Source organism: Moritella sp. F3, from assembly GCF_015082335.1.
Taxonomy (GTDB): Bacteria; Pseudomonadota; Gammaproteobacteria; order Enterobacterales; family Moritellaceae; genus Moritella.
This window is the reverse complement of record NZ_BLRL01000007.1, coordinates 19,468-131,234: the sequence shown is the minus strand read 5'-3', so window position 1 is coordinate 131,234 and position 111,767 is coordinate 19,468. Positions and strand designations below refer to the sequence as shown.

Below are 111,767 nucleotides of genomic sequence, written 5' to 3'. Positions count from 1 at the left end.
AGCGGTACTAGCTCAGTTGGTAGAGCGCAACCTTGCCAAGGTTGAGGTCAAGAGTTCGAGCCTCTTGTACCGCTCCAATTTCATTTCTTATAATATCCCCTTACTATTTATCTTTATTTACTCATTACATTATTTTAAAATCTACAAATCTACAAATCTACAAATCTACAAATCTACAAATCTACAAATCTACAAATCTACAAATCTACAAATCTACCTATTTATTACTAATAATTTTTATCCCATGTCATTTAGACCAATTGCACTTATTTATTAAATGTTATAGTACTTAATCATTTATGGTTTGCTATTGTATTGATACAAGCTAAGTAGTTGTTTTGGAACCTATTATAAACTCAGGGATTGACATGAAAGCCGATAATAAACTCAGTAAAATAGTGAAGAAAGTAACATTGTTACCAAAGGGCTGCCATGCTCCTGCACTGTCTTTGGTATTTGGTAAAGTAATTAAGTTTGCCGGTACATCAAAAGTACGTGTGGAAAAATTAGATTTTTCTGGTTCTAAACTTAGCTTGAAAAACCGTAAGCGAGTACAAAACCATATTGGTGGTGTACATGCTGCTGCAATGGCATTATTAGGCGAATCTGCAACAGGTTTCTTGATTGGCATGCACGTACCAGATAACCGTATTCCATTATTAAAAAATATGAACATTGATTATGTTCGTCGTGCTGCGGGTGATTTGACGGCTGTAGCGACACTGACGGATGAGCAGATTAATCATATTCGTAATACCGAAAAGGGGGATATATCTGTGCCTGTGGTGATCACTGACAGTGAAGGTAACCAACCAATTAATGCTGAATTTATTTGGGCTTGGGTACCGAAAAAACGTTAATACTCGATTTTAATATACCGAAACGGCGTAATGTAAGCCTTGCTTAATACAGTAAGGCGAGCTTCAACTCGTGGTTTCGGTAAAACCCTCTCTCCGCACTTATTTACTATCCATATTATTCTTATCATAGCTTTTATGTATGCAAATATCTGTATGCCTGTTTTATCTGTCTTATATTAAATTGTGGTTGGCCATAAAATAACAGTTATTTAACTAAGTATTTTGTTGTTGAGCGTAACTATATAATAGTAGGTATTTTTTAAGTTTGGTTTGGGTTAAATACTCTATTCATTGTTAGTTGCTAGCCATATTGCTGAAAGAACTTGATTTTTAACCTTAACAAGAACATTGTGTAGCTCGTAAAAATAATCTTCAGTTTAATCTAATCAAATTTACTTCAATCAGAGGTGTAGCATGTCGGTGTACAGTACCTTGTGTTTTCTCGCAGCAATAGCCATTTTTATTGCGTTTATTAATAGCAAAATTGGCAAGATGCAAACCACTATTGCGATCACTGCGGGATCAATAATACTGTCTTTAGGTATTGTGATTGCGGGTCAAAGCGGCTGGTTTCATTTAGAAGCAATCGCAGCTGAGCAATTAAATAATATCAACTTCGAAAGCTTTTTATTAAAAGGCATCTTAGGTTTCTTATTATTTGCTGGCGGACTCGGCATTAAGCTCGGGAACATGAAAGATCAGAAATGGGAAATAACGGTATTAGCGCTAGTCGCTACTTTATTCTCAACGGCCTTTATTGGTGGCGTGTTATGGGGATTCTGTCAACTTATTGGTATTCCATTAGACTTCATCTACTGCTTATTATTCGGTGCGCTAATTTCGCCTACGGATCCGATCGCTGTATTGGCTATTGTGAAAAACTTGGATGCGCCACAGCGTATTTCAACGCAGATTGAGGGTGAATCATTATTTAATGATGGTTTTGGTCTGGTGATCTTTATGACGCTGTTTACCGTGGCTTTTGGTACTGAAACGCCGACGGTCAGCAGTGTGACTCAGCTATTCTTACATGAAGCGATTGGTGGCATCATTTATGGTTTTGCGCTTGGCTTAATATTCCACTATTTAATTAGTTCGACGAACGATCACTCGATGGAGCTGTTATTGACCATCGCTATTCCAACGGCGGGTTATGTGTTTGCTGACATCATTCATGTGTCAGGTCCATTAGCGATGGTGGTTGCGGGTATCATGATTGGTAACTGGACTCGTCAAAAAGGCTTCTCGCCAGAAAGTGAGTATCATCTGGATCACTTCTGGGAATTAGTCGATGAATTTCTCAATGGTATTCTATTCTTACTGATTGGTATGGCGATGTTGCTGTTTAGCTTCCATAAAGAAGATTGGATCTTAATGGTGTTTGCTATTCCATTGGTACTGGTTGCACGTTATTTAAGTGTGAAATTTTCTTATTTATTCTTTAACCGTTTTCGCAGTTACAACCCATTATCTGTAACTATCCTGACTTGGGGTGGATTACGCGGTGGTTTAGCACTGGCGATGGCATTGGCAATTCCGGCGGGTGTATACGTTATTCCAGATAAAAATATCGATGTACGAGAAATTATTTTGGTGATGACTTATTCAGTTGTGGTGTTTTCTATTTTGGTACAAGGCTCAACGATCACTGGCTTGATCCATAAAGCCAAAGCGTGGGAAGCTGAGCAACTCGTCAAGAAAGCAGAAAGTGTATCAACGCAAAGTAATGACGTTGTTGATAAAACAGATAAATAACCGTTTGTTTTGTGCTTATAAGTGACAGAACGTCGATGATATAAAAAGCGCGTGTAGGTCTATCCTATACGCGCTTTTTTATGACTAATTTACTTTACTATTAATAGCTTATAAATACATCACGCATCACGTGGTAGTGCTTTTTCGACCATTCTAATGAGTTTATCTTTGGTTTTGTCTACCTGTAACACAGGGATGATATTGTCTACTTTGGCTTGCTGTTGTTGCAGTGCCCAAGTGATATGTTCTTGTACCATCTCAGTTGTCTCCGCAAGTTTGGCTGTTAAAGCCGCAACTATTTCTGCAGAATAAGCGGCATTACCCAGCGCGACTGAAATGTTTCGTAACCAACGTTCATGACCAATACGACGGATCGGCGAACCTTCCGTTTGTTTGAGGAAGTAAGTTTCATCCCATGCATACAGCGCTAATAAGTCGGGAGAGTGTAAGTTTGATCTTGGATGGAAATCCAGCTCGTCGGTAATGGCGGCAAAACGATTCCACGGACAGATCAACTGGCAATCATCACAACCGTAGATGCGATTACCTATCAAACTTCTATATTGTTCTGGTATCGCACCAAACAACTCAATAGTGAGGTAAGAAATACAGCGGTTAGCATCGACACTATAAGGTTCGACAATGGCTTGTGTTGGACAAATTTGTAAGCACGCTGTACATTTACCACATTGATTATCAATAGGTTTATCAACAGGTAATGGTAGGTTTATTAAAATTTCACCAAGGAAAAACCATGAGCCTGCTTCCTTGTTTAAAATTAATGAATGTTTCCCTGTCCAACCTAATCCAGCTTTTTCGGCGAGTGGGCGTTCAAGTAAAGGACCGGTATCCACAAAAGGGCGAGCATCGAGGCTTTCACAATGTTCGCTGATTTTATCACCTAGTTTTTTCAAGCGTTTACGCACAATTTTATGGTAATCACGACCAAGCGCATAACGGCTAATGTAACCTTTATCTTTTTGCTTTAAAGTGGTTGCCATTAATGCGTCGGGTGGCAGGTAATCCATGCGTACTGAAATAACGCGAATAGTACCTGGATAGAGCTCTTCTGGGTGTGTTCGCATGGTGCCGTAACGTGACATATAATCCATGTCAGCATGATAACCATTATCTAACCAGGTTTGAAAGTGCGGTTCGTAAGTTGATAAATCAGTGTCTGCGATCCCGACTTGTTGGAAACCAAGTTCTGCCCCCCAGGCTTTAATTTGCTGCGTAAGTTGTTGATAGTCTATCGGAGGCATGGTTTATTATCTGTCTATTAGTAAATTGAGGTAAAGTTTATCATATTGTGGTTTTCTTTGGGCTCGACAATTTGTAGAATCGACATACCTGAGTAATTTTATCCGTTGATGTCTGTCGTCGAGGATATTCTATGGTTCGGGAATGAGTTTGTGCTGGACACAACTCAAAATAGCGTTTTATTTTAATGTTTAAGGTAGTTAAATTAGATGACAAATACAGTAAAAGTTTTCCTAGCAGATGAATCTGAAACCGTTGCTTTTGGTGCAAGCCTTGCGAGTGTATGCGATAGTGCAACGACCATTTTTTTACATGGTGATTTAGGTGCAGGTAAAACGACATTAACCCGTGGTTTTGTACAATCACTCGGTCATCAAGGGAATGTAAAAAGCCCGACTTATACATTAGTTGAACCATATGAATTAGCGGATTGGAATGTTTATCATTTTGACTTATATCGTTTAGCCGATCCGGAAGAGTTAGAATTTATGGGTATTCGTGATTACTTTGCCGATGATTGTCTGTGCTTAATTGAATGGCCGCAGCGTGGTGAAGGTTTCTTACCTGCTGAAGATGTGCAAATTACCCTTACTTATGTCGGAGAACAACGCGAAGTTGTTGTTAAAGGCGTGAGCGAGTTAGGTATTACGCTGGTTAATAAACTTGCCAATATAAATGTAGGATAAGATGTTAAAACGGATTTTATTATTGAGCATAGTATACCTGTGCTTTATGCCATTAAGTTATGCTGCCAACTCGGTTACAGGTATTCGGATTGTTGAGCATGCCGATAAAACACGGATTGTTTTTGATGTGGCCAAAAAACCGTTATTTAATGTCTATGACCGCCATAAAAAAACACAAATTGTAGTGGATTTTGCTGGTACGCGTAACCTTGCCAATGTCAGTCAATTAGCCAAATTAAGCAGTAATATTACGCGTGTTGAACAGGCTAAATCCGCTAAATCGAGTGATTTACGGATTATTTTCCACTTGGCTAAACCGATTCATTATCGTTTTTTTGAATTAGCGGGCAGTAAAACAGCTAAAAACCGAGTCGTGATTGATTTACCGGTTAAACCGAACAAATCTGTTGCGCAGAAAAACAAACCTGTCGTGAAGCAAAGTAATCCTATTTTCGTCAAAAAACCAGCCAAAAAAGCGGTGGTTAAAAACCCACGAAGAGATGTGGTCATTGCGATTGATGCCGGACATGGTGGTAAAGATCCTGGCTCTATCGGGTTTAAAAAGTTTGTTGAGAAAGATATTAACTTAGCGATTGCTAAAAAGACAGTGGCTATTTTGAACCAGAAAAAAGGTATTAAAGCAGTATTGATCCGTAAAGATGACCGCTATATTTCACTTAATGAGCGCTCTGCGATTGCGCGTAAGTATAAAGCTGAGTTATTAGTTTCTGTACATGCTGACGGTTTTACTTCATCACAGCCTTCTGGTGCATCAACGTTGATCTTGTCACAAGGCCGCGCTAATTATGAGTTTAAGAAAAAGCTGCGAGACGACAATGTAGATGGTTTGCTTGGTGGCGTAGGTGAGGCGATTAAAAATAGTGATGCGGATGATGATTTACAATACATGTTCCTGGATCTTGGTCAGCAATATTCACAAGGTGCCGGTTATAACGTGGCGTCATTGATCCATCATGAATTATCGAAAGTCACGGGTATGCATAAATCGAAGCCGTACGAGCAAAGCTTGGCGGTATTAAAGTCTCTCGATATCCCTTCTTTATTGGTTGAAGCTGGCTTTGTGACGAACTATCGAGAAGGTAAAAAACTGACGACCAGCAGTCATCAGCGTAAAATTGCTAACGCGATTGCGCAAGGTTCTTACCAGCACTTTCGTAATTCACCGCCGAAAGATACCTATTTAGCTTATATGAGAAATAGCACGCATATCGTGAGTAAAGGCGAATCACTTTCTGTTATTGCCAGTAGTTATGGCACGACCGTCTCACGTATTAAACAGTTAAACCGGTTAACTAAAAATACCGTTTATATTGGCCAGAAATTAAAAATACCAACGAGTTAGGTGTGTCATGACGATTCAAATTTTACCACCTCGATTAGCGAACCAAATTGCGGCTGGAGAGGTGGTAGAACGCCCTTCATCAGTAGTGAAGGAACTCATTGAAAACAGTATTGATGCGGGGGCAACGCGTATCGACATTGATATTGATAAGGGCGGCGCTAAGCTGATCCGTATCCGTGATAATGGTTCTGGCGTCGACAAAGACCAACTTGGTCTGGCATTAAGCCGCCATGCAACCAGTAAACTGGCTACCTTGGATGACCTTGAAGCGATTGATAGCCTCGGTTTTCGTGGTGAAGCATTAGCGAGTATCAGTTCTGTTTCTCGATTAACATTTACGTCGCGTACTAAAACGCAAACCGAAGCATGGCAAGCGTATGCTGAAGGCCGTGATATGCAGGTACAAATTAAACCTGCTGCACATCCGATTGGTACGACCGTTGAAGTGATTGATTTATTCTTTAATACGCCCGCCCGTCGTAAATTTTTGCGTACCGATAAAACTGAATTTAATCATATTGATGAATTAGTTAAGCGAATCGCGTTAAGCCGTTTTGATTTACAGATAACACTCAAGCATAACGGTAAAGTGATCCGCAGCTATCGCCCTGCGAGCACTGTGGATCAGCAAGAGCGCCGTGTCGCCAGTATTACCAGTAACAACTTCATGGCTAACTGCATGGCGTTAAATTGTGAGCACGACGACATTAAATTATGGGGCTGGGTTGGCTTACCGCATGATAACGCGCCGATGGATGTGCAATACAGCTACGTCAATGGCCGTATGATGCGTGATAAGCTGATTAATCATGCCTTACGTCAAGCTTATGAAGAGGCGACTGGTATCGCAGCGCCACCGGCTTATGTGTTATTTATCGAAGTGTCAGTACGTGAGGTCGATGTTAATGTGCACCCTGCTAAGCATGAAGTGCGTTTTCATCAAGCGAGGCTGGTTCATGACTTTATTTTCCAAGGTGTGTTTAAAGCTATCTCTGAAGGTATTAGTCCGTCTATGCCTGCAGCCAATTTACCTGGTCAAGAAACAATAAGTTACCCTGGGCAAGTCGAACAATCTAGTAACAACCATGTGAGCACTCATGTGGTGGAAGATTCCGCTCACATGGGGATTGCCGGTCGTGTCAATGTGGCTGATCGTGTGGACGATAATACTGGCGATAGTGTCGGTGTTAATACCGATGACAGGTCGATAGCTTCCGGACATACACCGATGCAAAAACAGCATAGCTACGGTGTCACGGATGCAGGCACCGTAGCTGCCAGCAGTAATACCAAGTCATCGGGTTACACAGCACCGCGCTATATCCCTGATGGGCCTTCAGCTGGCGCCATTAAGCAATATAATCATTTGTTACAACCGACTAAGGCTGAAGTGGCTGAGTTACAGCAAGCTTCTCGACATAGTGCCGTAGCAAACACCAATCAAGGACGTCAAACGCGTACTAACAAACCGTCATTTGGCGAATCTATTGCAGGGGTTAAATTACTCAGCTTACTTGGCGATAATTACTTATTAGTGCAAGATGATGATGCTCTATTGCTCGTCGATATTCGTGCTATGTGGCAAGTAAACTGCAAAATCCAGCTGCTAGCTACGTGGGAACAAGGGGTTATATCACAGCCGCTGTTATTGCCTATATCGATTAAATTAGATAAAAACTTTGTTGAAACGGCAAAAAATCAGCAAATTTTGCTTAATCGCCTTGGTTTAGAGTTGAATTATAGTAATTCCGCCACCATTATCGTTAGAAAGGTGCCAGCGCAATTACGCCAAGCGAATTTATCTGCTGTGTTGCCAGAGTTATTGCAACAGATAGTCCATCTACCCGAACAAGCTACCGCCTCTGATGTTGCGCCCTTGTGTCATTGGCTTGCAATACAAGGTAGTCACGGATTGACCAAATTTACTTGGGAACAAGCGACTCAAATATATAGCCAATTTATCGAGCAAGATAGCTGTGTACAACAGCAATATCGTTCTACACTATTTGAGAAACTTGACTATATGTCTGTAATAGAGAAATTTAATGTCTGTAATAGAGAGATTTAACTGTGACTCAACAGCAAACTAAGTCATTACCAAAAGCTATTTTTTTAATGGGGCCGACGGCGTCAGGTAAAACAGATCTTGCTATTGAGTTAACGAAAGCATTGCCATGTGAAATTATTAGCGTCGATTCGGCGTTAATTTATAAAGACATGGATATCGGTAGTGCAAAACCAACAGCGGCAGAGTTGGCGCAAGCACCGCATCGTTTAATTGATATTATTGATCCGGCAATGAGTTATTCCGCGGCTGATTTTCGTGAAGATGCATTAAAACATATGCAAGCGATCACAGATGCAGGAAAAATACCGCTACTTGTTGGTGGCACTATGCTTTATTTTAAAGTACTGCTTGAAGGTTTATCGCCAGTGCCAACTTCTGTACCAGAAGTGAGACAGGCGATTGAAGCGGAAGCAAAACTGCGTGGTTGGGAATCATTACATCAAGAATTAGCTTTGTATGACCCTGAATCGGCAGCAAGATTACACCACAATGATGCGCAACGTGTTTGCCGTGCCATTGAAGTGTATCGTTTAACGGGTAAGTCGTTAACCGAGCTTACTCAGCAAAAAGGTGAATCGTTACCATACGATGTGACCCAGTTTGCGATTGCACCAACCGATAAAGCAGTGTTACATGAGCGTATTGAACGCCGTTTTAAGTTGATGGTAGACGCTGGGTTTGAAGCTGAAGTACAAGCTTTATATCAACGTGATGATTTACACCTTGATTTACCGTCAATGCGTTGTGTTGGTTATCGCCAAATGTGGGAATACCTCGATGGCAAAATGGATCATGATGAAATGGTGTTCCGTGGCGTTGTGGCAACAAGACAATTAGCAAAGCGTCAGATGACGTGGTTAAAAAGTTGGAACGATCTAACGTGGTTAGACTCCAAAGCAGATGACAATTTAGAAAAAGTTTTATTATCAGTTGGCTAGAGTCTATTTTTAAGTTGTATACTGATAATTATTGGTTATGTTTTTCATTATAATAAAAATCTAATTTTTAAAAGGAAACTATTGATGGCTAAGGGACAATCATTACAGGACCCGTTTTTGAATGCATTGCGTCGCGAACGTATTCCTGTTGCAATTTATTTAGTTAATGGCATTAAGTTACAAGGCCAAATTGAGTCATTTGACCAATTCGTTATCTTACTCAAAAATACGGTTAGCCAAATGGTTTATAAGCATGCTATTTCAACGGTTGTTCCGGCTCGTCCGTTACAACATGGAATTCAAGCTGAAAGCGAAAGTGATAAATAATTAATTGAAATTTAATACAATAAAACTTGTGAGTCATATACTCATAGGGAGTCGTGAAGTTGTTTGATCGCCATGAAGCAGGTGAACGTGCAATATTAGTGCACGTTAACTTTAATGATGAAGGTAACCGAGAAGATCTGCATGAATTAGAAATGCTGGTTTCCTCTGCGGGTGTTGATGCATTATCTGTGGTCACAGGTTCTCGTACAAGACCACACCCGAAATATTTTGTTGGTTCAGGTAAGGCTGAAGAAATTGCTGAAGCTGTAAAGCTTTATCAAGCAGATATTGTTATTTTTAACCATGCCTTAGCACCACGTCAAGAGCGTAATTTAGAAGCGCTCATTGAATGTCGTGTTGTTGATCGTACTGGCTTGATTTTAGATATATTTTCACAACGAGCACGTACTCACGAAGGTAAGTTACAGGTTGAGTTAGCACAACTGCGCCACATGTCGACCCGATTAATTCGTGGTTGGACGCATTTAGAACGCCAAAAAGGCGGTATCGGTATGCGTGGTCCAGGTGAAACTCAGCTGGAAACGGATCGTCGTTTATTACGTGTCCGTATAGACACTATTTTACGTCGTTTAGACAAAGTTGTGACGAAACGTGACCAAGGTCGTCGTTCACGTAAGCGTCGTGAAATACCGACAATTTCGTTAGTGGGTTATACTAATGCGGGTAAATCAACGTTATTTAATCGCCTAACCGACTCTGACGTATATGCTGCCGATCAATTGTTTGCGACACTTGATCCAACACTACGCCGTATTACGGTTGCCGATGTTGGTGAAGTTGTTTTAGCGGATACGGTGGGCTTTATTCGTCATTTACCGCATGATTTAGTCGCGGCTTTTAAAGCCACGTTGACGGAAACGAGAGAGGCAGATCTACTTTTACATGTAATTGATTGTGCAGATGAAAATATGCGCGGTAATATTATGGAAGTAGATTCAGTGCTCACGGAAATTGAAGCCGGTGAAGTACCTGCTTTAATGGTGTACAACAAAGTCGATAAGCTTGATGATGGTCGTTGTCGTATTGATTATGATGATGAAGGTAAGCCTGTTAGTGTCTGGTTGTCTGCAATGTCGGGCGAAGGCACGGTCTTTTTATACCAAGCATTAACAGAATTGCTAGCAAGTACCATGAAAGTGGTCAAACTGCAGTTACCTGCAATGCAAGGTAATATTGTAAGTCACCTCTATAATCTCGATTGCATTGAGCATGAAGCATTTTCTGAAAATGGTGACTGGCTACTCGACATTAGAATGACTATGATTGACTGGCAGCGTTTGAAAAAACATAAATGTAATAACATTGAAGATTTTATCCTTCAGCAGTAGGCTGATATCATTAATATTTTCCCGAAACTATCTGGTAATGGAGATGCAAATGGCTTGGAATGAGCCCGGAAATGGCGGTAATAAAGATCGCGACCCTTGGGGACAAAAAGGTAAAGAGCAGGGACCCCCTGATCTTGACGAAGTATTTAAAAAGCTAACCAGCAAGTTCGGTGGCGGTAAAGGCGGCAAGTTTTCAGGTGGTGCTAACTTTAATAAAGTTGGCGTTTCTCTGGTACTCGGTGTACTTGCAGTTATCTGGGTTGTTAGTGGTTTCTATACAATCAAAGAAGCTGAACGTGGCGTAGTATTACGTTTAGGTCAGTATTCTCAAACAGTTGATCCAGGTTTATCTTGGTTACCGACGTTTATTGATCGTGTGATCCCGGTTGACGTGAAGAGCATCCGCTCTATGCCTGCATCTGGTTCTATGTTAACTAAAGATGAAAACGTTGTTGATGTTAAAATGGATATTCAATATCTGGTTATCAACCCACGTGATTATCTATTTAGTGTGACAAATCCGGATGATAGCTTACATCAAGCAATCGACAGTGCATTACGTTTTGTTGTCGGTCATACGACAATGGATGATGTGATCACGACAGGTCGTGAAGTTGTTCGTCAAAGCACTCGTGAAAATATTGAAACGATTATCGATGCTTACGACATGGGTATTCAACTTGTTGACGTCAACTTCTTGTCTGCACGTCCACCGGAAGCAGTGAAAGATGCATTCGATGATGCGATTGCGGCACAAGAAGATGAACAACGTTATATTCGTGAAGCTGAAGCATATGCACGTGAAATTGAGCCGACAGCACGTGGTCAAGTGAAACGTATTGAGCAAGAAGCTGAAGCTTATCAACAGCAAGTTTCGCTAAAAGCACAAGGTGAAGTGGCTCGTTTCGAAAGTCTATTGCCACAGTACAATCTTGCACCTGAAGTAACGCGTCAACGTTTATATCTAGAAACAATGGAACAGGTTTACTCAAATACAACGAAAGTTGTGGTTGATACTGAAGGTACTGGCAACATGCTTTACCTACCATTAGATAAGATCATGAGCGCTAATGCTACTGATACTAAGCCGGCACGTTCGGAAAACTCAGTATCAACACCGCAACAACCAGCGAAATCTAATAACCGTTATCAGTATCCAGATACGAATAGTTCTAATGTTCGTCCTGATCGTTATAACACAGGGAGAAACTAAGCTATGAATCAATTAAAAGCAGTTATTTTAGTACTTGTGCTATTACTTGGTTTTTCGTCTTTCTTTGTGGTGAACGAAGGTCAACGTGCGCTAGTTGTTCGTTTTGGTAAAGTACTTAAAACAGGTGATGAAGCGAAGGTTTACCTTCCTGGTCTGAACTTTAAAGTACCATTTATCGATTCAATTCGAGTGTTAAGCTCACGCTTACAAACACTTGATGGTCTTGCTGACCGTTTCGTTACGTCAGAAAAGAAAGATTTAATTATCGATTCTTATGTAAAATGGCGTATTGAAGACTTTGAGAAGTTTTACCTTGCAACCAATGGCGGTAATTTCTTACAAGCAGAGTCTTTATTATCACGTAAAATTACCAATGGTCTACGTAATGAGATTGGTAACCGCACCATTAAAGATATCGTTTCTGGTGAACGTGGCGAAGTGATGGAAGATGCATTAAAACGTATGGCTCGTTCATCTGAGCTAGGTATTTTGGTTGAAGATGTGCGCATCAAGCAAATCAATCTACCTGAGGAAGTAAGTAACAGTATCTTCCAACGTATGAGTGCAGAGCGTCATGCTGTAGCGAAAGAGCACCGTTCGCAAGGTTATGAGCAAGCTGAGATCATTAAAGCATCTGTTGACGCTAAAGTAACAGTAATGCTAGCTGATGCTAACCGTCAAGCACGTCAATTACGTGGTGAAGGTGATGCTCGAGCTGCGAAAATATACGCTGATTCATATAACAAAGATGTTGAATTTTATAACTTCTTACGTAGCTTACAAGCTTACACTAAGAGTTTTAGTAACAAATCTGATGTATTAGTAATCTCTCCTGAGAGCGATTTCTTCGATTACATGAAAGGCGTTTCTTTAAAATAAACATTACTTGTTAATGGATAATAAAAAGGCCCTACAATCTTAGATTGTAGGGCCTTTTTTACTTTCTATTCTATCTGTTGTAATTATTAGACGTTATGCCTGCAGATACTTATATTTGTTGTTATGAGTCGTGATGAGCTTTTCAGCGTTATCAATACAGCGCTGCAATTTCTTCGAGTACTTGCAATGACCAGGTTGCAATACGTTCATCCGTTTGGTCGTATTGGCTATCTTCATCTAGCGCAAGACCAAAAAATTGGCTCTCATCTTCCGTTAATGCTTTTGACGCGACGAATTCATAGCCTTGGTTTGGCCATTGGCCGATAAAGTGAATTCCTTTACCTTGCAGTTCGTCAAATAGCATACCCATCGCATCGAGGTACCATTCGCTGTAATTAACTTGATCGCCAAGACCAAATAGCGCGACGGTTTTACCTGCGAGTTCGATGCCTGCGATATCAGACCACAGGTCACCCCAGTCTTCTTGCAGTTCACCGTAATCCCAAGTCGAAATACCAAATAGAACCACGTCATAATTTTCGATATCGGTAAAGCCATGGTCTTTTATGTCATGTAAGTCGACAAGCTCTGTCCCGATTTCAGCTTGGATCTTTTCCGCAGCCATGGTGGTATAAAAAGTAGTGGAGCCGTAATATAAACCGATTTTCATTTTCTACATCCAAAGGCTGAGTTGCTAGTTATGTTATGTGCTAACCGTGATTTGAGCGTTTGTTGCACATTGTCCGCGCATTATTTTTATATAGTAACATGAGATAATTGTACTATAATCCATGTTTATTTATACAGTGTTGTTATACTGATGAAATGACGGTGTTTATTGCTATTTCATCGTAACAGTAATAAGCACTGCAACCGTAATGGCAACCGTAACGCAGCATAGGGCACTCGCTTGGAAAAGATTGAAATAATAGAACAGTTTTTAGATGTTATGTGGCATGAACGCGGATTATCAGATAACACCCTGATGTCTTACCGTAATGACTTAAACCAATATCATCACTGGCTAGTGCAACATAAGCAGCAGTTATTAACGGTCGATCGCCTTGAGATCCAAGCTTTTATGGCTAGCCGCTTTGATTTAGGTTACAAAGCCAGTAGCACGGCGCGTCAATTAAGTGCAATTCGTCGCCTTTATCAATACTTTTATCGTGAACAGTTACGTGATGATGATCCAACCGCGCTGCTTATCAGTCCTAAACTTCCGCAGCGCTTACCGGGTAACTTATCGGAAGCGGAAGTGGATGCATTACTGTCCGCGCCTGAACTTGATGATCCGATTCAATTACGCGATAAAGCCATGATGGAATTACTCTATGCAACGGGTTTACGGGTATCAGAGCTAGTTGGTTTGAGCATGGAGTCGATGAGCTTACGCCAAGGCCTTGTACGTGTAACAGGTAAGGGTGGGAAGGAACGTTTAGTGCCTATGGGTGAAGAGGCTGTGTATTGGACAGAGCGCTTTATTGATGAAGGGCGTGCGACCTTACTGAAAGGGCTAACGTCTGATGTGGTATTTCCATCACGACGTGGTAATTTTATGACTCGGCAGACCTTTTGGCATCGTCTTAAGCACTATTCACAAGTTGCGGGGATCACCACGCATTTATCACCACATACGTTACGCCATGCTTTTGCCACGCATTTGTTGAATTATGGCGCGGACTTACGTGTTGTACAGATGTTATTAGGTCATAGTGATTTATCGACCACGCAAATTTATACGTATGTTGCGACGGCGCGATTAGAGCAGCTGCATAGTGAGCATCACCCACGCGCGTAACTGTGCTGATGATGAGCTATTGGTCAGGATTTAAGGCTAGTGATAAATAATTAATTCTGTTAATTTATCACTATAGATATCCATTAAGGATAACAGCGGAGACAAATCAGATGTTAAAGAAAGTATTAATTACAGCAATTGCGGCAGGCTTTGTAGGCAGCTTTGTATTTGGAATAAACAGTGCGCCGGAACAGACTTCACCAAAACAAGCATCAGTAGCACAAGATGTCGCAGTGCAGACTGTTGTGGCTAAAACCGCAGGTGCAGACTTATCGCCTAAGCACCAAGATATTTCACGTTTACTTGCAGCAAAACTTAACTTTAAAGTATCAAGCGTGAGCGATAGTGCGATCCCTGGTTTATTTGAAGTGGTTACTGATCAAGGTATCTTTTACGTTAATGCAGATGCGTCTAATCTTATTCAAGGCTCACTTTATCAAGTAAGTGATGCTGGTGTTATCGATCTAACCGAGCAGGCTATGGGTAAAGTTCGTCAACAAGCAATACAAGTGCTTGCGAGTGAGACGATTAATTACCCTGCTGAAAATGAAAAATACAGCATCACCGTATTTACCGATATTAACTGTGGTTATTGCCGTAAGTTACATAATGAAGTTGCAGAGCTTAATCAATTGGGCGTGAGTGTTAAATATTTAGCTTTCCCACGTGGCGGTTTGAACTCTCCTACGTATCAAGACATGGCATCAATTTGGTGTGCTGAAGATAAAGTTCAAGCGATGGACAATGCGAAGCGTGGTGGTAAAGTTGTACCTGAAATGTGTACGAATACGGTCGCAAAACAATATGAGCTAGGCCGTCGTTTAGGCGTTACAGGGACACCTGCAATTGTGTTTGATAATGGCCAGATGCAACCGGGTTATGTGCCAGCAGCACAGCTTGTTAATATTTTAGAACAGATGGATAAATCTTGAATAAACAAATTAAGCGTCGTGATAATCTAGATTGCGACGGTATATCGACAGCGGTACCCGCATTGCTACGTCAGATTTATGCAAGTCGCGGTGTTACCTCTGATCAAGAACTAGATAAAGGGGCTAAAAACTTATTACGCCCTAATCAGCTTAAAGGCATGACTGCGGCGTGTGAATTATTAGTTACGGCGCTAGAACAAAATCAACGTATTATTGTTGTTGGTGATTTTGATGCCGATGGTGCGACGAGTACGGCATTGTCGATACTAGCGTTTAAAATGCTGGGTTATCGTAATGTTGATTTTTTAGTGCCGAACCGTTTTGAATTTGGTTATGGCTTAAGCCCTGAAATTGTTGATCTTGCTGCTGCCAATGGCGCGCAGGTGATCATGACTGTGGATAACGGTATTTCCAGTATTGCTGGGGTTGCCGCGGCAAAAGCCTTAGGCATTAAAGTGCTCGTGACCGATCACCATCTACCGGGTAATGAAACGCCGGCTGCAGATGCGATTGTAAATCCGAATCAGCATGGCTGTACTTTTCCAAGTAAAAACCTGGCCGGTGTTGGTGTTGCTTTTTACTTGATGCTGGCTTTACGTGGCGCGCTGCGTGAACAGAATTGGTTTGCTAAACAGGGTTTCGTTGAGCCGAACTTAGCTTGTCTGTTAGACATAGTTGCTTTGGGTACGGTTGCTGATGTGGTGCCGCTCGATGCAAATAACCGTATTTTAGTGCATCAAGGTTTGCAACGTATTCGCGCCGACAAATGTCGTCCGGGTATTAAAGCATTAATCGAAATTGCCAATCGTAATCAAGCTCAACTTTGTGCCAGCGATTTAGGTTTTGCGTTAGGGCCAAGATTAAATGCCGCAGGGCGTCTAGATGACATGTCAGTAGGCGTGGCGACATTATTGTGTGAAGACTTAAATAATGCGCGTCGTTTTGCTGGTGAGCTTGATAGCCTCAATGAAGAGCGTAAAGAAATTGAAGGCTCGATGCAGCAAGAAGCCTTAGCTATTCTCAAGAGTGTTGATTTTGATGCTGGAGAGGTACCCTACGGTATTTGTTTATTCCAAGATGATTGGCACCAAGGTGTCGTTGGTTTGGTCGCGTCACGTATCAAAGAACGCTTTCATCGCCCTGTTATTGCTTTTGCAGATGCGGGTGAAGGTGAAATCAAAGGTTCAGCACGCTCGATTCCAGGTCTGCATTTACGTGATGCTTTGGAGCTACTTGATACCCGTAATCCGGGAATGATCTTGAAGTTCGGCGGTCATGCCATGGCGGCTGGTTTATCATTACGTCTTGATTGTTATGATGAGTTTTCGAAGCAGTTTAATACCTTAGTGCAAGAGTTGCTCACTGAAGAGCAGTTAACTGGCGTGGTATTAAGTGATGGTGAACTACCGAGTGAGGAACTGTCACTGCCAACGGCAGAGCTAATTAAAGAGGCGGCACCATGGGGGCAGATGTTCCCTGAACCGATCTTTGATGGTATTTTTAGATTACGTGAGCAACGTCTTGTTGGTAAGAAGCATTTAAAAATGATGCTTGAGCCTGAAAATGGTGGCCCATTGGTTGATGCGATTGCCTTTAACGTTGACTTGGAAGTATGGCCTGATGCCTCTGTGCAGAAGATCGAGTTAGCCTACAAACTTGATGTAAATGAGTTTCGTGGTAAGCGTAGTCTGCAGTTTATGGTTGAGCATTTACAGCCATTACGTTCGTAGAATTTTAAGTTGACCGTATATTGATAGCTAAAGGCGATCAAATGTTTAGTTTTAATCGTCTTTAGCTATGCAGTGTTTGCCGTTATAGTTAATACCTCTTCTACAGCAATCCTGCTTTAAGATAAGGATATAGACCATGACTATGCAACGCGTAATGAATGAAATGAAAATTAATGCCCCAAGTATTCCATGTGGCACGTCACTGGTGGCTGTAGTTGAACTGTTTGCTAAACATCAGATTAACGCGATACCAGTTGTTAACCCTACGAATGAAGTGATTGGCTTTGTATCGGAATCCGATTGCATGCAAGCATTGATTAGCGGTAGTTACCACTGCGACAAACCTGCGATTGTTAATGATGTGATGAGCAAGAATGTCGTGAGTGTTTCTCCACAAGATAGTATTGTTGATATCGCGATCCGCATGAGCAAGGATAACTTCAGTGTTTATCCGGTTGTTGAAGCGAGTCAGTTGGTGGGTATTATTAGCCGCAGAGATATCCTGAAAGTGTTGGCTGAAAATAATAATCAGTGTAACCAATTGAGCTAGATTTTCACCTCGGCTATTTTAAAACCATGCTGCCCTAGCATGGTTTTTTGTTATTTTATTTCTGCGTTTTAACCGACTTTTAGCTCATTTTTTGTTTATCTGCATTTTTTTGCTCATATTATCGATTAATTTGCTATTTTCTTAATCTTACCCTGTTTATCCGCTAGTGAATTCGGTAAAATTTGCTGTTGTGTAAAATCCCATAGTTAGAGCAATATACTTAGTTGCGTGTTGAATTCGATATTCAGCGCATAATGCTAGGTACACTATATTTAGCACCATGCTGAATACAACCAAAATAGAGCAAAATCATGTTTGAAGTAAATCCAGTAATGAATAAATTAAAGGAGCTAGGCGAACGTGCTGAGCTGCTTCGGGGGTATCTTTGACTATGATGCTAGTAAAGAGCGTCTAGAAGAGGTATCTGCGGAATTAGAGTCATCGGAAGTATGGAGTGACCCTAAAAGAGCACAAGAATTAGGTAAAGAACGCGCATCATTAGAATTGGTCGTCAAAACGATTGATGATCTCGGTACGGGTTGTGATGACGTTGAAGGCTTAGTTGAACTGGCAGTTGAAGCTGAAGATGAAGAAACATTTGCAGAAGCAGAACATGAAATTATCGGTTTAGAAGCACAGCTTGCTAAGCTTGAGTTTCGTCGTATGTTTTCAGGCAAGCAAGATGCTAATGACTGTTATCTTGATATCCAATCTGGCTCGGGCGGTACCGAAGCACAAGATTGGGCAAACATGTTATTACGTATGTTCTTACGATGGGGTGAGGCACACAAATTTAAAGTTGAATTGATCGAAGTATCAGCTGGCGATGTAGCCGGAATTAAAGGCGCGACTATCCGTTTGGGTGGAGAGTATGCTTTCGGTTGGTTACGTACAGAGACGGGCGTTCACCGTTTAGTGCGTAAATCACCATTCGATTCAAGTGGCCGTCGCCATACCTCATTTGCATCGGTATTTGTTTATCCAGAAATTGATGACAGTATCGAAATTGACTTAAATCCATCGGACTTACGTATCGATGTATACCGTGCGTCAGGCGCGGGTGGTCAGCACGTAAATACAACAGAATCAGCGGTACGTATTACTCACTTACCGACCAATCTTGTTGTACAATGCCAGAACGATCGCTCTCAGCATAAGAATAAAGATGCAGCGATGAAGCAAATGCGAGCGAAATTGTTTGAGCATGAAATGCAAAAACAAAACGCTGAAAAACAAATCGCGGAAGATGCTAAATCAGATATTGGTTGGGGCAGCCAGATCCGTTCATACGTACTGGATGACTCACGCGTAAAAGATTTACGTACAGGTGTTGAAACACGCAACACACAAGCCGTTTTAGACGGTGATTTAGACAAATTTATTGAAGCCAGCCTGAAATCAGGCCTGTAAAAAATAGGGTTAAAAAATGACTGAACAGTTACAAGATGAAAACAAACTGATTGCAGAACGTCGCGCGAAATTAGATCATATCCGCAAGAACTGTAAAGCAAATGGCCACCCTAACGACTTTCGTGTAAAAGATAAGTCAGCAGATTTACAGGCAGCATTTGGCGAGAAGTCAAAAGAAGAATTAGTGGAAATGCAGCATGTGGTAAGCATCGCGGGTCGTATCATGGCTAAACGTGGTCCTTTCCTTGCTATCCAGGATACATCTGGTCGTATTCAAGCATACGCATCTAAAGACGTGCAAAAAGCACAGAAAGCGGATCTTGGTGGTCTAGATATCGGTGATATCGTTGGTATTACTGGCGCACTAAACAAATCAGGTAAAGGCGATCTTTACGTTGAAATGACTGAATACGTACTAATGACTAAAGCATTACGTCCGTTACCAGAAAAATTCCACGGTCTGACTGACCAAGAAATGTGTTACCGTCAGCGTTATGTTGACCTTATCGTAAATGCTGAATCGCGTAATGCATTCATCGTCCGTTCTAAGTTAGTAACAGCTATCCGTAACTTCATGGTATCGAAAGATTACATGGAAGTTGAAACGCCAATGATGCACGTGATCCCTGGTGGTGCAACTGCACGTCCATTCATCACGCACCATAACGCGCTTGATCAAGAAATGTACCTACGTGTAGCACCAGAGCTATACCTTAAGCGTTTAGTTGTTGGCGGTTTTGATCGTGTATTTGAAATCAACCGTAACTTCCGTAACGAAGGTCTATCTCCTCGTCACAATCCTGAATTTACAATGATGGAATTCTACCAAGCTTACGCTGATTATAATGATCTTATGGATTTCACTGAAGAAATGCTAAGCACGGTAGCAGTTGAAGTACTTGGCGCTACATCTATGCCTTACGGTGATGAGACTGTTGAATTTGGTGGCAAATACACACGTATTAGCATGCTAGATGCAATCAAACAGTACAACCCTGAGCACGAAGTCATTCAAGCACTGACTAACGAAGGCGTTCAAGATCGTGAGTTAATGGTTTCTATTGCGAAATCACTACACATGAATGTTGAGAAATTCTGGACTTGTGGTCAATTACTAGAAGAGATCTTTGGTGAAACAGCTGAACCACAACTGATTCAACCAACCTTCATCACTGGCTACCCAGCAGATATCTCACCGTTAGCACGTCGTAGCGATGACAACCCGTTCTTCACTGACCGTTTCGAGTTCTTCATCGGCGGCCGTGAAGTTGCAAATGGTTTCTCTGAGCTTAACGATGCACAAGACCAAGACGAACGCTTTAAAGCGCAAGTTAACGCAAAAGACGCTGGCGATGATGAAGCTATGTACTACGATGCAGATTACATCACTGCACTAGAGCATGGTTTACCACCGACTGCTGGTCAAGGTATTGGTATCGACCGTTTAGCGATGTTATTTACAAATACGCATACTATTCGTGACGTTATCTTATTCCCTGCGATGCGTCCGCAAGCAAATAGCTAATTAGTTGCATCCATAATGATGCACTAATTAATGAATATAAAGCCCTGTGAGAGCAATCTCACAGGGCTTTTTACTAAGCGTATGTTTTGCGGCGGCTCTTTACAGGAAAGCTCGCATCATCCCCAGCTATTCCTGCTTCAGCCCATTCACTTCTTTCTATTTCTTGAATATAGACTGTTATTTTATCAAGCGGTGCACCAGTCACTTTATGTGTTGTTTTGGTGAGTTCCTGCAGTAACTTTTTTCATTTCCTTATCGTCACTTTTCCACGTCGTTACGTTGATAATTGGCATAGGTTGTCCTTTGTTACTGATTTGATTTATTAAATGTTGTCACGGCATTACGATAAGCCGTTATCGCATTCATACAGGCTGGCACGCCGGCATAAATGGCCATCTGTATTACGATTTCAAGTAACTCTTTTTCTGTCACGCCGACATTCAACGACGCCCTCATATGTAGTTCAAGCTGTGGTTGCGCGTTCCCCAAGGTGATTAAAGACGCGACGGTGAGCATTTCTCGTGTTTTTATATCTAACCCCGGTCTGCCGACGACATCTGCAAATGCATAGTTAACAATGAGTTTAGGAAGATCGTCATCTAATTCAGCGAGCTTTGCGATGACTTGATCTGCCAGTCCTGGTTGTAGGGTATTCATGATCTCTTTACCGTACTCTGATATATCGGTTGTGTGTGAACTCATAGGTTATCTCCAACTAGTTGTGAAGGGACTTCATTGATATTGCTTGGAATAATTGAAATCATAAAGAGTGAGATGACGATAGCGGTACCTGAAAAACTCATTAATACAGTGAAATCAAAGTTTGCCCCTATCCATGCATAAAATGTAACGGTGAGGCCAATCATTGATTCTGATTTTTGTAGTCCTTCAGCCATTGGTGTTAACAGGCCAATCGGGGCGAGTTCTGCGGTAACAATCGTAAATGCCGCGATTGCTAATATGATGATTTATAGCCACATTTTCAAGTTCGATGTTTCAAACGAGGCGTTGGTTTCTGTGTTGTTCATTATATTCCCCTAATATCCATTTGAGATCTAATTCATCGCTTAAATGTACCTGGTCATATAGTACGCTATCGTACTATATGACTATTGCATATCGTGAATTGTAAAGTCCAGCGTTATAGAGTGATAATATGAATAACAAATAAATATGTTTAAAATAGGAAGTTATTTGGTTTTTTGTACCAATAAAGGGGGGGGGGAATGCGTTAATCTGAAAGTTGTTAGCCTGGTAACGTGTTATTACCTTTAAAATCAAAGTGTTGAACACATAATGAAACAGTTTACTTTTAGTCATACTGTTTCACTCTTTACACGATAGGATGTTAGATGACTTATAGGTGATGACTTACAGGCTATTGTTTATCTTGGTTAGAATTGATTTGAATGCGGCTTTTTCATCTTCATCTAATGAGCTGGTTAAGCTTGCTAACCAATCCAGTTGAGATGCAACTGCCTGATCTAAAGTGGTTTTTCCTTCGGCGGTTAATTTTACCGTCAGTGAACGTCGATCTGTTTTTGACGCTTCTCGTACTGCAAAACCACGTTTTTCAAGCGAATCTATTGTTGAAGTGATTGATGCTCTGGTTAAACCCGTTAAGCTTGATATCTCGTGAGGCGCTGCAGATTCTTTATCATTAATCATCAGCATTGAAACAAACCGACCTTCAAGTAACTCAAACTGATTAAGGTTGTTAGCGCAAGTATTTGTTACTCCATTACTAAGCGTTAAAAATTGGCCCAGTAAAGCAATGCCTTCACTATCTACGTCTCTCTTTTTAGCTTCTTTGCAGAGTGTGAGATACTTTGGGCTTATTAATTCGACCTTGTTATTCATAATAATGTCCTAATATATTAACGTCTTACAATTGAGAGCATTGAATGTATCTCGGTGGTGACGGAGGAGCTTAGGTTATCGGCTTATTAAGGTGATAAGCCGATAACTAATCATGACGTAATTGTGATGCCGTTAATCAACTTCAATCAGCGAGTAAGGCAATGGCATGAAGGCTAATGTTGATTCGTTATCGGTAATTTTAAACACGCTATCTGCTTCAAGGTTATTTGGCATCACACTCGAAATGATTTGTACGCCGTCACTATAGCGGTAGCTTAGGTTTACTTTACCGCTGCTACGCCAGTTCTCACCCAGTTGTAATTCAATGCTATCACCACTGTTCACGCCAGTCGCAGTCGCGCCAGTTAAGATAGCCATTGCACGCTTATTCGTACCACGATATTTCGCGCGAGCAACTGTTTCTTGTCCTGTGTAACAACCTTTCTTAAAACTGATACCATCATAAGCTTGTAGGTTAAATGCTTGTGGGATCTGTGCGTTACTCATTTCAGCGCTCACAATCGGTGCAGCTGCTAAGATATCAAGCGCATCCCAGAATGAACCATCATCGGTTGCTGCTTCTGCTAAGTGTTGGCTAATTTGTTGTAATGATGCATCGCTTTTTTGTAATAATACTAAGAAACGAGGTGTATCACCGATAAGGCGCATGATAAAACCATTCGGTAAATGGGTAACTGCATCTTCACCGAGGGTGAGCGAAAATGTCTTATTTAACCATTGTTCAGCATGTGCACCGGCTGCGCCATAAAGAGTACAAAATGCGGAAGCATCGGTAAGTTCTACTTTTGAGAATACCGCGTATTTCTTTAGTTCAGGCTGGGTGATTGCCAATGCGTCTTTACGCATGATGAAATAAAATGAATTGCCTTTTTTCGCCACTTGGAATGTCGACCACAGTTTACCTTTAGGATCACAGTGGCCACCCCAAGTTGTTTGTTGATCTTCTAAACCTACCAGGTCACAAGTCAATTGACCTTGTAAATAACTTAAACGCTGCTCACCTGTTGCAGTCATTAATCCCCACTGTGATAACTCGCTTACGATCACATTAGGTAATGCATCTGTTGATGCTAGGGTCAGTTTATTAAATTGCGTCATTGTTTGCTCTCTCTGGCTGGTTTTCTCTATGGTAGAGTGAACTCACGCATTTGTCTTTAGAAGATCTTGTTTATTTTTATGGTAGAATAATTATATGGATAGCAGGATAAGGGAAAAAAATGACTAAGTTAGATTCAAAGGCTCGTTTGCGTTGGGCTTGTCGTCGCGGCATGCTGGAACTCGATGTATTATTTCGTCCGTTTGTGGATGAAGCTTATGATGATTTATCAGATGAAGATAAATTAATTTTCCAACGCTTGTTAGCAGGCGAAGACCCAGAATTATTTGCTTGGGCGATGGGGCATGAAAAATGTGCTGATCCAGAGTTAGCTTATATGATGAATAAAATTGTCTCAAGAGTTAAAGTGTAGCGTCACGTTACGCCCGTCTAAATACTGGTTGTTGCTGTGTATTGTGATACATAGTGTGGTACTCGGTTTGTTATTAAACTGGCTTACTCTTATCTCATTGCAATTAGTTTATAGCGTAGTCATTATTGCCTTATGCAGCTATCAGTGCAGGCAGCATTGGCTACGTCGTCCCTCGTTTACCTATTTCACTAGCGGTTATATTCAGTTTGATGTTGATGGTGAATTATTTGCTATTCATCAAGGTTCGCGGAGCGCTGATCTGTTTATTCATTTAAGCTATCGTAGTGTGAAACAAGGCAACATGCAGCCTCAGTCGTTGTATATCATGCGTGATGCTATTCACGATTATGATTACCGGCGTTTAATCCGCACCATTAAAATATTAAACTGACGTTAACGATATTAGTGCTAATGAATTAACGCTATATTTATATCGACACCATCGTTTGGTTTTTGAATTAACCTGAAGTGTAAAGAATTGTTTAACTGCTGGTCACTCTATTCCTACGCTGTAAATTTCATCATGTTAATTTTTCTGCAACAGCCTCATTTTTATTAAGAGCGAACAATGTCAATCTCAATTTCCACACCTACATCTAGTGCTGACTTATTACCGCTTATTATTGCAGGGCCTATATTGCGCCACTGTGATGAACAACATTTTACCTTGTGGTTTGTCAGTGCTAAGCCATTATCTGTTCTGAGTTTGAGCTTGAAGGGGGCTGATTTTTCGCGTGTATTAACACACGATGAAGTGCATATTATCAAGCTGGGCTCACATGCCTACCAGTATTTAATTCATGTTAGTGCCACGCAATTATTACCTGTAGATATCACTATTGACTATCAGCTGCATGATACTGAATTCGGCGAGCTGTTTAGCACCGTCACAGAACTTGGTTATGGAGAGTCTAAAACCCCTAATTTTATTGTTAAGCCTAATATTACTGACATTTTACATGGCTCTTGTCGCCAACCGCATCACCATAGTGATGATGCGCTAGTCGCGGCTGATACCCGTTTACAAGGTTTCAATTCAACAACTGAACGTCCATCGTTATTGATGTTAAGCGGTGATCAAGTGTATGTGGATGACGTTGCTGGGCCTATGTTATACGCGATTAGTCAGGTCATTAATTTGTTAGGTTTGCCAAATGAAATTTTTAATGCGGCAGCTATTGCGGGCAGTCAAGATATTAGCTATCAACCTGTCGATTTGTATCAGCGTCATCTTGGGTTATTACCTAAAACCGAATATTCAGCGAAGACAGCCTTGCATGATTGGTATGTCAATCACGCTATATTTACTTCATCTTCGGCAGAAAATCATTTAGTCAGTGTCAGTGAAGTCATGGCTTTATATCTGCTGTCCTGGTCTCCTGAATTATGGCAGCAGATCTCGATACCACGTGATGTCAGAGGGCTGAGTGCGGAGCATTTGACGCGCTGGCAAAAAGAGTGGGATAGCTTATTGGCGTTTAAAGCGGGCTTAACGAAAGTCCGTCGTTTGCTGGCGCACTTACCAACGTATATGATCTTTGACGATCATGATGTGACGGATGATTGGAACTTAACGGCAAAGTGGGAAGAGGCGGCTTATGGCCATGCATTTTCAAAACGCATCATTGGCAATGCCCTCATTGGTTATACCTTGTTTCAAGGACTCGGTAATAATCCGCAGCAGATGCTTGCTAATTTAGCAGCGCCGCTAGCTAACTATTTCGAGCAATTGTCGATGGAGGCGCAAGATGAGCTAATCGCTACCTTACTGAAGTATGAACAATGGCACTATACCTTGGCGACATCACCTAAATTAGTGGTGTTAGATACGCGAACAAGGCGTTGGCGCAGTGAATCTAATTTAGCTAAACCGTCAGGGTTGATGGATTGGGAAGCGATGATGGAATTTCAGCATGAGCTAGTGGGGCAGGACAAAGTTATTATTGTCTCTCCCGCGCCTATGTATGGTGTGAAGATCATCGAAACGGTACAGCGTATTGCCACGATGTGCGGGGCATCGTTATTGGTTGATGCAGAAAATTGGATGGCACATCCTGGCACGGCGAATACTTTACTCAGTATTTTTATGCACCGTAAAACGCCGCAGCAGTTTGTTATTTTATCGGGTGATGTGCATTACTCGTTTGCCTATAAAATAGGGATCCGTTTCCGTCATGGTGGGCCGCAAATATATCAAATTACCTGTAGTGGTTTGAAGAACCAGTTTCCTGAAAAACTATTATCTTGTTTTGATAAGCTTAATGCTTGGTTATATGGCTATTATTCACCACTGAACTTTTTCACTAAACGTAAGCGCATGACGATCCGAGGTTGCAAGCCCAATAACGACAAGGATAAACGTCTCGTTAACCACAGTGGCATTGGCATGGTGACTTTTGCTGAGAATGGTGCGCCGAGTAACATTGCGGTATTGCACAGCGATATGACTGAAACCGTGTTTACCCCGCCTAAGCATGATTAAGGCATGATTATTTAGAACGTTTCTCTGAAGATAAAAATAAAAAAAAGCAGCTAAACAGCTGCTTAATAAAGATATTTTGATCAGTAATCAACTAAACCTTAGGCTGTAAGATAGTCGGTTGTGGTTCGTCGAACTGCTCTGGGTAATCCAACGTATAGTGCAAGCCACGACTTTCTTTACGATCTAAAGCACTGCGAATGATCAGGTCTGCCACTGTAACCAAGTTTCTTAATTCTAATAAGTTGTTACTGACGCGGAAGTTGCTGTAGTACTCATCAATTTCTTGTTGTAACAGATTCACTCGGCGTAGGGCGCGCTCTAGACGTTTAGTCGTGCGTACAATACCGACGTAATCCCACATGAATAAGCGCAGTTCATGCCAATTATGCTGAATAATCACTTCTTCATCAGAGTTGGTTACTTTACTCTCATCCCATGCTGGAATGCGGTAATCTTTACGGGTTTTATGTAATTTTGATAACACGTCGTCTGCCGCAGCATGGGCAAATACAATGCATTCCAATAATGAATTACTGGCTAAGCGATTTGCGCCATGCAGGCCAGTATAAGCCACTTCACCAATCGCGTATAAGCCACGCATATCAGTTTGACCTGTTAAATCAGTCATTACGCCACCACAGGTATAATGGGCAGCAGGTACCGCTGGGATTGGATCAGTAGTGATATCGATGCCTAACTTTAAGCAACGTTCATAGATAGTTGGGAAATGACTAATAATAAATTCAGCGGGTTTGTGGCTAATATCTAAATAGACACAATCACTGCCGAGACGCTTCATTTCAAAATCGATGGCTCGGGCGACAATATCACGTGGTGCTAATTCAGCGCGTTCATCAAAGTTTGGCATAAAGCGCGTGCCGTCAGCGTGACGCAAATAGGCGCCTTCACCACGTAGGGCTTCCGTTAATAAGAAGTTTTTCGCATCGGGATGGAATAAACAGGTTGGGTGGAATTGATTGAATTCCATATTAGCCACACGACAGCCTGCGCGCCATGCCATAGCAATACCATCACCGCTAGAGACATCGGGATTACTGGTGTATTGATACACCTTACTAGCGCCACCAGTGGCGAGTATAACGAAGCGGGCTTTAATCACTTCTACTTTTTCAGCTTCGCGATTCCACACATAAGCACCGACAATACGGTTAGTTGCTTGATTAAGCTGCTTCGTTGAAATCAGGTCTACCGCGTTAAAGCGTTCCATCAAGGTGATGTTTGGGTGTTGCGAGACATTATCGATTAAAGTGGTTTGTACTGCTTTACCTGTGGCATCTGCAGCATGCAGAATACGGCGATGGCTGTGACCACCTTCTTTTGTTAAGTGATATTGCTGCTCGCCATTGTCGTCAGCAACTTGGTCAAACGGCGCGCCTTTATCAATTAACCAGTTTAAGCTGGTGGCGGCGCTGCTGGCAGTAAAGCTAACGGTATCTTCATCGCATAAGCCGGCGCCAGCAATCAGCGTATCGGCGACATGCCCTTCAATACTGTCGGCTTCATCAAATACCGCCGCAATCCCACCTTGTGCGTAAAGCGTCGAGCCTTCGGTTAAGCCGCTTTTACTTAACACCGTCACTTTTGCGTGGTCGGCGAGTTTCAATGCCAGTGAGAGTCCTGCGGCACCACTGCCGATAATCAGTACATCGCTTTGGTATTCCGCATTTGTTCTCATAGTTTCCACTCGATTTGTAGTATGCTGTTATCTCTATACCCAAGTTACTTCAAGATATAATGTTAAGTAAGGCATTATAAGCTGTAAAGCACGGGCATTAAAAAGGTATTTTTATTTATTTAGCGTTATTTTGATTTAATTAGTCCATTTAGGCATTTTATTTGCTGTTAAAACGAACTTTATTTATATAACGCAGTCTGAAAATTACGCATTAGTAATACTAGTGTCATCAGAATAATAAGAGGTTATGAGTTACTAATGAGTGCAAAAGAAACGGACTTGCAATTAGTTGAGCGAGTCCAAGGCGGTGACAAAGCCGCATTTAATTTATTGGTGACTAAATACCAACAAAAAGTGGCGAACCTGATCTCACGTTATGTATCAGCCAGCGGTGACGTTGCCGATGTGACTCAGGAAGTATTTATTAAAGCCTATCGTGCATTGCCTAATTTTAGGGGCGATAGTGCGTTTTATACTTGGTTATATCGTATTGCCAGTAACACCGCGAAAAATTATTTAATTGCACAAAGTAGACGACCACCTGCAAATGATATTGATGCAGCAGATGCGGAATTCTATGATGGCAATGACGGTATGCGTGAATCATCAACGCCTGAACGCGTTATTTTAGCAGAAGAAATGAAAGCAGTTATTTTTTCAGTTATTGACGGACTGCCAGATGAATTACGTACCGCGATAACATTACGTGAAATGGAAGGCATGAGTTATGACGATATTAGTATTGTCATGAGCTGCCCAGTGGGTACTGTTCGCTCACGTATTTTTAGAGCACGTGAAGCGATTGAAGTGAAATTGAAACCCTTACTTCAACAGTAAGTTAAACACAGATTACGGACGAGTAAATTTAGGTATTAATTATGATAGAAAAAGAACGTTTATCCTCCATCGTAGACAATGAAAATATTGATGCAGCCTTACTTGATGAATTAGGTCAGGATGAAGCATTATCGTCAAGTTGGCAGCATTACCACTTGATTGGTGATGTGATGCGTGGTGAAACACCTGCAACGGTTAATTTAGACCTTACTCGTGCAATCACTGCGGCTATTGCTGAAGAACCGACATTGGTTATGCCAAAAGAAAGTGCCAACGATAGCTCTTTCTATCAAAAAGTTATTCAGCCTTGGCTAAAAACTGGTGGTCAATTTGCGATAGCAGCATCTGTTGCGTTAATGGTTATCACGGGTGTGCAATTCAGTAATACTGAAGCGCCGATAACAGGGCTTGAACCGGCACTAAATGTCATGCCATTTGCGGGTATTGCATCGCCAGTGAGCTTGAGTGTTGAATCTCCTGACTCACGCCAAGTGCAGCCTGAATTTACCGATGAAGAAAAAGTAGAACAAGTACGTCGCATCAATGCATTTGTACTTGATCATCAATTACAAAAACGCATCCAGCAATAATAGTGAGCCAGTAATGTGCAAGAAAAGTGTTGGTGTGTGGATATTGTTGTCTTCACTCTTTAGCCCTATCGCTTGGAGTGAGGCTACGCCCGCGAGTGGTAATGTCGTCAATAGTAATGTTGTTACTAACACTGCTGTAGCGCCAAAATTATCTGCTGATGACCTGTTAGACAACATGAAAATGGCGTTTAAACAGCTTAATTATGATTTGTCTTATGTCGAGATTGAGCGCGGAAGAATTACACCTATGCGTTACAGCCACGGGGTGATTGATGATGTGTCTGTCGGCCATTTATTGTCATTAAATGGTAACCCGCGTGAATATTTACGCCGTGGCGATATTACTAGTTTCTTTGAAGCTGAGCAGGCCGGCTATTCTTTAGCCTCAACGGCAATTCCGGGTCTACTGTTTAATTTAATGGCCACTGAACTAACCCTAGATGATAGCTTGTATCAAGCTATCTATGTGGGCGGTAAATCTCGTGTTACAGGGCGTTTAAGTCAAGTCGTACGTGTGGTACCGAATGATAAATATCGTTTTGGCTATTTAATTTGGATCGACACAACCACGAACCTACCGCTGCGTATTGATATGATCAAAGACAGTGGTGAAGTGGTATTCCAAGTGATGGCGATTTCTTTGTATCAGTTTCCTGATGTAACGCCTTGGTTAGAACAATTGAATTCAGTCACGCTGCCACCCGTGTTATCAGCCATGCAAACACAAAGCTTAATGCCGGAACCGACCAAATCGGAATGGAAAGCAGCTTGGATGCCTGATGGATTTAAATTGATAGTGAGTAATAAACATCAGATTGCTGGTATAGGTCAAACTATTGATTATATGCAGTTTTCAGATGGTTTAGTCGATGTGTCTATTTATGTGAATACCAACGCGAAAGCAGGCAGTTTGAGTCAAGGATTAGGTGTGTCGGGACAAATTAGTTTACAATCTAAAATCACCGATGATATTGAGATAGTGGTTGTGGGCGAAGTACCAAGCGCGACAGCCAAGAAAATTGCCGACTCTGTTGTGCGAAATCTTGATGACTAATTTATGATAATTAATTTGCAATAACAAGTGTGACTCAGTTTAGCGATACAGTACTTAGCGGCATAGCAAAGTCATTGTTTAGTGAGTCACAATTGCTTTAAGCTAAGGTATGCACCAGTATGATAATTGAAACAGCAGTGGTAAAAAGTGTAACTGGTGATCAAGTATCGGTACACTGCGAGAGCCAATCAGCTTGTAACCATTGTCATGCCAGTGATAATTGCGGTACAGGTACGGTAGCGAAAGCATTCCCACATCGCATCCACAATTTTACGGTTACTAAAACAGCCGATGTCGTCGCTGGTGATAAAATCGAAATTGGTTTACGTGAAAAGAATTTAGTCACCAGCGCCATGCTGGTTTACTTATTGCCGTTAGCAACGATTTTACTGTCACTGGGTCTTGGCCAGTATTTATCTCAAGTTTTCCAATTTGAAGGTGAAGGCTTGGTTATTCTCGCGGCTTTTATTGGTGGTTATATTGGTTTCATTGGCACTCGAAAATTAAGTGTTAAATTTGATCAAAGCTTTGATTTAAAACCTAAAATGCTAGGTGTTGTGGCTCAATCGGAAGTGATAGGACAATGGCGCGCTGATTAAAAGTAATTGAAAGATAGCAGTCATCCCTTAAATCCGTTAAAATCCGCCTCATTAAGTGTCATATCTACTAAGTATTGGATATTATCTAACTCATGAAACACATTCGTAATTTTTCAATTATTGCCCATATCGATCACGGTAAATCAACTTTATCAGATCGTCTAATTTCGCATTGCGGTGGTTTATCTGACCGTGAAATGGCAGCACAGGTTCTTGACTCAATGGATATTGAGCGCGAGCGTGGCATTACAATTAAAGCGCAAAGCGTAACTCTGGATTATAAAGCGAAAGATGGTGAAACATACCAGCTTAACTTTATTGATACGCCAGGACACGTGGACTTCAGCTATGAGGTTTCTCGCTCATTAGCAGCCTGTGAGGGTGCTTTACTTGTTGTCGACGCCGGTCAAGGCGTAGAAGCACAGACCCTAGCAAACTGTTATACAGCGATGGAAATGGATCTGGAAGTTGTGCCAATCCTCAATAAAATCGATTTACCTGCCGCCGATCCTGATCGCGTAGCAGAAGAAATCGAAGATATTATTGGTATTGATGCAATGGAAGCTACACGTTGCTCTGCAAAAACTGGTTTAGGTATCGAAGACGTACTTGAAACAATTGTAAGAGAAATTCCATGCCCATCAGAAGGTTCTGAAGACGCGCCACTACAAGCTTTGATCATTGATTCATGGTTTGATAACTACCAAGGTGTTGTATCGTTAGTACGTATTACTAATGGTGCACTTCGCAAAGGCGATAAACTAACAGTTATGTCGACGGGTGAATCTCATCTTGTTGATAAAGTGGGTATCTTCACACCGAAACAAACAGATACTGGCGTACTGCACTGCGGTGAAGTAGGTTTTGTTATTTGCGGTATTAAAGATATTTTAGGCGCACCAGTAGGTGATACGCTAACGAATACGCGTAACCCAGCTGATGCACCAGTACCTGGTTTCAGTAAAGTTAAGCCTCAGGTTTATGCGGGTTTATTCCCAATTAGCTCTGATGATTATGAAGCGTTCCGTGATGCTCTCGGTAAATTGAGTCTAAACGATGCGTCTTTATTCTACGAACCAGAAAGTTCTTCAGCACTTGGTTTCGGTTTCCGTTGTGGTTTCTTAGGTTTACTACACATGGAAATCATTCAAGAGCGTTTAGAACGTGAATACGATCTTGATTTGATCACCACTGCACCAACGGTTGTCTACGAAGTAGAAACTAAAAAAGGTGAGGTGATATACGTTGATAGCCCGGCTAAATTACCAGCATTGAATGATATCGAAGAGATTCGTGAACCAATCGCTGAATGTAATATTTTAGTACCACAAGAATACCTAGGTAACGTAATTACCTTGTGTATCGATAAACGTGGCGTACAAACTAAGATGGATTATCACGGCAAGCAAGTGGCATTAACTTACGAGATCCCGATGGGTGAAGTCGTGATGGACTTCTTTGACCGTTTGAAGTCAACCAGCCGTGGTTATGCATCACTTGATTACTCTTTCATCCGCTTTACACCGGCAGACATGGTGCGTGTTGATGTATTAATCAATACCGACCGTGTGGATGCGTTAGCGATGATCACTCACCGTGACAATTCACTTAACCGTGGTCGTTTATTGGTTGAGAAAATGAAAGACTTGATCCCACGTCAAATGTTCAATATCGCGATTCAAGCGGTTATCGGCTCGCAAGTGATTGCTCGTAGTACCGTTAAGCAAATGCGTAAAAACGTAATTGCGAAATGTTATGGCGGTGATATCAGTCGTAAGAAGAAACTGCTACAGAAACAGAAAGACGGTAAAAAACGCATGAAGCAAGTTGGTAATGTTGAGGTACCTCAAGAAGCCTTCTTAGCTGTGTTGCATATCGGAAAGGACTAGATTAATGGCAACCTATTTTTCACTGATATTGGTACTGGTGACGTTTGTTAGCGGTATTATTTGGGCGTTAGATAAACTGATTTGGGAAAAAGCGCGTGCTGAAAAAGTCGCGTTTGCGCAAACTCAAGCAGAACTACCACCTGAAGCTGTTGCAAAGTTAGGGCAAGAATCGTTTGTTGTTGAAAATGCAAAATCGATTTTTCCTGTTATTGCAGCGGTATTGGTATTACGTTCATTTTTATACGAACCATTTCAGATCCCATCAGGGTCAATGATGCCAACGTTATTAGTTGGTGACTTTATCCTGGTAGAGAAATTCAGTTATGGCGTTAAAGATCCGGTATTACGTTCTACACTTATCGAAACGGGTAAGCCAGAGCGTGGTGATGTGGCGGTATTTAAATATCCACCACAGCCAACGGTTGATTACATTAAACGTGTCGTTGGTTTACCGGGAGATCGTATTGCTTATCGTGGAAAACAGGTTTTCATTCAAAAAGCATGTACTGGTACAGACTGTAAAGGTTTTGAAAAACTCGATCTTAGCTTAGTCGAAATCGGCAAGTTTAAAGATCAAATGGTTGAATTACAGCAATACACAGAGCAACTAGGCGATGTTGCGCATAACATCTTAATTAACCCTAGTCGTCCTGATTTAGCGAGTGATTTTTATCAGCAGCCTAATCCGCCAACCCGTCAATATGAGTGGGTTGTACCGGACGGTAACTACTTTATGATGGGTGATAACCGTGATAATAGTGCTGATAGCCGTTTTTGGGGTTTTGTGCCAGAGGCTAATTTAGTCGGCAAGGCTGTGTTCATTTGGACTAGTTTCGAATTTGAACGCGACCAAGATTCTTTGTTACCTGGTTGGATCCCAACAGGTATACGCTTTAGTCGTATTGGCAAATTAAAATAATTATGACAATTTTATTAGAAAGATTACAAACTGTATTAGGTTACCAGTATCAAAATGCTGGTCTATTACAACAAGCACTGACGCACCGTAGTGCTTATTTCAAGCATAATGAACGTCTTGAGTTTCTTGGTGATTCTGTACTTGGCTTTATTATCTCGGATGCATTGTTTTGCAAATTCCCTGAAGTACCAGAGGGTGATTTAAGCCGTATGCGTGCAACGCTTGTTAAAGGCTTAACGCTTGCTGAAATAGCCCGAGAGTTTGAACTAAGTGAATGTTTGATCTTAGGTCCAGGTGAATTAAAGAGTGGTGGCTTCCGTCGCGAATCTATCTTAGCAGATACTGTTGAAGCCCTTATTGGCGCGATGTATCTGGATAGTGATATCGAGAAAACACGTGAACGTGTATTAGCTTGGTATGCATCGCGTTTAGATGCGATCAAACCAGGTATCGATCAGAAAGATGCGAAAACACAATTACAAGAATGGCTTCAAGGACGTAAGCAAGCACTGCCACTGTATCAAGTAGTGGAAGTAAAGGGTGAAGCTCATAATCAAGAGTTCACTATTCATTGCGTTATTGAAGGCCTAGAGCACCCTGTTACAGGTAAAGGTACTAGTCGTCGTAAAGCAGAACAAGAAGCAGCCCAAAAAGCATTGGAGCAATTACAATGAGTGATATGACTTATAGCGGCTTTGTTGCCATCGTTGGTCGTCCTAACGTTGGTAAATCAACGTTATTAAACCGCATCCTGGGACAAAAGGTAAGTATTACCTCGCGTAAGCCACAAACGACTCGTCACCGTATTCTAGGTATTGATACTGAAGAAAACCGTCAAACGGTTTATGTTGATACTCCAGGTCTACACATCGATGAAAAACGTGCCATCAACCGTTTAATGAACCGTGCAGCAAGCAGTTCATTAAAAGATATTGATGTTGATGCGGTAATTTTTGTTGTTGATGGTACGCGTTGGACTGATGATGACGAAATGGTACTAAACAAATTACGTGATATTAAATGCCCAATTTACTTGGCGATTAATAAAACCGATGCGATTAAAGATAAAGCTGAAGAGTTAATGCCGCACCTGCAGGTATTGGCTGAGAAGTTTAACTTCGCGGAAATTATCCCTATCTCTGCAACGAAAGGTACCAATGTAGAAATGCTACGTGGTATTTGTTCACAGCAGTTACAAGAAGGTGATTTTTACTTCCCTGAAGATTACGTTACGGATCGTTCTTCACGTTTCATGGCATCTGAAATCATTCGTGAAAAACTAATGCGTTTCACTGGCCAAGAACTGCCATACTCAACGACTGTTGAGATCGAGCAGTTTAAAGTAAGTGAAAACGGCACGTTCCATATCAATGCGTTAATTTTGGTTGAACGTGATACTCAAAAACGTATGGTTATTGGTAACAAAGGCACGAAACTGAAAACAATCGGCACTGAAGCACGACGTGATATGGAAACCTTGTTTGATAATAAAGTATTCCTAGAATGTTGGGTTAAAGTGAAGTCTGGTTGGGCTGATGATGAACGTGCACTTCGTAGCTTAGGTTACGGAGACGAAGTTTAAATAGCGTTATTGCATGGACTTACAAAACGCCTTTGTACTGCATCGTCGTCCTTTTAAGGAGTCGAGTTTATTAATCGACTTCTTTACCATTAACGATGGTAAAATAGCGTTAGTGGGACGAGCAGGACGAGGGCGTAAAAACAGTCAAAGTGCAATTTTACAGCCGTTTACTTTACTTAATATCGCCTATGCCGGCAAAGGTGGGCTCAAGTCCATGCGTCAGGTTGAGGCGGTATCTAATTCATTACCGCTTGCCGGTAAGCATCTCTACGCTAGTTTTTACCTCAACGAATTACTTTATCGTTTACTGGCCAGTGAACAAGCTAATCCCGAATTATTCTCTCACTACCAACATGCCTTATTAGCGTTAGCCAAACGCGAACCGCTAGAACCTTTATTGCGTGCATTTGAATTAAATTTAATGCAATGTTTAGGTAACATTGGTGCGTTAAGCTATTGTGCTGATACGATGGATGCCGTCTTCCCCGAGCGTATGTATAAATACGTACCGCATGTTGGGATAGTACCATCCATTTATAAAGTCGCTGTGGGCAGTTCATTTTTAGGTAAAGACTTACTGGCATTTGAGCAACGACAATTTAATCCAGAAAATTTAGCTGCAGCAAAACGTTTTTGTCGGCAAATTTTGTTACCCTATCTGGGCAACAAACCGTTGAAAAGCAGAGAACTGTTTGTTAATAAACCGCTGAAAAATAGATAAAAGGGAATTAAACGTGAATAAGATCTTTCTAGGTGTCAACATTGACCACATCGCAACCTTACGCCAAGCACGCGGTACGACTTACCCTGATCCTGTACATGCCGCTGCCGTTGCAGAACTAAACGGCGCAGACGGTATTACAGTGCATTTACGTGAAGATCGTCGTCATATTGTCGACCGTGATGTTCGCGTATTAAAAGAAACGATTCAAACACGCATGAATCTGGAAATGGCTGTAACCACAGAGATGTTGGATATTGCTTGTGAGATCAAACCTGAGTTTGTTTGTTTAGTACCAGAAAAGCGTGAAGAGCTGACGACTGAAGGTGGCTTGGACGTACTTGGTCAACAAGATAAGATCACGAAAGCTGTGACGCGTTTAAGCGAAGCGGGCATTCTCGTGTCGTTATTCATTGATGCCGATAAAGAACAAATCGATGCAGCGGTGGCTTCTGGCGCACCCTATATTGAAGTGCACACTGGTGCTTATGCGGATGCTGAATCTGAATCTGAGCAACAAGCTGAATTGAAGAAGATTTCTGCAGGTGTAAGTTACGCGCATCAAGCGGGCCTGAAAGTAAATGCTGGCCATGGTTTGCATTATCATAACGTGCAACCAATTGCGGCTATTCCTGAAATTTACGAATTGAATATCGGCCATGCAATTATTGCTCGCGCGGCATTTGATGGTTTAGGTAAAGCGGTAAAAGACATGCAAGTTATTATGCAAGAAGCGCGTAATAACAGCTAAATTTATGCCGTCCTATCTGGATGTAAAGAAGCCAATGTTCAAGGTATTTAACGTTTTTGTTAAAACCTGAACATTGGTAACGCTAGCTGTTTTTAGATCCCATTATTGCTTTTTGAACTGGCAATAACTCAATACTGAAAGTAACGTAAAGAATACGGGATCACTCCAACCGAAACCGACAAAGAGTCCTGTAACTCCAGCGTATAAAGTGATTGCAACGCCGAGCAGGTTGCTAATCAGCAGTGCAAGAAACAATTTTTTAGCCACAACCCCTGACTCAACCTCTCTTAACAACAAACTTATCGCGGCTATTCCGCCTAAGAAAATACTGTTATGTTGAGATAAAAAATATGCATATCTATCGTTCAGCTCTATCCCGTACATGGGCCATATAATCGCAGGGATGAAAAACAAGGCTAAAGCAAATATGCCATAAATAATGCCATGTGTAGTTAAGAAGGTTTTATTGTTCATCACTGCCAACTCCTGTGGTCGGGGCACGATTAATAGCTGATAAAGGCGCATTGATATCGAATATATAGCCTCTAATATCTGTCACCCCCATCTTTTTTAAGCGGGCTGAATGCATCTCCAAATAAGTTTGTGCATAGGCTTCATTTTCAAATAAGTAAATACCACCACCTAATTGGGCTTTTTGATTTTCAGTCCAGATTTTCCAAATCATGCCCGGTTCATGGTTTATCGATTCAGCCAGTCCAACCAGCATCGCCGACATTTCATCACCAAATGGACCTGTAAAATCGAAATCTACTTGTAATAATTTTTGCATTCTGTCTCTCCAATCGCGTATTGATGCGTAGCATAAAGTAAAGGGTAAAATAAAGAGTAAGCGAGATGCTTTTGCTTGCTCTTTGTTATAGGCACTATAATATCAATGAAAATTGAACATAAAAGTTCATAAAACTGCGTGTAACTGTGGAATAAATAGACCAATGAGATTAAAGACAACACTAGATCAATGGCTGACCTTATCTGAAGTTGATAAGGCGGGAAGTATTCAAGCTGCCGCGACAGTATTGAATAAGAGCCATACCACCTTGATCTATGCAATTAAGAAGCTTGAAGATCAACTTGGCGTATCACTTGTTAAAATTAAAGGTCGACGGGCTGTACTTACTGAGGACGGTAAGTCGTTATTACGCAGGGCGCAGTCGATGATTGATCAAGCGCAGGCCTTAGAGGAAATAAGCTCTCAGTTAACACAGGGGATGGAATCTGAGCTGGTGATTGCCATTGATCATCTATGCGACCGACAGTGGCTGTATGGGCCGTTGGCTAGATTCCTTGCGCAGAACAGTACGACATCGATTAAAATTGTAGAAACATCGTTATCAAAAACCACGAGCATGGTAGCAGAGCAACAAGCTGATATTTCTATTATTAACTTTCCAATCACTAACCATCCCTGTGAATCATTTGGTACTGTGAGTATGTTGCCAGTGGTTATAAAAGGGCATCCATTAGCGGATAAGGCTGAACCTTGTTTGGCTGATTTAACGGTCAATAGACAAATTGTCATCCGAGATTTAGGCGTGGAAGATAATATTGATGTGGGTTGGTTAAAGTCGAGTCAGCGTATTACGGTCGATAACTTTGATCACGCTTGGCAGGCGGTTAAGCAAGGTTTGGGTTATTGTCGTTTACCAAAGCATATTGTTGAGCAGAATAAGGATTGCGACATAGTAGTGCTTAACGTCGAGTATTCAAATCGTTACCATGTACCTTTGCATCTCACTTTGCCAAAAGGGGCAAAGACCGGGTCTGCGGCGAAAGGGTTATATTATCTGTTATTGGCATCGGTAGATGAAAGATAACAGCGGTGCCTAGCATCCTTGCTGGCACCTTTAATAACCTCACTACCATGTTTGCAATACTGTTATGAAACTAGGTCGTGTTGGATAAGGCTAATTTGGTAGGTAAGGCTGAGCTTCCTTAATGATTGTTTCAATGGCTTCCTGCAATTCAAAAATCTCTGGTTCGACATCTTCGATTTCAGCACCCTTACGTAATCCGCGTTCAATCTGATCGGCCAGGTTCTGGATTGGTAATACCCCGCAACAAGCAGCACCGCCGTGGAACTTATGAATGATTTTCTTAAATTCAGAGCGTGACAAGCTACGTGCTAATGCTTGTTCCAAATGCTCGCTTATTTCAGGCAGACTATTGATAAACATTTCTAGCATATCTACCGCAAGATCCTCTTTACCCATAGAGCGTTGTAAGGTCAAGGGCCAATCTAAAATGTGATTTTTCACGATCGTGTTATCGTGTGATGAGCCACTCCATTGTTGCAGGGTACGCTTAAGAATCGATTCATCAATCGGTTTCGTTAAGTAGTCATCCATCCCTTTGCTCAAGAGGCGGTCACGCTCACCGCTCATTGCATGTGCGGTGACTGCAATGATAGGGGTAGATTGGTTACGCGTACCTGAGCGAATGGCTCTACAAGCGCTAATACCGTCCATGATCGGCATTTGGATATCCATAAAGACAATATCAAAATCCATTTCATTGGCTTTCGCCACTGCCTCTGCACCATTGGAGCATATTTCTATCGTCGTGACTGAATCGGCTAGCATTGCGCTAATTAATTTCAGATTCGCAGGATTATCATCGACGGCTAAAATAGACAGGTCAACTTTGGCTTTTGGTTTTTCTATTTTTAACTGTGGTATCGGTTGTTGATCTGGTTTATCGAGGTAAGCTAATGCGTTCACTAATTTACGGTGATTACACGGTTTCGTGAGGCAGTGTTTTGCGCCGATACGAATGATCTCTTCTTGTAGACAAGGATCGGATGAATTAATGAGTACGACGACTGCGGCATCAATGTCATGGCACTGGCTCATTTTGTCATACATCGGCGTTAAGTTGCTTTCATCATTTTGGGCAATCACTACACAATAGTAAGGCTGATTAATATAGTGTCGCCATTCTGCTTCATTAGCACAATGTAATACGTCTAAATCCCAGCTATTCAGCAATGATATTAATGAGCGAGCAGAGTAGTTATCTGCTTCATACAAGAGTACTTGTTTACCTTTAAAGTTACTTACCGGTAAAGGTTCAGATAATGAATTAGCGGTAACATTAAATTTCAATGAAAATTTAAAGTTAGAGCCTTGGCCTAAATCTGAATCAAGTGAGATCTCACCACCCATAAATTCAACTAAGCGCTGGGTAATAACAAGTCCTAATCCGGTACCGCCATAACGACGTGAAATACTGGTATCAGCTTGATTAAAGGCTTGAAATAATTGTGCTTGTTGCTGATCAGAAATACCAATACCGGTATCGCGAATATTGGTCTGGATAATGACTGTATTATCTGTCCATTCTAATAATTCGATGTGGATATCAATATTACCGTTTTCAGTAAACTTGATGGCATTGCCAAGTAAATTGGTGATCACTTGTTGGAAACGGAATGGGTCACCAATTATACCGTCAGGTACGTTTTTATCGACGTGTAGGGATAATTCAAGGCCTTTATCATGCACGGTTGGCGCGAGTAGGATGGCGGCCTCTTCAATGGTGTCTCGCAGATTAAAGGGGATTTGTTCTAAGGTCAGTTTACCGGCTTCAAGTTTAGAGAAATCGAGAATGTCATTAATAATGTTAAGTAGATTATTGGCCGATTTTTCAATCGTCTGCAAATAATCGGTTTGATTCGGGCTTAGCGATGTTTTTAATAATTGACGAGAGAAACCAATCACACCATTGAGCGGTGTTCTTAATTCATGACTCATGTTCGCCAAGAATTCAGATTTAACCCGTGCAGCGGCTTGAGCGCGTTTTTTAGCCATATCCAATTCAATATTTTGGATCTCAATCTGTTCTAACGTTTCGCGTAAATCCGAGGTTGCCTGATCAATATTTTGCTGCATTTCCTCATGATAAGCCGATAGTGATTTAGCCATGGAGTTAATACCATTTTTGAGCAGGGCTAATTCACCGGTGTGATCGCCGGTGACTCGGGCATCAAGCCGCCCCTCCCTGATCCTATCGACTACGGTGACCATATCGGTAATGGGTTGGGTTACGTTCTTCACTAATCGCCAGGAGAAGATAAGCGCAGTGAAAAAGCCCAGTAATACAATGAACACCGACACGGTGGTATCACGGTATTGCAGTAATATGGCTTTGTCTCGAATTAATTGAATAGATAAATAACCTAGGATCTGCTCTGGGTTTTCTAAATTTAGTGGGAAGCTGTTATTGTCAATTTCCGCAATAATAGGTGAACGTAGAATAATGTAATCATCAAGCACTTCGACTTGCGTGGTTTCCGGTAATTTTATCCCATCGGGATTTTTCAATACCGAAAAATTACGGTGATAATTACTGGTTACAAAGAGTTTATTATTGGTATCAAAAATGGCGATACTTTTAATCGTGGGGGCAAATTTACGATGGGTTAAACCGAGCAGTTTTTTCAGCGATTCACGGCTGTTTTGCAACATCCCGTATTCGCTGGCAATCGCCAGTGGTTCGATAATATTAACACCTTGCTCAATAAGCACCGTTTCCAATTGCTGATAGCGGTTAAAGGTGAAATAGCTGGCTAATAACGTACCGATCAAAACAGTCGGTAAAATTGTCAGCGACATTACTTTGGCACGAAGTCCGTATTTAGTCATAAAGTCATCTTATTGGTATCGGGTTTAATGCCATCTACAGAAGTTATTTAAAGTATAAAGCGGAAAAGCAGGTTAGAATAATACCCTAATGATGACATAGGCAATAGTTGTATATCAATATGGCGCAAATTTATAAAGCAAAAAAAGTACAGAAAACTCCGAGTAAAGCGGTCGAGATCACTATTGAGAAGTTAGATCACCAAGGTCTAGGTTTTGGTCGTCTTGATGGCAAAGCGATATTCGTTGCTGGTGGACTACCAGGTGAGCGCGTATCAGTGAATATTATTGAGCAAAAAAAGCAATATGCGAAAGCAACATTAAGAAAAGTATTAGCGCCATCAGAGCAAAGAATTGAACCAGCATGTCCACATTATGCCACGTGTGGTGGCTGCAGTTTACAAACACTGGATAGTGAAGTTCAGGCTGATTATAAACAAACTGCGCTGTTTAGTTTGTTACAGAATTTCAGTAAAAATAATGATATTAACTTTGCCGATCCTATTTTATCCCAGCCTTGGGAATATCGCCGTACAGCGCGTTTAAGTGTCATGTTCGATCGTAAAGCCAAGCAATTAGCCTTTGGTTTCCGTGAGCGTAACAGCAAATCATTGGTTGCGATTAATCAGTGCCCTGTATTAGTGCCAGCTTTGTCAGTATTGATTCAACCTTTACGCGCATTACTTGCTACGCTTACAGTACGTCGTGATTTAGGTCATATCGAGTTGTTTGCGGTAGATTCTGGCATTATTTGCTTGTTCCGTATTTTGAAACCGCTAAATGAGAAAGACCAAGGTTTATTACAAGCGTTTGCTAATGAGCAGCAAGTCAGTGTTTATCTGCAACCTGAGCCTGAATCGGTTGTTAAATTAACGCCAGATACACCTGCCGCATGGTATCAGCTTAGTGACGGTGAATTTAAACTCAGTTTCACGCCGGGTAATTTCATTCAAGTTAACCCTGTCGTGAATAACAAGATGGTTGCGCAAGCACTAGACTGGTTGGATTTAAGCCCTGAAGACCGTGTATTAGACTTGTTCTGTGGTGGTGGTAACTTTAGCTTACCAGTTGCGCGTTTATGTCATTCTGTTGTGGGTGTTGAAGGCGTTGATGAAATGGTGCGTCAGGCGCAAATCAATGCAGCGACGAACAATGTCGACAATGCAACCTTCTATCAAGCAGATTTATCGGCTGACTTTTCTAAGCTACCGTGGGCTAAAAATAGCTTTGATAAAGTACTATTAGATCCGGCGCGTGCAGGTGCTGCTGAAACAGTGCAATATTTACATAAACTAAAAGCAAAGAAAATTGTCTATGTATCTTGCAATCCGGCAACATTAGCGCGAGACTCGAAGTTGTTGATGGAAAAGCATTATAAATTAACACGCCTTGGTATGATTGATATGTTCCCACAAACTGGGCATGTTGAGTCAATGGCGTTATTTGAACGCGTTTAGAGATGAACGTGTGTATTTTTGTTTAATCTTGTTAGGAATTAAGACATGGTTGCGGTACGTGATTCTCATTTGACCAATCCGGAAGACTTTGATGCGAAGACCTGGACGTCTTCGCTAGCACTCACCTCGACAGAGCAAGATGAATTATTTGAGTTATATTCTCAATTAGCATTAAAAGAAGCAGCTGAATCTCTTGAAGATGAAGCTGGTTTCCGTTTCCCGTTGCTTGCTTACGGGGTGGAAATGATCGAAATATTGATGACGATGGATATGGACATGGATACGCTAAAGGTAGCCTTGTTGTATCCATTTTTTGATGCCAAATTATATAATAATGAACAAATTGAAAGTTTGTTTGGCAGTAAATTATTACCATTACTTGTTGCTGTTGTTGAGATGGACGCGATCCGTACGCTACAAGCGAAATCACAAAAACCATCTGAAACGCAGATCGATAATCTACGTCGTATGTTAATGGCGATTGTTGATGATGTGCGTGCCATTGTGATCAAGTTAGCGGAACGTATTTGTCATCTTCGCCAAGTTAAGAATGCTTCTGAAGAAGAACGCGTTTTGGCAGCAAAAGAAATTGCTGATATCTATTCTCCGCTGGCAAACCGTCTTGGTATTGGTCAGTTGAAATGGGAACTTGAAGATCTTTCGTTCCGTTATTCTCACCCTGATACGTATAAGCAAATAGCGAAGCTGTTACTTGAACGCCGTATTGACCGTGAAGAGTTTATCGACAGCTTTGTATCGCAAGTTAAAGAAGGTGTTGAAGCTGCTGGTGGTCGTGTTGAAGTGTATGGTCGCCCTAAACATATCTACAGCATCTGGAAAAAGATGCAGAAGAAGAATTTGGATTTCACCGGTCTTTATGACGTACGCGCTGTACGCGTGATCGCTGCAGAGTTGCAAGATTGCTATGCCGCATTAGGTGTGATCCATAACTTATTCCGTCCGATTCCCAGTGAGTTTGATGATTACGTGGCGAACCCGAAAGCCAATGGTTATCAATCTATCCATACTGTGGTTGCCGTTGGCGACGAGAGTAAAGCGGTTGAAGTGCAGATCCGTACCAAACAAATGCATGATGACGCCGAATTAGGTGTTGCTGCACACTGGCGTTACAAAGAAGGCGCTGATAGTACTAAAAAAGGCAGCTACGAAGAGAAAATTGATTGGTTGCGTAAGTTACTGGCATGGCAAGATGACATGGCAGAAAGCGGCAGCTTAGTTGATGAACTACGTAGTCAGGTATTTGATGATCGCGTTTATGTGTTCACGCCTAAAGGTGATGTGGTTGATATGCCACAAGGTTCAACGCCGTTAGATTTTGCCTATTATGTGCATAGTATGGTTGGTCACCGTTGTATTGGGGCCAAGATCAGTGGCCGTATCGTGCCGTTCACGTATGAACTGCAAACTGGCGATCAGATAGAAATTATCACCCAGAAAAACCCAAACCCAAGCCGTGACTGGTTATTACCAAACTTAGGTTACGTAAAATCAGCGCGCGCGCGCGCTAAGATCAATACGTACTTTAAACGTTTAGACCGCGATAAGAATGTGGCTGCGGGTAAAGACATGCTGGAAGGTGAACTGCACAAACTTAAGCTACAGTTGTCTGATGCTAGCTGTGCGTTTGAGCGCTTTAATTCTAATACCTTAGAAGATTTATTAGCGCAGGTTGGTAGTGGTGATGCACGCCTTAACCAAGTGATTAATCACATTAAGGTGTTGTTGTTACAGCCTACAGCGGAAGAAGAAGATAAATTAGCGTTAGAATTGGTTGATCAACAAGTTCTAAAATCACAAAACCAGGCAAAGAAGAAACGCAGCAAAGATCATATTGTTGTAGAAGGCATGGGTAACTTGATGACGCATATCGCCAATTGCTGTCAGCCGATCCCTGGTGATGAGATCGTTGGTTATATTACGCAGGGTCGTGGTATCTCGATCCACCGTAATGGCTGTTTGCAGTATGCTGATTTAAGCAGTCGTCAGCCAGAACGTATCATTGATGCGGTATGGGGCGGTGACTTTAGTGGTGGCTACGGTGTTACGCTCGTGGTACATGCAAGTGATCGCAGTGGACTATTGCGTGATTTAACGACTATTTTTGCCAATGACCGTATCCATGTTGTTGGTATGAATACGCGTACAGATGCGAAGTTACAAACGGCGACATTAGAAATTAATATTGAGTTATTTAATATCGATACGCTAAGCCATTTGACTAACCGCATGAGTCAGGTCAAAGGGGTTATTTACGCTAAACGCTTAAAATAAAAGTAATCTGGCGCACTATAATCTAGATGTACGAATAGGGAGGGGGAATACAAATTTTTGTTGTATTCCGCCTCCCTTAATTTTATCTAAAATACAGCTGCAAATGGATTTTATTTGTTAAGGAAGACCAATGATTTATCACTCAATTTCTAATTTACACAAGCGTGTGACACTCCTCGTCGCCTCTCTGTTGCTACTTTCTGCTTGTAGTAGCAAGCCGATTCAATTTCCTGAATCACAAACAAATTATTGCACTGATATTACGAGTAACAATGGCCCAATGCTGGGGGAATATCTTAAACCGGTTGAGAATAAAATGGTTGCTCAGACCGGAGTATACGTATTAGAGCAAGGAATAGAGGCAATGTTGTCTCGGGCCTGGTTAACGGAACGTGCCGAAAAAACAATTGATGTACAATATTTTATTTTCTCCACCGATAATATTGGCTTGATTGCCGCGGATTACTTGGTTAGAGCCGCTGAGCGTGGCATAAAAGTACGGGTTCTCGTTGATGATATTATGGTGGAAGCCAATGGTGAAGATTTATTAACTTTAGCTAAACATGAAAACATATCAATAAAAATTTATAATCCGATGCTTAATGTCGGCAAAAACTTCTTTGATAAAGCGATTAATCTAACGACGAACTTCCATCAGCTAAATCAGCGTATGCACAATAAAACCTTTACGGTTGATGGGCAAGTGTCGATCACTGGTGGACGCAATGTCGCTGATGAATATTTTGGCTACGACCACGAATATAACTTCCGTGATCGTGATGTATTACTCGTTGGCGGTGTTGCTAATGATATTCAAATGTCATTTGATCATTTTTGGGATAATGAATTAAGTGTTGATATACAAGCGTTAATTAAGGAGAGTGGGCAATCTTCTGTCCCACCGAACTTTACCGCTTTGCATGAATACGCCTGTGATCCCAGTAATTTTGTACCAAGTGTCAGAAACAAGATTAAAAACATGCCGTTAGCCATCGAAGAAATACAGCAAAAACAAGAACTGCAATGGTTAACGGATGTGGAATATATCTCGGATGTACCGGGTAAAAATGACCAAACTGAATTTTTAGGCGGCAGTGGTATTGCAACCGAACGTTTAGTTGAATTACTACAAACAGCAACAAAATCGGTGGTGATCCAGACGCCTTATTTGATCACCACAAAACATACCCGTCACCATTTTAAGAAACTGGTCGATAAGGGGATTGAAGTTAAGATCCTGACGAATAGCCTCGCATCAAATGATAATTTAGAGGCGTTTAGTGGTTATCAAAGAAATAGAAAAGAATTGCTCAACACCGGGGTCGAAATTTATGAATTTAAGCCGGATGCTGAGATACGTCGTAAGATCATGTCGGAAGTCATGCAAGAGCAGCTTGAACAACCGCCTATATTTGGATTACATGCCAAGACAATGGTTATCGATGATGACATTGCAGTGATTGGTACTTTTAATCTTGATCCCCGCAGTACTCACCTTAATACTGAAAACTTTGTGATTATTCCATCTAAAAAAATGGCTGGCGAAGTGAAAAAAGGCATGTTGGAAGAAATGCAGCCGGAAAATGCGTGGAGAATTAGTCTTGATTGGAATCCCGATGGTGGAGTCAGTAAGTTCAAGCAACTGGGCGTTAAACTGAGAAGAGTTGTCCCAAAGAACATACTTTAGTTTAGTGGTTTCTTTTTAATCCAGTTACTTATATAAAAACGTGGTTGATGTGTACCTAATTTCAGGTATATTTATAGAACAATCAGTAATTGTATTTAGGGATGAACACAATGACACAGACTAAGCTTTCACTTCGCTTTACCGTGGGGGGGATGTTTCTACTCGCCACCATTTTAACCACGCTGGTGGCAATTTCACTGCAATATCACTTTAGTCAAAAGATGGCAACGGAGCAGGCGCTATCTATGTTGTCGGTGTCATCTGCAGAACTGAGTGAGTATGTACAAGATCTAGAGTCTGATGCAACCAGTACCGCAAAGTTATTAGTATCGATTAGCAGAACGCTTGATATAGATGCCGATGAAATTGATATTCGCGATATCTTATCGAAATCAATGGAAGATAACCCCCTCTTTTACAGCATCTATATTGGCGCTGATAATAACCAATTTTATCAAGTTATCAACCTTGATTCTTCGCCGATAGTTCGAGACAAAATAGTTGCAGATAGTAGTGACCGTTGGGTGGTGATCAAAATTTCTGGTGAGCCCACCAAGCGTATCCGCGAGACGTATTATTATAATCATGATTTCGAGTTACGTGAATTAAAAGCAACTCAAAGTAATTATTTTCCTAGCGAACGACCTTGGTTTGTCTCTGCTAATGCCGATGACGTCACCAAAACTAAGCCTTATTTATTCCAACACTTAAAGATCACTGGCCAAACTTATTCTTTGCAGTTTTCGTCGAAGGCGAATAGTCAAAAAAGTTATGTACTGGGCATTGATATTGTCCTGTCGTCGTTAGCGAGTAAACTATCCGTTAATCAGCTTAATCTTGGTGATGATGCGGGGGTTGAATCATTTATCTACCTTAAATCGGGCGATGTCATTGCCTCTAATCGTCAAAATAGCGAAACTATTACAGTTCCTCCAGCTAAGCCACTCGACTTAAGCCCGGCACAAACCCGCGCATTAAGCCAAATAACCTCTATAAAAATGTCGAATCAAAATGATTGGGCGCCGATAGATTTTGCCGCATCAGGTGAGCCGAAAGGTTATGCGATTGATCTCTTAAATCTTATTGAAGATATGACGGGTATTGATTTTGAATTTATTAATGGTTTCACTTGGGGGGAGTTGGTTGATAAATACAATAACGGCTCACTGGATGGTTTGCACTCTCTACAGCAAGCAAATGAAGATACCATTAAAGGGCTCTATTCAGAGCCTATATATAATTTACCCTTTGCCATAGTAACTAAAGATAACCAGCCTTATATTAGTGACTATGCTGACTTGCAAGGTAAGAAAGTCGCCATCTTAGCTGGTTGGTCAATTATCCCGTCGTTAAAGCAAGAATTTCCGAATGTTGAACTGGTTGAATTTAAAACCTTAAAAGCCGCATTTAAATCTGTGTCAATGGGAGAAAACTTTGCATTGCTTGATAGTGGCGCGGTATTAGAATCGGGGTTGATGCAATATTTTCATCGCAATTTACAATTACACAGGCTATTTAGCATTGCACCGCAAGGGTATTCATCAGAATTTCATATTGTGCTTAATGAGCAATACGCCGAACTGATGCCAATCATTAATTTAGCTATTCGCAATATCACGCTAGAGCAACGACAGGTGCTGAAAAGTAAATGGATGGATAATCGGCAGTTGGTTAGGGGTAATATCATGATCCCTTACCCGGAGCTATTAGCATTAGCGAATCAAAAAAGTGCATACGGAAAAATTGTTGAACGGGTGATTGATGGCGAGGCGCAGTTTATTTATATTAGCCCGATTAAACCAGGTAATAATGCGACGGAATTCTTTTCTGTGATAATCCCGAAAGAGGTTATTTATAGTGGCGTCAATCAACGTATCGCGATGTCAGTGGGGATCACGCTTGGTATCATGCTGTTGATATTACCGTTAGCCTGGCTATTCAGTGGGCCTATTGTGCGTCCTATTTATAAATTACGTCTGCAGGCTCAACAAATAAAAAATCGGGAATATGATCAGGTGAAGTTGGTTGATACACCGATCAAAGAGATATGGGAGTTATCGACATCATTAAACGAAATGTCTATGGCATTAAAGCAACACGAGCTCGCACAAGAAGAGTTTTTAGAGGCGTTTATTAAACTTATCGCCCAAGCGATTGATGACAAGTCTGCTTATACAGCGGGACATTGTAATCGTGTACCAGAGCTTGGCATTATGTTAGCTGAAGCAGCAGAGCAGAGTAATGCGACTTTATTCAAAGATTTTAAATTTGCTAATGCAGATGAGAAACGTGAGTTTAGGATCGCGGCTTGGCTACATGACTGTGGCAAGATAACAACTCCTGAACACATTGTTGATAAAGGCAGTAAATTAGAAACTAACTACAACCGTATTCACGAGATCCGAGCTCGGTTTGAAATATTGTGGCGTGATGCTGAAATAGCCGCGTTAACACAGCAACTAGCAGCACCCGCTGATAAAGCCGAAATAGCGGCAGTACTGGCATCAAGGCAGCAGCAACTAACCGATGACTTTGAGTTTATTGCGACTTCAAATGTGGGTGGTGAATTCATGAGTAACGATAAGATTGAGCGTGTGAAAGCATTATCATCGCAAACGTGGTTACGTCATTTTGACGATAGCATTGGCCTATCACCAGTCGAAGAGTTAGCTAAAGTATCGACATCATCAGGATTACCGGTGATTGAACGATTATTGTCTGACAAGCCAGAACATATTATCAAGCGTGAACGTAACGTTGAGTTTGATCCGAAACATGGTATTAAAATGGATGTACCTGAGCATCAATACAATTTGGGTGAAGTGTATAACCTGACGATTAGCCGCGGTACTTTAACGGCGGAAGACAGATATAAGATTAACGAACATATGATCAGTACGATTAAGATGTTAGAAAATCTGCCGTTTCCGTCGGAATTAAGTCGCGTGCCACGTTATGCTTCAACGCACCACGAAACACTTAAAGGCACTGGTTATCCGCGTAAGCTAACCGCTGAGGATCTTTCTATTCCAGAGCGAATCTTGGTTATTGCGGATATATTTGAAGCGTTAACGGCTTCTGACCGTCCTTATAAGAAAGCTAAACCGGTGAGTGTTGCCGTTGATATCATGTTCAAAATGGCTTTAGACCAGCATTTAGATATCGAATTATTTAAGCTATTTTTACAGAGTGGTACACATATTAAATATGCCCAAGAATATCTGAAACCTGAGCAATTAGATGAGGTTGATGTAAGTAAATACCTGCAGCCACAGCAAGCCGATGAAACGAACTTTAGTAAAAAATTAACTGCTTAATTACAGTTTTTCCACGCGATAAGCCATCTATAGTGGCCTATCGCGTATTATATTCCTCGCCTCGAACATTTAATGACACCACTCCAAATACGCGACATATCATTATATACTCCTTGATAAAGCATTTGCCTTTGGTTTATGACTTAGCATTATCTCTATGAGCCTAGATCTACGCTCTTTAGCTGAAAACTTTAATTAATAGGAGTTATTTTGAAAGAAAAGTACACGATCGCCGATTTGCATCAGATGCTAGAACAATTACGTAACCCAGATACAGGCTGCCCTTGGCACTTGCAACAAGATTTTAAATCGCTCACTAAATTTACCCTTGAAGAAGCTTACGAAGTCATTGACGCAATTGATAATAATGATATTAAAGGGTTGGAAGGTGAATTAGGTGATTTACTTTATCATGTCCTCTATTACTCACGATTGGGGCAAGAACAAGCCTTATTTAGTTTCGATGATGTTATCCAGCAACTTGCGAATAAATTATTACAACGTCACCCACATATTTTTGGTGAAATAAAACTACACTCCAAGGCTGGTATTATTGATGCATGGCAAAAACAAAAATCTAAAGAACGTTTATCAAGCCATGATAAAACAACGAATCTCAGTGCATTAGACAATATTCCTCATGCTTTACCCGCCTTAGTTAGAGCCGCAAAAATACAGCAGCGTGCAGCGGATGTTAAATTTGATTTTGAACATTATAAGCAAGCTTTATCAAAGGTTTACGAGGAGATTGATGAGGTCGTAGAAGAGGCTGATGCGCACATTGTAGATACAGATAAACTGGAAGAGGAATTAGGTGATCTGTTGTTCTCTGTTGTGAATGTCACTCGCCACTTAAAGCAAGACCCTGAGCAAGCACTCCGCAAGGCAAATGAAAAGTTTGAAAAAAGATTTAGACAGGTAGAAGTACTTGCATTACAGAATGGTAAGTCATTAAGTGATTGTTCTATAAGTGAAATGGAATCATTTTGGCAGAAAGTGAAATAAAATTACAACATATGATCTACCGCACAGTTATGGAAAAACGACAATGGTATACTTGTCAACATTGTGGGATGAGGGGGATTTGTTTATAATGTCGTCCCTTCTGGTATATATTCAATAATACTTATTTAATCCCTAACAACTTCAGGTTATGTATGACAACTAAGTACGTTTTTGTTACTGGTGGGGTAGTATCCTCATTAGGTAAAGGTATTGCGGCAGCATCATTAGCAGCTATTTTAGAAGCACGTGGCTTAAAAGTCACAATGATGAAACTAGACCCTTACATTAACATTGATCCGGGCACAATGAGTCCGATTCAACATGGTGAAGTATTCGTAACGGACGACGGCGCTGAGACCGATCTAGATTTAGGTCACTATGAGCGTTTTATTCGTACTCACATGACTAAACGTAATAACTTTACTACAGGTAGAGTGTATTCATCAGTGCTTGCAAAAGAGCGTCGTGGTGATTACTTAGGTGCAACGATTCAGGTTATTCCACATATTACTAACGAGATCAAAGAACGCGTAATCGCGGGCAGTGAAGGCTTTGATGTTGCAGTAGTAGAAGTGGGTGGTACGGTAGGTGATATCGAATCTCAACCTTTCCTAGAAGCTTTACGTCAAATGGGCGTGCAACTAGGTCGTGACCACACAATGTTTATGCATTTAACATTAGTACCTTATTTAGGTGCTGCTGGTGAAGTTAAAACAAAACCAACACAACACTCAGTGAAAGAGTTACGTTCAATTGGTATTCAGCCTGACATTCTAATTTGTCGTTCTGATCGTAATGTACCTGCGAACGAACGCGCTAAGATCTCGTTATTCTGTAACGTAGAAGAAAAAGCCGTTATCTCACTGAAAGATGTAGACAGTATTTATAAAATTCCTGCGCTATTAAAAGCACAAGGTTTAGACGAGCTCATTGTTAACCGTTTCGGTTTAACTGCACCAGAAGCCGATCTAGCTGAGTGGGAACAGGTTATTTTTGAAGAAGCTAACCCAACTGATGAACTTGTTATCGGTATGGTTGGTAAATACATCGAACTACCAGATGCTTACAAATCAGTAAATGAAGCACTTAAACATGGTGGTTTGAAAAACCGTTTCAGCGTGAAAATCAAATATATTGATTCACAAGATCTTGAAGCGAAAGGCACAGACATACTTAAAACTGTTGATGGTATCTTGGTACCTGGTGGTTTCGGTGAACGTGGCGTTGAAGGTAAAATTCTTGCAGCGAAATTTGCACGTGAAAACAACGTTCCTTACTTCGGTATCTGTTTAGGTATGCAAGTAGCGTTAATCGAATTCGCACGTAATGTTGCCGGTCTAGAAGGCGCACATTCAACAGAATTTAACCCAGAAACGAAGTTCCCTGTAGTTGGTTTAATTACAGAGTGGATTGACGAATCAGGTAACGTTGAAGAGCGTACTGGTAAATCAGACCTGGGTGGTACTATGCGTTTAGGTGCACAACTGTGTCATCTTAAAGCGGGTAGTAAAGTAAGAGAAATGTACGGTAGTGCGACGATTAAAGAACGTCATCGTCACCGTTATGAAGTTAACAACAATCTTTTACCACAAATCGAAAAAGCAGGCCTAAAAGTAACAGGTTTATCTGCTGATAAGAAATTGGTAGAGATTGTTGAGAATCCTAATCATCCTTGGTTTGTTGCTGCTCAATTCCACCCGGAATTCACGTCAACACCACGAGATGGTCACGCATTATTTGAAGGATTCATTAATGCTGCTGGTGAAAATAAAAAATCATCAACTAGCTAATCAGAGATTTTAATATTAGTGTCGCGGTAACGCGGCATACTTAAATTTTTAATAGTTAAGGAAATCAAAATGTCTAAGATCGTTAAAGTTCTAGGTCGTGAAATCATGGATTCACGTGGTAACCCTACTGTAGAAGCTGAAGTACATCTTGCTGATGGCTCCATCGGTATGGCTGCTGCTCCGTCTGGCGCATCAACTGGTTCACGTGAAGCACTTGAATTACGTGATGGCGATAAAGCGCGTTACTTAGGTAAAGGCGTACTTAAAGCTGTTGCAGCAATCAATGGTCCAATCGGTGACGCTCTAGCTGGTAAAGATGCACTAGCACAAGCTGAACTTGATCAAATCATGATCGACCTTGATGGCACTGAGAACAAAGCTTTATTTGGCGCAAACGCGATCTTAGCTGTTTCTTTAGCTGCAGCTAAAGCTGCTGCAATCTCTAAGAAAGTACCTCTTTATGCTCACATTGCTGATCTAAACGGTACTTCTGGTGTTTACTCTATGCCTCTTCCAATGATGAACATCATCAACGGTGGCGAGCATGCGGATAACTCTGTAGATATCCAAGAATTCATGATTCAACCTGTTGGCGCTGCAAACTTCCGTGAAGGTTTACGTATGGGTGCTGAAGTATTCCATAGCCTTGCTAAAGTACTTAAAGCTGCTGGTCATTCAACAGCTGTTGGTGATGAAGGTGGTTTTGCTCCTAACTTAGAATCAAACGAAGCTGCACTTGCTGCAATTAAAGTTGCTGTTGCAAACGCTGGTTATGAACTAGGTAAAGACATTACGTTAGCGATGGATTGTGCTGCATCTGAGTTCTACGACAAAGAAGCAAACATCTACGATCTTAAAGGTGAAGGTAAGAAATTCACTTCTGAAGAGTTCAACTTCTTCCTACAAGATCTTACTAACAAATATCCAATCGTTTCTATCGAAGATGGTCTTGATGAGTCTGATTGGGATGGTTTCGCACACCAAACTAAACTAATGGGTGATAAAATCCAATTAGTTGGTGACGATCTATTCGTAACAAACACTAAGATCCTGAAACGTGGTATCGACAACGGTATTGCTAACTCAATCTTAATCAAGTTTAACCAAATCGGTTCTTTAACTGAAACTTTAGCTGCAATCAAAATGGCTAAAGACGCTGGTTTCACTGTTGTTATCTCTCACCGTAGCGGTGAAACTGAAGATGCAACAATTGCTGATCTAGCTGTTGGTACTGCTGCTGGCCAAATCAAAACTGGTTCACTGAGCCGTTCTGATCGTGTTGCTAAGTACAACCAACTTCTACGTATCGAAGAAGCACTAGGTTCAAAAGCACCATACAACGGTCTTAAAGAGGTTAAGGGTCAAGCTTAATTTGCTTAACACTTAATTCTGAATAGATTAAAAAACCCGCTTTATAGCGGGTTTTTTTCACCTCTAATTTATTAATACGATTAAGTTATCCGGTAATGTGCGTATAATTATTTTAAAATCGGATAACAAGTAAAGATAATCGCATTATTAACGATTGATGACTTCGTCAATAATACCGTCGGCATTATTATCCCGTTCTGTACGAATTAGCGTTGCCGCGTTGTCATAATAATTGTAAGTAAATCTGTTGGTATTGCCATCCTGGTTACTGTCCATTTCTTCAGTGGCAATCTTATCCATGATATTGTAAATATTATGAAAGGTGACATTGGTCGTGCCATCGCCATCGGTATCTACATAACGGTAAGCCACTCGGCCGAAGTCGTCATATCCGATACTCGTAATAAGATCTGTGATGCCGTTACCTGTCTTATCGGTCTCTGTTGTTTCTACTTTATTCAAGTTATTATAATTGAAAGTATGCGCATACGATGAACCATCGGCATTAACCGTATTTTGAGTGCTGACAAGGTTTAATTCGTTGTATGCATATGTGTGCGTGTATGCAACTGTGCCATCGGCATCAACCTTAGACATTTCTGAGACATGTCTATATTTGTCGTATTCATAAATTGCGCGATATGTCTCGATACCTTGCGTGTTATATCTAATGGCTGCAACTCTATGACCTCGTATATCGATTAGGTATACTTGCGATGTATCAATTACGCCATCGCCATCGACATCAAACTGGTTACCTGTAATTTGTCTGGTATCACTGTAGTCGGTGTAAACGTATAGATCAATTACGCCATCAACCCCATCGATAAAACCTTTGTCAAAGCCACGCTTAACAAACTGACCAAATTCATTATATTCATAAGATAATGTACCTTCGACAATCCCGTCGCTGCCAATATCCCTTATGGCTAAAATGACCTGGCCAAGATCATTATATTGGTATGATTCGAGTTCATCTTCGATGCCGTTAGCATTACGGTCGGTATGTTTAACTGTCTTTTGACCTAAAGTATTATATTCATAACGTTCTCTGCTCTCTGGAATACCATCAAGATTGAGATCCTTAGTCAGTAGGATTAATTGCCCATCGGCGTTATATTCATATAATTCAACTTGATCATCAATGCCGTCAGCATTAACATCTTTATATACAATTGTTTTTAGGCCGGCATCATTATATTCATAGTTGAGAACCTCATCATTGATGCCATCTCCATCTAAGTCATTATTTTGAGAGGCTACTTGACCTTGTTCATTATATTGAAATGCTTCTACATTTTCACTAATGCTATCATTATCTAGATCTCTCGCTTTCGCCTCTACTAATCCTGCAGAATTATAGGCGTAAGAGAAATTAACCTCTGAAATACCATCATTATTTCTATCCGTTGATACTTTAGTGATTTGACCTGCTTCATCATATTCATATACGTCGGTCGACTCTGAAATACCATCATGATTCCAGTCTGATGTTTGCTTCGTTTTTTGACCTTGTTCATTATACTCAAATGTTTTTTCGATGTCTGGAATGCCATCTGCATTCTTATCTTCTGATTCGGCAGAAATATAGCCTGCTTGATTATATTCATACTTTAAGATTGAATCGGTCACGCCATCATTATCAAGATCAACTCTTTCTTCGATAACCTGGCCTTTATCATTCAGAGTAATATTTGAGTTTGCTCCGAACTCTGTATTATCAGAACCACAGCCAATTAATGTTAGTGATAGGATTGCTGCTAGTGGCGTTAATGCAAACTTTTTATTTATATTATTCATAGCTTTATCTTCCTTAAATCGTATAAAATAATTAAATGTAAAATTACCGGTAACTCAGTGGTTTCTTGGTTTTCACGTTATTTAACTGAGTTTGTAGCTTGGTGTGACTAAGTTATGCATGATTGTTAGCAATTATGTTAGCGGTAACTTGATTTTAAATATGCAGCATTTATGTCGATAATAAAAATAAATAGATGACAGTGTGTCGCGTTATGTGATCTGCGAGCGAAAGTCATAATGGTTGATAGTATTATTTATTTAGAGTGTTGTTTTGTTAGTGGATTATATTTTTATGAGGTGTCAGTTAGTGAACTGGTTGCTTATTGGTCAGTGAAGACGGAATGTCATACGTGGAGATTGATTTTGTAGTTAATTCATCAATGTTTAGATTTAATTGCCTAGCGGTATTAGATTTATCTCATTCGAATCTTATTTCTAATGGTTTTTTTATTTATACGCTAACCAATCTTTCCATAATATGTGACAATAACTGATTCATTTACGGGATGATTGTCATGCGCCTGCTTTATTTTGTATTAATCTTAATTCTCAGTTTATTGCTCTATCATTTTGTTGCCGGAAATAATGGCTTGATGGACTACAAACGAATCGAACGTGAAGTCGATATTCAGTATAACAATAACCAAGTTTTGCTCGAACGTAATACCGCACTCAAAAATGAAATATTAGATTTACGTAATGGTAACGATGCGATTGAAGAGCGCACGCGTAATGAGTTAGGTATGATCAAGAAAGGCGAAACCTTCTACCGTATTATTAATGATGATGACAATAATTAGGCGACAGAGATGACGGAACAATTTATCGCGGTTGTCCCAGCCGCGGGTGTTGGCGCACGTATGGGCGCAAATATTCCCAAGCAATATTTACAGCTGCACAATAAAACCGTCATTGAACACACGTTAATGGCGTTATTAAGCCACCCTCGCATTCGCCAAGTTGTGGTTGCGTTAGGGCCTGAAGATGGCTGGTTTGCCGATTTAGACATCGCTAACGACCCCGCTGTTATACGTGTAGATGGTGGTAAAGAACGCGCTGATTCAGTATTAGCGGGATTACAGGTCTGTCACGCATACCATTGGGTGCTCGTACATGATGCCGCACGACCTTGTCTTACTCACGTTGATATCGATAATTTAATTACTGGTGCTCTCGATTCTGAGCATGGTGCTATTCTTGGTAGCCAGGTTCGCGATACGATGAAGCGTACTGATGCCCAAGGTAATATCATTGCCACTGTGGATCGTGAGTTATTGTGGCATGCGTTAACGCCACAGATGTTTCCGGTTAAATTGCTGAACGATGCACTTACCACTGGTCTTGCTGATAATGCGAATATTACCGATGAAGCCTCGGCAATTGAATTACTTGGTTTAACCCCAAAAATGGTGGTTGGCCGCGCAGATAATATTAAGATAACCCGTCCTGAAGACATGCCGCTAGCGACGCTATTTTTACAGCAGCTAACGCAACAGAATAATCATGAAATGTAATGGGGAAGATAAATAATGTTTAGAATTGGCCATGGTTTTGACGTACATAAATTTGGTAATGCAGGTCCGGTAATGATTAACGGTGTCGCAATCCCTTATGAGCAAGGTTTCTTAGCGCATTCCGATGGTGATGTTGCACTACATGCAATCTGTGATGCCTTACTTGGTGCGCTAGCGCTTGGCGATATTGGCCATCACTTCCCTGATACATCAGCTGAATTTGAAAACATTGATAGCCGTATTTTATTACGAGACGTGTTTAGTAAAGTGAAAGAACTGGGTTATCGCATCGGTAACTTAGATGTCACCATCATTGCTCAAGCACCTAAGATCGCGCCCCACATTCAAGCGATGCGAGCGGTATTAAGTGATGATCTTGAAACTGACATTGGTACGGTAAATGTCAAAGCGACAACGACAGAAAAACTAGGTTTTACAGGGCGTAAAGAAGGCGTTGCATGTGAAGCGGTCGTATTATTAATGAAGAATGCGTAAGTTATTAGTAAAGAATAGATAAGCGAAATTAAATTAATGCAAACTAACCCTAATGTGGAGAACACAATGCTTCCTGAATTTGAATATTTATACGGCAAACCTACTATCACAGGTTTTATTAAGCAGGAAGCTGCCGATTTTGTGGTTATTGAAGACCTTGGCTTTGAGTTAACAGGTGAAGGTGAACATATCTTTATCTCGATCCGTAAAGAGGGAGAAAATACCCAATATGTGGCTCGTGCATTAGCGAAAGCCGCTGGTGTGGCAGATAAACATGTTAGCTATGCAGGCCTGAAAGATCGCCATGCTATTACGGAACAATGGTTTGGCATTCACATGCCGGGTAAAGAAACGCCTGATTTTTCGAGTGTTGAAACAGAGCAGATTACAGTACTCAAAATTGTACGTCATAACAAAAAATTGCGTACCGGTGCACTTAAAGGTAATCAGTTTACTTTAAAAATGACGGATTTAAGCAGTACTGATGGCCTCGTGGAACGTTTAGAAAATATAAAAACAGTCGGTGTGCCGAATTACTTTGGTGAGCAGCGCTTTGGCCGTAATGGCAGTAATATCGATTGTGCAAAAGAGATGTTTGCTGGTAAAAAAATTAGAGACCGTAACAAGCGTAGTTTTTATATTTCTGCTGCCCGTAGTTTGATATTCAATCAGGTTGTGAGTCAGCGTATTAGCCAGGCAAAATGGCAAACCCCAATGCCAGGTGATTGCTTGATTTTACAAGGTTCGAACTCATTCTTTACCGAAGAGACCTTAACGGCCGATATCATTGAGCGTGTTGCGCAAGGTGCTCTGAAATTATCTGCACCGTTAGTGGGTAAAGGCAATAGTAGTGCGATGAGTGACGCGTTAGCATTTGAAGATACTATCATCGCGCAATATCCAGAATTGCTTGAAGGACTTGTTGCTGCTGGCTTACGCCAAGAACGTAAAGCGTTAATATTACGCCCGCAAAACTTTAGCTATGAACTTGCTGAGAATAGCCTAACGGTGAGTTTCTATCTGCCATCAGGTTGTTTTGCAACAAGTGTGGTGCGTGAATTAATTGAAGAAAAATTTGTTGTTCGTCATTTTGACCAAGAAGTTAAATCAGGAGACGTATGATCCAACTGGGTAATACAGGAGTAGCAGGGCAGCGTATAAAATCGTTGCTTGAACAACAAGGAATTAGTGCACCGAGTGTATTGGCTGCAATACAGGATACGCCACGAGACTATTTTGTCGAAGAGGCATTTGCATTGCAGGCATGGGGTAATCAAGCCTTGCCGATTGGTGCAGGTCAGACGATCTCCCAACCTTATATTGTCGCTAGAATGACGGAACTGTTAATGCAAAGCAAGCCACAGCGGGTGCTGGAGATTGGCACTGGTTCGGGTTATCAAACGGCTATCCTCGCGCAAGTGTTTCCCCGTATTTACTCGGTAGAGCGTATTCAAGCACTACAGTGGCAAGCAAAAAGACGATTAAAGAATTTGGACCTGCATAACGTGATGATGAAATACGGTGATGGCTGGCAAGGCTGGCAAAGTAAAGCGCCATTTGATGCTATTATCGTGACGGCTGCGCCTGCGGAAGTACCGCAAGCACTATTAACGCAATTAGCCGATGGTGGTCAGCTGATTCTTCCCTTAGGTGTCGAATCTCAAGTATTACAAGTGATCACTCGCAATGGTGATAGCTACACCAGTCAGAATGTTGAAAATGTACGCTTTGTGCCTTTAGTACAAGGTGACTTAGCGTGAGTATAAAATGGCATCATATTGCGCTGTATTTTCTGCTCGCGCAGTTAGTCGGTTGCTCTACTGCCAATCATAGCCCTGCACCTGTAACGAGTGTTCAGGGTTATAAAACTGAACTTAGATCTCGTATTTATGCATCGAGTTATCGTGTTAAAAAAGGCGATACCCTGTATGCGATAGCATGGCGAAGTAATCAAGATTTTAAATTTTTAGCGGCTTTAAATAAGATCCCTAACTCTTATGAAATTTACCCCGGCCAGGTATTAAAACTACAGGGTAAAATACCCACGCCAGTTTATAAAAAACCGGTCTCGGTGAAAGTCGCTACAACGTCTAGCAGCAATAACAATAGCGCCAAAACCAGTATTAAAGCGCCATCAAAACCATTAGCTAAACCTGCAACGACCAAAACGGTTGTCGCGAAAGCCCCTGTCCGATCACCGGTAAAAACTAAACCACCAGTGAAGCCTAAGCCTCCAGTGAAAGTGAAACCTGTGGTGAAGCCAAAAACCGTGGTGAGTAACAACCAATTGAAATGGGGATGGCCGGCGTCAGGCAAATTAATTAGTACTTATTCGACGAGTAAATCAGGGCAGCAAGGCGTTAATATTGGCGGCAGCTTAGGACGCAACGTGATTGCTTCTGAAAATGGCCGAGTGGTTTATTCTGGTAATGGTTTACGTGGTTACGGTAACTTAATCATCATCAAGCATAATGATGACTACCTAAGCGCATATGCCTACAACCAAAAGTTATTAGTGAAAGAGCAACAATGGGTTAAGGCGGGTCAGAAGATCGCAACCATGGGTAATACAGGCCCCAATTCAGGTGCTGAATTGTATTTTGAGATCCGTTTTCGTGGTAAACCTGTTAACCCAATGCGTTACTTGCCTAAGCGTTAGCTCGACTGAAACTAGTTTATTAGGCTAGTCTTAATAAGCTATTTACTTCAGTCAGGAGGCAATTCGTAATGGGCAAGATAACTGACGCAAATAAGTTAAACGTTACAGGTAATGAAGTATCTGATAACGCTAAAAAAGCACAGCCAGGGATGGATATATTTGAAGATGAACACCTCGTTCCTAATGATGCCAAAAGCTTAGATGCTACGCAGCTTTATCTTGGGGAAATTGGTTTTTCGCCGTTGTTAACCGCAGAAGAAGAAGTTTTTTATGCGCGGCGTGCATTACGTGGTGATGCGAGTTCACGCAAGCGTATGATCGAGAGTAATTTACGTTTAGTGGTTAAAATTGCCAGACGCTATAATAACCGTGGCCTGGCTTTATTAGATTTGATCGAAGAAGGTAATCTTGGTCTTATTCGCGCGGTCGAAAAGTTTGATCCCGAGCGTGGCTTTCGTTTCTCGACTTATGCCACATGGTGGATCAGGCAGACGATTGAACGTGCCATCATGAACCAAACCCGCACTATCCGCTTACCTATTCATGTCGTTAAAGAGCTTAATGTTTACCTGCGCGCCGCGCGTGAATTAGCGCATGAATTAGATCATGAACCTACCGCTGAAGACATCGCTGATAAATTAGATAAACCCGTTGCTGATGTCAGTAAAATGCTACGTTTGAATGAACGAATAAGTTCGGTTGATACCCCGATTGGTGGCGATTCTGAAAAAGCATTATTAGATATAATATCCGATGAAAAAGGTGATGGCCCCGAAAGTTGCACCCAAAATGATGATATTAAATTTAGTATTGTGCGTTGGCTTGAAGAGTTGAATCCGAAACAACGCGAGGTGCTCGCGAGGCGCTTTGGCTTGTTAGGTTATGATGCATCAACGCTTGAAGATGTCGGCCGAGAAATCGGTTTAACGCGTGAACGTGTGCGGCAGATTCAGGTTGAGGCGCTGCGCCGCTTACGTGAAGTGCTGGCCTTGCAAGGCTTATCAGTTGAAGCCCTATTCACGATTTAGGCGATGGACTTTATCGGTTAAATAGATGTGGTGTGCAGGAGTGATTGCTTGTTAAGATACTGAGTCGTCACTCATTAAGATGCTACCTAGTCTTAATCGTTAGCACTTCAATCAGTCTTTATTCTTATTTTATTAAAACCAGTCATACTATTCATACATTTCTAGTATCTTAATAACCCTCTGCAAACATGGATTGTTTAAGGAAGGTTATGCTATCAACTCGTTTTTTACTTCGATTGTTATTCACTTTGTCTTGTGTGTTATTCGTCTCGTCTTGTTCTACACAGCGGTTATTTATTAACAGTGATATTCCTGTGATTGCAGATGATGCTAAATTCATTTTACTGCCCACCGTCATACACGGGTTATCTGGATCTAAGGTAGAAAAAGAATCGGTTCTTTATGCGTCTTTTAATATGGCCTTTGGCGAGCGAAAAATTGATACACCACAGTTGTCAACGCGACTTAAGATGAATGGTTTTGGCGATGTCTCTTGGCAGATGAGTCATGCGATGCACCGCATCGTTACCGAGCAAGATTGTTTTAGTTATACGCAAGCATATCAACTCGGATTGGAAAATGGTCAGGTGAACAGTAAATTTAGAGCGCTAGGCCGAGATCTTGAACAATTAAGCGAGTGGTTGAAGCAAGCTTATCAATTAATGTCTGTACCTGAGTATATTGTCGTGGCACATATTGACAGTATGGGCGTATCTAATGCAGGTAAACTGATTAAATATCGGGTGATAGCTGGCATTTACTCGACTCAACGCCAGGCGTTAGAAAGGGTGGTTAGCTACGTAACAGAAAGCCCAAATCACCAAGCAACCATTTTACATGATCTCGATAATTTAGGCTTTTTAATTTACCGTGAACTTTTTACTTTAAGTACAAGTGGTTAAGCATTAATGGTTAAGTAGAAATGCTTAATTAAAGTTGTTCTTTTAAACGATATAACATCTCTAATGCTTCACGCGGCGTCAAGTTATCAACGTTCAATGCACTCAAGTCATCAATCACCGGATGTGCCGCTGGTTGCATTTCAACTTGTGGGCGTTCACCTGCAGCGACGGGATGTTGTGCATTAAGCTCTAACTCATGTAATTTAACTTTAGCGGCATGGATAACTGTTTTTGGTACGCCAGCGAGCGCTGCAACTTGTAAGCCATAGCTGCGATCTGCAGCACCATCTTGTACGGCGTGCATAAACACAATCGAGTCGCCGTGTTCAACCGCATCTAAATGCACATTGACGAGACTCGGATGCTGTTCTGTTAACGTCGTTAATTCAAAATAGTGGGTAGCAAATAGCGTGTAGGCTTGGATCTTATTCGTTAGATACTCAGCACAAGCCCAAGCAAGTGATAAACCATCGTAGGTACTTGTACCACGACCAATTTCATCCATCAATACCAGGCTGTTCGCCGTGGCATTATGCAAGATGTTCGCGGTTTCCGTCATTTCGACCATGAAGGTTGAACGACCAGATGCCAAATCATCTGACGCACCAATACGCGTGAAGATACGATCGATTAACGATGTCGTCACTTGTTCTGCAGGGACAAAGCTACCGATGTGCGCCATCAATGTGATTAATGCGGTTTGACGCATATATGTTGATTTACCACCCATGTTTGGACCCGTAATGATTAACATACGACGTTCAGGGTTGAGCTGTACCGGATTGGCAATAAACGGTTCGGTCATCACTTGCTCAACGACAGGGTGGCGACCATTAGTAATATCGATACCCGGTTTCACGCTAATGGTTGGACGACAGTAGTTTAAAGTTTCTGCGCGTTCAGCAAAGTTACACAATACATCGAGTTCAGATAATGCCGCAGCACTGTCTTGTAATGCCGGAATGTAGGGTAATAACTTATCTAATAGTTGTTCGTATAGCTGCTTTTCTAACGCCAGTGATTTACCTTGGCTGCTTAGCACTTTGTCTTCGTGTTCTTTCAGCTCAGGGATAATATAGCGTTCAGTATTTTTCAGCGTTTGACGGCGGATATAATGTACTGGTACCTGATCTGATTGCAGGCGGCTCACTTCGATGAAATAACCGTGTACGCGGTTATAACCCACTTTTAAAGTCGGAATACCGGTCTGCTGTTTTTCACGTTCTTCTAACGCGTGTAAGTAATCAGTCGCGCCTTGGCTTAGTTCACGCCATTCATCGAGTTCTTTATTATAACCAGGGGCAATCACGCCACCATCTCGAATTAATACCGGAGGGTTGTCGATAACCGCAAAGCTTAATAACGTTTCAAGCTCACTAAATTCACCAGCGAGTTGTTGCAATGAAATTAAGTGTTCTGCTGTGTGCTCCGCAAGCAAAGTTTGCAGTTCTGGCAATTGCTGGAATGCATTACGTAAACGTACCAAATCGCGTGGACGAGCAGATCGCAGTGATAAACGGGCAATGATACGCTCGATATCACCAATAGTACGTAGCACGGGTTGGATGCTGTTTAATGCGCCAACATCCAATAACGATTGAATGCTCGATTGGCGTTGTTCTAATACCAAACTATCGCGGACTGGTTGATGTAACCAGCGTTTTAGTAGGCGACTACCCATCGGGGTTGAAGTATGATCAAGTATTTCTGCTAGGGTATTATCAGTGCCGCCAGATAAGTTTTGCGTCAGTTCTAAATTACGACGTGTCGCAGCATCCATGACGACCATCTGCTCGGTTTGTTCAAGCTTGATGGCTCGGATATGCGGCAATGCGGTGCGCTGGGTTTCTTTGACATACTGCATTAAGCAGCCTGCTGCACATAATGCGACAGGTGAATTTTCAACACCAAAACCAACCAAATCTTTCGTGCCAAACTGTTGGCATAAAACGTTGCGGCCAGTTTGTAAATCAAACTCCCATTCAGGACGACGACGTAGACCTTTAAGATGTTTAATATGTTGAACAGATTCAAACGACTCACAATACAACAACTCAGCAGGCTCCGTTCGCTGTAGTTCTGCCAGTAAGGTTTCTTCAGAGTTAAACTGGTTAATCAGGAAACGACCACTGCCCATATCAAGAGTCGCATAACCAAAGGTACTACCGTCATGAAATAGTGCGGCGAGTAGATTATCATTACGCTCGGTTAATAAGGCTTCATCACTGACGGTGCCTGGTGTCACAATACGGACTACTTTGCGTTCAACTGGGCCTTTTGAGGTCGCTGGGTCGCCAATTTGCTCACAGATAGCAACCGATTCGCCACTACGTACTAGCTTTGCTAGGTAGCCTTCCAATGAATGATAAGGAATACCCGCCATTGGGATAGGGTTACCATTTGACTTACCACGCTTGGTTAAAGAGATACCTAAAAGCTGCGAGGCCTTTTTAGCATCATCATAAAATAACTCGTAAAAGTCACCCATACGATAAAACAATAAGATATCGGGTTGCTCAGCTTTTAACTTAAAAAATTGCTGCATCATAGGCGTGTGATTAGGTAAGTCTTTAGGTGCAAGAAAGTCAGGTTGCATAGCGGCTCGGTTCTGAAAAAATAATTGTAGCTATAATAACAATGCTAAAGCATGGTGGCGACTGTATTTTCTTATAGATAAATATGCGCTATGAATTATTTTTAAAAAAATATTATTTTATTGCTTGATACTGTATGAACGAACAGTATACTTAGGCTATAAAATTAAATACTCGATTATGCCTCAGGGGAATAAAATGGACGCGAATAAAGAAAAAGCCTTAGCTGCTGCACTTGGACAAATTGAAAAGCAATTTGGTAAAGGTTCGATCATGAAGCTAGGTGATAACCGTACCATGGATGTGGAAACAGTTTCTACTGGTTCACTTTCTCTTGATATCGCATTGGGTGCTGGTGGTTTGCCGATGGGACGTATCGTAGAGATCTACGGTCCTGAATCAAGTGGTAAAACGACGTTAACATTAGAAGTTATCGCATCTGCACAGCGTGATGGTAAAATCTGTGCCTTTATCGATGCTGAGCATGCACTAGATCCTATCTATGCTGGTAAGTTAGGCGTTGATATTAATGAATTATTAGTATCGCAACCAGATACTGGTGAGCAAGCATTAGAAATTTGTGACATGTTAGCACGCTCTGGCGCTGTTGATATTATCGTAATCGATTCTGTAGCGGCACTAACACCAAAAGCTGAAATCGAAGGCGACATGGGCGATAGCCACATGGGTCTGCAAGCACGTATGTTATCGCAAGCTATGCGTAAACTAACGGGTAACTTAAAAACGACTAACACTATGTGTATCTTCATTAACCAAATCCGTATGAAGATTGGTGTAATGTTTGGTTCACCAGAAACAACAACGGGCGGTAACGCACTTAAATTCTACGCGTCAGTACGTTTAGATATCCGTCGTATTGGTTCAGTGAAAGACGGCGACGAGATCACGGGTAATGAAACACGTGTTAAAGTTGTGAAAAACAAAATTGCAGCACCGTTTAGACAAGCTGAATTCCAAATCCTATACGGTAAAGGTTTTAACCGTAACGGTGAATTAATTGACCTAGGCGTTAAAGAAAAACTAATTGAAAAAGCCGGCGCCTGGTACTCATACAAAGGTGAGAAAATCGGTCAAGGTAAAGCGAAATCAACGCAATTCCTTATCGACAATCCTGCTATTGCCGCTGAAATCGATGGTTTGATCCGTGATAATCTGCTTGGTAATAAAGAGGAAGAAGTAGCAACTGTTAATACACCTGAAACTGAAAACGAATTTTAATTTGCTGTCAATTTACACTGCCTATCATGGGTAATAGCTAACGGTTAGTTTTAATCGGCGAGTGTAGATGACACAAATATGATTAATGAAAAAGGCTAGTATGCGAATACTAGCCTTTTTGTTATTTTTTATTTAGGTTATTAGCCTAGGTATTAGTTAGGTCATTGTTTAGGGCGCTTCATATCGACTTCTGCATCGACTTTCCGCATCGATTTTTTGACCATGACCACCCCCGTCAACGCCATTAATGCCAATAATCCCAAGCCGATATAGCCAAACCACTGATCAAATACCTTATTACCCGTCCAGCGTAGATAGTGAATATCATACATAGTGTTGAAGAATCGACTGTCCGCACCTTGTTGGCGCAGGCTTAGCCGTGACCAGTCAAACATCAGCTTTACCTTCGTATTCGTCACTGCGACCCCATCTTGATAGCTTAATACTGAGCCATAGCGTGCTGGATTATGCTTTATCGCATCTTGTAATAAATTGATGATGCTTTGTGAGCTTGGCTCTGACAGCGTTTGGTTATCTAAAGGATTAATGTGTAGCCATTTATTAGCTACTTTAACCCGATAGTGACTGCCTAAAATGCTGCGATTAATCGCGATAGCTTGCCACTCAACCAGCGGCGACAGCGGTAAGGTCGAATCGAGTGGGTAACTGATTATTTGTAATTGTTCATAGGCATTTTTATAGCCGGGTTTAACTAAAAAAAAGGCACCAGTAAGCGCCCATAAAACCACTGGTAATATTAATAAATAGCCAAGGTAGCGGTGTAGTATGTAAATATTCATTCGGTCTATTAAAGAAAGAGTCGTTGCCGCTATTTTACGGTTTAATAATAAAAAGACCAGTTTAGGGCATTATTATCAATGCCTTTTATGATTAAATAACATTTATTTTTACATAAGGCGCATTGGTGATGCACTAGAATGTGAAAGATGTCTGAGCGACCATTCCATAAGTATTGTCTTCGCTGATCATACCCGTTACATCAATATTAAATGCACTTAAAGGTGATAGCCCCATACCAAATGTCACTTGGTTACTGTCGTTTTCATTTAAATCATAGCGGAATCGAGCGAACCATCATCAGTAATTTGAGCGCCTATCGCAGGGAGTAGTAACCCAAAATCATCCGTTTGAGAATAACGAGCCAGTAGCGCAGGATTCATTAAGGGGGCACTGAGATAGTGTGCGGATGCGACACCCGTGCCACCCATCGCATCACTGCGTGATTGAAAGTACTGTTGGGCTGCGTGGAGTGATGATATATAACTGCTAGAAAGGGTGAGATAAATGAGCGTCGACAGTGTGTGTTTCTTCATTGCGTATCCTTACAAGTTCGAGATTGTTATCGCGGGCTCGATGCAGTACGGCATTCTCTAAATCGACCTGTGTACTTATAGAGGATAAGCGTAAATATATTTTTTGACGGTTATTGATGCGAGTTAAATAACACAAAAGCACCTTCTAAAAGGTGCTTTTAACATGCATTAATACAATGTATTGAAAACTATCAATCTGGGTGCATTTTGTGGTGTTATTTTATTATGTGATCATGCTCAATAATTTAAAATTTAGCCGATACTTGTAATACAAATCCGTCGATACCGTAGGGTGCATCGTCTCCAGTGGTCTTTGCTGAATTGAGGCCGCCATCGCTAAATCCACCGTCTTGATAGACAGTATAAGCACCGTTTTTACTGACTGTTGCTGCAAGGTCTATGTGGACTAAGTTCATTGGTGAAATACCAAAACCTAAAGTATATAAATCTTCGCGGATATCATTCAAATCATGACGAATACCAGCGCGTAATTGTAAGAAATCAAATACATTTGCTTCAATACCTGCGCGAGCATAGCGAGACTCACTGTTACTTTCAAAACCAATGGCATCATTTAAGTCCATTTCTGCCGTCAATGTTGCATAGTTATGGTGCAGTGAAAAACCCGCTGTGACCAATGGCGCTAGTGTGAACAGCATTTTTTCATCGGCTTGGTTGATCCCTTTATAGGCTGTTGTTTCTATTTCTAGATCTTTCTTTAGCATGTTACGACCACTGACAGCTACTCGGAAAGTATCATAAAAATCAATCGCAACACCGGCATCAAGGTTGAAATGGCTTTGCTTGTCTAAGCCATCAAGGAAGCCATCTTCAAATTCAGAAAGGCCATCGTCATTGATTGAAATGTCATAACTGTAAGTATCGATACGTTGATATTTTGGTGATATGCCAATAGAGACTGTGGCGATATCTGCATCCCAATTCATTGATAGCGCGAGGCCTAGATCTGAGATGGATACGCCTGCCAGGTTAACTTTACTATCAAGATCCCCCAAATTTTGGCCATTGGCTAAGTCAATATCACTTTGACTGACTTTCGCTGTAGCGATGCTCGTCATGTAAGAGTTACCGAAGAAAGCCATTGATAAAGCCTTGCTTGGTAATGCAATTGCAAAGCTCGTTCCCGCATTGACTCCCATGCGCTGGCCATCAAATTCACCCAGTGCATTAGCATAGGCAGCGGCAGTTAATACATTGGTATTATTGTCATAAGCATCTTGGGCTGTTTTGACATTATCTAGCGCCCCTAAAAATGCACTAGAAGTGTCGGTTTGGACACCAAAAGAAGTTGGCGCATAACGTGGATTACCATCATCACTATATGGAATAGCAGGCAAGATAACACCAATGTGATCTGTTTTACCTTGGCCTAATAATGCAGGGTTTACAAACGCAGCTGTTACAAAATCGGAAGATGCAACACCGGCACCGCCCATTGCATCGTTACGCGCATCAAAATACAACTGAGCAGCAAAAGTGGTTGGTGCAATCGCGCACGTAAGTGCTGAAATAATAACTATACGTTTCATATCAATCCCTGATTTTATCATGTGTCGATTAATCCGTTAATCAACAGCGTTTTGCGAGAATAAACCTTAAGTGATGTTTATTACTTGATGAACAAATATTAGCATTGGATGGGCTGAACTTAAGTTTGATGTTAAGTACTAGTTTATGGGATGGAATTTGTGATCTTGATCTTTTCGTTTGAATTAACGTCGATTTCGTGAGATTGGTTTGGTCAGTCTTGTATCTCTTTAATATAGCGAGTATAAATAGCTGAACTCATCACGAGATACTAAATTTTTTAATCCGAACACTGTATCCAGCATGTATTGGACCGAGTTGAAGTAGCAAAGTATGAGGTAATGATTTCATACTTTATTATCCTTTTGCCGATATAGATGATAATCGAACTCGAGTGGGCATTCTCACAGTGACCTTTAAATAAATAGCTTAAGTTAATGGCTTTAAGTAAATGTCGTCTTAAATTGAGAATGTTTAACTATTATTGAAAGAATGAAAACAATAAATTAAGAGGTTATTTCTGTGCTAGAAACAAACTATGAACAGCAATTATTGAAATTATTACCTTGGCAGAAAGTTAGCTTTATTACGGCACTTGCTGAACGTAGCTACCCTAACTATAAGTTATTTTCTGAAGCCTGTGAAACAGGAGATGCGCCGCAATTTCGTTCATCACTGGATCTGTTTTGGGAGTCGCTAACAGTTAAGAGCAGTAAGATTAACTTTGCTATTCAATTAGACCGATTCGAACCAATTATTCCAAATGTCGATAAATTTGATGTTTATGGTGTTTATCCGGCGCTTGATGCTTGTGTCATACTGAACAGTGCATTTAATAGTTTAGTTGGACCAGATCCAGACGTGAACGAAGCTGTTAATGCTTCACGTGTATCTATTGGTACTGTCGCGAGTTATTTGGAAGCGCTAGCAGGCGAAGAACTTGATGAAGACGAAATGTTTGCTGATGAACTAATGAAAGAAGAGTTTGAATTTCAACAAGCGATTTTAGACCTATTAACCGTACAGAAATCGCCTGATAGTATAAAAGCAATACGCCACTGTGCCAAAAATGATGGCATTTCTAATATTGGTATTACCTTAGATTAATTAATTGAAATATCATTAAACAGGCGTCAGCACTGGTATTCAGGGCTGTCGTGGCTGGTTGTCACGAAAATTGTAATGGCTTTTTTATGATGTTTTTTTGTACATAGAGTGGGATTAGTGTGAGCGCCACCTCATTTGTTGATTATTCTCTCAGCAATTGACTGAAATAAGGCGATAAATCCTTTGCGGTCAACGCTATTTTTGAATAGAGTGTTTAACAGTTTAACGTTATTGAATAGTGGAAAGGACATTCTTATGAACAAAACTCAATTAATCGATGCAGTTGCAGCGAAAGCAGATCTAACTAAAGTACAAGCTAAAGCAGCACTAGAAGAGATCCTAAGTGCGATCACTGATAGCCTTAAAGAAAAAGAAGCTGTACAGCTAATCGGTTTCGGTACTTTTAAAGTAAGCGAACGTTCTGCACGTACTGGCCGTAACCCACAAACGGGTGAAGAAATTCAAATTTCTGCTGCTACAATTCCTGCATTCGTTGCTGGTAAAGCACTGAAAGATGCAGTTAAAAACGCAAACAAATAAACATTAGTTTTTATTAATTTAAAACTTAATGAAAAAAGCACCTAAATTAGGTGCTTTTTTATTATCTGCGATTTAATGATTACTCAGTGAATACGCGATTTAAGATACGAGCTGAGGGTTTTCTTTCTCGGCTGGTTGTACGCGAACACGTTGGATAACATTGTTTTCTATTTCTAGCACTTCGAGTGGATGATCTGCAATCTTGAGGCTGATATTAGGTTCTGGGATCTCTTCCAGATATTCTAAAATCAAACCATTTAAAGTTTTTGGACCATCGGTTGGGAAGTGCCAGTTCATTTCTTTATTAATGTCACGCACGTTTGCAGTACCGTCAATTATATAACTGCCGTCAGGTTGCGCTACAATCTCTTCGCTTGCCGAAGGCGCCATGGTGGTTGTAAAGTCACCGACAATCTCTTCTAAGATGTCTTCAAGTGTTACTAGACCTTGAATGTCGCCATATTCGTCTACGATCAAGCCTATGCGCTCTTTTTTACGTTGGAACTTCAATAGCTGCACGTTAAGTGGCGTTGCCTCTGGGATGAAGTACAGCTCTTTTACCGCACGTAATAGCGTGGTTTTATCGAATTGTTCTTTAAGTAATAAACGTAATGCATCACGGGTATGCACAAAGCCAACCGCGTCATCGATAGTGTCACGATATAGCAATACCTTGGTGTGAGAGATATTACGTAATTGACGTAACAAGATCTCCCATTCATCGTTAATGTCGATGGCGATGATCTCGTTACGCGGCACCATGATGTCATCAACCGTTACTTTTTCTAGATCGAGAATACTGATAAGCATATCTTGGTGGCGTTGTGGGATCATCGCACCGGCTTCATGTACCACTGTACGCAGTTCTTCAGAGCTTAACGCGCCATTATCATCATGATTAACATTGACACGGAATAGGCGAAGTAGGCCATTGGAAATGATATTAACGAGCCATACTAGCGGGTAAAATAGCGTGAGTAATGGACGTAATATAAATGAACTTGGGAAGGCGACTTTTTCAGGGTGCAGCGCGGCTAACGTTTTTGGTGTTACTTCAGCAAAAATAAGGATAACAATCGTTAATAGACCGGTAGAAACAGCTAAACCAAGCGCTTCATTTTCTGCGAATAAACGCATACCGATAATCGTTGCTATAGAAGAGGCCAGGATATTGACCAAGTTGTTACCAATTAGAATAAGACCAATCAAACGATCCGGTCTGTTGAGGAGTTTTTCTACACGTTTCGCACCCGTATGGTTATTTTTAACCAGGTGCTTAAGCCTGTAACGATTGAGAGACATCATGCCGGTTTCTGAGCTAGAGAAATAAGCAGATATAAGAATTAAAATAGTCAGGAGACCAAACAAGGTCCCCGTTGATATGTCGTCCAAGTGTTATCCTTTGATTACGCGAGTATATGTATAATGATTAAAGTGTCGTGGTTATCTGTTTAACGGTATTACTTAAGGATTATCTCTTTTACAAAGCGAGATCCAAAATAAGCCAATGACAGTAGTATAGAGCCAAACAAGGTACCAAATGCAATTTTATTGCTACGCCAGCCTTGTTTAAAATGGCCCCAGAGTAATACTGAATAGAATAACCACGCTAAGATAGACAAGACGGTTTTATGTGCTTGTGTATGCGTAAATGCATCTTCAAAAAAGATGAAGCTGGTTAGTATCGCAATCGACAGCAATACTAAGCCAACGCTGAGTAGTCTTATCAGTTGTTTTTCTATTGTCATTAATGATGGTAGTGCGGGGTGCATCGCAATAGGACGCTTGTGTTTAAGCTGATAGTCTAGATAAGCCATTTGTAGCGCGAGTAAGCTCGCCACGATGAACGCTGCATAGGCAAACAATATCACCACAATGTGTATAACGAGTGGTGTGTTATGACTTAGGTTGGAAATATAGATAGTCGGTAATAGATAACTAATCGCTATCACCACGATCGAGAAACCATAGACGATAGGTAACAAAGGTAATATTTTAAATTTATTGACCGACATCGTCATTATCATTGAAATGAGTAAACTAATCAGTGCTGCGACATTAATAATGCTTAAATTAATGCCTGCAGTCGTGACAATATCAAAGCCCATCCAGAATAGATGGCAAAGTGTCGCACTCGCCCCTAAAATGAAGATAGTACGTATGCTAGGCTGCTGCGTAACCGTTAAGGCTTTAATGCAATAATAAGTTGCAGCTATATAGAAAATAATAGCGCCGAGAGCAAACAGTTCCATAGGGCTCACTTTAATGTTGATTTATAGGTAGTTATGTAGCCCAGTATACGCTTGCTGTATCTATAGAGCCATATTCAAATGCATTATTTGGAAAGGAAAATATTATTTTTTTATAAAACAATACCTAGCAACACCTTGAGAGTGTGATTTTTGCCCTCAAATAAGGTTATAATCATCAGTAATTATTGCATTTAATCTAATTTATAACGGATAACGTCATGTTTGAGAATTTAACCGATCGCTTATCGGCAACGCTGAAAAACGTCAGCGGCCGTGGTCGTTTGACTGAAGATAATGTCAAAGAGACACTACGTGAAGTGCGCATGGCGTTACTCGAAGCGGATGTTGCTTTACCAGTCGTACGCGAATTTATTAAAAACGTAAAAGAAAAAGCCCTAGGCCAAGACGTATCTAAGAGTCTTAATCCAGGTCAAGCCTTCATCAAGATCGTGCAAACTGAACTTGAGTCGGCAATGGGTGAAGCCAACGAAACATTGAATCTTGCAGCGCAACCGCCTGCTGTATTAATGATGGCTGGTTTACAAGGTGCGGGTAAAACGACCTCTGTGGCCAAGTTAGCGCTGTTTTTAAAACAACGTGAAAAGAAATCTGTATTGGTTGTAAGTGCCGACGTTTACCGTCCAGCGGCAATCAAACAGCTAGAAACATTAGCTGGCGAAGTTGATGTTGAATTCTTCCCAAGTAATATCGAGCAAAACCCGGTTGATATTGCTAACGCAGCAATTGAACACGCACGTAAATCATTTATTGATGTTGTGATTGTCGATACGGCGGGTCGTTTACATGTCGATACTGACATGATGCAAGAGATTCAGGATCTACACGCCGCGATCAACCCGATTGAAACATTGTTTGTTGTTGATGCAATGACTGGTCAAGATGCTGCAAATACTGCTGCTGCATTCAATGAGAGCCTACCATTAACAGGTATTATCTTAACGAAAGCCGATGGTGATGCGCGTGGCGGTGCTGCACTGTCTATACGTCACATTACAGGTAAACCAATTAAGTTTATCGGTATGGGCGAAAAGATTGATGCGCTTGAACCTTTCCATCCAGAGCGTATTGCGTCACGTATTTTAGGTATGGGTGATGTGCTATCACTTATCGAAGAAGTAGAACGTAACGTTGATAAAGATAAAGCTGAAAAACTGGCCAAAAAAGTTCAGAAAGGTAAAGGCTTTGATCTAGAAGATTTCCGTGACCAACTTGTGCAAATGAAAAGCATGGGTGGCATGATGGGTATGATGGATAAGTTACCGGGCATGAACCAGGTACCTGATGCTGTTAAAGACCAAATGGATGATAAATTAACGAGCCGTATGGAAGCGATTATTAATTCGATGACGCCAGCGGAACGTCAACGTCCAGAAATCATCAAAGGCTCACGTAAACGCCGTATTGCTATGGGTTCTGGTTCGCAGATCCAAGATGTGAATAAACTACTGAAACAGTTTACGCAAATGCAAAAAATGATGAAAAAAATGTCGGGTAAAGGCGGCATGAAAAAAATGATGGGTAAAATGAAAGGCATGATGCCACCAGGAATGGGCGGCGGTATGGGTGGAATGGGTGGTGGTAAAGGACCGTTTGGTTAACCCTCCGTTTTAAATTCCTTCTTTATATAGTCATTTTGACCTTCAGCCCCGCTACTATTTATCTTAATAGTAGCGGGGCTTTTTTATTTCAGCTTATTCTCGCTAATTTGTATTTGAACGACGTAATTACAGAATAATGATTGTTTATAGTATAAATAGCGCTAACTAAAGTGCCTCTAGCACACAATAAGGTTGCTTTTAATTAAAATTAGAGTAAAATTGCGCGACTTCGAATCGTCTCATACGTGAGTACTATTTGAACTAAATGGGACCTTGTCAGTGCAAGGTCGGAATACACACTTAATTTATAAAGAGGACGATATGGTAACTATTCGTTTATCTCGTGGTGGTTCTAAGAAATCACCTTTCTATACAGTTGTTGTTACAGACAGCCGTAACGCTCGTGATGGTAAATTCATCGAGAAGCTAGGTTTCTTTAACCCAATGGCTGCTGGTCAAGAAGAACGTGTTCGTCTTGACAACGTGAAAATTGAAGCTTGGGTTGCTAAAGGCGCTACAGTTTCAAACACAGTTGCTAAGTTAATCAAAGACGCTGCTAAAGCTGCTTAATTATCTTAAGGTAAGGAGATCTTGTGAGTTCAACTGACAAACCGATGGTAGTTGGCCGTCTTGGTGCTGTTTACGGCATTAAGGGCTGGATAAAAATCAACTCCTTTACCGATATTCCTGAAGGAATCTTTGACTATTCACCTTGGCTCATCGAGCAAAAGGGCGAATGGGTTGAAGTGGCGATTGAAGATTGCAAACGCCATGGCAAAGGTTTAGTTGCTAAGTTAGTTGGTATTGATGTACGTGAAGAAGCGCAGGCCCTAACGGGTGCTGAAATTGCTATTAACGCAGATCAACTTCCTGAATTAGAAGATGAGTATTACTGGCGCGATATCATTGGCTGCTCTGTTGAGACAGACAAAGGTTATACGTTAGGTAAAGTCACTGATATGATGGAAACCGGTTCTAACGACGTATTAGTAATTAAAGCGAATGCAACAGATGCCTTCGGAAAAAAAGAACGGTTAATCCCGTATCTTGATGGGCAAGTAATTATCAGTGTTGATATTACAGCTCAAAAAATTATTGTTAATTGGGATCCGAGTTTTTAAGACTCATGATCAGCGGAGGCTAGTATGTGGTTAGGGGTTATAAGCCTTTTTCCAGAGATGTTTGATGCCATCACTGAGCAAGGAGTCATCGGTCGAGCAATAAAACGCGATCTGCTTAAGTTCCAAACTTGGAACCCTAGGGATTTTGCCCACGATAAACATAAGACGGTCGATGATCGCCCTTATGGTGGTGGCCCTGGCATGTTGATGATGGTTCAACCATTACGAGATGCTATCCATGCAGCAAAACAGGCAGCAGGTGGTGAGGCGAAAGTTATTTATCTTTCACCGCAAGGACGTAAATTGGATCAAGCTGGCGTACTGGACTTGGCAACAAATGAAAAGATGATTTTTATTTGTGGTCGTTATGAAGGTATTGATGAGCGTATCATCCAATCGGAAGTTGATGAAGAGTGGTCTATCGGTGACTTCGTGTTAACCGGTGGTGAACTTGCCGCAATGACGATGATTGATGCGGTCTCTCGCATGATTCCTGGTGTTTTAGGCACTCAGGCATCCGCAGAGCAAGATTCGTTTGCAGATGGTCTTTTAGACTGCCCGCATTATACGCGTCCGGAAGTGTTAGATGGCATGGCGGTCCCTAAGGTTCTCCTTAGTGGCAATCATAGTAAAATTAGCCAATATAGACAGAAACAGTCTTTAGCTCGAACGTTAGAACGACGACCTGATTTATTAAGTAACCTAGCTCTGACTGATCTGCAAGAGAAACTTCTTGTTGAGATCGTTCGCGAAAGTCGCGAGTTAAAGTAGAGTTTTTCAGTTTATTCTAGGGTATAGAAAATGAGCAACATAATTGCACAGATCGAACAAGAACAAATGAAAACAGATCTACCAACTTTTGCACCTGGTGCTACAGTTGTAGTTCAAGTAAAAGTTGTTGAAGGTGATAAATCACGTCTACAGGCTTTTGAAGGCGTAGTTATCGCTAAACGTAACCGTGGTCTGCACTCTGCATTCACAGTTCGTAAAATCACTTCAAACGGTGAAGGTGTGGAACGTGTATTCCAAACACATTCTCCAGTGGTAGCAAGCATCACTGTTAAGCGTCACGGCGATGTTCGTCAAGCTAAGCTATACTACCTACGTGGTCTTACTGGTAAAGCTGCACGTATTAAAGAAAAATTGGGCAAGCGTAAAAGCAAATAGTCCTTTTTTCATGCAGTTTAAGGTCCGTCTTCTGACGGGCCTTTTTTTTGCCTGCGATTTATAATTAATTCCTGCATTAATACATTCTGAATGAAAAGTCGTTAACGGCTATGTCTTCAATAAATTAGATATTAAAATGTTTTTTGAGTAGCTGATGGGTAAATGCTTTTTTTAAATAAAAGCCCCGTGGTCGCACTTGAATGATCTCCCCCTCGCTACCATACGCTTTGGTTCGGACTTTATTGTTTGCTGCCTTAGGGCGAAGCTGCAAGTACTTACCATGACGCGCAGTGATCTGCTCTACCTGTCCAAGTGCTATCATGTCCATTAACTCTTCCCAGTCTTCTTGTAACTGTGCGTTTTCAAGCGTATCGGGTTGCCAGAGTAGTGGTGAACCAACAATGCGTTCTGCTATCGGAATATCACGCTCACCGAGCACTGGTATCCATAACACCTGCTTTAATTTATTTGCCACGCTGCAAGTCTGCCAAGTGATACCGTGATTACCGGTCAATGGCGCGACACACACAAACGTGGTTTCTAGTGGTTTACCTTGCGCGTTAATAGGGATGGTTTTTAATTCAACCCCAAGCTCTGGAAAATCTTGAATGGGTTTACTGCCAGCTGTCGCACCAAGGTGTAGCTCGAGCAGTTGACCAATCCAGCCTTTTTGCTTGCGCAGATCATTTGGCACGCTGAGGTGATGTAGCGCGGCTATCTGCTGCAGGTTAAATCCGGCAATGTCCTGGGCACGAGTCATTAGCTCGTTAATATCTTTGGGGGGATTTATAATTGGTTGCATGACAAATAACTCTTATATCTCAAGGTTTTGCTTAGCAGAATAACACTTTTAAATCTAGCTGTTAACGGTCGTTTTTCATACTAAATGTGACTTTGCTCTCGTTTTCATGTTGCTTAGATGTTTCATCTGAAGTTTTGATTTTAAGTTGTTGTTTTAAAGTAACTTATTATATTGCTGGCAAGGTTGTGGATAATTTAATGGGTGTTTTATTATGTTAAATGACAATAATTAAAACTCTTCACAAGGTTATCCACAGAAATGGTGGATAACTTCCTATTTCAAGGCTGTATTTTGTTAATAAATATCGATTATAGCGATTGAACCTACTATTTAGTTCAGTTTTCATTACTTTTCCACATGTATTGTGTGTATAACTTACTTTATTGTGGATGGACTCGACTATTATTCGTATATAGCTGTTTTATTGCGCACTTACTTATAGTGGAAGTATGCTTAAAGCGGACTGTATGGATATAAAAATACCGAGTACAGTGACTCGGTATCTTATTGTTTAGTGTTTTAACTAACGTGAGGGTTAATTAAAAATAGAATGCTGCTTTGATGTAACCCATGCTTTCTTTTAGTGCTGCACCGTATTGGTAGTCAGCAGAAAAGCGTGTGTTTTTAGAGTAATCGTAGAAAGCACCGAAACCGTAGAACATGCCTGAGTCAGATAATGTGTCAGTATCGTTCTGAATGGTATCTTTACCATCTTTCGTTACCGTATAATCAGAATTTTCATAGTTGTAATCACGAGATGAGACTTGTGCTGCAAGCGTTAATTTTTCAACTAACTTATATTGCGCTGAAATTTCCCATTGGTCCATGTCTACAGAGTTACGGTCAAATGATGCAGACGATGCGTTTAAATCAACAGATTCATCTTTGTCATTAACACGGTATTGATTATATAAAGCACCGATTTTTAGTTTTTCAGTCGCCTGGTATTCAGTACCTACGTTCCAAGAGTAAGAGTCGTTAACAGCACCCCAGAAAATACCATCAGTACGTAAGAAACCAGCGCCGATTAATAGGCCTTCCATAGGCTTGAAGTCAACAGCACCATTGAAAGAACCGGTTTGCTTATCATCATCTTGTATTACGGTAATACCAGCGTAATATCGAGCATTCCCATACTCAATAGTGGCACCGTTAACATCGCCGCCCGCACCAGTTTCTACAGCGCCTTTACCAAACTCAACAGCAAGATCACCATAGCTTGAGCGTGCATCGAATACAGAGTCGATTAAACCACCTTTAACAGTTACACCGTTATCAAAATTATAACCAATGTAAGATTTATCTAATTTAGCGTCTTTATCCATGTAAGCATCAATCTCGATACCACCGAATACTTGACCATCTTTGTATTTCACGCGAATTGAGCCAGCTGTGTCACTATGATATGTCGCATCTGGAGATTCTTCATTGAAGTGGTAAGCATCGATTGATTGACGTGTATTGCCGCCAATATAACCGCCAACTTCCATAAATGCACCTAGGCTTACTTTATCGGTAACATTGCCTGCATTTGCACTATTCATTGTGCTTGTTATTGCAAGTGCTGATGTTACTGCTGTCGCTAAAAGTTGCTTTTTCACTATATGACTCCGTTGATATACATGCACATTATTTTATGTGCTTAGTAGTAATTTTTGAGTATAAATACAATGCCATCTGTAGGTAATTAGATATTCGTCCTGAAATCGGCGCCATAATACCCGCCAACAGTGATGGATGGCTAGGCTTATTTAAGCGAAATTAAACGACTGGTTGCTTAGTAAGCAAGATTGATGTTTATAATATGAAGTGATACAACTAAGGTGTTGATTTTAATAACCAATAAAGAAAGCCAAGATGTATTATCTTGGCTTTTATTGTCTTGATATTGAAACTATCTCTTTTAGGTTAAAAGAATGTGTTTATATAACCTTTTCACCGTTTTCTATTACTGTTTGACGTACTTTTTTAGTGAACTCGATTGCTTCGTTAATAATCTCTTTTTCGTTAACCGTTAGCATATTTCGATCTTGCATGATCACTTTACCTGCAACGATAGAGTGGCGAACATTAGCTGAGTTAGCTGAGTACACAAGTGCTGAGTATGGGTTGTACATCGGCACCATGTTTGGCGCTTTGGTATCAATAACGATAACATCAGCCAATTTCCCAACTTCTAAAGAACCAATTTTGTCTTCCATGTGTAATGCTCTTGCAGCACCCATGGTTGCCATGTCGATGACTTTAACGGGTGGCATTGCCCCGCGATCGTGATTAACGAGTTTGTGCACTTTAGCCACTTGGTTAAACTCATCGATTGTACTTAGTGTATTACCCGACATTGGACCATCAGTACCTAAACCAATTCGCACGTCTTCGTCATACATCTTAAGCGCTGGTGATACGCCTTTTGCTGATTTGATGTTTGCACTCATGTTATGTGCAACACCGGTACCGGCTTTTTTCACTAACTCGATGTCTGAATCGCTCACATTGATCATGTGTGCGGCAACTAAACGCTCGTCCAGTGAACCAATGCTATCCATATATTCAACAGGTGACTTACCGTCTGAACGTGCTGCGATTTTTTCATTTTCGCGATCTGATTCAGCCAAATGAATTAATACCGGTACGTTATGCTCTTTCGCTAATTTGGTGATTTGTTGCAGTACTTCAGTGGTATTGGTATACGGTGCATGTGGGGCGAATGCTGGTGTAATACGCGGATGGTCTTTATATTCTTCGATAAAGTTTAATGCGTATTGAATACCTTCTTGGGCATTTTGTGCATCGGCAACAGGGAATTTAATTACTGTTTCACCTAAAATTGCGCGCATACCTATTTTATCAACGGTTTTTGCTACTTCGTCTTCAAAGTAATACATGTCGCTATACATAGTTACGCCACCTTTAACCATTTCGAGGTTACCGAGGTTGGCGCCAATACGAACCATGTCACGGCTGACGAGTTTTTTCTCTAGTGGGAAGATATAGCGGTGTAAACGTCCTGGAACATCATCTGCTAATGAACGAAATACGGTCATTGATGCGTGAGTATGGGTATTGATTAAACCTGGCATAACGATGTCGCCATCAACATCCATTACGGTATTTGCTTGGTATTGCTGTGCAAGTTTAGCATCACCAACGGCAATGATTTTGTTGCCTTTAATAACCACAGTACCATTTTCATAAATGGTTTTATCACTGTTCATTGTTAATACAGTTGCATCGGTGATCATCAGATCCACTTTTTCTGCTGCGTGCAAAGATGTAGCGAAAATGATTGAAGCGGCAAGCAATGTTTTGTTTAAAATATTGTTACTAGCAAACATGTTTAAATCTCAATTTTATATGAATAGGACAGAAAACACTCTGGAAAGTCGAGTTAGACGATTTTCCAGAGCTTTATAAACGGATTAACCTTTCATAGCAATCAAATATCTTTAAATGCCCCCATTAGTAGTAGTTGATTTGGTCATATTTGTTATGAGCATATATTATTGAATGATACTTTATAACCTTGGTTATTTTTTAGCATGATTCAATTTTGATAAATAACGGTGTTTTAGCGGTATTAAGCGATTAGTTTGCTATAAATGATGGGTATTTTACTTTTGTAAATGGATCTTTCGCAAAATTACGAGTGTAAATTTGCTGCCCATTGATTTATATGAAACAATCAAGTTAACTAAAATTCTACCCTTAAGGTGCTAATGTGATTGATAGCGATGGCTATCGTCTGAATGTAGGCATCCTAATTTGTAATCGTGAAGGTCAAGTTTTATGGGCTAAACGTTGTGGGCAACATTCTTGGCAATTTCCGCAAGGTGGTGTAGATAATGGAGAGTCTGCAGAGCAAGCAATGTATCGAGAACTATATGAAGAAGTTGGGCTAAAAGCGAAACATGTTTCGATTTTGGCAACTTCAAAAACATGGTTGAAGTATAAATTACCAAAGCGATTAGTCAGATGGGATAGTAAACCAGTCTGCATAGGGCAAAAGCAAAAATGGTTTTTACTGTGTCTGGAAGCGGATGACAGTAAGATCGACTTTAAACGCACTGGGCATCCTGAGTTTGATGATTGGCGTTGGGTCAGTTATTGGTATCCAGTACGTCAGGTCGTATCGTTTAAAAAAGACGTTTATCGTCGTGTAATGAAAGAGTTTGCTCCCGTAGCATTACCCTTTGTACGCAAAGAGATTAAACGTAAACGGCGTTAATATTAATTAGTGCCTATGCCTTGAATTGCCACGGTGGCTTTCAAGGCAAGGCATTACTTATTTACTTTTCTACTTTCTATATTTTATAAATTCCCTCCTTTAGCTATAACTCTCTAATACTTTTGTTTTATTTACCTTGATTTACAGATTCTGTTGCGGCTGTTTCTTTGTTGTGGCTAGCATTTGGTGTAAGGTGTCTTTCTATAACGTAATTTATTGCCTTAGCATCGGTAAGCATTTTCTCTTATTCAGGAACTCAATAATGTCGCAGACATATCTACAATATCCAGAAATTGATCCTATTGCGATCAGTCTTGGTCCTATCAATGTTTACTGGTATGGATTGATGTATTTACTTGGTTTTTTATTTGCTAACTGGATGGGTAATCGTCAAGCAGCTAAACCAGGTAGTAACTGGAATAAAGACGAAGTCGGGGATCTATTGTTCTATGGCTTCCTTGGTGTGATCTTGGGGGGGCGCATTGGTTATGTGCTGTTTTATAACTTTGGCTTATTCCTTGATGACCCAATGTATCTATTCCGTATCACCGACGGCGGCATGTCATTTCACGGTGGTCTAATTGGTGTATTGTTGGCATTTGTGTATTTTGGTCGTAAAACCCAGCGTTCATTCTTTGTTATTGCTGACTTTATTGCGCCTATGGTGCCGTTTGGCTTAGCCGCTGGTCGTATTGGTAACTTTATCAATGGCGAGCTGTGGGGACGCGTAACAGATGTGCCTTGGGCGATGATTTTCCCAACGGGTGGAGACTTACCTCGTCATCCAAGTCAGTTGTATCAGTTTGCAATGGAAGGCGTATTACTGCTGCTCATCTTGCAAGTATTTGCGCGTAAACCACGTCCTGTTGGTGCTATCTCGGGTCTGTTCTTATTCGGTTATGGTATTTTCCGCTTTATAGCTGAATACTTCCGCCAACCAGATTCACAGCTTGGTCTGTATTTTGATCTGATCAGTATGGGACAAATCTTATCAACACCAATGATCTTCCTTGGTGCGTTGATTATGTTTATTGCTTATAAAAAACCGACTTTATTTACCGGTAAAGCGAGCCAAAAATAACAGATAATTCCCCCTGCAGAGATCCTATATACTATATTTAGTTGATAGGGGACCTGCAGGTTCATCACTTGCCATTTTTATGTTTTCCGCTATTAAAATTAATTATTTTATCAAATCAGTTGGTTTTGTCCGCCTTGTTTATAATCACTGACTTTATGTTGACACGATGACTTGCCTATCTAATTATACGGTATTAATAACGAGCAGCTTGATAAAAAGAGCATGCTGCTAGCCTGTAATGAGTAACACTGCAGTATGAATATTTTATCTATTTGTTTAGTTGCGTTGGGATTGATTTTTTTATCTCAAAGCCTAAGGCCAGCAATTAAAATCTGTAAAAAAGTGCGTAGCTTGGGTTGGCAGTTATTACTGCTATTGATTGTTTTTTTCTTTATTGGCTACTGCTCATTTCTGTATTATCTGGCTAATATCACCACTGTTTCTATTGTCGAAATATGTCTATCGACCATCCTATTTGGCGGTAGTGTTTTTGTGTTTATGGTCATTAACTTTAGCCTTAGCAGTATTGAGGCCCTTCATCTTGTTGCACAACAAGAGCGCCACAATGCATTACATGACTCATTAACTGGTTTACCCAATAGACAGCACTTTATGCAGTCTGTAACAGCGAAAGTAACTGCAGCTGCGCCTTTCTCTGTTTTTGTATTAGATTTAAATGACTTTAAGCAAATTAACGATGCTGTCGGGCATTATTATGGTGATCAACTTCTGATCCAGCTTTCGAAAAGGCTGGCACAAGCATTACCTAAAGATTGTTTTTTTTCACGGGTTGGCGGTGATGAGTTTGTGCTGTTGTTTGATTCGGTCGAGGATGCTGAGATCATTAAGTTAATGGGAACCGTAGATAATGCGCTGCTTGAGCCATTTAACCTTGATAGTTATAACTTTAATGTGCGCCTTAGTACTGGTGTCAGCTTATTCCCTCATGATAGCGGTGAGATTGCACCGTTGTTGCGCAAAGCAGACACCGCGATGTACGAGGCTAAAAAGCAACGAGTGTCTTATCGATTATATAACGATGCATTAGACAACGATGCGAAAACCCGGTTGGCGATATCGAGTAAGTTGCAGTTGGCGTTAGCTGAGAGTCAATTTGAAATATATTATCAGCCCGTGCTGAAACTAAAAGCAACCAAAAACCATCATTTCGAAGCCTTGTTACGTTGGCCACAGGCGGATGGTAGCTTTATTCCACCCGATCAGTTTATCCCGCTGGCAGAGCAGAATGGTTCTATTCGTCAGGTGACATTGTGGGTGCTTGATCGTATTTGCATACATCTAGCTTATTTTGCCAGAAAGGATATAGATGCCTGTATTCACATCAACTTATCCGCTTTAGATTTACAAGATGATCGCTTTGCTACGCACCTTGCTGACTTGGTATGTGAGGGACGGTTATCTCCAACACAACTGGTATTGGAAGTGACTGAAACGGCAATCATGGCGGATGTTGCTAAAACCCGCGAGATTCTTTCAAAATTATCTCGTCAAGGTTTTCGTATTAGTCTTGATGATTTTGGTACTGGCTTTTCATCACTGTCTATTTTAAGAGAGCTACCGATTAATCAAATTAAGATCGATCGTTCTTTTGTGATGGCGATGCATAACGGTAATACCAATAATGCGATTGTCCGTTCAATTATATTTCTGGCTCAAAATTTGGGTTGCAGCGTGGTGGCTGAAGGCGTAGAGAATAAAGCGATTGCTGAGGAACTGATCCAATTGCGGTGTGATTATTTGCAAGGTTATTATTATTGCAAACCGTTACCCTTCGCTGCTGTGTTTCCCTATTGTGAGCAACAAGGTTGGAAAGTCGCATTACAGTAACAATCATCATCCAGTCAAAATGCAAAAGGGCGTTAACCAATAAAGTTAACGCCCTTTTGCTATGTGGTTTTTGTAGTCTCAACTATCGACAGCTAAGGCTTACTCATGGTCGATGTTATACCGAAAATGGATATTTAATCGCGTCATGGTGTTGGTAATCTGTTACTTCAAAATCAGCCATGGTTACCCAGGTTTCTAAATCTTCCAATGTCTTAATTTTCGGATTGATGTGAAGTTTCGGCAGTGGTAATGGTTCACGTTTTAATTGCACGTCACGCATCAATTCTAGCTGATCTTCGTAAATGTGCGCATTCACAATCTTATGGTATGCCTGACCGGCTTTGTGGCCTGTGATTTGGGCTACTAGCGCTAACAATACGTGTACTTGAACCATATTGAAGTTTAAGCCTAATGGCACGTCACATGAACGCTGTGTGCTGTTTAGGTATAGCGTATCACCAAGTAGTGAAAAGTGATGGCTGTACATGCACGGGCGTAAACAACCCAGTTCGAATGCACCTGGATTGAAGAAAGTTAAGATTTCGCCGCGGTTATCAATACCGTTCGTTAAGTCATCAATGATTTGGCGTAATAGATCGACTGTGCCGCCTTGTGGTTTTACCCAGTTACGTGCGCAGGCGCCATAGACATAACCCATGTCATCTTCACCTTTACGGTGTGGACTTGCTAACCAAACTGGATTTTCATTAGCATTAGCATCCCAGGTTTTGGTGCCTAATGCGCGAAAGTCTGCTGCGTTGTCATAACCACGGATGTAACCAATGATCTCGGCAATGGCTGATTTCCAAAAGCTTTTACGGGTTGTGACTAATGGAAACTCATTGTTTGCTACGTCATAAGTGAGATCAGCATTGATTACGGTTAAACAGCGTTTTCCGGTACGTTCATTCTCTACCCAAACACCTTCTTCCACTATTCGTGTACATAAATCAAGATACAGCTTCATCGATTACTCACTTTTATTGTTATGCATTAATTATTGTGCATTAATTTGCGTGAGCGGGATCCTTACATAGATTCGGAGGGGTTACAAATAGCATTTATCAAAGAGGTCTAATTATCGCTGATAAGATATCAGCGATAATTAGATTATAGGCTTTGGTCATTAAACCTGTTCGAGTTGCAGCGCTTGGGCGTTAAAACGCTTTTTATTCTTATCGGTGAATTGCGTGAGGTCTAATACGATCAGACCATCGATGCAATGGTTGAAATTGGGATCGATATTGAAGTCAAAAATCTGTACACCACCGGGTTTACACAATTTAGTGTATTGCTTAAACAAGGTCGGCACACTAAAGCCCATATGATTAAGCTGGGCTTTTAAAATTACCATCCCTGACTCCGCGTCGGAACCTGCGAATAAGTCGGTTAAACGTCGATTAGCTTGCTCTGACAAACGAAATGGCATGCTAGCCGTCGCCACACTGTTTGGATTGCCGTAGAAGTGCTGATAATAATACACCAGTAGCTCTTTAGCGGGTTGCGAATAGCTGTTACTGATACTCACCGTACCAAACAGATAGCGACTACCGCTGTGCTGAATAATGTATTCCATGATCCCTTGCCATAGATACTCTAGGCAACGAGTTCCCCAGTACTTAGGCTGAATAAAGCTACGACCAAGTTCTATGCCTGATGTCAGATAAGGGTTCATCGCTGGTTGATAGTCGAACAAGGTGGCACTGTAAAGTTGCTGTTGTACCTTGGCTAAATCGACTTTATTGGTTTCTAATAACCGATAAGCGCCGATCAATTCCAGTGCTTCATCATCCCACAGTAGAATATGGACATACGAGTTATCATAGATATCGACATCACGGCGTTCTCCAGTGCCTTCACCGACTAAGCGGAATGACTCTTCTCGCAAGCGACCTATTTCACGCATAATGGTTGAGTTAGCTTGATGGCGATAGCAATAAATCTGTTTACCATCACGGCTATCACTGAGCTTTTTGCAAGCGTGTATCTCACTGCGCAATAGAGCTTTGTTTTCAGGATGCGCAATGGCTGACTGGGTATTGAAAATAGACGGTTTATCTTTGGTTAAGCGATATAGGTGCTTACGAAATAGTGCTGTTTTGGTATTCATCGGTAAATCGAGGGCTTGATAAGTATCATAATTTATTTGCTCACCAATACGAATCGATACCGAGTTATGCGCATGTTTAAACATTTCTCGAATTAACCACAGGGTTGATATTGGTTTTGATAGCATGGATAAGCTATAGAAAAATAGTGAGTTTTTAGCATTGATGTAAATAGGGATGATAGGGGCTTGCACGCTGCTGGCTATGCGTAAGAAACCATTGCGCCACTTACCGTCTTTGACGCCCTGTGGGCTAATACGTGAAACTTCGCCCGCGGGGAATATAATGATCACACCTTCATCCTTGAGATGTGTTTTTATTGCCTGTAAACGCTCGCCTGCCGTACCGCCATTCATGTTATCTACTGGTAGTAAATAATCGTGCACTGGCTTGATGATCATCAGCATATCATTGGCGACGACTTTCACGTCTGGACGCACTTTGCTGACCATTTTCAGTAGTGCCATCCCATCGAGTGTACCAATCGGGTGATTGGCGATGATCACGGCTTTACCAGTTGCAGGAATGCGTTCTATTTCATTGGGGCGCACGGAATAGCTAAAACTAAAGTGCTCGAATACTTGTTCAATAAACTCGATACCAGTGAGGTGGGCATAGGTTTCGCCAAACTGACGTAATTCACGTTCGTGGAACAGTAATCTGAGTGTCGCCAACATAGGTTTGGCGATAAGACGGGTGCTTTTCTTTTGAAAAAAGTCGGGGTAACGTTGGTTTATTTCGGCTTCTACGTTGAGCATAATCTTCATCCTTTAGATTATTGATGGCTTTATCATAGAAGTAGAAGATGACATTTTTAGTGATTTTTTATGGCAATTGAATGACGAGTTAACATCCTATTCTGTGAGCCACTCTGCAATCTGATGACAGACCCAACTGCTGTCATCAAGCGGTAAATCGTGACCAGCTGTGGGGTGATAATGAATTGGACACAACCATTTTTTTGCAATTACAGTACTGCAGCTAACATCAACGAGTCGGTCGTGTGAGCTTGCGAGTAACAAAATATGTTTAATGGGTGCCTGCGTTGGCGGACTAAAACGACTAGCTGCAACCAGTTGTCGCAGTGCATTTTGACGGCTTACAGGCTGCTGCACTGCATAATCAGCCCAGCGCTGTGCTAATGCTTGATGGTTATTAATTTGAGTGTGACTTTGTTGGTTATGCGTATGTGGGGCTGTATGGCTAGTCATCTTTAAAATGAGCTGTTCTTGCTGCAAAGGTGGACTGGTTAATATTTTCAGTAGCGTGGGGACATTGTGTAATTTAAGACGTTGGTGAAGAGGACTGAATTCTTTGAAGCTGGTATTAATAAACACCATGCGCTCGACCTCATTAGGAAAATGTTTTGCCCATTCCGTTGCGATCATGCCGCCCATCGAAATCCCCAGTAATCGGATCGGATAACTCACATGCTGGTGCTGCTGTCTAAATGTATGACGCAGTTGCCGCATAATAGCTGTGATCGATCTTGGTGTTGTGACTTGCCATTGACTACCTGTACCAGCAATATCACAACATATAACTTGACCATTAAGTTGTTGGGACAGCTTGGTTGGAAAGTCTTCCCAGTGCAATTTTTGGCGGCACAGCCCACGGATTAATAGCCATATTGGTGTGGGGTTTTCCTTCTCAATCGGTAAGGGTAATAGACTATTCGTTATACCAGAGCGAAGTTGCATCGGCATGATGACGTTCCTTATTTAGTTGTGGTAGCCAGTGTGCGTAAGAACCCGTTACCTTAATTAAAAACTCCATGAGTACGTGGTGTTGGCGCAGAACACGCTTAACTCGGTGGGGCTGAATAGGATGAAAAATGCCACTGGATTTAAATACTTGCAGGGGATTTTTTTTGATCCAGGTCCATGAGCCCATTTCTAATGTCAGTGGTAAAAAGGTGGTATCAAGATTGAGCGATTGGTCATATAAATGATCCCACAAATCTCCATGGGTCATGTAATTACGTGCTTGCGGTTCAAATACATAATCTTGGTGTGGGTAGGTTTCTGTGAGCATTTTTCGCAGTTTAAATATTTCAGCTAAGTGAGGAATTGGCTGTTTTGATTTTGCGTATGGAAACCAAATTTGATTGTTGAAGCCGAATCCAGAGTGGCAATCCAATGCGATGCTGAACGGTGCCGCCAATAATTCTTGGTTAATATGTTCAACGAGTACACGGGACTCCTCTTGCATTGCTTTGCCTTTTCTGCCGCGATACCAGGGTAATATATTACTGATCCGCTGGCCGCCAACCAGCCAAGGCACGGTGCCAGCAGCATCTACAGGCGCATTACGCATTAAATCAACACCATTACCATTGGCCCGGCTATTGTTGAGCATACCGACTGGATTCATTAATGGCAGAAAGAGTAGTTTTACTTGGCTTAATTCCTGATGTAGCGATTGGTCCCATTTTAGTCGACGAATGAGGCTTTCAAACAAGGCGAGGATAACTTGGGTGCCGATGCGTTCAACACCATGAATGCCTCCGATAAAGGCGATGACAGGGGCATTTCGGGATTGTGACCCCATACTGATCGAGTACAAAGGGTAACTGAATTTTTTGTAAGGTACGCGCGCTAATACTTGGTGGCGCAAGTGTGTACCACCGAGTGCTATCAATTTTTCTAACTGCACGAGTTCGGGTAAAGATGGCTGTTGCTGGGTGCGTAATGGCATTAATAATTACCTAAATAGTATGGTTAAAATAATTAATACATACCAATATAACGAAATTGACAAATTTTAAGGTTAAATCTTTGTGAATTTTCTATACTAAATTTATGTGGTTGATGTTTTTGATTATTTATCAAAATACGAATACCTAATAGCAAGCAAGGAGGCTGATTTGTATAAATCGTTAACGCAATTCTTACGCACTGAGTCATCAGGTGGCGTATTACTGATTATCGCGGCCGTATTAGCGATGATCGTGGCTAACTCGCCATTCTCAGAGTTGTATCTGAGTTTTTTACATACCGAAATGCAAGTACGAGTCGCTGATATTGATATTAATAAGTCATTCAGCCATTGGATTAATGATGGCTTGATGGCGGTATTTTTCTTATTAATCGGGCTTGAAGTAAAGCAAGAATTGGTTGAAGGGGCGCTGGCGAGTCGTAAAAAATCACTGTTTCCTATCATTGCTGCCGCTGGTGGTATGTTTGCACCGGCATTGGTGTATTTAAGCTTTAATGGTGCTGATCCCGAGGCTGTAAAAGGCTGGGCAATTCCTGCCGCTACGGATATTGCGTTTGCGTTAGGCGTATTATCGTTATTGGGAAAACGGGTACCAGTTAATTTAAAAATATTCTTACTGGCATTGGCTATTATGGATGATTTAGGCGTGATCATTATCATCGCTTTATTTTATACCGCAGATATGTCGGTACTCTCACTGACCCTCGCGTGTGCTTGCATTAGCGTGTTGTGGCTGATGCATCGTTATAATGTGATGAGTTTAACGCCGTATTTGATCGTTGGCGCCTTGCTATGGGTCGCGGTATTAAAATCAGGCGTACATGCGACGCTGGCAGGAGTTGTGATTGGTTTTGCTATTCCGATGTACCGTAAAGATAATAAAGATGATGTCGAAAATCCGCATTCACCAGCCAAAACATTAGCGCGTTGGTTACATCCTTGGACTAAGTATTACATTTTACCTTTGTTCGCCTTTGCTAATGCTGGCGTTTCGTTAACCAATATACAACTCAGTGATATAACATCTGCACTACCTATCGGAGTGGCACTAGGGCTATTTATTGGTAAACCTTTAGGCATCTTTACGATTAGCTGGTTAGCGGTGAAATTTAAAATTGCGACATTACCTGAAGGGGTTAACTTTAAACAGGTTTTCGCGGTATCAGTGCTGTGTGGTATTGGCTTTACGATGTCGATGTTCATCACATCATTAGCGTTTACCGATCCGGTGATGGCTGACTTGGCGCGTTTGGGGATATTAATTGGCTCTACGTTGGCAGCAGTGTTTGGTTATTACTTACTGGCGTGTGCAACAACGGCTAAAAATGATGTGGATATAAAAGAAAAGGCGGTAGGCTAGTAGCGGGTATGACAGGTTAGAACCTGATTACTCATTTTTCAGATATAAAAAAACCAGCCGAAGCTGGTTTTTTCATTATCATATTAAGCAATAATTAAAGTGCTTTGATCTTTGCAGAAAGACGGCTCTTAATACGAGCAGCTTTGTTTGCGTGGATCAGGCCTTTACAAGCCATACGATCTAGAATCGGTTGTGCAGCAACAAATGCAGCAGTCGCTTCTTCTTTATTACCAGCAGCGATAGCTACGATAATTTTTTTAGTTAGTGTACGCATCATTGAACGGCGTGAAGTGTTGTGCTTACGGCGTTTTTCAGATTGAATTGCGCGTTTTTTAGCAGACTTGATATTAGCCAAGGTCCTACTCCTAAATGTCTAAAGACGTTAATTTTATAAAGGCGAGGAATATGCCTTGCCTAACGAAATTTGTCAATATTTTTGTGTAAATAACAGGCAAAATATTGGCAACTAACTGCAATGACAGTTAAGATGTGGGACATATTTTAGCAGCAAATGCGGCTCACGAACAGGGCTTGATTGACATAAAAGGTATTTCTTGAGTAATAAATTAATAAAATCTGGTCTTATCGTCAGTTCGATGACCATGATCTCACGTATTTTAGGACTGGTTCGAGATGTTATCGTTGCAAACTTGATGGGCGCGGGTGCTGCAGCCGATGTTTTCTTCTTCGCCAACAAAATCCCCAATTTCTTACGACGCTTGTTTGCTGAAGGTGCATTTGCACAGGCTTTTGTGCCAGTTTTGACCGAATATCAACAAACTGGTGATAAAGAGAAGGTAAGACAATTAATCGCCTCTGTCTCCGGCACATTAGGGGTATTAGTGACAATTGTTACCTTATTTGGGGTAATTGGCTCCCCGTTGATCACTATTTTATTTGGTGCGGGTTGGTTTGTTGATTGGCTTAATGATGGGCCGGATGCACACAAGTTTGAACTAGCATCATTTATGTTGAAAATTACTTTTCCTTATTTGTGGTTTATTACTTTTACCGCATTATCTGGTGCAATTTTGAACACTTTGGGTAAATTTGCTGTAGCGGCCTTTACTCCGGTATTTTTAAATATCGCTATTATCGGTGCGGCATTGTTCATTTCTCCGACTCTAGAGCAACCTGAAGTCGGTCTTGCTATTGGTGTATTTATCGGTGGCGCTATTCAGTTTTTATTCCAAATTCCATTTTTAGCAAAACAGAAAATGTTAGTCAAACCACGTTGGGGTTGGCGTGATCCTGGTGTGACTAAAATTAGAAAATTAATGATACCGGCGATGTTTGGTGTGTCAGTAAGCCAAATTAATTTATTGTTTGATACATTTATTGCTTCATTTTTAATGACAGGTTCGATTAGTTGGTTGTACTACTCAGACCGATTATTGGAATTCCCGTTGGGGTTATTTGGTATTGCGATTGCGACGGTGATCTTACCTGCATTATCACGTACCCATTCAGCAAAGTCTAACACACAGTTTAAGCAGACGATGGATTGGGGGGTAAGAGTGGTTTTACTGCTTGGTACCCCCGCGATGATGGGCATGATTGTGCTCGCAGGCCCTATGCTTAAAGTACTGTTTATGCGTGGCGAATTTGGCGCGGATGATGTATCGATGGCATCGATGAGTTTAATGGCATATGGCTCAGGATTACTTAGTTTCATGCTTATTAAAGTACTTGCTCCGGGCTACTATGCGCGCCAAGATACTCGTACACCGGTTAAATTCGGCATTATCGCCATGATCAGTAATATGGGATTCAATATCATCCTCGCGATCCCGTTTGGCTATGTTGGTTTAGCACTCGCAACGGCGGGTTCTGCGACCTTGAATGCAGGACTGCTCTATTGGGGACTGCATAAAGAGGGGGTGTATAAGGTTAATGCCGATACTGCTAAAGTGATTATCAAGTTATTCCTGTCTGCTGGCTCCATGGCTGGCTTAATTTACGCTGTTACCCCCGATATAGAGCAATGGTATGCTTGGGGATTATTAGACAGTGGTTTATGCCTGTTAGGATTAATTGGCTTAGCGGCAATAAGCTATTTTATGGCGTTATTGGTACTTGGTTTACGTCCGCGACATTTTAAAATTACTGACTGAGTACAAATTGTTGCTGACCGTGTGCGTTGACTAAGTTATAATTTGTCGTTTTAGTGGAATAGTTGGCAAAGACATGGAGCTGATTCGAGGCATTCACAATTTGAAGCCACACCATCAAGGGTGTGTTTTAACTATCGGTAACTTTGATGGCGTTCATCTCGGGCACCAATCGGTATTACGACAGTTAATCGAAAAAGCGAAACAATTGAATTTGCCAGCAACGGTGATGACATTTGAACCGCAGCCACTAGAGATGATCATTGGCGACAAAGCGCCTGCGCGATTAACACGTTTACGTGATAAGTATGCAGCGTTAAAAGATCAAAATATTGACCAGTTATTATGTGTTAACTTTAATAGCAAATTCGCAGCGCTGTCTGCGGATGAATTTATCACTCAGTTGTTAGTGAATAAATTAGGCGTTAAATATTTAGTTGTTGGTGATGATTTTCGTTTTGGCCATAAACGTACGGGTGACTTTGCTATGTTGCAAGCAGCCGGTGCTAAGTATGGCTTTGACGTGGTGAGTATGGATACGTTTAGCGTTGCGCAAGCACGCGTGAGTAGTACCATGATCCGTGAAGCATTAGCACAAGATAACCTCGATTTAGCCTGTGCGTTATTAGGCCGACCATTTAGTATTTTTGGTAAGGTTGCTCACGGGGCTAAACTCGGACGAACTATCGGCTTTCCAACCGCGAATATACCGTTAAAACGCTGCGTAGACCCTATTAATGGCGTGTATGTAGTTGAAGTGTTAGGTATCAGCGATAATGCTATCCAGGGCGTTGCCAACATAGGTAAGCGACCTACAGTTGGCGGCATACGTACCCAACTGGAAGTGAATTTATTTAATTTTGATGGTGACCTGTACGGCAAACAGCTTGAGGTTGTCCTGAAAAAGAGATTACGTGGTGAACAGAAATTTGCATCCTTTGATGTACTTCGCCAACAAATAGAACGAGATGTCATTGCAGCCAAAACCTTTTTTGGCCTGTCAGTTTAATTTTTAATAATACCAATAACGGAATTAGGATACATGAGCGAATATAAAAAAACGCTGAACCTGCCAAAAACTGGCTTCGCAATGCGCGCTAATTTAGCGAACCGCGAACCAAATATGTTGAAGCAGTGGACGACTGATGATTTATACGGAAAAATCCGTGCTGCTAAAAAAGGTAAAAAAACCTTTATTTTGCACGATGGCCCTCCTTATGCGAATGGTAACATTCACATTGGTCACTCAGTTAACAAGATCCTAAAAGACGTTATTATTAAAGCCAAAGGCTTGTCTGGATTCGACGCACCTTACATTCCAGGTTGGGATTGTCACGGTCTACCAATTGAATTAATGGTAGAAAAGAAAGTGGGCAAACCGGGTCGGAAAGTAACGGCTGCACAGTTTCGCGAAGAATGTCGTAAATACGCGACAAAACAAGTTAACGGTCAGCGCCAAGACTTTATCCGTCTGGGCGTATTAGGCGATTGGCAGAATCCGTACCTAACAATGGATTTCAGCACTGAAGCAAACATTATCCGCGCTTTAGGTAAAATCGTTGAAAACGGTCACTTACAAAAAGGTTCTAAACCTGTTCATTGGTGTACAGACTGTGGTTCTGCACTTGCTGAAGCAGAAGTAGAATACGAAGATAAGAAATCACCTGCTATCTACGTGCGTTTTACTGCACAAGATCAAGCGGCTGTGAAAGCGGTATTCGGTAGCGATGTTGAAGGTTTAGTGTCAACTGTTATCTGGACTACTACACCTTGGACATTACCTGCTAACCGCGCGGTTGCACTAGCTGAAAGAGTAGAATACTCATTAGTTAACATGGTAACTGAAACGGGTTCACAACAGTTAATTCTAGCAACAGACTTAGTTGAATCTTGCATGGCTGCATTTGCACCAGAAAGCTTCACGACGCTCGGTACTTGTACTGGTGCTGCACTAGAAAACTTACGCTTTAACCACCCATTCTACGATTTCGATGTACCAGCTATTTTAGCTGATCACGTAACGACTGAAGCGGGCACAGGTGTTGTGCATACTGCTCCGGGTCACGGTCAAGAAGATTACGTGGCTGGTCTACGTTATAATCTAGAAATTGCAAACCCTGTTGGTAACAACGGTGTTTATCTTGAAGATACGCCTTTATTTGCTGGCCAACATGTATTTAAAGCCAACGATAGCGTACTTGAAGTGCTAACTGAAAAAGGTGCGTTACTAAACCACCAGGTGCTGAAACACAGCTACCCACATTGCTGGCGCCACAAAACGCCAATCATTTTCCGTGCGACACCACAATGGTTTATCAGCATGGAACAAAATGGTTTACGTAATGCGGCAATGAAAGAAATTCAAGATGTGCAATGGGTTCCTTCATGGGGTCAAGAGCGTATCGAGAGCATGGTAACGAATCGTCCTGACTGGTGTATTTCTCGTCAGCGTACTTGGGGTGTGCCAATTTCTTTATTCGTGCACAACGAAACACAAGAACCGCATCCACGTTCTGCTGAGTTAATGCAAGATATTGCTAACTTAGTTGAGCAAAAAGGCATTCAAGCTTGGTGGGATCTAGATTCTACTGATTTATTGGGTGACGATGCAGTTAACTATACGAAAGCACCTGATACATTAGACGTATGGTTCGATTCGGGTTCAACACACTTCTCTGTTGTTGATGCACGTAAAGAATACGACGGCGCTGATATCGATCTTTACCTTGAAGGTTCAGATCAACATCGTGGTTGGTTCCAATCATCATTAATGATTTCAACTGCTATTCACGGTAAAGCACCTTACAAAGACGTGTTAACACATGGCTTCGTTGTTGATGCGAAAGGCCGTAAGATGTCTAAATCTATCGGTAACGTAATGGCGCCACAAGATGTAATGAACCGCCTAGGTGGTGATGTATTACGCTGGTGGGTTGCAAGCACGGACTACACGGGTGAAATGACAGTTTCTGACGAGATCTTAGATCGCAGCGCTGACGCTTACCGCCGTATTCGTAATACTGCACGTTTCCTACTGTCTAACCTTGAAGGTTTCAACCCAGAAACTGATATGGTTGCAGCAGAAGACATGGTGGCATTAGATCAATGGGCTATCGGTCGTGCACATGCACTGCAAACTGAAATCCTAGCTGATTACGAAAACTACCAAATGCAGAATGTAACGCAAAAGCTAATGACATTCTGTTCAATTGAATTAGGTAGCTTCTATTTAGATATCATCAAAGATCGCCAGTACACAGCTAAGTCAGACGGTATTGCCCGTCGTAGCTGCCAAACTGCGATGTTCCATATCTTAGAAGCGATGGTTCGTTGGACTGCGCCTATCTTAAGCTTCACATCGTTCGAAATTTGGAATGCAATGCCGGGTGAACGTTCTGAGTATGTATTTACGGAAGAATGGTACACAGGTCTAACGCCACTTGCAGACGATGCAGAGCTAAACAACGCTTACTGGAGCAAGTTACAAGCTGTGCGTAGTGAAGTGAACAAGACTGTTGAAGTAGCACGTAACAACGCTGTTGTTGGTGGTTCTCTACAAGCTGACGTAACACTTTATGCTACTGCAGAGTTAGCGGCTGATCTTGGTAAGTTAGGTAACGAATTACGTTTCCTATTACTAACGTCAAACACTAACGTTGTCGCTGTAACTGAAGCACCAGCTGATGTTGAAGCAAGCGCTATTGAAGGTTTATGGATCAGCGTCGCTAAGAGTGAAGCTGAGAAGTGCGAGCGTTGCTGGCACCATAACGACACTGTTGGTCAGTCTGAAGTACATCCAACATTGTGTGCTCGTTGTGAAGATAATATCGATGGTGAAGGCGAACAACGTCAATTTGCTTAATCGGTAATGTATTAATTACGCTTATTGCGAGTGTAAGTATAATGCGAGTAAAGAAGGGTAATAGCAATTAAGTTGTTATTATCTTTCACATAGAATGCCTACTGTGTACTGGTTAGCTTAACCAGGACAAATACAGTAGGCATTTTTTTATGGATTAATGCTTAACCCACGATATAAAATGATATGATTGTTAACAATCTATTTCAAAATGCTGAATTGCTAATGATAACAATTTAGCCATTGCATGCTATTTATCGTCATCATGTTGACGAACCAGAGGATAATAATGACTGTAGGTACAACAAAGAGAACGGGACTAATCTGGCTATGGTTAGCCGTTATGGCATTTATTATTGATTTGGGCACCAAGTCTTTTGTTGTCAGTCATTTCCAACTCGGTGAATCGGTCAATGTATTGCCTGTTTTCAACTTTACCTATGCGCGTAATTATGGCGCTGCATTTAGTATGCTTGCGGATGCTGGTGGTTGGCAGCGTTGGTTCTTTGGCGTTATTGCCGTCTCTGTTTCAGGTCTATTGATTTATTGGCTTAAGCAGCAAGCCGCCAATAAATATTGGAGTAACATTGCTTACGCGCTTATTTTAGGTGGTGCGTTAGGTAATTTATATGATCGTATTATTCATGGTTATGTAATCGACTTTTTACATGTGTATTGGGACAAGAGCCATTTCCCAATCTTTAATTTAGCAGACACTTGGATCTGTATTGGTGCCGCGATGCTAATCCTGGAAGCCATTATGGAAAGTAAGAATGACAAGGAATCATCAAATGACAGTTAACGTAGCAACAATTGGCGACGACAGCCAAGTACTTATGCATTTCACTATTACTTTAGCTGATGGCTCTGTTGCAGATAGCACTGAGTTACAAGGTAAACCAGCTAAGCTAGTGATTGGCGATGGTAGCTTAACGCCTAACTTTGAGCGTTGCTTATTAGGGCTAACTGTTGGTGATAAGAATAAGTTTGAACTGCAACCTGAAGATGCATTCGGACAACCTAATCCAGATAATATTTACTACTTAGATCGCGCTAAGTTTACTGAAGTGAAAGCGGAAGTTGGCTTAATTGTTGGTTTTACCCAGCCTGATGGCGCTGAATTACCGGGTATGATCCGTGAAGTGGTTGGCGACTCGGTTACTGTCGATTTTAATCATCCGTTGGCGGGACAAGTCGTGACGTTTGAAGTTGAAATTTTAGAAATTAATGCAGAATAAATAAGGTTTATGATGGAAATTTTACTCGCTAATCCTCGAGGTTTTTGTGCTGGTGTAGACCGTGCTATTAGCATTGTTGAACGTGCACTTGAGCTGTTTGAAACCCCTGTCTATGTACGCCACGAAGTTGTACATAATCGTTATGTGGTGGATAGCTTAAAAGAGAATGGTGCTGTTTTTGTCGAAGAACTGGATGAAGTGCCAGACGGCCGCGTGGTTATTTTTAGTGCGCACGGTGTATCAAAAGCAGTGCAAGCTGAAGCTAAGCGCCGTGACTTAAAAGTCTTTGATGCCACTTGCCCATTAGTAACCAAAGTACACATGGAAGTAACACGTGCTAGTCGCCGTGGGATTGAATGTGTATTGATTGGTCATAAAGGTCATCCTGAAGTTGAAGGTACCATGGGTCAGTATGATAATGCTGACGGCGGTATGTATTTGGTTGAATCGATTGCAGATGTTGCAGCGCTAGAAGTTAAAGACGTAACGAATTTGACTTACAGCTCGCAAACGACGTTATCGGTTGATGATTGTGCAGAGATCATTGATGCATTACGTGAACGTTTCCCTGAGATCAACGGACCACGTAAAGATGATATTTGTTATGCGACGCAAAATCGTCAAGACGCAGTATCTAAGTTGGCAAACATGGTTGATATTATGTTTGTTGTAGGTTCGAAGAACTCATCGAATTCAAACCGTTTACGTGAAAAGTCAGAGAATATCGGTGTACCGTCTTACCTGATTGATAATGCCGGTGATATCGATCCTGCACTACTGGAAGGGAAACTGAAAATAGGTGTTACAGCAGGTGCATCAGCACCTAAGATACTGATTGATCAGGTGGTTGAAAAGCTACAAGCCTGTGGTGGTCAGTTGGTGACTGAAGTCGCAGGTCGTCCTGAAAATACAACATTTGAAGTACCAGCTGAGTTACGCATCAAGCAAGTAAACTAGTCATTATGATTAAGGCGCTCGTTTAGTCATCGACTTGACGAGCGTTAATTTTTAACTCAATCTTTTATTTCCTCATATCAATTCTTATACGTTTCGACAGTCCTCCATTTTAGTATCAGCGTGATGATAACCAGCTATTTCACCTATTGGGTGTTATTCCTCACAGAATAAAAATGCATTATGTTTACATAAATTAAACATTTGTGTAACATCCGTGTGTATAAATTATTTAAGTGAGTTAGTTATGCAATCTAGAAAGGACTCTGGATTCAGTCTCATTGAAGTGATGATCACATCATTCATACTTGCCGTAGGCCTGCTTGGCATAGTGGCATTGCAAGGGATTGCGAAGAAATCATTAGCAGATACAGACAAGCAAATTCAAGCCTCTTTTCTAGCGCGCACAGCGTTGGAAGAATTACGTGCGAATACAGATTGGATTAACCCCTCTTCAAGTTCTGTAGACACCCAAGACGATATTATCACTGATATTCTCGCCAATGCAGCTAGCTCTGCTTCAATCAATAACATGGCCTTATGCCGTAATGTGGCAGAGTCTGTGACCATAGCGGTGAGTTGGCAGGTTCAAAATACAGCAAGCTCATCTGGCGCAGCTAATGGCGCTGCCTGCGGTGTTGCAATCGATCCGGCAGTCAGTAACCGCCGACAAGTGGTATTAACCAGTTTGATCTCGGAGGCCATATGACAGTGACACAAGCTGGCTTTAATTTAGTTGAACTGATGATTTCGCTTGTTGTTGGTATTGTTTTAATGACCTCAATCACCACGATGTTTGTGGATACTAAGGTGTCGGTAAACCGTTCATCAGCGGTATCGAGTTTGCAGCAGCAGGCGCAATTAGCATTACAGGTATTAGTCGAAGATGTACGGAGTATTGGCAGTTGGGCTGAGTTTTCTGGGGAATTACTGACTGACATTAAGACCCCTGACACACTGACGTTGACTCCTGGCAGTTGTGCAATGTTTATTGAGGCAAGTAGCAGCGCTATTGGCACATTTAGTTTACCTGCATGGGCTAACTGGGTTGAAATGGCATCAGCAGGTACCTTCACCGAAGCCGATTGTATCAATGATAGTGATGATGCTGGTTACAGTATGGCTGCAAACAGTGATGTACTGTCCATAGCGCGCATACAAGGTAATACAGTCACTGTCGCTGGGATGGAAGCAGCGGATTATTATTTAGCGGTATCACCGCAACAAGCTCAACTATTTAAAGGCTCGGTGCCAAACGGTGCGACGAATATAGACAATGCTGAGTTTTATCCTTATTTACATCATACCTATTTTGTCGAAACACATGAAACCGCTGGCCCCCGGTTAACGCGCTTTTCGCGTCAGGGCGATGAACTGAGTAATGACTTGATAGTCGGAAATATTGAAGGGCTTCGTATCGAATTTGGTGTGGATACGGATACTCCACGCGATGGTGGCGCTGACATCTATTATCTTAGTGGTGATGTCAATTTAACGGCTGCTATGTGGAGTAATAGTCAATTAGTATCGGCACGTATCCACGTATTAGCCAGAGCAAACAGCCCGGACCTGACATTCAATAATGACGCTAATTATAATCTCAGGTTTGCGCCTTTTACTCCCACTGCTGATGATCATTACAGGCGATTTTTGCTTTCCACTACAGTGGTAATAAGAAACAACATGATGGCGGTGACGCGATGAAAGCACAGCAAGGTATTACCCTTTTTCTTGTTATTATTATTCTGGTCGTTGTGACGTCACTGGCTGCTGCAGTGATCACTGAAACACGATTAGGGATGAATGCAATTGGCTTGACGCAAGAAAAATTAGCAAATGAGCAAGAAATACTTGGTGGTTTTACTGAAGTAATGGAAAACCCTAATTTGATAAATGACATTATGGAGTTAACGTCGACAGCGAGTTCTGCGCTGAGTGTGACGCAATCACCAGACATTATTGTGGGGCTTACTCAGCGTGGTGAAGGTTACTGCAAGCGCAGTACTAAAGCGTCGAGTGTAAATTTAATTAGTTGTCGATTTGTGAAAATGGATTTTTCACAAAATAATAATCGCCGAGTTCAGGGGCTAGCTATGACGGCTGGTGTAGAGCAGCCATTTTTAGCCGCTCAGAATCAATAAGGACAGATAAATGAAAAGGATTTTCAAAACTGCCAGTGCCATATTGGCGGTTATATTGGGTTGTAGTGTGCATGCTGATGAAACTGAGATCTATGAGGCTAGTATTGATAACAAACCGCAAGTGCTTATTATTCTCGATACATCGCGACATATGAATAATAATACGACATTCCCAGTCCCTGAACGCTATGATCCTAATATTGATTACTCTGATCCCGCATCGAATAACATTGAAAAGTTTTTTGAAGACCGCTTTACTAGTCAACATTTTTATTGGCGTAATTATGACGAGATTAAAGACCTTGCATCATTTGAGACGTTAGCTGAAATAGCGTCCAAAGATAATATTAGCCCTTCTGATAGTGTTTTATATAGTGACTTTGTTACGACAATTCCGATAATTGATGATGAAAAAAAACGTAAGTATAAGTATATGAATTGTTCATCGGCGGTTTTTGATATGAGCGGAGAGCTAGGTGCTTATTCTGATCATGTACGTCAATGGAAAGGTATTGGTTTTTTTGGTATCGGGGCGAAGTACTGGTCTGAAACTATCGGTCCAAAGCATGAGCTTAATTCGCCAAAGATCGACTGTAAGACGGATATGGATTTAAATAACCCTCATAATCCGGGCGCTGAAGGTGCTGCATTCTTTGCTATAGAGGATGAGGAAACAGGGCTGCAAGACTCTACATTCTATCAAGGTTACCCACAAAATGGCGTAAACATACCATACGGTTATCAAAATGGTTCTAACCCAGCAAAAGATCTTTCTTTTTCAGGCGGCGGTAGCGCAGATCAAGCGTACTTGTATTCCGATAACCTAGTGGATTGGGCTGCATTGAAAAAAGCAGGAACGGATAGTATCGAACTTTCTTTTCTTAATGTGGCGAAAAAAGTTGTTTTGGATGTGATGCTTGAAACACCGGAAGTTAAAAGTGGTTTGGAAATTTTCAATTTGAATAATACTGTCATTGAACAATTAGACCTAGCCGATAATCATGGTGGGCGTATTATCTCAGGGATTAAGTCCTATGATACCTTAGATTACAAGGCGAACTTACAAGGATATAAGGATAGCGTTAGTTTAATAAGAAGTAAGGTTTCAGGGATCACCACATCTTCCGATGCGCGCTCTGCTTTATGCGAAAGCCTGTATGAAGGGTACCGATATTTATATGGTCAGGATGTTTGGTTTGGTGATGATGAGGCATTTTTCCCTTACCCGAAACGCGACAAATCGATAGAAACAGCGGGAAAAGAGTATATAAGCCCACTTGATTGGACTAAAACCTGCCAAACTGAAGCTTATATCATTATTGTCACCGCTGGATATAAAGAGACTGATAATGATTCAGACCGATTTATTACCTGCCAAAATCATGATGGTGAAGCAAATCCGCAAATAGATACGTTAACAGCTGAATTATTAACAGACCAACCAGAGTTAAAACTGCTTGATGATTCAGATCCTAGATCGCTATCTGATACCGCACATGCTGCAAGAACGGTAGAAACGACAATGGAATCAAAGTTTGGTTTCTTATCAGACTGTCAAGTTGAGAATAAATTGCCGCAACTGGCGCATTATCTCTATAACAATGACATGAATGGTGATGACAGTGATGGTAAACAGCACATTGCTACATACACAGTCGGTATTGACGTTCTTGATGGTAGTAAAGCCTTGTTAGAAAAAACCGCAAAGTCAGGTGGTGGTGAGTTTTTCAATGCTGAAACGGCCACGGAGTTAAGAGAAAAACTTAAATTAGTGTTGGGCGATATCGTCGCTAGGCAAAAGTCTACGACTGCGACTGTTACCACCTCAATAAATGCTAATAATTCGACTCAAAGTGATAAGGCTGTTTATTTTACAATGTTTGAACCTGCTCAAAGTAGTAAATGGAATGGGAACTTAAAAAAATTGGTGATTGAAAATGGGGTGTTAAATGCGTGGGACATGCAAGCAAGTTTAGCGACAAGTACTAATTTGACACCTGCACTCTCATCTACAAACGGTGTTTTTTTCGCTGATGGACTGTATTCTGGCTGGAGTAACTCACCCGGACTGGATGCCGTTGAGGTTGGTGGCGTCGTTGAAGCATTTAATCGCCGTGATGTATCAATACCACGAAAAGTATACGTAAATAACGGTAGTGACAGTGTCTTATGTGAGATCACTCTAGATAACTTGAAAGTTGTATTGGGTGTTAAGACGGGGACGTGTATTAATTCAGATAGTGCAGCGCCGCCGTCTACGCCACCTGATTCTGAAGATGTTATTGAAGCTCAAAACATTGCTTTAGCTGCACTGTTAGATGTTGATGTTGAAGCTTTATCTGCAACAATTAGGTGGCTTAATGGTTTGAATGATACAGGAACCGCATTCCGTGATGATATCTTTGGTGATCCCATGCATTCAGCTCCGCTCGTTGTTAAATATGATGATGTTTCGCGAATCTTCATTGGAACCAACGCTGGATTCTTCCATGCGTTTAAAGATAATGGCAATGCCGTTGAAGAGGAGTGGGCTTTTATCCCTGTAGACTTACTTAAAAGCGCAATCTCCCTACGCTATGATTCGACAATAGCAGATCGTGTTTATGGTGTTGATAGCACTGCTGTAGATGCTGAATATGGTGACTCAAAACATATAATTACCTTTGGCCTTAGAAGGGGCGGCAGTGCTTACTATTCCTTTAATGTTGATAAGGGACTTATATCTGGGTCGACAGAGAAACTAACGCTTCATTGGATTATGAAGAATACCGGCACTGGTGATTTTGCAAAGTTAGGGCAAACATGGTCAGTACCAACAGTCACTAAAGTTTACAGAGGGTTTGAGCATGAATTGAACTCAAATCCAGTCTTAATTTTTGGTGGCGGCTATGATATCGGCAAAGATAATTGCGGAATAAATGGTAGTACAGTGTGCGGTGACACCCTTGGTCGTGGTGTTTACATCGTGGATATTAAAGATAAATCCGTTGTTAGTTCATTCGTTTTCAGTGAAGAGTGTGATGAAGCCCAGTGGGATTGTATTACTGATAGTATCGCCAGTAAATTATCGGTACTTGATAGTGATGGCGATGGATATTTAGATCGTATTTATGCTGCTGATACAGGGGGAAATATTTATCGTATCGATACACCTAATACTTATTCAGGTCATGACAAGACAACAGTAGATACTGGAGGGTGGTCATTAAGGTTGATTGCACAGTTGGGAGATAAACAGATTGGAGCTTCTGATCGCCGATTCTTCACTGCACCATCGATTGTGAGAGCTGTAAATCAAAATAGACGAGCTTATGATGGTCTGCTAATAGGAAGTGGAGACATTACCCATCCTAATTCGAATAAAGTCACAGAAGATTATATGTTCAATATTAAGGATCTTGATTTAACGCCTGTGGTATGGGTAGCAAGTGGCGAGGTCGACCCATCAATCTATTCTGTTGCTGCAAAAGTACGTGAAACTCCGCTCCAATTTGATGATTTAACTCTGGTCGACCCTGACGTCGTTACTGATTCCAATGATGCTGGCTGGGCTTATCACTTAACTAAAGATAAAGGCCAGAAAATTTTAGGAAATGCAGTCGTCATTGATGGTGTTGTTAACTTTAATAGTTATAGTCCATTTAGTAGTACAGTTGTTGTTAATAATGGCTTGGAGTGTTTACTTGCACAAACAGGAAATAGTCACTTTTATCAAGTGAACTTAAATACTGGAGAACTTAAAACGTATAAAAAATTAGAAAATGTGATTGCCAAAGATCTGTCGATCCATTCCGAAAACAATAGCTATAATGCACCTTTACTACGCTTATTAGGAGCAGGAAAGGGAGATCGTAACACCCTTGAAGGCGTCTCAACCTCTACGGGTACTATCGATACTGAGGTTACGTTGAGTCCGCGCCCTATCTACCGCTATTTCAATGAGGCGGTGCAATAATGACAACTAAACAAACTGGTTTTACCTTGGTCGAGTTGATGATCGTCGTGGCGATTGTCGGTATTCTAGCGGGTATTGGTTATCCTTCTTACAGTGCTTATATTATCAATAATAATCGTAATGATGCGAAAACAGCCTTGTATAAAGCACAGTTATTACAAGAGCAATTTTATTTAGATAATGGTCAGTATGCGACATCATTAACCAGTGGCGCAGTAAACACATTATCGGGCTGGAATAATAATAGTGACTACTATACTTTTACTCTTGACTCGAGTGTTGGGGTTGGCTCTTATACGTTAATTGCGACAGTACAAGCATCAAGTGCCCAGGCTACTGATACTGATTGCACTTTTTTTACTATCAATCATCTTGGCACGACTGTATCGATGAATAGCGCTGAAACTGAGACAAGCGATTGCTGGTAAGGCAGCGTTAAGCACTAAGTTTAGCTATTTCATCGATTTATTGCCGGTCTGATTGGCAATTTGAATTTGCTTAGGTATGCTAAGAGTTATATTTAGGGGCAAACAGGGACTGACAATGAAAAAAATTGAAGCGATTATTAAACCGTTTAAACTGGACGATGTACGCGAAGCGCTTGCCGAAATTGGTATCACAGGTATGACTGTATCTGAAGTGAAAGGTTTTGGCCGTCAAAAAGGTCATACAGAGCTTTATCGTGGTGCTGAATACATGGTGGACTTTTTACCTAAAGTAAAACTTGATCTTATCGTGCAAGACGATGACGTTGATGCATGTATCGAATCTATCGTTGAAACGGCGCACACAGGTAAAATCGGTGATGGTAAGATCTTTGTTACAGCCGTTGAACGCGTAATTCGTATTCGTACTGGCGAAGAAAACGAAGAAGCTATTTGATAATTATCAATGAGATGAGTCTCTGATAATTTAATGATTACACAAAAACACTGAACATTTATGTTAGGTGTTTTTTTTTAGCTTAGTTTTTAGCTTATATAGCGCAGTAGTTCTGAATGATTAACACACACAAAATCATGGTTCAAGCACCTCTCTGAGTTAGCATTTTGACGCGGTTTGGGTATAATCACTTCATTAACAGATCCGTTTATATTATTTAATCTAAACAATCGCTCATAATTCAAGCACCCAGGACAATTCCATGACAATGTCTACAGCTGAGATCCGCAACGCGTTTCTTGATTATTTTGCCAGTAAAGGGCACAACAAAGGTACAAGTAGCTCACTTGTTCCTGCTAATGATCCAACTTTGTTATTTACAAATGCGGGCATGAACCAATTTAAAGATGTATTCCTTGGTGCAGAACAACGTTCATATACGCGTGCAACGACGTCTCAACGTTGTGTTCGTGCTGGTGGTAAGCACAATGACTTAGATAACGTAGGTTATACAGCGCGTCACCATACATTCTTTGAAATGTTAGGTAACTTCAGCTTCGGTGATTACTTTAAAGAAGATGCGATCTTATTTGCATGGGAATTCTTAACCAAAGAATTGAAACTACCAAAAGAAAAATTACTGGTTACCGTTTACGAAAGCGATGATGAAGCATTTTCATTCTGGGCTGACAAAGTCGGCGTGCCAGAAGATAAAATTATCCGTATTGGTGATAAATCACCAGAGAAGAAATTTGAATCAGACAACTTCTGGTCAATGGGGGATACAGGTCCTTGTGGTCCATGCTCTGAAATCTTCTACGATCACGGCGAAGACATTTGGGGGGGGGTACCGGGTTCTCCGGAAGAAGATGGTGACCGTTTCATCGAGATCTGGAACTTAGTATTCATGCAGTTCAACCGTCAAGCGGACGGTACTATGCTTGAGCTACCAAAACCATCTGTTGATACCGGTATGGGTCTTGAGCGTATTTCTGCAATTATGCAAAACGTACACTCAAACTATGAAATCGATATCTTCCAAAGCTTAATTAAGCACGTTGCTGAGCTTATCGGTACGACTGATTTAGAAAGCAAATCACTGCGCGTAATCGCCGATCACATTCGTGCGTGTAGCTTCCTGATCTCTGACGGTGTGATGCCATCAAATGAAGGTCGTGGTTATGTACTACGTCGTATTATCCGTCGTGCAGTTCGTCACGGTAATAAGCTAGGCGCTAAAGGCCCATTCTTCAACAAACTTGTTGCTAAGATGGTTGAGCTGATGGGCGACATTTCTGACGATTTAGTAAAACAACAAGCGATTGTTGAAAAAATCTTACTTATCGAAGAAGAGCAATTTGGTAAAACGCTAGAACGTGGTCTGAACATTCTAGACAACGAACTGTCACAACTAGACGGTACTGTTGTTCCAGGTGATGTGGTATTTAAACTATATGACACTTATGGTTTCCCATCAGATTTAACCGCTGACATCGCCCGTGAACGTGAGTTAACGATTGATGAAGACGGCTTTAAAGCAGCGATGGAAGAACAGCGTAATCGTGCTCGCCAAGGTTCTAACTTTGGTACTGATTATAACGACATGTTAAAAATCGATGCGAACACTGAATTTTTAGGTTATCAAACGCTAACATCTGATGCGCAAATTGTGGCATTAATCAGAGATAATGCTGAAGTTGAAATCTTAAATGATGGTCAAGCAGGTGCTATCGTTTTAAATAAAACACCATTTTACGCGGAAGCGGGTGGCCAATCAGGTGACCAAGGTGTGATTAAAATTGGTGATGCGGTGTTTACTGTTACTGATACTAAAAAAGCGGGCAACGCAGTTGTTCACTTTGGTACTGTTTCAGGTGTTATCGAAGTGAATAACCAAGTTATCGCCGATGTTGATGTTAGTCGCCGTAAAGCGATTGGCCTTAACCACTCAGTAACTCACTTAGCACACGCTGCGTTACGTAAAGTTGTTGGTGAAAATGTACAACAGAAAGGTTCACTCGTATTACCTGAACGTTTACGTTTCGATTTCTCACACTTTGAAGGCGTGACTGCGGCACAACTACTTGAAGTTGAACGCCTTGTTAATGCGCAAATTCGTGCTAACCACGAAGTTGTGACTGAAGTGATGGATATTGATGCCGCGCGTGAAGCGGGTGCAATGGCATTGTTCGGCGAGAAGTACGATGACGAAGTACGTGTCGTTCGCATGGGTGACTTCTCAATCGAATTATGTGGTGGTACGCATGTTAAGCGTACTGGTGATATTGGTTTCTTCAAGATCTTATCTGAGAGTGGTATTGCTGCCGGTGTACGCCGTGTTGAAGCGGTAACGGGTGATTCTGCACTCGCATATGTGCATGACCTTGTAGCTAAAATGCAAGAAACTGCAAGTTTAGTGAAAGCGGATCAAAATACATTGGCAGCGAAAGTTGGCCAAGTATTAGACCGTAATCGTAGCCTAGAAAAAGAAGTTGAAAAGTTAAACGTACAAGTAGCAAGTGCTGCGAATGCTAACTTGATCGACCAGGTACAAGTGATTAACGGTGTTAAAGTACTTGTTGCTAACCTAAAAGGTGCAGATCCTAAGTCGTTACGTAGCTCGATGGATGAACTGAAGAACAAACTGCAAAGCGGTATTATTGTGCTTGGTATTCCAGGTGAAGGGAAAGTTAACTTAATTACGGGTGTGACTAAAGACTTAATCGGCAAAGTGAAAGCGGGTGAGCTAGTGAGCTTCCTTGCTGTTCAGGTTGGCGGTAAAGGCGGTGGTCGTCCTGATATGGCACAGGCGGGTGGTTCAAACCCTGAAGCACTTGCTGGCGCTCTTGAGTCAGTAACGCCTTGGTTAACTGAAAAACTATAAGCAGTAATCGAAATAATAAATCAGTATATTAGTGGGTAACTTAATTGGTACTCACTAAGTTTAAATAAACAGTGTTATGGCAAGTTGTTGGCTAACCAGCGATGCGTTCTGAACACAGGCGGTGATAGATTAAAGGTTATTAAAGGAAGTTTGTTGTGGCGTTGTATGTACAAAAATATGGTGGCACTTCTGTTGGCTCTATTGAGCGAATCGAAGCTGTTGCTCAGCGAGTGAGAAAATCTCGTGAACAGGGAAATCAAATAGTTGTGGTTGTATCTGCAATGTCTGGGGAAACAAATCGTTTACTTGGCATGGCGAAAGAGCTCGATGAGCATGCAGACCGCAGAGAAATGGATGTATTAATTTCAACTGGTGAACAGGTGACGATTGCATTGTTAACCATTGCCCTGCAAAAAGCAGGTGTCGATGCGATATCAATGACAGGTGACCAGGTTCAAATGAAAACGGATAACAGCCATGGTAAGGCTCGCATCAAGACAGTTGAAACAGACAACTTACAACGTCATCTAGATGAAGGTAAAGTGGTCGTCGTCGCCGGTTTCCAAGGGCGTGATGAAGATAATAACATCACAACGTTGGGCCGTGGCGGCTCGGACACGACAGCAGTGGCAATTGCTGCTGTACTGAAAGCTGATGAATGTCAGATTTATACTGACGTAAATGGCGTTTATACCACCGACCCTCGGGTTGAACCGCGCGCACGGAAATTAGATTGCATCACTTTTGAAGAGATGCTTGAAATGGCGAGCTTAGGTGCCAAAGTTTTACAAATTCGTTCAGTCGAGTTTGCAGGGAAATACAATGTACCTTTACGTGTACTATCTTCATTTGAAGAGGGTGAAGGGACATTGATTACTTACGAGGACGTAAAAAAAATGGAATCAGCAATCATATCTGGCATTGCGTTTAATCGCGATGAAGCAAGTTTAACAATATCAGGTATCCCTGATGAGCCTTTAGTCGCAGCAAATATCCTTACGCCAATTGGCGATGCAGGCATTGATGTTGACGTTATCGTTCAAAATGCCCACGGTAAAGACGGCCTTGTTGATTTTACCTTTACAGTTCATCGTGATGATTACCAAACTGCGAAAGCACTGTTGGAAAAGACCTGCGAAGAATTATCTGGAAAAAATGTGCAAGGTAACGATCGTATTGCTAAAATTTCTATTGTAGGTGTCGGAATGTGGAATCATCCTGGCGTTGCTAAAACAATGTTTGAAGTGTTGGGCAATGAAGGAATCAACATGCAGTTGATTTCTACCTCTGAAATTAAGATCTCAGTGATCGTTGATGAAAAATATTTAGAGCTGGGTGTTCGTGCATTGCACGCTGCATTCAACTTGGATGTTGCTTAAACTGAGTGAATAAACAACAAATTAAGTCTTATTTATTCTTTTCTTGTTTTACATTGAAGCTTTTAATAGAATAATAAGCGGCTTAACAAAATATAATGAATTAGTTGAGGAATATATTAATGCTAATATTGACACGCCGAGTTGGCGAAACACTTATGATTGGTGATGAAGTTACAGTTACCGTTCTAGGTGTGAAAGGGAATCAAGTTCGTATCGGTGTTAATGCGCCTAAAGAAGTATCTGTTCACCGTGAAGAGATCTACATGCGAATTCAAGCAGAAAAAGGCGAAAGCCCTGAAGGCAACTTCTAAATTAAAATAATGAAAGTTATTACAGATTGGGTTTAGCGACAGCTAAGCCCTTTTTTTATCTGTTTTTTTAGTGTTTTGGGACTTTAATCCCGTTTTTGCTGCAATAGTAGGTTTGTTGTTTGAAACTTAAACAGTTATTGATCTGTAGATAATTAACGTTTGACTTATTTTTCAGTATCCGTATTATGAGCGCCAACAACACGGAGAGGTGGCCGAGTGGCCGAAGGCGCTCCCCTGCTAAGGGAGTATGGGCTTTAAATCCCATCGAGGGTTCGAATCCCTCCCTCTCCGCCATTGTT

General features: G+C 41.3%; 97 protein-coding genes and 2 tRNA genes. 74 read left to right on the top strand and 25 right to left on the bottom strand.

The features are described from left to right. The first annotated feature begins 1 nt into the window (after position 1). From JFU56_RS13655 to JFU56_RS13645, 3 genes are all read left to right on the top strand, one after another. Positions 2-77 (top strand) — tRNA-Gly (locus JFU56_RS13655). Between the two features lie 291 nt (positions 78-368). Further along, a complete protein-coding gene (locus JFU56_RS13650; protein ID WP_198437846.1) occupies positions 369-860 on the top strand; it encodes a DUF4442 domain-containing protein in 492 nt (163 codons plus the stop codon). 414 nt (positions 861-1,274) lie between these two features. Continuing rightward, positions 1,275-2,615 (top strand): sodium:proton antiporter, encoded by a 1,341-nt coding sequence (locus JFU56_RS13645; RefSeq protein ID WP_198437845.1) that lies wholly within the window; start codon positions 1,275-1,277, stop codon positions 2,613-2,615. Between the two features lie 119 nt (positions 2,616-2,734). Here JFU56_RS13645 and queG read toward each other — a convergent pair whose 3' ends face one another. Then, the gene (gene queG, locus JFU56_RS13640; RefSeq protein WP_198437844.1) at positions 2,735-3,877 is read right to left on the bottom strand and encodes a tRNA epoxyqueuosine(34) reductase QueG; all 1,143 of its coding nucleotides are present in this window, start codon (positions 3,875-3,877) and stop codon (positions 2,735-2,737) included. A 207-nt stretch (positions 3,878-4,084) separates the two neighbouring features. Between queG and tsaE the strand changes: the two genes are divergently transcribed. The 8 genes from tsaE (at position 4,085) to hflC (ending at position 12,698) form a co-directional block, all read left to right on the top strand. Then, complete coding sequence (tsaE, locus tag JFU56_RS13635) at positions 4,085-4,561, top strand: tRNA (adenosine(37)-N6)-threonylcarbamoyltransferase complex ATPase subunit type 1 TsaE (protein ID WP_198437843.1); 477 nt, start codon at positions 4,085-4,087, stop codon at positions 4,559-4,561. A gap of 22 nt (positions 4,562-4,583) precedes the next feature. Beyond that, on the top strand, positions 4,584-5,924 hold the full coding sequence (locus JFU56_RS13630) for an N-acetylmuramoyl-L-alanine amidase (RefSeq protein WP_305798247.1): 1,341 nt from the start codon (positions 4,584-4,586) through the stop codon (positions 5,922-5,924). Between the two features lie 7 nt (positions 5,925-5,931). Continuing rightward, a complete protein-coding gene (gene mutL, locus JFU56_RS13625; RefSeq protein WP_198437841.1) occupies positions 5,932-7,992 on the top strand; it encodes a DNA mismatch repair endonuclease MutL in 2,061 nt (686 codons plus the stop codon). A 47-nt stretch (positions 7,993-8,039) separates the two neighbouring features. Continuing rightward, positions 8,040-8,930, top strand: a complete 891-nt coding sequence (miaA, locus tag JFU56_RS13620) for a tRNA (adenosine(37)-N6)-dimethylallyltransferase MiaA (protein WP_242065963.1) — start codon at positions 8,040-8,042, stop codon at positions 8,928-8,930. 84 nt (positions 8,931-9,014) lie between these two features. Next, on the top strand, positions 9,015-9,257 hold the full coding sequence (gene hfq, locus JFU56_RS13615) for an RNA chaperone Hfq (protein ID WP_019442380.1): 243 nt from the start codon (positions 9,015-9,017) through the stop codon (positions 9,255-9,257). A gap of 59 nt (positions 9,258-9,316) precedes the next feature. Next, positions 9,317-10,606, top strand: a complete 1,290-nt coding sequence (gene hflX, locus JFU56_RS13610) for a ribosome rescue GTPase HflX (protein WP_198437920.1) — start codon at positions 9,317-9,319, stop codon at positions 10,604-10,606. 49 nt (positions 10,607-10,655) lie between these two features. After that, entirely contained in the window at positions 10,656-11,819 is a 1,164-nt protein-coding gene (gene hflK, locus JFU56_RS13605) for an FtsH protease activity modulator HflK (RefSeq protein WP_198437839.1), read from the top strand. Between the two features lie 3 nt (positions 11,820-11,822). Continuing rightward, the gene (gene hflC, locus JFU56_RS13600; protein ID WP_198437838.1) at positions 11,823-12,698 is read left to right on the top strand and encodes a protease modulator HflC; all 876 of its coding nucleotides are present in this window, start codon (positions 11,823-11,825) and stop codon (positions 12,696-12,698) included. Between the two features lie 151 nt (positions 12,699-12,849). On the opposite strand, the gene fldB is transcribed toward hflC, so the two are convergent. Further along, positions 12,850-13,368 (bottom strand): flavodoxin FldB, encoded by a 519-nt coding sequence (gene fldB / locus JFU56_RS13595; RefSeq protein WP_198437837.1) that lies wholly within the window; start codon positions 13,366-13,368, stop codon positions 12,850-12,852. Positions 13,369-13,608: 240 nt separating this feature from the next. On the opposite strand from fldB, the gene xerD reads away from it, so the two are divergent. The 6 genes from xerD (at position 13,609) to lysS (ending at position 20,646) form a co-directional block, all read left to right on the top strand. Continuing rightward, entirely contained in the window at positions 13,609-14,499 is an 891-nt protein-coding gene (xerD, locus tag JFU56_RS13590; protein ID WP_198437836.1) for a site-specific tyrosine recombinase XerD, read from the top strand. Positions 14,500-14,609: 110 nt separating this feature from the next. Beyond that, positions 14,610-15,431 (top strand): bifunctional protein-disulfide isomerase/oxidoreductase DsbC, encoded by an 822-nt coding sequence (dsbC, locus tag JFU56_RS13585; protein WP_198437835.1) that lies wholly within the window; start codon positions 14,610-14,612, stop codon positions 15,429-15,431. Beyond that, positions 15,428-17,161 carry a single-stranded-DNA-specific exonuclease RecJ gene (gene recJ, locus JFU56_RS13580; RefSeq protein WP_198437834.1) on the top strand — a complete coding sequence of 578 codons (1,734 nt, stop codon included), beginning with the start codon at positions 15,428-15,430 and terminating at the stop codon, positions 17,159-17,161. The genes dsbC and recJ overlap by 4 nt, the downstream gene beginning before the upstream one ends. 136 nt (positions 17,162-17,297) lie before the next feature. Then, complete coding sequence (locus tag JFU56_RS13575) at positions 17,298-17,711, top strand: CBS domain-containing protein (RefSeq protein ID WP_198437833.1); 414 nt, start codon at positions 17,298-17,300, stop codon at positions 17,709-17,711. 311 nt (positions 17,712-18,022) lie between these two features. Next, positions 18,023-19,121, top strand: a protein-coding gene (prfB, locus tag JFU56_RS13570; RefSeq protein WP_198437832.1) for a peptide chain release factor 2 whose coding sequence is annotated in 2 segments (ribosomal slippage) — positions 18,023-18,097 and positions 18,099-19,121 — 1,098 coding nt in all. Because the reading frame shifts where the segments join, the coding sequence is not laid out codon by codon here. A gap of 16 nt (positions 19,122-19,137) precedes the next feature. Beyond that, positions 19,138-20,646, top strand: a complete 1,509-nt coding sequence (lysS, locus tag JFU56_RS13565; RefSeq protein ID WP_198437831.1) for a lysine--tRNA ligase — start codon at positions 19,138-19,140, stop codon at positions 20,644-20,646. A 306-nt stretch (positions 20,647-20,952) separates the two neighbouring features. Here lysS and JFU56_RS13560 read toward each other — a convergent pair whose 3' ends face one another. The 4 genes from JFU56_RS13560 to ygfZ all read right to left on the bottom strand — a co-directional run bounded on the left by JFU56_RS13560 (position 20,953) and on the right by ygfZ (position 23,625). Then, on the bottom strand, positions 20,953-21,348 hold the full coding sequence (locus JFU56_RS13560) for a carboxymuconolactone decarboxylase family protein (RefSeq protein WP_198437830.1): 396 nt from the start codon (positions 21,346-21,348) through the stop codon (positions 20,953-20,955). After that, positions 21,345-21,542, bottom strand: coding sequence for a hypothetical protein (locus JFU56_RS13555; RefSeq protein WP_198437829.1), 198 nt, complete (start codon positions 21,540-21,542; stop codon positions 21,345-21,347). Before JFU56_RS13555 ends, JFU56_RS13560 begins: the two co-directional genes overlap by 4 nt. Before the next feature lie 475 nt (positions 21,543-22,017). Then, positions 22,018-22,506, bottom strand: a complete 489-nt coding sequence (locus JFU56_RS13550; protein ID WP_198437828.1) for a MarR family winged helix-turn-helix transcriptional regulator — start codon at positions 22,504-22,506, stop codon at positions 22,018-22,020. A gap of 132 nt (positions 22,507-22,638) precedes the next feature. Continuing rightward, a complete protein-coding gene (gene ygfZ / locus JFU56_RS13545) occupies positions 22,639-23,625 on the bottom strand; it encodes a tRNA-modifying protein YgfZ (RefSeq protein WP_198437827.1) in 987 nt (328 codons plus the stop codon). A 119-nt stretch (positions 23,626-23,744) separates the two neighbouring features. Here ygfZ and JFU56_RS13540 point away from each other — a divergent pair, with 119 nt between their 5' ends. From JFU56_RS13540 to JFU56_RS13530, 3 genes are all read left to right on the top strand, one after another. Then, positions 23,745-23,996, top strand: a complete 252-nt coding sequence (locus JFU56_RS13540; RefSeq protein WP_198437826.1) for a succinate dehydrogenase assembly factor 2 — start codon at positions 23,745-23,747, stop codon at positions 23,994-23,996. Beyond that, positions 23,974-24,387, top strand: coding sequence for a protein YgfX (locus tag JFU56_RS13535; RefSeq protein WP_242065957.1), 414 nt, complete (start codon positions 23,974-23,976; stop codon positions 24,385-24,387). Before JFU56_RS13540 ends, JFU56_RS13535 begins: the two co-directional genes overlap by 23 nt. 177 nt (positions 24,388-24,564) lie before the next feature. Then, positions 24,565-26,478: an alkaline phosphatase D family protein gene (locus JFU56_RS13530; protein ID WP_198437825.1), complete on the top strand. Its 1,914-nt coding sequence runs from the start codon at positions 24,565-24,567 to the stop codon at positions 26,476-26,478. A gap of 91 nt (positions 26,479-26,569) precedes the next feature. On the opposite strand, the gene nadB is transcribed toward JFU56_RS13530, so the two are convergent. After that, positions 26,570-28,174 (bottom strand): L-aspartate oxidase, encoded by a 1,605-nt coding sequence (gene nadB, locus JFU56_RS13525; protein WP_198437824.1) that lies wholly within the window; start codon positions 28,172-28,174, stop codon positions 26,570-26,572. A 258-nt stretch (positions 28,175-28,432) separates the two neighbouring features. Between nadB and rpoE the strand changes: the two genes are divergently transcribed. The 10 genes from rpoE to pdxJ all read left to right on the top strand — a co-directional run bounded on the left by rpoE (position 28,433) and on the right by pdxJ (position 37,116). After that, a complete protein-coding gene (rpoE, locus tag JFU56_RS13520) occupies positions 28,433-29,011 on the top strand; it encodes an RNA polymerase sigma factor RpoE (RefSeq protein WP_198437823.1) in 579 nt (192 codons plus the stop codon). A gap of 41 nt (positions 29,012-29,052) precedes the next feature. Beyond that, on the top strand, positions 29,053-29,601 hold the full coding sequence (locus JFU56_RS13515; RefSeq protein ID WP_198437822.1) for a sigma-E factor negative regulatory protein: 549 nt from the start codon (positions 29,053-29,055) through the stop codon (positions 29,599-29,601). 13 nt (positions 29,602-29,614) lie between these two features. Continuing rightward, complete coding sequence (locus JFU56_RS13510) at positions 29,615-30,655, top strand: MucB/RseB C-terminal domain-containing protein (protein ID WP_198437821.1); 1,041 nt, start codon at positions 29,615-29,617, stop codon at positions 30,653-30,655. 119 nt (positions 30,656-30,774) lie between these two features. Then, positions 30,775-31,254: a SoxR reducing system RseC family protein gene (locus JFU56_RS13505; RefSeq protein WP_198437820.1), complete on the top strand. Its 480-nt coding sequence runs from the start codon at positions 30,775-30,777 to the stop codon at positions 31,252-31,254. A 92-nt stretch (positions 31,255-31,346) separates the two neighbouring features. Next, a complete protein-coding gene (gene lepA / locus JFU56_RS13500; RefSeq protein WP_198437819.1) occupies positions 31,347-33,143 on the top strand; it encodes a translation elongation factor 4 in 1,797 nt (598 codons plus the stop codon). A 4-nt stretch (positions 33,144-33,147) separates the two neighbouring features. Further along, complete coding sequence (lepB, locus tag JFU56_RS13495; RefSeq protein ID WP_198437818.1) at positions 33,148-34,062, top strand: signal peptidase I; 915 nt, start codon at positions 33,148-33,150, stop codon at positions 34,060-34,062. Positions 34,063-34,064: 2 nt separating this feature from the next. Further along, a complete protein-coding gene (gene rnc, locus JFU56_RS13490) occupies positions 34,065-34,736 on the top strand; it encodes a ribonuclease III (RefSeq protein ID WP_198437817.1) in 672 nt (223 codons plus the stop codon). Then, positions 34,733-35,644: a GTPase Era gene (gene era / locus JFU56_RS13485; RefSeq protein ID WP_198437816.1), complete on the top strand. Its 912-nt coding sequence runs from the start codon at positions 34,733-34,735 to the stop codon at positions 35,642-35,644. The genes rnc and era overlap by 4 nt, the downstream gene beginning before the upstream one ends. A 13-nt stretch (positions 35,645-35,657) precedes the next feature. Beyond that, complete coding sequence (gene recO, locus JFU56_RS13480) at positions 35,658-36,365, top strand: DNA repair protein RecO (RefSeq protein WP_198437815.1); 708 nt, start codon at positions 35,658-35,660, stop codon at positions 36,363-36,365. Between the two features lie 13 nt (positions 36,366-36,378). After that, positions 36,379-37,116 (top strand): pyridoxine 5'-phosphate synthase, encoded by a 738-nt coding sequence (pdxJ, locus tag JFU56_RS13475; RefSeq protein WP_198437814.1) that lies wholly within the window; start codon positions 36,379-36,381, stop codon positions 37,114-37,116. A gap of 102 nt (positions 37,117-37,218) precedes the next feature. Here the strand turns inward: pdxJ and JFU56_RS13470 are convergent, their stop codons facing one another. Together JFU56_RS13470 and JFU56_RS13465 are read right to left on the bottom strand one after the other, a co-directional pair. Further along, positions 37,219-37,590 carry a hypothetical protein gene (locus JFU56_RS13470; RefSeq protein WP_198437918.1) on the bottom strand — a complete coding sequence of 124 codons (372 nt, stop codon included), beginning with the start codon at positions 37,588-37,590 and terminating at the stop codon, positions 37,219-37,221. Continuing rightward, a complete protein-coding gene (locus JFU56_RS13465; protein WP_198437813.1) occupies positions 37,580-37,906 on the bottom strand; it encodes a monooxygenase in 327 nt (108 codons plus the stop codon). The genes JFU56_RS13470 and JFU56_RS13465 overlap by 11 nt, the downstream gene beginning before the upstream one ends. A gap of 163 nt (positions 37,907-38,069) precedes the next feature. On the opposite strand from JFU56_RS13465, the gene JFU56_RS13460 reads away from it, so the two are divergent. Continuing rightward, positions 38,070-38,951, top strand: a complete 882-nt coding sequence (locus JFU56_RS13460; RefSeq protein WP_198437812.1) for a LysR family transcriptional regulator — start codon at positions 38,070-38,072, stop codon at positions 38,949-38,951. A gap of 90 nt (positions 38,952-39,041) precedes the next feature. On the opposite strand, the gene barA is transcribed toward JFU56_RS13460, so the two are convergent. Beyond that, positions 39,042-41,777: a two-component sensor histidine kinase BarA gene (gene barA / locus JFU56_RS13455; RefSeq protein WP_198437811.1), complete on the bottom strand. Its 2,736-nt coding sequence runs from the start codon at positions 41,775-41,777 to the stop codon at positions 39,042-39,044. A gap of 119 nt (positions 41,778-41,896) precedes the next feature. Between barA and rlmD the strand changes: the two genes are divergently transcribed. From rlmD to eno, 7 genes are all read left to right on the top strand, one after another. Further along, positions 41,897-43,231 carry a 23S rRNA (uracil(1939)-C(5))-methyltransferase RlmD gene (gene rlmD / locus JFU56_RS13450; protein WP_198437810.1) on the top strand — a complete coding sequence of 445 codons (1,335 nt, stop codon included), beginning with the start codon at positions 41,897-41,899 and terminating at the stop codon, positions 43,229-43,231. 45 nt (positions 43,232-43,276) lie between these two features. Beyond that, positions 43,277-45,523, top strand: a complete 2,247-nt coding sequence (relA, locus tag JFU56_RS13445) for a GTP diphosphokinase (protein WP_198437809.1) — start codon at positions 43,277-43,279, stop codon at positions 45,521-45,523. 130 nt (positions 45,524-45,653) lie between these two features. Beyond that, positions 45,654-47,210 (top strand): phosphatidylserine/phosphatidylglycerophosphate/cardiolipin synthase family protein, encoded by a 1,557-nt coding sequence (locus JFU56_RS13440; protein ID WP_198437808.1) that lies wholly within the window; start codon positions 45,654-45,656, stop codon positions 47,208-47,210. A 110-nt stretch (positions 47,211-47,320) separates the two neighbouring features. Next, positions 47,321-50,527, top strand: coding sequence for an HD domain-containing phosphohydrolase (locus tag JFU56_RS13435; RefSeq protein WP_198437807.1), 3,207 nt, complete (start codon positions 47,321-47,323; stop codon positions 50,525-50,527). A gap of 210 nt (positions 50,528-50,737) precedes the next feature. Further along, positions 50,738-51,532, top strand: coding sequence for a nucleoside triphosphate pyrophosphohydrolase (gene mazG / locus JFU56_RS13430; RefSeq protein WP_198437806.1), 795 nt, complete (start codon positions 50,738-50,740; stop codon positions 51,530-51,532). Between the two features lie 152 nt (positions 51,533-51,684). Next, complete coding sequence (locus JFU56_RS13425) at positions 51,685-53,322, top strand: CTP synthase (RefSeq protein WP_198437805.1); 1,638 nt, start codon at positions 51,685-51,687, stop codon at positions 53,320-53,322. Between the two features lie 69 nt (positions 53,323-53,391). Further along, a complete protein-coding gene (gene eno / locus JFU56_RS13420) occupies positions 53,392-54,693 on the top strand; it encodes a phosphopyruvate hydratase (protein ID WP_198437804.1) in 1,302 nt (433 codons plus the stop codon). Positions 54,694-54,840: 147 nt separating this feature from the next. Here the strand turns inward: eno and JFU56_RS13415 are convergent, their stop codons facing one another. Next, the gene (locus JFU56_RS13415) at positions 54,841-56,493 is read right to left on the bottom strand and encodes a hypothetical protein (RefSeq protein ID WP_198437803.1); all 1,653 of its coding nucleotides are present in this window, start codon (positions 56,491-56,493) and stop codon (positions 54,841-54,843) included. Between the two features lie 515 nt (positions 56,494-57,008). On the opposite strand from JFU56_RS13415, the gene ftsB reads away from it, so the two are divergent. The 8 genes from ftsB to JFU56_RS13375 all read left to right on the top strand — a co-directional run bounded on the left by ftsB (position 57,009) and on the right by JFU56_RS13375 (position 63,091). Beyond that, positions 57,009-57,293 carry a cell division protein FtsB gene (gene ftsB, locus JFU56_RS13410; RefSeq protein ID WP_198437802.1) on the top strand — a complete coding sequence of 95 codons (285 nt, stop codon included), beginning with the start codon at positions 57,009-57,011 and terminating at the stop codon, positions 57,291-57,293. A 9-nt stretch (positions 57,294-57,302) separates the two neighbouring features. Next, a complete protein-coding gene (gene ispD / locus JFU56_RS13405; RefSeq protein WP_198437801.1) occupies positions 57,303-58,007 on the top strand; it encodes a 2-C-methyl-D-erythritol 4-phosphate cytidylyltransferase in 705 nt (234 codons plus the stop codon). 15 nt (positions 58,008-58,022) lie between these two features. Next, the gene (gene ispF / locus JFU56_RS13400) at positions 58,023-58,502 is read left to right on the top strand and encodes a 2-C-methyl-D-erythritol 2,4-cyclodiphosphate synthase (protein WP_198437800.1); all 480 of its coding nucleotides are present in this window, start codon (positions 58,023-58,025) and stop codon (positions 58,500-58,502) included. 66 nt (positions 58,503-58,568) lie between these two features. Further along, positions 58,569-59,624: a tRNA pseudouridine(13) synthase TruD gene (gene truD / locus JFU56_RS13395; RefSeq protein WP_198437799.1), complete on the top strand. Its 1,056-nt coding sequence runs from the start codon at positions 58,569-58,571 to the stop codon at positions 59,622-59,624. Next, on the top strand, positions 59,621-60,262 hold the full coding sequence (locus JFU56_RS13390) for a protein-L-isoaspartate(D-aspartate) O-methyltransferase (RefSeq protein ID WP_198437798.1): 642 nt from the start codon (positions 59,621-59,623) through the stop codon (positions 60,260-60,262). The genes truD and JFU56_RS13390 overlap by 4 nt, the downstream gene beginning before the upstream one ends. Further along, complete coding sequence (locus JFU56_RS13385) at positions 60,259-61,161, top strand: peptidoglycan DD-metalloendopeptidase family protein (RefSeq protein ID WP_198437797.1); 903 nt, start codon at positions 60,259-60,261, stop codon at positions 61,159-61,161. Before JFU56_RS13390 ends, JFU56_RS13385 begins: the two co-directional genes overlap by 4 nt. Positions 61,162-61,229: 68 nt before the next feature. Continuing rightward, the gene (gene rpoS, locus JFU56_RS13380) at positions 61,230-62,189 is read left to right on the top strand and encodes an RNA polymerase sigma factor RpoS (protein ID WP_198437796.1); all 960 of its coding nucleotides are present in this window, start codon (positions 61,230-61,232) and stop codon (positions 62,187-62,189) included. A gap of 209 nt (positions 62,190-62,398) precedes the next feature. Next, on the top strand, positions 62,399-63,091 hold the full coding sequence (locus tag JFU56_RS13375) for an RNA polymerase subunit sigma (RefSeq protein ID WP_198437795.1): 693 nt from the start codon (positions 62,399-62,401) through the stop codon (positions 63,089-63,091). Positions 63,092-63,119: 28 nt separating this feature from the next. Here JFU56_RS13375 and mutS read toward each other — a convergent pair whose 3' ends face one another. Then, a complete protein-coding gene (gene mutS, locus JFU56_RS13370) occupies positions 63,120-65,687 on the bottom strand; it encodes a DNA mismatch repair protein MutS (RefSeq protein ID WP_198437794.1) in 2,568 nt (855 codons plus the stop codon). A 178-nt stretch (positions 65,688-65,865) separates the two neighbouring features. Between mutS and recA the strand changes: the two genes are divergently transcribed. Further along, complete coding sequence (recA, locus tag JFU56_RS13365; protein WP_198437793.1) at positions 65,866-66,924, top strand: recombinase RecA; 1,059 nt, start codon at positions 65,866-65,868, stop codon at positions 66,922-66,924. Between the two features lie 161 nt (positions 66,925-67,085). Here recA and JFU56_RS13360 read toward each other — a convergent pair whose 3' ends face one another. From JFU56_RS13360 to traF (JFU56_RS13350), 3 genes are all read right to left on the bottom strand, one after another. Next, positions 67,086-67,724 (bottom strand): PepSY domain-containing protein, encoded by a 639-nt coding sequence (locus JFU56_RS13360; protein WP_198437792.1) that lies wholly within the window; start codon positions 67,722-67,724, stop codon positions 67,086-67,088. A gap of 267 nt (positions 67,725-67,991) precedes the next feature. Beyond that, complete coding sequence (gene traF, locus JFU56_RS13355) at positions 67,992-68,258, bottom strand: conjugal transfer protein TraF (protein WP_198437791.1); 267 nt, start codon at positions 68,256-68,258, stop codon at positions 67,992-67,994. Positions 68,259-68,503: 245 nt separating this feature from the next. Then, positions 68,504-69,808 (bottom strand): conjugal transfer protein TraF, encoded by a 1,305-nt coding sequence (traF, locus tag JFU56_RS13350; protein ID WP_198437790.1) that lies wholly within the window; start codon positions 69,806-69,808, stop codon positions 68,504-68,506. A gap of 520 nt (positions 69,809-70,328) precedes the next feature. On the opposite strand from traF (JFU56_RS13350), the gene JFU56_RS13345 reads away from it, so the two are divergent. Beyond that, on the top strand, positions 70,329-70,913 hold the full coding sequence (locus tag JFU56_RS13345; protein ID WP_198437789.1) for a YjaG family protein: 585 nt from the start codon (positions 70,329-70,331) through the stop codon (positions 70,911-70,913). Between the two features lie 255 nt (positions 70,914-71,168). Beyond that, complete coding sequence (locus JFU56_RS13340; RefSeq protein ID WP_017221893.1) at positions 71,169-71,453, top strand: HU family DNA-binding protein; 285 nt, start codon at positions 71,169-71,171, stop codon at positions 71,451-71,453. A gap of 99 nt (positions 71,454-71,552) precedes the next feature. On the opposite strand, the gene JFU56_RS13335 is transcribed toward JFU56_RS13340, so the two are convergent. After that, entirely contained in the window at positions 71,553-72,845 is a 1,293-nt protein-coding gene (locus JFU56_RS13335) for an HlyC/CorC family transporter (RefSeq protein ID WP_198437788.1), read from the bottom strand. Positions 72,846-72,913: 68 nt separating this feature from the next. Beyond that, a complete protein-coding gene (locus tag JFU56_RS13330; RefSeq protein ID WP_198437787.1) occupies positions 72,914-73,705 on the bottom strand; it encodes an inner membrane protein YpjD in 792 nt (263 codons plus the stop codon). 218 nt (positions 73,706-73,923) lie between these two features. Here JFU56_RS13330 and ffh point away from each other — a divergent pair, with 218 nt between their 5' ends. From ffh to rplS, 5 genes are all read left to right on the top strand, one after another. Then, a complete protein-coding gene (ffh, locus tag JFU56_RS13325; RefSeq protein WP_198437786.1) occupies positions 73,924-75,324 on the top strand; it encodes a signal recognition particle protein in 1,401 nt (466 codons plus the stop codon). Between the two features lie 321 nt (positions 75,325-75,645). Then, a complete protein-coding gene (gene rpsP / locus JFU56_RS13320) occupies positions 75,646-75,894 on the top strand; it encodes a 30S ribosomal protein S16 (RefSeq protein WP_006033748.1) in 249 nt (82 codons plus the stop codon). Positions 75,895-75,917: 23 nt separating this feature from the next. Beyond that, positions 75,918-76,445: a ribosome maturation factor RimM gene (rimM, locus tag JFU56_RS13315; protein WP_019442329.1), complete on the top strand. Its 528-nt coding sequence runs from the start codon at positions 75,918-75,920 to the stop codon at positions 76,443-76,445. Positions 76,446-76,469: 24 nt separating this feature from the next. After that, entirely contained in the window at positions 76,470-77,216 is a 747-nt protein-coding gene (trmD, locus tag JFU56_RS13310; protein ID WP_019628943.1) for a tRNA (guanosine(37)-N1)-methyltransferase TrmD, read from the top strand. Between the two features lie 30 nt (positions 77,217-77,246). Then, complete coding sequence (gene rplS / locus JFU56_RS13305) at positions 77,247-77,612, top strand: 50S ribosomal protein L19 (protein ID WP_198437785.1); 366 nt, start codon at positions 77,247-77,249, stop codon at positions 77,610-77,612. A gap of 124 nt (positions 77,613-77,736) precedes the next feature. On the opposite strand, the gene mutH is transcribed toward rplS, so the two are convergent. From mutH to JFU56_RS13290, 3 genes are all read right to left on the bottom strand, one after another. Then, the gene (gene mutH / locus JFU56_RS13300; RefSeq protein WP_198437784.1) at positions 77,737-78,414 is read right to left on the bottom strand and encodes a DNA mismatch repair endonuclease MutH; all 678 of its coding nucleotides are present in this window, start codon (positions 78,412-78,414) and stop codon (positions 77,737-77,739) included. A gap of 539 nt (positions 78,415-78,953) precedes the next feature. Further along, positions 78,954-80,015, bottom strand: coding sequence for a hypothetical protein (locus JFU56_RS13295; RefSeq protein WP_198437783.1), 1,062 nt, complete (start codon positions 80,013-80,015; stop codon positions 78,954-78,956). Between the two features lie 321 nt (positions 80,016-80,336). Next, entirely contained in the window at positions 80,337-81,749 is a 1,413-nt protein-coding gene (locus JFU56_RS13290; protein WP_198437782.1) for an amidohydrolase, read from the bottom strand. 383 nt (positions 81,750-82,132) lie between these two features. Between JFU56_RS13290 and rppH the strand changes: the two genes are divergently transcribed. From rppH to JFU56_RS13275, 3 genes are all read left to right on the top strand, one after another. After that, the gene (rppH, locus tag JFU56_RS13285) at positions 82,133-82,639 is read left to right on the top strand and encodes an RNA pyrophosphohydrolase (protein ID WP_019442324.1); all 507 of its coding nucleotides are present in this window, start codon (positions 82,133-82,135) and stop codon (positions 82,637-82,639) included. 262 nt (positions 82,640-82,901) lie between these two features. Further along, entirely contained in the window at positions 82,902-83,720 is an 819-nt protein-coding gene (lgt, locus tag JFU56_RS13280; protein WP_198437781.1) for a prolipoprotein diacylglyceryl transferase, read from the top strand. 255 nt (positions 83,721-83,975) lie between these two features. Further along, positions 83,976-85,568, top strand: a complete 1,593-nt coding sequence (locus tag JFU56_RS13275; protein WP_198437780.1) for a bifunctional diguanylate cyclase/phosphodiesterase — start codon at positions 83,976-83,978, stop codon at positions 85,566-85,568. Between the two features lie 115 nt (positions 85,569-85,683). Here JFU56_RS13275 and JFU56_RS13270 read toward each other — a convergent pair whose 3' ends face one another. The 4 genes from JFU56_RS13270 to JFU56_RS13255 all read right to left on the bottom strand — a co-directional run bounded on the left by JFU56_RS13270 (position 85,684) and on the right by JFU56_RS13255 (position 90,373). Next, complete coding sequence (locus JFU56_RS13270) at positions 85,684-86,535, bottom strand: thymidylate synthase (protein WP_198437779.1); 852 nt, start codon at positions 86,533-86,535, stop codon at positions 85,684-85,686. Positions 86,536-86,694: 159 nt separating this feature from the next. Further along, positions 86,695-88,434 (bottom strand): GNAT family N-acyltransferase, encoded by a 1,740-nt coding sequence (locus tag JFU56_RS13265; protein WP_198437778.1) that lies wholly within the window; start codon positions 88,432-88,434, stop codon positions 86,695-86,697. 96 nt (positions 88,435-88,530) lie between these two features. Further along, entirely contained in the window at positions 88,531-89,382 is an 852-nt protein-coding gene (locus tag JFU56_RS13260) for an alpha/beta fold hydrolase (protein ID WP_198437777.1), read from the bottom strand. Further along, positions 89,348-90,373: a M14 family zinc carboxypeptidase gene (locus JFU56_RS13255; protein ID WP_198437776.1), complete on the bottom strand. Its 1,026-nt coding sequence runs from the start codon at positions 90,371-90,373 to the stop codon at positions 89,348-89,350. Before JFU56_RS13255 ends, JFU56_RS13260 begins: the two co-directional genes overlap by 35 nt. A gap of 169 nt (positions 90,374-90,542) precedes the next feature. Here JFU56_RS13255 and nhaA point away from each other — a divergent pair, with 169 nt between their 5' ends. Beyond that, on the top strand, positions 90,543-91,754 hold the full coding sequence (nhaA, locus tag JFU56_RS13250; protein WP_198437775.1) for a Na+/H+ antiporter NhaA: 1,212 nt from the start codon (positions 90,543-90,545) through the stop codon (positions 91,752-91,754). 94 nt (positions 91,755-91,848) lie between these two features. On the opposite strand, the gene rpsT is transcribed toward nhaA, so the two are convergent. Further along, positions 91,849-92,109 (bottom strand): 30S ribosomal protein S20, encoded by a 261-nt coding sequence (rpsT, locus tag JFU56_RS13245; protein WP_019442312.1) that lies wholly within the window; start codon positions 92,107-92,109, stop codon positions 91,849-91,851. A gap of 199 nt (positions 92,110-92,308) precedes the next feature. Here rpsT and murJ point away from each other — a divergent pair, with 199 nt between their 5' ends. The 16 genes from murJ (at position 92,309) to JFU56_RS13165 (ending at position 111,762) form a co-directional block, all read left to right on the top strand. Next, on the top strand, positions 92,309-93,868 hold the full coding sequence (murJ, locus tag JFU56_RS13240; protein ID WP_198437774.1) for a murein biosynthesis integral membrane protein MurJ: 1,560 nt from the start codon (positions 92,309-92,311) through the stop codon (positions 93,866-93,868). Positions 93,869-93,941: 73 nt separating this feature from the next. Continuing rightward, on the top strand, positions 93,942-94,874 hold the full coding sequence (gene ribF / locus JFU56_RS13235; RefSeq protein WP_198437773.1) for a bifunctional riboflavin kinase/FAD synthetase: 933 nt from the start codon (positions 93,942-93,944) through the stop codon (positions 94,872-94,874). A 33-nt stretch (positions 94,875-94,907) separates the two neighbouring features. Further along, on the top strand, positions 94,908-97,727 hold the full coding sequence (gene ileS / locus JFU56_RS13230) for an isoleucine--tRNA ligase (protein WP_198437772.1): 2,820 nt from the start codon (positions 94,908-94,910) through the stop codon (positions 97,725-97,727). A 286-nt stretch (positions 97,728-98,013) separates the two neighbouring features. After that, a complete protein-coding gene (gene lspA, locus JFU56_RS13225) occupies positions 98,014-98,526 on the top strand; it encodes a signal peptidase II (protein WP_198437771.1) in 513 nt (170 codons plus the stop codon). After that, on the top strand, positions 98,516-98,962 hold the full coding sequence (gene fkpB, locus JFU56_RS13220) for an FKBP-type peptidyl-prolyl cis-trans isomerase (protein WP_019442307.1): 447 nt from the start codon (positions 98,516-98,518) through the stop codon (positions 98,960-98,962). The genes lspA and fkpB overlap by 11 nt, the downstream gene beginning before the upstream one ends. Positions 98,963-98,974: 12 nt before the next feature. Continuing rightward, positions 98,975-99,919: a 4-hydroxy-3-methylbut-2-enyl diphosphate reductase gene (ispH, locus tag JFU56_RS13215; protein ID WP_198437770.1), complete on the top strand. Its 945-nt coding sequence runs from the start codon at positions 98,975-98,977 to the stop codon at positions 99,917-99,919. Positions 99,920-100,163: 244 nt separating this feature from the next. Then, positions 100,164-100,625, top strand: coding sequence for a type IV pilus modification protein PilV (gene pilV / locus JFU56_RS13210; protein WP_198437769.1), 462 nt, complete (start codon positions 100,164-100,166; stop codon positions 100,623-100,625). Further along, positions 100,622-101,620 (top strand): PilW family protein, encoded by a 999-nt coding sequence (locus JFU56_RS13205; RefSeq protein WP_198437768.1) that lies wholly within the window; start codon positions 100,622-100,624, stop codon positions 101,618-101,620. Before pilV ends, JFU56_RS13205 begins: the two co-directional genes overlap by 4 nt. Then, positions 101,617-102,057, top strand: a complete 441-nt coding sequence (locus JFU56_RS13200; protein WP_198437767.1) for a hypothetical protein — start codon at positions 101,617-101,619, stop codon at positions 102,055-102,057. The genes JFU56_RS13205 and JFU56_RS13200 overlap by 4 nt, the downstream gene beginning before the upstream one ends. 10 nt (positions 102,058-102,067) lie before the next feature. Next, on the top strand, positions 102,068-106,012 hold the full coding sequence (locus JFU56_RS13195; protein WP_198437766.1) for a pilus assembly protein: 3,945 nt from the start codon (positions 102,068-102,070) through the stop codon (positions 106,010-106,012). Continuing rightward, positions 106,012-106,440, top strand: a complete 429-nt coding sequence (locus tag JFU56_RS13190; RefSeq protein ID WP_198437765.1) for a type IV pilin protein — start codon at positions 106,012-106,014, stop codon at positions 106,438-106,440. Before JFU56_RS13195 ends, JFU56_RS13190 begins: the two co-directional genes overlap by 1 nt. A gap of 115 nt (positions 106,441-106,555) precedes the next feature. After that, entirely contained in the window at positions 106,556-106,894 is a 339-nt protein-coding gene (gene glnB, locus JFU56_RS13185) for a nitrogen regulatory protein P-II (RefSeq protein WP_019442300.1), read from the top strand. A 262-nt stretch (positions 106,895-107,156) separates the two neighbouring features. Further along, positions 107,157-109,778 carry an alanine--tRNA ligase gene (gene alaS / locus JFU56_RS13180; protein ID WP_198437764.1) on the top strand — a complete coding sequence of 874 codons (2,622 nt, stop codon included), beginning with the start codon at positions 107,157-107,159 and terminating at the stop codon, positions 109,776-109,778. Positions 109,779-109,933: 155 nt separating this feature from the next. Then, the gene (locus JFU56_RS13175; RefSeq protein WP_198437763.1) at positions 109,934-111,157 is read left to right on the top strand and encodes an aspartate kinase; all 1,224 of its coding nucleotides are present in this window, start codon (positions 109,934-109,936) and stop codon (positions 111,155-111,157) included. A 119-nt stretch (positions 111,158-111,276) separates the two neighbouring features. Further along, positions 111,277-111,468, top strand: coding sequence for a carbon storage regulator CsrA (gene csrA / locus JFU56_RS13170; protein WP_006033372.1), 192 nt, complete (start codon positions 111,277-111,279; stop codon positions 111,466-111,468). Between the two features lie 202 nt (positions 111,469-111,670). Next, positions 111,671-111,762, top strand: a tRNA-Ser gene (locus JFU56_RS13165). Positions 111,763-111,767 lie beyond the last annotated feature (5 nt).

Bases quoted from the DNA above. Each gene is read 5' to 3' on its own strand.
- JFU56_RS13650 (WP_198437846.1), top strand. From the start codon at position 369: ATGAAAGCCGATAATAAACTCAGTAAAATAGTGAAGAAAGTAACATTG.
- JFU56_RS13645 (WP_198437845.1), top strand. From the start codon at position 1,275: ATGTCGGTGTACAGTACCTTGTGTTTTCTCGCAGCAATAGCCATTTTT.
- queG (WP_198437844.1), bottom strand. From the start codon at position 3,877: ATGCCTCCGATAGACTATCAACAACTTACGCAGCAAATTAAAGCCTGG.
- tsaE (WP_198437843.1), top strand. From the start codon at position 4,085: ATGACAAATACAGTAAAAGTTTTCCTAGCAGATGAATCTGAAACCGTT.
- mutL (WP_198437841.1), top strand. From the start codon at position 5,932: ATGACGATTCAAATTTTACCACCTCGATTAGCGAACCAAATTGCGGCT.
- miaA (WP_242065963.1), top strand. From the start codon at position 8,040: ATGGGGCCGACGGCGTCAGGTAAAACAGATCTTGCTATTGAGTTAACG.
- hfq (WP_019442380.1), top strand. From the start codon at position 9,015: ATGGCTAAGGGACAATCATTACAGGACCCGTTTTTGAATGCATTGCGT.
- hflK (WP_198437839.1), top strand. From the start codon at position 10,656: ATGGCTTGGAATGAGCCCGGAAATGGCGGTAATAAAGATCGCGACCCT.
- hflC (WP_198437838.1), top strand. From the start codon at position 11,823: ATGAATCAATTAAAAGCAGTTATTTTAGTACTTGTGCTATTACTTGGT.
- fldB (WP_198437837.1), bottom strand. From the start codon at position 13,368: ATGAAAATCGGTTTATATTACGGCTCCACTACTTTTTATACCACCATG.
- dsbC (WP_198437835.1), top strand. From the start codon at position 14,610: ATGTTAAAGAAAGTATTAATTACAGCAATTGCGGCAGGCTTTGTAGGC.
- JFU56_RS13575 (WP_198437833.1), top strand. From the start codon at position 17,298: ATGACTATGCAACGCGTAATGAATGAAATGAAAATTAATGCCCCAAGT.
- lysS (WP_198437831.1), top strand. From the start codon at position 19,138: ATGACTGAACAGTTACAAGATGAAAACAAACTGATTGCAGAACGTCGC.
- JFU56_RS13560 (WP_198437830.1), bottom strand. From the start codon at position 21,348: ATGAGTTCACACACAACCGATATATCAGAGTACGGTAAAGAGATCATG.
- JFU56_RS13555 (WP_198437829.1), bottom strand. From the start codon at position 21,542: ATGGCTGAAGGACTACAAAAATCAGAATCAATGATTGGCCTCACCGTT.
- JFU56_RS13550 (WP_198437828.1), bottom strand. From the start codon at position 22,506: ATGAATAACAAGGTCGAATTAATAAGCCCAAAGTATCTCACACTCTGC.
- ygfZ (WP_198437827.1), bottom strand. From the start codon at position 23,625: ATGACGCAATTTAATAAACTGACCCTAGCATCAACAGATGCATTACCT.
- JFU56_RS13540 (WP_198437826.1), top strand. From the start codon at position 23,745: ATGACTAAGTTAGATTCAAAGGCTCGTTTGCGTTGGGCTTGTCGTCGC.
- JFU56_RS13530 (WP_198437825.1), top strand. From the start codon at position 24,565: ATGTCAATCTCAATTTCCACACCTACATCTAGTGCTGACTTATTACCG.
- nadB (WP_198437824.1), bottom strand. From the start codon at position 28,174: ATGAGAACAAATGCGGAATACCAAAGCGATGTACTGATTATCGGCAGT.
- rpoE (WP_198437823.1), top strand. From the start codon at position 28,433: ATGAGTGCAAAAGAAACGGACTTGCAATTAGTTGAGCGAGTCCAAGGC.
- JFU56_RS13515 (WP_198437822.1), top strand. From the start codon at position 29,053: ATGATAGAAAAAGAACGTTTATCCTCCATCGTAGACAATGAAAATATT.
- JFU56_RS13510 (WP_198437821.1), top strand. From the start codon at position 29,615: ATGTGCAAGAAAAGTGTTGGTGTGTGGATATTGTTGTCTTCACTCTTT.
- JFU56_RS13505 (WP_198437820.1), top strand. From the start codon at position 30,775: ATGATAATTGAAACAGCAGTGGTAAAAAGTGTAACTGGTGATCAAGTA.
- lepA (WP_198437819.1), top strand. From the start codon at position 31,347: ATGAAACACATTCGTAATTTTTCAATTATTGCCCATATCGATCACGGT.
- lepB (WP_198437818.1), top strand. From the start codon at position 33,148: ATGGCAACCTATTTTTCACTGATATTGGTACTGGTGACGTTTGTTAGC.
- rnc (WP_198437817.1), top strand. From the start codon at position 34,065: ATGACAATTTTATTAGAAAGATTACAAACTGTATTAGGTTACCAGTAT.
- era (WP_198437816.1), top strand. From the start codon at position 34,733: ATGAGTGATATGACTTATAGCGGCTTTGTTGCCATCGTTGGTCGTCCT.
- recO (WP_198437815.1), top strand. From the start codon at position 35,658: ATGGACTTACAAAACGCCTTTGTACTGCATCGTCGTCCTTTTAAGGAG.
- JFU56_RS13470 (WP_198437918.1), bottom strand. From the start codon at position 37,590: ATGAACAATAAAACCTTCTTAACTACACATGGCATTATTTATGGCATA.
- JFU56_RS13465 (WP_198437813.1), bottom strand. From the start codon at position 37,906: ATGCAAAAATTATTACAAGTAGATTTCGATTTTACAGGTCCATTTGGT.
- JFU56_RS13460 (WP_198437812.1), top strand. From the start codon at position 38,070: ATGAGATTAAAGACAACACTAGATCAATGGCTGACCTTATCTGAAGTT.
- barA (WP_198437811.1), bottom strand. From the start codon at position 41,777: ATGACTAAATACGGACTTCGTGCCAAAGTAATGTCGCTGACAATTTTA.
- rlmD (WP_198437810.1), top strand. From the start codon at position 41,897: ATGGCGCAAATTTATAAAGCAAAAAAAGTACAGAAAACTCCGAGTAAA.
- relA (WP_198437809.1), top strand. From the start codon at position 43,277: ATGGTTGCGGTACGTGATTCTCATTTGACCAATCCGGAAGACTTTGAT.
- JFU56_RS13440 (WP_198437808.1), top strand. From the start codon at position 45,654: ATGATTTATCACTCAATTTCTAATTTACACAAGCGTGTGACACTCCTC.
- JFU56_RS13435 (WP_198437807.1), top strand. From the start codon at position 47,321: ATGACACAGACTAAGCTTTCACTTCGCTTTACCGTGGGGGGGATGTTT.
- JFU56_RS13425 (WP_198437805.1), top strand. From the start codon at position 51,685: ATGACAACTAAGTACGTTTTTGTTACTGGTGGGGTAGTATCCTCATTA.
- eno (WP_198437804.1), top strand. From the start codon at position 53,392: ATGTCTAAGATCGTTAAAGTTCTAGGTCGTGAAATCATGGATTCACGT.
- JFU56_RS13415 (WP_198437803.1), bottom strand. From the start codon at position 56,493: ATGAATAATATAAATAAAAAGTTTGCATTAACGCCACTAGCAGCAATC.
- ftsB (WP_198437802.1), top strand. From the start codon at position 57,009: ATGCGCCTGCTTTATTTTGTATTAATCTTAATTCTCAGTTTATTGCTC.
- ispD (WP_198437801.1), top strand. From the start codon at position 57,303: ATGACGGAACAATTTATCGCGGTTGTCCCAGCCGCGGGTGTTGGCGCA.
- ispF (WP_198437800.1), top strand. From the start codon at position 58,023: ATGTTTAGAATTGGCCATGGTTTTGACGTACATAAATTTGGTAATGCA.
- truD (WP_198437799.1), top strand. From the start codon at position 58,569: ATGCTTCCTGAATTTGAATATTTATACGGCAAACCTACTATCACAGGT.
- JFU56_RS13390 (WP_198437798.1), top strand. From the start codon at position 59,621: ATGATCCAACTGGGTAATACAGGAGTAGCAGGGCAGCGTATAAAATCG.
- rpoS (WP_198437796.1), top strand. From the start codon at position 61,230: ATGGGCAAGATAACTGACGCAAATAAGTTAAACGTTACAGGTAATGAA.
- JFU56_RS13375 (WP_198437795.1), top strand. From the start codon at position 62,399: ATGCTATCAACTCGTTTTTTACTTCGATTGTTATTCACTTTGTCTTGT.
- mutS (WP_198437794.1), bottom strand. From the start codon at position 65,687: ATGCAACCTGACTTTCTTGCACCTAAAGACTTACCTAATCACACGCCT.
- recA (WP_198437793.1), top strand. From the start codon at position 65,866: ATGCCTCAGGGGAATAAAATGGACGCGAATAAAGAAAAAGCCTTAGCT.
- JFU56_RS13360 (WP_198437792.1), bottom strand. From the start codon at position 67,724: ATGAATATTTACATACTACACCGCTACCTTGGCTATTTATTAATATTA.
- traF (WP_198437791.1), bottom strand. From the start codon at position 68,258: ATGAAGAAACACACACTGTCGACGCTCATTTATCTCACCCTTTCTAGC.
- traF (WP_198437790.1), bottom strand. From the start codon at position 69,808: ATGAAACGTATAGTTATTATTTCAGCACTTACGTGCGCGATTGCACCA.
- JFU56_RS13340 (WP_017221893.1), top strand. From the start codon at position 71,169: ATGAACAAAACTCAATTAATCGATGCAGTTGCAGCGAAAGCAGATCTA.
- JFU56_RS13330 (WP_198437787.1), bottom strand. From the start codon at position 73,705: ATGGAACTGTTTGCTCTCGGCGCTATTATTTTCTATATAGCTGCAACT.
- ffh (WP_198437786.1), top strand. From the start codon at position 73,924: ATGTTTGAGAATTTAACCGATCGCTTATCGGCAACGCTGAAAAACGTC.
- rpsP (WP_006033748.1), top strand. From the start codon at position 75,646: ATGGTAACTATTCGTTTATCTCGTGGTGGTTCTAAGAAATCACCTTTC.
- trmD (WP_019628943.1), top strand. From the start codon at position 76,470: ATGTGGTTAGGGGTTATAAGCCTTTTTCCAGAGATGTTTGATGCCATC.
- rplS (WP_198437785.1), top strand. From the start codon at position 77,247: ATGAGCAACATAATTGCACAGATCGAACAAGAACAAATGAAAACAGAT.
- mutH (WP_198437784.1), bottom strand. From the start codon at position 78,414: ATGCAACCAATTATAAATCCCCCCAAAGATATTAACGAGCTAATGACT.
- JFU56_RS13290 (WP_198437782.1), bottom strand. From the start codon at position 81,749: ATGTTTGCTAGTAACAATATTTTAAACAAAACATTGCTTGCCGCTTCA.
- lgt (WP_198437781.1), top strand. From the start codon at position 82,902: ATGTCGCAGACATATCTACAATATCCAGAAATTGATCCTATTGCGATC.
- JFU56_RS13275 (WP_198437780.1), top strand. From the start codon at position 83,976: ATGAATATTTTATCTATTTGTTTAGTTGCGTTGGGATTGATTTTTTTA.
- JFU56_RS13270 (WP_198437779.1), bottom strand. From the start codon at position 86,535: ATGAAGCTGTATCTTGATTTATGTACACGAATAGTGGAAGAAGGTGTT.
- JFU56_RS13265 (WP_198437778.1), bottom strand. From the start codon at position 88,434: ATGCTCAACGTAGAAGCCGAAATAAACCAACGTTACCCCGACTTTTTT.
- JFU56_RS13260 (WP_198437777.1), bottom strand. From the start codon at position 89,382: ATGCCGATGCAACTTCGCTCTGGTATAACGAATAGTCTATTACCCTTA.
- JFU56_RS13255 (WP_198437776.1), bottom strand. From the start codon at position 90,373: ATGCCATTACGCACCCAGCAACAGCCATCTTTACCCGAACTCGTGCAG.
- ribF (WP_198437773.1), top strand. From the start codon at position 93,942: ATGGAGCTGATTCGAGGCATTCACAATTTGAAGCCACACCATCAAGGG.
- ileS (WP_198437772.1), top strand. From the start codon at position 94,908: ATGAGCGAATATAAAAAAACGCTGAACCTGCCAAAAACTGGCTTCGCA.
- lspA (WP_198437771.1), top strand. From the start codon at position 98,014: ATGACTGTAGGTACAACAAAGAGAACGGGACTAATCTGGCTATGGTTA.
- fkpB (WP_019442307.1), top strand. From the start codon at position 98,516: ATGACAGTTAACGTAGCAACAATTGGCGACGACAGCCAAGTACTTATG.
- ispH (WP_198437770.1), top strand. From the start codon at position 98,975: ATGGAAATTTTACTCGCTAATCCTCGAGGTTTTTGTGCTGGTGTAGAC.
- pilV (WP_198437769.1), top strand. From the start codon at position 100,164: ATGCAATCTAGAAAGGACTCTGGATTCAGTCTCATTGAAGTGATGATC.
- JFU56_RS13205 (WP_198437768.1), top strand. From the start codon at position 100,622: ATGACAGTGACACAAGCTGGCTTTAATTTAGTTGAACTGATGATTTCG.
- JFU56_RS13200 (WP_198437767.1), top strand. From the start codon at position 101,617: ATGAAAGCACAGCAAGGTATTACCCTTTTTCTTGTTATTATTATTCTG.
- JFU56_RS13195 (WP_198437766.1), top strand. From the start codon at position 102,068: ATGAAAAGGATTTTCAAAACTGCCAGTGCCATATTGGCGGTTATATTG.
- JFU56_RS13190 (WP_198437765.1), top strand. From the start codon at position 106,012: ATGACAACTAAACAAACTGGTTTTACCTTGGTCGAGTTGATGATCGTC.
- glnB (WP_019442300.1), top strand. From the start codon at position 106,556: ATGAAAAAAATTGAAGCGATTATTAAACCGTTTAAACTGGACGATGTA.
- alaS (WP_198437764.1), top strand. From the start codon at position 107,157: ATGACAATGTCTACAGCTGAGATCCGCAACGCGTTTCTTGATTATTTT.
- csrA (WP_006033372.1), top strand. From the start codon at position 111,277: ATGCTAATATTGACACGCCGAGTTGGCGAAACACTTATGATTGGTGAT.